This window comes from Exiguobacterium sp. s7 (assembly GCF_018618195.1).
GTDB classification, from domain to species: Bacteria; Bacillota; Bacilli; order Exiguobacteriales; family Exiguobacteriaceae; genus Exiguobacterium; species Exiguobacterium mexicanum_A.
On the sequence record NZ_JACSLO010000004.1, the window covers coordinates 1 to 113,294 of the forward strand.

The following is a 113,294-nucleotide window of genomic DNA, read 5'->3' on the forward strand; positions in this document are numbered from 1 at the left end:
CTCGGGCAGAACACGAAATGATAATGGAGCATCGACACGGTGGTGTTGGTTCTTCGATAGTTGTTCATACGTTTATCGTATCACTTTGTCTATTTAAGCGATACATTTTCTCGGGATAAGATCACACGTGTTGATCTCTGAAATTCCGACTAGCGGAACTCCGAAATCAAGCTCACGTTCATCCCACCACTGAAGCAGTGGGCTTTCTCGTTCGCAAATTCTGTAAACGACATGCATGACACCATCGCGTCGTTTGACAAAAAAGTCGTACATGATGTCCGGTTCATCAACTAACGTGACATGGAACATGGTACCGAATTGAGTAATACTGGCATGCGATGAATAAGACGAATCAGAAAGTGCATGATGTTCCTGCAAATAATTCTGAAGAAACCTTCGTTTATTGGCTTCATCGATTTGAAACAATGCATATGCTCCAATAATCAGGAGTAATCCGATTGTGAGCCAAACGCGTCGTTTCTTCACGCCTCAAAATAGCCGACGACGAGCAGGCCTGGGCCTGTGTGCGCCCCGATGGCCGAACCGACAATCGTCTTCGTGACGCTCGCCGGGTTCACATGTTCCCGTAACAACGCCTCGAATTGGTCGGCTTTGACTGGATCATCGCCGTGGCCGATGAAGACGTGCCCACCCTCGACGAGCGGTTTCGACTCGGTCATCCATTCGACGATGCGGCGTAACACTTTCTTGTGACCGCGCACCTTCTCGATTGGGACGAGCTTGCCGTCTTCGACTGTCAAAAGCGGTAGAATCGTCAACAAATCCCCGATGAACGCGCTCGCTTTTGAGACACGACCGCCGCGCATCAAATATTCAAGCGATTCGACCGTGAACAAATGCCGGATTTTGCCGACGAGCGACGTAGCGTAGGCGACCGTCTCTTCATACGTATGGTCTTGACCATACTCGGCGACCGCCTTGACGAACAGTCCTTGGCCGACGGACGCGGCACGCGTATCAAGAATATGGAACGTGCTGTTCGGGTATTCTTCTTTAAGTAGGTTGCCGACCATGACGGCCGTCTGATAGGTGCCTGAAAGCTCACCGGAGAAGGCGAGGTACAGGAACGGGATTTCCGATTCGAGATGTTGACGGAAACATTGTTCGAGGCGGGCCGCCTCGATTTGGAACGTCTTCGGCGTCTTCCCGGCACGCATCGCGTCGTACACGTCTTTTGGTTGAATCGTCTCACCGTCTAAAAATTCGTCGTTGTCGATGACGACACCGAGCGGTAGCATTTCGAGACCGTACTCGACGATCTGGTCTTGGGTCAAATCGGCGCCGGTATCGGTTATGATTTTAAACATGCGGTCACTCCTCTATCAATTGTTGTTCAATCTCACGGATCGGTTCATTGCGCTTCCACATCCGGTCGAGCTGGGTCACGAGCGTCGCCTGCTCGTCTGCATCGAGAGTGCCAGGTATGAGCCGGCTCACGTCACTAAGGACGGTGTAGGCGCGGCGCAACACGTCATCGACGGTGAGCGGGATACCGAGCAAGTCCTCGAGTGACGCCATCGTCTCAGGGACGATGGCCGGGTAGGTGAACTTTGTCGCTTCGCCTTGGATGGCGCGCTCATAAAAATCACGGATGAGGGCGGCGCGTTCGCTCCCGCTCTTGCGAACGCTCAAATAAATTTGGACGGCGACACCGCCACGGACACGGCGCTGTGAGATGCCCGCGAACTTCTTGCCGCCGATGGATAAGTCGAAACTGCCGGGGCAGTAAGACCCAACGATTTCGCCAGCGACAATGTCTGTCGTCACGTCTTGAAACATGAGTTGGATGAGCGACGTCATCGCCTCGTAGCCGCTATCGATTTGAATCCCGTCTTTTTCAGGTAAAATCAGGGATAAGTTCAATACGTCTTCATCCAAGACGACGGCAAGCCCTCCTGAATTTCGCACGACGGGACGGAATCCATGTTCATGTAGAAAACGGATGCCGTCTGACAAGTGAGGCAGGCGGGCGTCTTGAATGCCGAGCACGACCGTGTTTAGATGAACCCAGGCCCTGAGGACGGCACCAGACGTTGCGGTCGACGCACAGAGCGTGTCGTCCGTCGCGAACGATTGCTCGGCTTGAAACGCAGGACCGAGCGAGGACTGATCGATGACACGGTAGGTCGGTTGTTGTAATAATGGATGGGTCATATACATAATTCCTTTTCAATAAATAATTTCCTCCCCATTATAGCATGGGAGGAACCACGCGCTAGAAGTCGAATCCAATCATTAATGAAATGTAGGGGGCAACGTCATGTACACGTCACGAGGTCAATTATCCGGGTCGAAAGTGTTCAAAGATCCGGTTCACCGCTATATATATGTCTATGATCATCTCGTCTGGGAATTGATCAACACGAAAGAGTTTCAACGCTTACGGCGCATCAAACAGCTCGGGACATCATTTCTGACGTTCCATGGCGCCGAACATACCCGGTTCCATCATTCGCTTGGCGTCTATGAGATCGCCCGGCAGCTGATTGACCAATTTCACGAGTATCCAGAGTGGGACGACCGCGACCGGGAGCTGTTGCTCGCAGCGGCACTGCTGCACGATGTCGGCCACGGTCCGTTCTCACACGCGTTCGAGCACGTCTTCGCCGTTCGTCACGAGGTATGGACCGAACGAATCATCCTCGGCGACACGGAAGTGAACAAAGTGCTGTCGGAGATGGGCGTTGGTTTCCCGGAAGAAGTAGCGGCCATCATCAATAAGACGCACCCGAACCGCTTGCTCGTCAATATACTGAGCTCGCAGCTCGATGTCGACCGGATGGACTATCTGCTTCGCGACGCCCATTTCGCCGGTGTCAGTTATGGGAAGTTCGATCTTGAGCGCATGCTTCGGGTGTTGCGTCCTGACGAGGACCAAGTCGTCGTCAAACAGTCGGGGATGCATACGATTGAGGACTATATCATGCGCCGCTATCAAATGTATTGGCAAGTCTACTTGCATCCGGCGACGCGATCGAGCGATTTATTGCTCAAAGCCGTGCTCGAACGGGCGCAAGAACTATACGAATCGGGTTATTCTTTCGAGATGACTCCAAAGCATTTCTTGCCGATTTTTAACCATGAAGACATGACGCTCGAGCATTATTTGAAGCTCGATGAGACGATCGTCTATTTCTATTTCCAGGAATGGATGGATGAGGCGGACCCGATTTTGGCCGACCTTGCGAGCCGCTTCGTCAACCGTCGTTTGTTGAAATATAAGAACTTCCCGGAAGCGAACCGCGTCCGCTATATGGACCGCTTGCGTTCAACGATGGAGGCAATCGGTTTACCGACCCGCTACTACTTGCTCGAGGATCAGCTCAGCCAATTGCCATACGATTTGTATAAAGGGCACGGGACATACGAAGGCATCTATCTCAAGATGAATGATGGCGACCGCCGGGAAATTTCGGAAGTGTCGATGCTCGTCCAATCGATTTTAAACTCACGACAGTCCGACGAGAAAATCTATTATCCGGAGGACGTACTGCTCAACTTGAAAGATCACGCATCAGAAAAAACATGGATGTTGTCAACGTTACGAGGCGATTGAATCGTTGAAAAGGAAGTGACACCATGGGAATCGGCACATTGGTCGGGGGAGTCGGCATCTTCCTACTCGGGATGATGCTGTTGACGGATACGTTGAAAAGCATGGCCGGGGAACGCCTCCGGCAACGATTGAATCGCTTGGCTGAAGGACCTGTTTCGGGTGCCTTTCTCGGAGCGACGATGACGACGTTGTTTCAGTCCTCGACCGTGACGACGCTCATGACAATCAGTTTTGTCAGTGCCGGCCTGCTGACGTTCACCCAAGCGCTCACACTCGTCATCGGAGCGAACGCGGGTAGCGCGACGACCGGATGGATCGTGGCGCTCTTAGGTTATAACGTCGATATCCGCGAGCTGTTGCTCCCGCTCATCGGGGTCGGCATGGCGCTGCGCTTGATTGGGCGGCGCGTCAAACGCATCGGCATGCTCATGGTCGGACTTGGCCTCATTTTTGTCGGCATCGGAACGCTCCAAGAGGCGATGCGGGAAGTTGTCACGTTCTCGTTCGCCAGTTGGGAAGCGGACACACCGCTCCACCAACTTGCGCTTCTCGGTACGGGCCTGTTGATGACTGTTTTATTGCAGTCTTCAAGCATCGGTCTCGTCTTGACGATGACGGCGCTCGCGACTGATACGGTCACCCTTGCCCAAGCGTGTCTGCTCGTCTTAGGGCAAAGTGCCGGTACAAGTCTCGTCGTCGCGCTCGGGTCGATCGGAGGCTGGAAGTCGGCCCGCCGCATCGTCTTGGCGCACGTGCTCGTCCACGGCTCGATTTTACTCATTGGCTGGCTGACGTTCCCGCTCTTGTTCGGCGTCGTCAACGGTGTGGCCGACCGTCTCAATTGGAACGAACTGTTGCGGCTCGCCTTGTTCCACACGTCGTTCCATCTGCTTGGTGTGTTCACGTTTTTGCCGTTCCACGAGGCGTTCAGCCGTCGGTTGCTGAAGTGGGTCCCGAGCCGGGCGGAGAAGCTGACCCGGTTCTTGAACCCGAACATGGCCCGCATCCCGACGGTCGCGCTCGAAGCGGCCCGACGCTCGTTGATTGAAATCGAGCGCTATCTCGCCAAAGAGACGAAACTGTTACTAGCGGAAGGACGAAAGCGCGACGACGAGCTCCAACTCGTGGAGAAGACGCTCGGGGACGTGCGTGTCTTTTTGAGCACGATTCAATTGGAAGAAGGGCGGGGCCGCAATGACTATGGGCAACACTTGTCGCTGCTTCATACGATTGATCACTTGGAGCGGTGGCTGTTCGTCATGCGTGAAGTCGACCCGGTCGACGCCCTTCGGGATACAGACTTCCTAGTCGCGCGCCAGCTCGTCTTGCATGAACTCGACATGTTGGAGACGCTCAACCATCACACGCCCCCGGAAGAGTCTCGGCAGTGGAAGACGGCCTCGAAACAGCTCGCCGAATATCGAAAAGCGCACCGGGCCGAACTGCTCGAGGAGACGGCGGCCAATCAACTCGAGATGGACCAAACGATTCAAAAGGTGCAAGCTCTCCTCTGGCTCGACCGAATCGGCTATCACATTTGGCGTGCGACGCGTCATCTCATTAAACCGACCGTCCCGAGCGAGCGGTTTGAAGTGAATCTGGAAGACTGACCACATTTGTAAAATTACATCCAACATTTATTATGTAATTGAAAATATATACCAAAAAAATAAAAATCCAAACATCGTTAACATCTATATTTGTATAATGATTGTACATTAGACATTATGGGAGGATTTTTTATGCCATTTAGAAAACCTGTTTCAACAATGGGCGGATTGAATTTTTGGAGTAATGTTCAACAAAATGAGCACTTTGTGATGCAAAAACACAAAACTGGGCTCTGGCCATATAAATTCCGTATTTTAATGAGAGCAACGTCTAAAGAAATTGCCAATGCGAATGATTTAGAAACGATTCAATATGATTGGAGATTCCTTGAGACTAATGCGGTTCCACGGATTGATGAGAGCGGCTTTTTAGAAATCACTAAAGTCGAAACAATCGTAGAAGATTTGATTATGAAAACTATTTCTAATAAAATGCCGTTTTGAGGTAAAAAGAATGCCATGTCCACAACAGGGACATGGCATTCTTTTTACCTCATTACTTCTTGTCCGCGTGCATAACGCCGGCTTGACCGTAGTGCGTCGCGTCCATTTCTTCGATGAAGACGGTGATGTTTTCTTTCGGTGCGTTCGTCGTCTCCGAGACGGCGTCCGTCACTTTTTCAATCAAGGCACGTTTTTGTTCGACCGTGCGGCCTGGGAGCATTTTGACAGTTACGTATGGCATAACATTTCCTCCTTTTAGTTCGTTCCCTTTCATTCTAGTGAAAGGTGGGGCGGGTGGAAAGCAGAAAATCGATTGAGCGGACGGTACAAAGAAAAAATGCAGGTGCGAAATATGTGAAAACGGGGTAAGGAACAAGACAGACTAGACGTAGGAGGAACAGGCGGATGAAATGGAAGGGTAGACAAGCAAGTCGTAATGTCGAAGATCGACGGGGACAAAGTGTCGGAGGGAAAGGGATTGCCGGGATTGGCGGAGGCTTCGGTCTCATCTTGGTCATCGTCTTCACATTGCTGAACGGGGGCAATCCGGCAGACATTGTCAACAACATCGGGATCGGCGAACCACAGTCGTCCGAGACGTATCAAGGTTCGGCACGGGAAGAAGAGATGGCAGACTTCGTGTCGGTCGTGCTAAGGGATACCGAGGAAGTATGGACCGATATATTCGCGGAGAACGGATTGACGTATCGGGAACCGACGCTCGTCTTGTATAAAGACCAGGTCGAATCTGCCTGCGGTATCGCGGGATCGGCTGTCGGACCGTTCTACTGTCCCGGTGACCAAAAGCTATACATCGATTTAAGTTTCTATGATGAACTCAGTCAACGTTTCAACGCACCGGGTGACTTCGCGATGGCGTATGTCGTCGCCCACGAAGTCGGCCACCACGTCCAGACGTTGCTCGGCACGACCGATGAGATCATGCCGCTCCGTAACGAGATGAGTGAGACGCAGTTCAATAAATATTTGGTCCGCTTCGAGCTTCAGGCCGATTATTATGCGGGCGTCTGGGCCCACCACGCCCAAGGCATGGGCTACCTCGAGGCTGGCGACGTCGAAGAAGCGATGAATGCGGCGCACCAAATCGGGGATGACACGCTTCAAAAACAGGCACGCGGCTATGTGACGCCAGACTCGTTCACCCATGGGACGTCCGAACAGCGGAAACGCTGGTTCGACAAAGGGTTCCAAAACGGGACGATTCAAGGCGGCGATACGTTCAATGCCAAAAACTTATAACGATCAGGTCAAGCTTCGGCTTGACCTTTTTCATATCCAAATTGGCTTGTGCAGAAAGAATCCGCTATCATGGAAACAGAAACTAGAAGTAGGAAGGGGATGACCCGATGGAATCCTTACTCAAAAAAATCGAACTCGCTAAAAGTGAGATGACGTCTGTCGAGAAGAAAATCGCAGACTATATTTTGACCCACTCGACGCTCGTTCCGAACATGACGACGAAAGAACTTGCTCAAAAGACGGATGTGTCAGAGGCGAGTATCGTCCGGTTCGCCCGCGTCGTCGGCATCGACAGCTTCAAGGCGTTCAAGCTCGCCCTCGTCAAAGACTTGGCCATCACCGAGACGACGCTCACCGACTTCAACGTGTTACAGCAGAAAGACACACCGTACGATTCGTTTCAAAAAGTCATCCATGTGAACAAGATGGCCATCGAGGCATGTGCCGAGGCGATGGACAAACGCGAGCTCGAGCATGCAATCGATACGTTCGCCCGAGCGAACCGGGTCGTGTTTTATGGGGTCGGCGGCTCGTCGACGGCGGCGTACGACGCCCAGTACAAATTCACGAAACTCGGCTATGCGGCCCAGACGTCGCAAGACTTTCATTACATGTTGTCGCTCATCCCGCATCTCGGACCGAACGACGTCTTCGTCGCCATCAGCACGTCTGGTCGGACGAAAGACGTGCTCGAACTCGTCCGCTTCGCCAAGAAGAAAGGGGTGCCGGTCGTCGCCATCACGGACCTCGATAAATCTCCGCTCTATCGGGAGGCGGACGTCCGTCTTTGCACGCCGAGCGTCGAACGTGATTTCCGGATTGCGAGCATCGCTTCACGGATGACCCAGTTGACGATCATCGATACGCTCTATATGGGTCTGTTGCACCGGAAAGGCGAAAGTTTGATTGACCGTTACGCCGAGGCGCGTGACGAGATGGTGAAGTTGCGCCGATGATTCACGTTTATGATGCGACGTGGCGCGACAAGGTCGCGACGTTCTTGTTGCGGCAGTCGGCGTTCGCGAGCTTGAACGGACAGACACCTGAAGCGTTTCGAGACGAGAATTTGACCGACTTTGAAGCCGAAGGGACCGTCAGCCTCGTGTTTGAAGAAGGGGACGTCATCGCGGTCGCTGATTTGTTGAAAGAACATCCAGTCGACGGATCGCTCTGGCTCGGCCTGTTCGTCGTCGACGAACGATTTCATGGTACCGGCGTCGCGCAACGGCTGTATGAGCAACTTGAACAGGAATATATGCGCCCTTTCCAGACGGTGTTTCGGCTCGGTGTCTTGCCGCACAATGAACGGGCACATCACTTTTGGGAACGACAAGGTTATGTGTACGAAAAAGATTCCGTCACGGCACGGGGCGACCAAGTCCACGTGATGAAGAAACTGGTCGAATGAAGGGCTCGGTCCGCTATGGGCTGGGCTTTTTCTATGGACTGGGCGGCATCCTCATTCCTTTTATGAAATTTTACTTCCTTATTTTTTTAAATAAGTTTGACTTTTAATTTCAAGTTAGTACAATGAAATCAGAGAGAAGAAAGGATGGTGGCGATGTTAGACAAACTGGCTACTGAAAGACGGAATGAACGAACGATGCACTTGGACGAGATGGCGGTCGAGGAGTTCCTCGCGGTGATGAACGAGGAAGATCAATCGGTCCCCCACGTCATTAAAGAAGAGCTATCGGTCATTGCCGAAGTGACGAAGCGTGCCATCGCATCCTTCAAACAAGGCGGGCGTTTGATTTATATCGGCGCAGGGACGAGCGGACGGCTCGGTATCTTGGATGCGGCAGAATGTGTGCCGACGTTCGGCGTATCACCGGACATGGTCGTCGGACTCATCGCCGGAGGCGAGCGTGCGCTCATTAAAGCCGTCGAGGGAGCAGAAGACAGCAAGGATTTGGCAGTCAATGATTTGAAAGCGCTTCACTTGGGCGAGAAGGACACGGTCGTCGGAATCGCCGCGAGCGGCCGGACACCGTACGTCATCGGCGGGCTCGATTACGCCCGTGAAGTCGGGGCGACGACAGCTGCGTTATCATGTAACAAAGGATCAAAAATCAGCGACCACGCCGAGTATAAAATCGAGGTCGAGACGGGACCGGAAGTGTTGACCGGTTCGACCCGTTTGAAAGCAGGGACGGCGCAAAAACTCGTCCTCAACATGATTTCGACGGCGTCGATGATTGGGGTAGGGAAAGTGTATCAAAACCTGATGGTCGACGTGCAGCCGACGAACGAGAAGTTGGAAGTGCGGGCCAAACGGATGATTGCGGAAGCGACAGGGGTCGACGAACAGACGGCCGCGCGTTATTTTGATTCATCCGGTGGGCACGTCAAGACGGCGATCGTCATGATTTTAGCCGATGTCCCGCATGCGGAGGCAGTCGAGCGATTAGAGCGTGCGAACGGATTCGTCCGTGACGCATTATAAGGGGGATTCGAGATGAAGAAAGAAGAGGTTCTTGCGCATGCGATACTCGAGCATGTCGGGGGGAAAGACAACATTCGTCAACTCGCGCACTGTATGACACGTGTGCGTTTGGCGCTCAAAGATCCGACGAAAGCGGATCTTGCCGCCTTGAAACAAATCGATGGTGTCATGGGTGTCATCGATGATGAGACGTTGCAAATCGTCGTTGGCCCGGGGACGGTCAACCGTGTGGCGGATCACCTCAGCCGCGAGACGGGGCTCGCCATCGGAGAAGAATCGGTCGACGCGAACTTGACGCCGGACGAACGGGCCGCCATCGAACGTCAAAAAGTGAAAGACAAACAGAAGTCGCCGTTCAAGCGCTTCTTACGTCGCTTAGGGAATATTTTCATTCCGCTCATTCCAGGACTTGTCGCTTCAGGTATCATTAACGGAGGAGCCAACTTCGCGAAGAACGCCGGGGTCGACCCGACGGAAACGTGGATGCAAATCCTCTTATTGCTCGGTAGCACGGTATTCGCTTACCTCGCCATTCTCGTCGGTTGGAACACGGCAAAAGAGTTCGGCGGGACGCCGGTACTCGGTGCCATCGCCGGGGGGATCCTCTTCAACCCGGTGCTCGCGGACATCACCATTTATGGGGAACCGCTCGTCGTCGGGCGGGGTGGACTGTTCGGGGTCATCTTTGCCGCTTGGCTCATGACGTACATCGAGAAACATGTCCGTCGCTTCATGCCGACAGCAGTTGATATCATCTTCACACCGCTTCTCACGGTACTCGTCGTCGGTTTCACGGCGCTCTATGCGATCATGCCGTTCGCAGGCGTCTTATCGGATGGTATCATGCAAGGTCTTAACGCCGTGCTCGAAGTCGGTGGACCGGTCGCAGGGGCTGTTCTTGCTGGATTCTTCTTGCCGCTCGTCATGGTCGGATTGCACCACGGACTCACACCGATTCACTTGGAGCTGTTGAACACGGTCGGTAACACGGCACTCTTGCCGATCTTGGCGATGGCCGGGGCCGGACAAGTCGGGGCAGCACTTGCCATCTTTGTGAAGACGCGCAACCAACGCCTCCGTAACATCATCAAAGGGGCGATCCCGGTCGGATTCCTTGGCATCGGTGAGCCGCTCCTCTACGGGGTCACGCTTCCGCTCGGTCGTCCGTTCTTGACGGCTTGTATGGGCGCAGCGGTCGGCGGCGCATTCCAAGCGACGATGAAGACGGCAGCACTCGGGATTGGGGTCTCGGGTCTCTCGCTCACACCGCTCATCGACAACGGCATGTACTTGACGTACATCGCAGGTCTTGTCATTTCGTACACGGCAGGCTTCGTCTTCACATATTTCTTCGGATTCAAAGAAGAGATGGCGGACGGAATTTAACAACCGAGGCGGCTCTTTGGAGTCGCCTTTTCATTTAAGAGGAGGTTTTCTGATGAAAGGATTATCGGTATATTTGAGCGAACCGCTCACGTCAAACTTCAAGGCATGGGTCGGACGCATGCGTGAGATTGGCTTTACGTCGATGTTCACATCCCTACATATTCCAGAGGACGATCCATCCGTATATACGGAACGATTGCGACAGCTCGGCATGCTCGCACGTGAACTCGACATGGAGCTGTTCGCCGATATCGCGCCAACGTCGCTTGCCGCGCTCGGCAAAACGTGGGATGATGCCCACACGCTCGTCGAGTGGGGTGTGACCGGACTGCGCGTCGATTACGGCGTGACCCCGAAACAAGTCGCCGACTTGTCGACGCGGATGACGGTCGCCTTGAACGCGAGCACGCTCACAGAAAGTGAGTTCGCGGAGATGAGGCGGCACGGTCTCGTGACGGACAACGTCGAGGCATGGCACAACTTCTATCCGCGCCCGGAGACGGGGCTTGATCGAAACTGGTTCGATGACAAGAACGATTGGTTGAAACGCCAAGGATTGAGCGTTCAAGCGTTCATCCCGGGAGATGGGACACTCCGCGGACCGCTGTTGGAACGGTTGCCGACGCTCGAAGACCATCGAACGTTATCGACGTTCGCCTGCTACATGGACCTCATGGATTCAGTCGATCGCATTTTAATCGGTGATCCGGGACTTGCTGACGAGACGATTGAACAGTTCGCTTCAAACGCCGACGGGATGCTCGTCCTCCGGGCCGAAGCGGAGACGACGATTGAGGCTGCTTTCTATCGCGTCCAGACGAACCGGATGGACCCGGCGCGTGACGTCGTCCGTTCGGTCGAGTCTCGGGCTTACGGCCGACCTGGGGACCGCTTGCTTGAACCGATGGATGCGAGACCGCGTCCGCTTGGGACGATCACGGTCGATAATGCGGATTACGGGCGCTATGCCGGCGAGATGCAAGTGACGAAACGGGATCTTCCGCCTGATGCACGAGTCAACGTTCTCGGCCGGGTCATCGAGGCAGACCGTCCGCTCATCCGTGCCATCGGACCGGGTACGACGTTTCGGATTGAGTGGTGCTGACGTTCCGGATTGCCACATTCCCTCGTCATTGTGTACAGTAGAGAGGGAGGGAAGTCTATGAAAGAGATTAATTTTAATATCGTCGCTGACGATTCGACCGATGGCCACGGCGGTTTTGGGGTCGGTTCGCTCAGTTTGAACAATATGTCTCCCGTCATCATCGATGTCGAGGCGGGGACTGCGGTCATCGATATGGGGGCCATGCATGCCAAATCGGCGATTGAGAAACGCATCAAGTTTTTGACGGACCCGGAAGCGGTGCCGAACGGCAAACCGTACTGGATTGTCTGGGTCACGGTCGGTCGAAAGCCGGAAGGGTTCTATTATGGCGGTGTCGCGGCCTGTGACATGTCGGTCGACCTCGAGGCACGGCGCGGATACAAGCTGTTGCCGTACCACGTCAACCAGATGGACAAATCGCTCAAAGGCCGTATTCTCATCGATATGATGGACGCACCGTCACGCAGCGTGCTAGCCGCGTTTTTGAAAGAACATCGTCCTGAGATTTGGGAGCAATCGACCGAACTTCAAACCGAACTTGCGCGTCTCGATGCCGAGTGAAAAGATTGGACCGTTTTGGTCTCCAATCTTTTTTGTTTTCGTTCAAGTGAAGATGGGAACATGAACTTGTTATGATGTTGTGATTTTACCGTAATTGTATGAATATTCAGCATTATGCTATACTAAACGCACTGTGCAAAAAAGAAAGGGTGACACGATGAGTGAAACGAAGAAAATTTTAATTGGCCTCGCCTTAGGGGTCCTTGTCGGGCTAGGGCTCGCCGGTCTGTCCGGTAACGTATATGACATCGTCAATACGTATATCCTTTCCCCAGTCGGTACCGTATTTTTGAACTTGATTAAAATGCTGGTCGTTCCGATCGTCTTCTTCTCGATCATTCTCGGCGTCATGGGTCTCGGGGACCCGAAAGAGCTCGGTCGGGTCGGATCGAAGGCGCTTCTCTTCTTCTTGACGACGACGGCGCTCGCCATCATCTTGGCGATGGGTGTCGCTTCGGTCATCAAACCGGGAGAGCGTGGCGATTTCCAAACAGCAAACCTTGAATTCGAATCGGGTGCGGCTGAAGAGTCGTCAAACATCGTGCAGACATTCGTCAACATGATTCCGACGAACCCGATTCAAGCGCTCGCTGAAGGCAACATGCTTCAAATCATCGTGTTTGCGGCTCTCATCGGATTTGCGATGATCGCTCTCGGCGAACGGGCCAAAACGTGGCGCCGTTTCGTCAAACAAGGCGACCGCATCATGATGCACTTGATTCACTTGGTCATGAAGCTCGCCCCATACGGCGCGTTCGCTTTGATCGCCTCGGCCATCGGAGGTATCGGTTTCGATGCTGTCAAAGCGATGGCGTGGTATATGTTCGCGGTCGTCTTGACGCTATTTTTACACTCGGTACTCGTCTACGGCGGGGCGCTCGTCCTGCTCGGGAAGATGAGTCCGGTCTTCTTCTTTAAAAACTTCTACGAAGCGATCACGCTCGCGTTTTCGACGTCGTCTTCGAACGCGACGCTCCCTGTATCGATGGAACTCGCCCAGACGAAGCTCGGCGTGCCGCGTTCCATCTCCTCATTCGTTCAGCCGCTCGGCGCGACGGTGAACATGGACGGGACGGCGATCATGCAAGGGGTCGCGACGATTTTCATCGCCCAAGTATTCGCGGCTGATTTGACGATGACCGAACTCGTGACGGTCGTCATCACAGCGGTACTCGCCTCGATCGGGACGGCGGGTGTACCTGGTGTCGGGCTCATCATGCTCGCGCTCGTCTTGCAGTCGGTCAACTTACCGGTCGAAGGGATCGCCCTGATCATCGGTGTCGACCGTATCCTCGACATGCTCCGGACGTCGGTCAACATTACCGGCGACGCGACATGCGCGGTCGTTGTCTCGAAACTTGAAGAGAAACACCTTCCACCTGTCGACGAAGACGCGTGGGATGAAGTCGAAGCAAAATAAACAGAAGGCTGACCCGTCGTTGACGGGCCAGCCTTTTCAAATGAAGTGAGGTTTTTATATGGAATGGGCAGCTTTGCCGATCCCGTTGTTTGTTGTGATCAGTATCTTGTTGAATATGCTCATCGCCGTCGCCGGTATATTACCGAGCGCATTTTTGACGGCGTTGAACGTGCAACTGCTAGGATTTGGACCGGGCGTCGCCGTCTCTATCGTCGGCGAGGCCGTGGGTGCTGTGCTCAGTTTTATTCTCTATCACAAAGCGTTCCACCGGTTCACCTCACCGGATGGGGAGCGTTTGAAACGGCTCCGCGAAGCAGATGGTATTGAGGCATGGTTTCTTGTCCTCGGGCTGAGGCTGATGCCGTTCGTACCGTCCGGACTCGTCACGCTGTCGGCCGCGTTCAGCCGGATGTCGCTCCCGTCCTTCGCCGTAGCGAGCACGATTGGGAAAGTGCCGGCATTGTTGATCGAGGCGCTCGCGGTCGCGGCGGTCTTACACGTGGCCGCGGGCTGGCAACTCGGTCTCATTGCGGTTCTCCTTATCCTGTATGCGGTTTGGCGCTTGTCTCAAAGGAGTGGCGAGAAAATATGACAGAACGCTTCGATGAAACGTTTGCCGCTCGATTTCTTGCGAAGCATTGACCAGTCGATGAGAATCGACTCATCAAAGTCTTTCAAGAACGCTTCTTGCAGCTGTTGGATGGACGACGTCTCATACTGGGCGATTGTCATCTCGTGGTTCAAGTACATGCTCCTAAAATCAAAGTTAGCCGTCCCGACGAGCGCAATCTTGCCATCGATGAGGACGGTTTTTGCATGGATGAAATGGCGATTGTATTTATAAATCCGAATGTTCCGTTTGAGCAGTTGTTCGAAATAATATTCGGTCGCATGGAAGCTGAACCATTCGTCTCCTTTTCCGGGGACGACGATTCGCACATCGATGCCACGCCGGCCGGCGACTTCTAACAGCGCGAGCAATTCGGGAGGCGGAATCAAATATGGTGTCGTAATCCAAATCGACTCCTTCGCCTCCATCAAAAGCGTAATGAGCCCGTCTCGGATCGTGACATCTTTCCCGGGAGACGTGACGAGTAGCTGTGTCGCCCCGTTGTCCGGTTGCAGGTCATCGATAAAATACTCCGGTAAATGTTTGCTGTCGGCGAACAAGTCCCAGCGTTCTGTATCGTCTTCATGACCGGCATACAGCCAATTCTCGACGAACAAACGCTGAAGTTCCCGGACGAGCGGTCCTTCGAGGCGCAGATGGGTATCACGCCAAAATCCAAGCTTTTTATGTTTCCCGAGATATTCATCCCCGACGTTCAGTCCGCCGGTGTAAGCGATTCGCCCATCGATGACGATCAACTTTTGATGGTTGCGGAAGTTGGCGTTAAAGACGAGGAGCGGGTGGACGACCGGGTCGAACGCTTCGACGTGGACGCGGGACTCGCGGAGCGGTTCGAGAAACGCTTCGCTAATCTCTTGGCTGCCGAGGCCGTCATACAAAAAGCGGACGGTGACATTCTCGTTGGATCGTTTAATGAGAGCGTCACGAATTTTGAGCGAGATTTCATCGGTCCGGAATAGATAATACTGGACGTGGATATGATGGGTCGCTTGCTCGATATCTTTAATCACCGCATCGAATTTTTCCTCGCCGTTGACGAGCAGTTTCGTCGACGTGTGACCATCCGCACCGGTCGCGCCGAGCTTCTCGAGTGTGCGCGTGAGAGGAAAGCGATCCGACACGTCGTTTGCTGTCTCGATCCGTTCGGCCTCGATTGCTTGCCGGAACATCCGAATCTCGGTCGAGGTCCGTTTGATGCGTCGGTGTCGTCGAGGTGTTCGGCCGAACAGTACCCAGGCGAGGGCACCGAGGAACGGAATGAACAAGACGGCGAGCAGCCAGGCGAGCTTGGCCTGCGGTTGGACATGGTCAAATAAGATATGCCAGCCGACGATGAGCGGAATGAGAATGGCGGCCCCAATTAGGAACGGGATGAGCCCGTCGATCGAGTAAAGCAAACCAAGAAGGAAGATGCCGAGTACAATCATGATGAGGAGTTGCCAGACGCGTCGTTTCAACAAGTACACCTTCTTTCTGTTCAGTTGTCATCACTAGATTCATTCCACCGTTTACACGTTCTTAACCTAAAAAACGTTTCAGCATGAAGCGCGAGGGAATTAACCGTACTGTACGACACAACGTAAAAAGGGGTGTTCATGATGAAAAAGAAAGGTGCATTGGCCGCGTCGCTGTTGGCGACGGGCATCATCCTCGGGGCTTGCGGGGGAGCAGAGGAAGAACCGATGAACAATGAAGATACAGAGATGCAAGAAGACATGGACGAAGAGGAAGACGAGGATTAAAAAAACGGCCTAGAGCGGGTGCTCTAGGCCTTCATTGCGTCAAAGCGCATAAGGAGACGGTTTACCGAAATAATAGCCTTGGGCGAGGTCGAACCCGAGTTCGCGACAGACGTCGACTTCTTCGGGGCGTTCGATGCCCTCGGCGAGGATGGTGATGCCCATTGAGCGCGTCAATTGACGTACGTTTTTCAAGAACGCTCGTTTCTCGGCGTCTTGGTCGCAGAAGGAGATGTACGACCGGTCGATTTTGACATAGTCGGGCTCAAGTCGCTTCAACATATCGAGCGTCGAGAAGCCAGCGCCGACATCATCGAGGGCGACTTTCATACCACGCTTCTTATATGTAGAGAACACATGTTGCAAATGGGCGACATCTTGGACTTTCTCCGTCTCAACGACCTCGAAGATGAAACGATCGGGACTGAGTCCGTACCGGTCGATAATCTCGAACGTGTGTTGGAGACAATAGTCTGGGTTATAAATCGTCGAGGGCAAGAAGTTGATGAACGTCTTCTCGTGAGGCTCGACGGCGTGATACGTCGCTTTGATCGCTTCGGCGCGAGCACGTTGATCTAGCTTCGAGTGAAGCCCGAATCGGTTCGCGGCCCGGAACAGTTCGCCCGGTGAGACGTTGTTCTGGCTTCTGAGAAGAGCCTCGTAGCCGAACCGTTCTCCGGTGTCGAGATGGATGATCGGTTGCAAGTGGCTCTCGAAGTCACCGTGTTGAATCAATTCGATCGTGTCGCGGTTGGCGATTTGTTCAAGCAGGTCGCTCGCCGAGACGACGGCGGTCTGGCGTTTGGTGGCCGGGTCGACACAGTACACGTCTTCCTCGACAGCGGCGAGGCGTTGCGTCAATTCGTCAAATGAGTCGTACGGGTGGGGCTTGTCATTGACGACGACGAGGCCCCGTTCAAAAAATGGGATGGTCGTGGAGCAGGCGGTACAAGGAGACCACATAGGATCCCTCCTTTCAAATAATCGAAATACTCTCTAATCAGTTTATCGGACAAAACTCACCTAAAACTCACACATCGAGGTAAATAAATAAAAAAATCGTGCAAAATGGGTACAGTTTTTGTATACTTCCTATCGTATGAATAAGAAGCGCCTCAAAACGCCACTCGCATACGAACAACTTTTTGAACAGAAAGGGGTTCTATCGATGGACCAAAAATTAAAATTATGGTTTACGGAGCACCAAACAGAAGATTACGGAATCACGTTCCGTGTAAACCACGTTTATGAGAGCGAACAAACGGAGTTTCAACGACTAGAAATGGTCGAAACGGACGAGTTCGGAACAATGTTGTTGCTTGACGGAATGGTCATGACGACGGATAAGGACGAATTCGTCTATCACGAGATGGTGGCTCACGTCCCACTCTTCACACACCCGAATCCGAAGCATGTGCTCGTTGTCGGTGGCGGAGACGGTGGCGTCATCCGTGAGATTATGAAACACCCATCAGTCGAAAAAGCAGTTCTCGTCGACATCGACGGGAAAGTCATTGAATATTCGAAGAAATACTTACCAAATATCGCAGGCGAACTCGACAACCCGCGTGTTGAAGTCATCGTCGGTGACGGCTTCATGCATATCGCCGAATCAGAGAACGAGTATGACGTCATCATGGTCGACTCGACAGAACCGGTCGGCCCAGCGGCCAACTTGTTCACAAAAGGATTCTACGCCGGCATCTCGAGAGCGCTCAAAGACGACGGCATTTTCGTCGCACAGACGGACAACCCATGGTTCACGCCAGAGCTCATCCAAACGGTTCAACGTGACGTGAAAGAAATCTTCCCAATCACGAAGCTCTACACGGCCAACGTACCGACGTATCCGAGCGGCATGTGGACTTTCACAATCGGCTCGAAGCAGTACGACCCAGAACAAGTGCCGGCCGAGCGTTTCCATGACATCGAGACGAAATACTATACGCCTAAACTTCATAATGCGGCCTTCGTTCTTCCGAAATTTGTGGAGGACTTGACGAAATGATTAAACGTTTCGATGAAGCCTACTCAGGTAAAGTGTTTATCGCGAGCTTGCCGGAAGTGACGGACGCGAAGACGGTCCTTTACGGGATGCCGATGGACTGGACGGTCAGTTTCCGTCCAGGCTCACGCTTCGGTCCGAACCGAATCCGTGAAGTCTCGATCGGACTCGAAGAATATAGCCCTTATCTTGATGGTGATTTGACGGAAGCAGCCGTTTATGACGCCGGCGATATCCCGCTCCCGTTCGGAAACGCCCAGAAATCACTCGACATGATCGAATCGTTCGTCAAAGATATCATCAAAGAAGGCAAGTTCCCACTCGGTATGGGGGGAGAACACCTCGTCACATGGCCGGTCATCAAGGCGATGCATGATGCGTACGGGGATGATTTCGTCATCTTGCACCTCGATGCGCACACGGACCTCCGTGACGACTATGAAGGTGAGCCGCTCTCGCACTCGACACCGCTCAAAAAAGCGGCCGAACTCATCGGACCGTCGAACTGCTACTCGTTCGGAATTCGTTCTGGGATGAAAGAAGAGTTCGACTGGGTCAAAGAAGTCGGCTATAACATGTATAAATATGAAGTGATCGAACCGCTCAAACGCGTGTTGCCGACGCTTGCCGGGAAGAAAGTGTACGTCACGATCGACATCGACGTCCTCGACCCATCGGCTGCACCGGGAACGGGTACGCAAGAAATCGGTGGCATCACGACGAAAGAATTGCTCGAAGCAGTGCACGCCATCGCGAACGCCGACATCGACATCATCGGTGCCGATCTCGTCGAAGTATCACCAGCATATGACCAATCGGACATGACGGCCATCGCCGCCGCGAAAATCCTTCGCGAGATGATGATCGGATTCGTGAAGTAACGATGCCGAAAAAAGGTCAGCTCGAAATGGAACTGAGTGCTCGCATCACCCAATGGGAGAAAGAGTATCTCGGGCGCGGCTCTTTGACGTGTAAAGCAGACCTGCTCCGCGACTTGGCCATCGTGACGCTTCAGGGCGTCTTGACCCCGGCCGAGTACGAACTGGCCGCCAAGTCGGCCGGTCGTGAGCAATTGAAGAAATATCGCAATAACCTCGTCGAATCAGGGCGAGCCCAACTCGAGGCGATTTTACATGACGTGCTCGGTCGGCGTCTCGTCTCGCTTCACACGGATATCAGCACGAAGACAGGGGAACGCCTCATCGTCTTTCGACTTGATGCACCATGGGATGGCGGGATTGACAAGCCGTGACGACATTTTTACACTAGAAGCAGAGACGGTTCAGGATTGGGAAGTGTCCGTGCGACATTCCCGTCGTCCTGTCCCGGAGCTGACGAACTAAATACCCGACAGTTGTCGGCTAGACGGAGCGAACGTGTTCGAGCCGTCGGCATGCAGCGCACACCTTTCTTTGGTGTGCGCTTTTGTCGTCCAGGAGGAAAAGATGGAACAATTGATGTTTTTATTGACGAGCGCCCCGGTGCTCCTATTCGTGACAGGTGTGATTGCCGCTCTCGGCAAATCGAATTTGAAGATTCCTGAGTCACTCAGCATCACGCTCAACCTATACTTACTGCTTGCCATCGGATTGAAAGGAGGGATGGGGCTCGCCTCGGTATCGATGGACGAGTTGGCGTTCCCGCTCGCCGTCACGCTCGTGCTTGGTCTCGTACTTCCGCTCGTCGCGTTCGGCCTTGGAGCGTTCTTGAAGTTCACGTTTCCGGAACGCATCGCCATGGCCGCGACGTTCGGCTCGGTCTCGCTCGTGACGTATGTCGCCGCGACGGCGCAGCTCGAACGTCTCGGCATCAGTTATGAGCCGTTCATGACAACGCTCGTCGTCGTCCTCGAAATTCCGGGTCTCGTCGTCGCGCTGTTGTTATACAATCAAAGCCGCGTCCTCGGCATCACGGCCGCACCGACCCAATCGCTCACCGTCATCCGTGACAGTCTGCTCTCGAAAAGCATCTTGCTGCTTTTGGCTGGTCTCATTGTCGGGCTGGTCACCCCGGATACGTCGGCATTAACCCCGTTTTTTGTCGATTTGTTCCCAGGCGTGTTGCTGTTGTTCTTGCTCAGCCTCGGCGTAAAGGTCGGTCATCAGCTGAAGACGCTACCGTCGTACGGGATGAAGTTTTTAGTCGTCGGGATGACGTTTCCGCTCGTCGGCGCGGCCATCGGTTTTCTCGCTGCCGGAATGGCTGGACTGTCTGATGGGGGAACGATTCTGCTTATGACGCTCGCGGCGAGCGGGTCGTACATCGCCGCACCGGCCATGCTCCAAGCATCGGTCCCGGAGGCGGAGCCGTCGTTTTATTTGACGCTCGCCCTCGCCGTCACGTTCCCGTTCAACTTGCTCATCGGCATCCCGCTATTCATTTCGATCGTCACTTGAACAAAAGCCCTGTCTCACGATGAGACAGGGCTTTTGTTATTGGGTGATCGTCTGTTCTTCCATGCATTTTAATGCGGCCGTCCAACTGCCGAAGAGGGCGTTGATGGTCGACGTGCTCGGCACGTTACGTCCCTCGGCCCATTTCCGGTAATGCAGAATACTGAAGTGTGACAATTCATGTTTCGCGACGCGGAGGGCTTCGATGACATCTTCTTCGTCCCATTTCCGTTTCGGCGGGGCGATGTCGAGGACGAACAAGGCGTAGCTCCAAGATCCATATTTCCGGGCGATCGTCGCGACTGTCGGATAACCGCGTTCTTGGGCCCAGATGGCGTAGTGCTGGGACGTGAGACGTTCGAGTTCTTCGGACGCTTCAATCAAGGCTTGGATGATGCGCTCTTCATTGTTTTTCGCGGCGGTCGTCTGAAGTTTCGCTTCCCGGAGCGCGTTCGACCAGGAGCCGAAACGACTGCTGATCAACGTGAGCGACGGGGAGCGTGTCACTTTCGACCATTCCCGATACGTTTGGCTCGTGAAGAGCGGTAACTCCTCGGCGGCTTGATTCAACGCGCGGAGGATGTCTTCATCCGAGTAGTAATGGAACGACATTTGGATTTGGGCAGCGGCGAGCGCCTCGCGCCAAGACCCGAACTGATGGATGACGGTGGAAAGGGACGGGACATTTTTGGTTTGCGACCATACACTATACCGTTTCGAATCGAGCTCGGCATGTTCTTGAGCAGCTAACTGCAACGCTTGTACGATTTGAGGGCGTGTCCATTTTTTCATCTTGGTGTCTCTCCTTTGGAGGGAGACGCAGCGAGCGTCTCGGAAGGTCTCTTGGTGTGAATGAACAGCATGTATTGGTTGAAGAGTCAACGAGCTAGTCAAAAAGGATGCTTACGATCGATTTCTACCTCCTTATGTGGCGTTTTAGCTAAGTTCAAAATAATGTAAACGATACCCAATTCGGGTTATATGTATTTCCATTTCCCGTTTGTCCGACAATTATTCATTATGTGAATGAAATCATGATAATAATTTCGTGAACTCCTTTTTCGCATCTATGTCGTTAATGAGAAAAAGCTCGTTTTATCTTTAAACTTGTTGAGGATAGTCGGGTAGTTTACTAGCATCGACGCATCTTTTGCGCATTCCAACCTACACCACGAACGAACAACTCAGACTCTTGGAGGTGCGAACTACCATGGCAACACTTGTGAACGTCTATCGGAAGAATCAACGCAATTTGCTCTTTTTATGTCTCGACATCTTGATCGTCTCGTTTGTATTGTACGCGACGTTTGAACTGATGTTCTCCACGATCACGTCGTACGCGGCACTCGAATCGAGCGAGATGTTGATGATGGTCGCCATTAAAATCGTCAGCTTCAGTCTCGTCGGGAGCGTCTTGAAGATTCATCGCATCGACTGGCGTTACGCTTCGGTCCATGAGATGAAACAAGTCGCCATCGCCTTACTGAGCAGTGACTTGGTGTTGTACGCCTACAACCAGTTCCACTTCGGGGCTGGCCTTGGGATGATCATCGCCGTACAAGGGTTGCTCGCATTCAACCTCATCTTGTTCACCCGCTTCTTAGCCCGCAACCATGTGTTTGACGTGTTCAAACCCCATTCGAACCATCCGGGACGAAAAGCACTCATCATCGGAGCCGGGGATTCCGGACAGTTGATTGTCCGCGAGTTGAAGGAGCATCGGACGACCGTCCTCTGCGTCGTCGGTCTGCTCGACGACAACCCGCAACTGCAGGCACTCTACGTCCACGGTGTCCCGGTCCTCGGGATGACGGACGATTTGGAACGCATCATTCAAGAACATGGTATCGAAGTGGTTATTTTGGCCATTCCAAGCTTGCCTTATACACGGCGTCTCGCCTTGCTGAAACGAATCGAGAAGACAGGAGCCGAATCCCACGCCTTGCCGATGATTTCGGAACTGGCGACCGGAAAAGTCTCCATCAACGAGATTCGCGAAGTGAAAATCGAGGATTTGCTAGGACGTGAGCCGGTCCAGTTGGACATATCTGGAATATCTCGCCATGTCGAAGGCGCGACTGTGCTCGTCACTGGCGCCGGTGGCTCAATCGGCTCGGAGTTGTGTCGCCAATTGATCAAATTCGCCCCGGCAGAAATCATTCTCCTCGGTCATGGGGAGAACAGCATTTACTTGATCGAGCGAGAGTTGCGTGGGCTCGGCACGGAGACGATTCTGCACCCGGTCATCGGGGATGTGCAAGACGAAGCTCGGCTCGAAGATGTGTTCCGTACGTACCAGCCGGACATCGTCTATCATGCCGCCGCTCATAAACATGTGCCGCTCATGGAAGACAATCCGCTCGAAGCCGTCAAAAACAATATTTACGGGACAAAACATATGGTCGATGTCGCGGCCCGGCATAACGTGAGCCGCTTCATCATGGTCTCGACCGACAAGGCGGTCAATCCGACGAACGTGATGGGCTCGACAAAACGAATCGCCGAGATGGTCGTCCAAGAGAAAGCCCGAACGAGCGAGACGATCTTCGCAGTCGTACGCTTCGGAAATGTCTTAGGCAGTCGCGGCTCGGTCGTACCGCTCTTTAAAGAACAGATTCTCCGGGGCGGACCGGTCACCGTTACCGATCCTGAGATGACCCGCTACTTCATGACCATCCCGGAAGCGAGTCGGCTTGTCATCCAAGCGAGCGTCTTGTCCAGAGGGGGAGAGATTTTCGTGCTCGACATGGGCGAGCCGGTCAAAATCATCGACTTGGCGAAGAAAATGATCGAGTTGAGCGGTTTTACGACCGAACAGATCGACATTGAAGTCACCGGCATTCGTCCGGGTGAGAAGTTATATGAAGAATTGCTCGCCGCGAGCGAACTCGGTCCAGAAGCGAACGTCTTCCCCAAAATCTTTGTCGGCCGGACCCGTCCCTTCACGACCGTCGCTTCCGTGCTGCACCTGATTGAGACGTTACGAGACGACCAAGAGGCCCTGACCTACCTGCTGCTCTTTATCGCCAATAGTGACGACCTCGACCGAGACATCGATCGTCTCTTTACACATGGCGTGAAGCGAATGCGTCCTCACATTGCCGGGACACGCCTCGCTGACGGAAATTGAAGGTCATAACGAGTGAAGAGGGGGAGAATGATGGTCGATCAAACGGTTCTTATTGTCGGGGTAGCCAGTTTCCAAGGGTTTCATATCGCACGTCGGCTATTGCAGGAAGGGTTTGATGTCGTCGGGATTGACGATGAAGGGCGGCACAAGACGCGAATCGCCAAACAACGTCTCTATGTCTTGACGCACCCGCAGTTTCAGTTGATTCGTACGACACTCGTCAACAAGACGGTCATACGCAGCATTTTGAAGCGACATGAACCGCGCCACATCATCTTATGTTCGACCCGTCGCCATAACGGAAGTGAAGAGCCGCTGGAACGTTACGAGTTGATGAAACGCTACATCGCCATCCAAACGAAACGGGTCCCGGTTGAATCGTTCATCACGTTCGACTTGCCTATAAAACAGGAAGACGGGGAACGTCCGGTGATCCATCTGTTCACAGAAGACGTCTTCGGCCCTTGGGACGATGCCTCGACGCTAGTGTCAAAGGCCATTGTCGCCGTCGACCGCGGTGTCCGACTCTCAGGGTATTACGCGACGGATATCATCAACGTCTCTTATATCGATGATGTCGTCGAATCGGTCGTCCGCTTGCTTCGCTTGATTCAAACCGGGATGTCGCCAGTCGGATATTTCCAAATCCCGGCCTCCGACTACGTGAACGTCCAAACGTTACTGTCCGACATCGGACATATCCTCAACAAATCGGCGAAGACGTCGTTGCCGATGCGCGAGTCGGTACTTCGGCAGTCGGCCGTCCCGACGCTCGACACGCTGATCGGCTTCAGCCCGAGCACATCGCTGTTTGAAGGACTCGAGCAAGTCGTCGATTGGTATATCTCGTATAAAACCATGATGAAGGAGGGCATCAAATGAACATCCTATTATCGAAGCCCCATATGTCGGGCCGTGAGATGGCCTACATCGAAGAGGCGTTCGCGAGCAATTGGATCGCCCCGCTTGGGCCAAACGTCAACGCGTTTGAGGCGGAAGTCGCCGCTTACGCAGACCATCCGTACGCCTTGGCGACAAGCTCAGGGACGGCTGCCCTCCATTTGGCGCTACTTACGCTCGGCGTCGGGACAGGGGACACGGTCTTCTGTCAGTCACTCACGTTCGTCGCATCGGTCAATCCAATCCGTTACGTCGGCGCCATTCCGGTCTTTATCGACTCGGAAACGACGACGTGGAATATGTCGCCAGACGCGCTTCGGAAAGCGCTCGTCCAAGCCGCGACGAAAGGGAAACTTCCGAAAGCGGTCATCGTCGTCCACCTATACGGCGTCGTCGCGAAAATCGGTGAGATTCGCCACATCTGTCGTGAGTTCGGTGTCCCATTGATCGAGGACGCGGCCGAATCACTCGGCTCGACGTGGCACGGGCAAATGACGGGAACCATTGGGGACATCGGGTTTTATTCGTTCAACGGCAATAAAATCATCACGACATCAGGCGGCGGCATGCTCATGGTGCCGAATGAGGAAACGAGACAGTTGGCGCTCAAGTTGGCCACGCAAGCTCGGGAAGACGCACCGCATTATGAGCACGAACAAGTCGGCTATAACTATCGATTGAGCAACGTCTCGGCCGGGATCGGTCGGGGACAGCTCGAAGTGATTGAGCAGCGCGTTCAAGCACGACGTCGCGTGTTCGCTCGCTATGAGCATATGTTCCGTCAGCTCGGGACGACGTATCAGCAAGAAGTCCCACACTCACGGGCCAATCGTTGGCTGACCGCCATGCAGTTGGATCAGACAGACTTGCACCGAGACACGGTGATGCAGCGGCTCGCCAGTGCCGGCATCGAATCCCGTCCTGTCTGGAAACCGATGCATCTGCAACCGGTGTATCGCGATGTCGAATATGTGACGGTCGATGGAGAAGATGTCAGTCGGCGTCTGTTCGAGAATGGGATTTGCCTTCCATCGGGATCCGACTTGACTCTCGGGGAACAACAGCAAGTCATCCAGACCGTGCTCGATACGCGCTCGATCGTCACGGAACAAAGTGTCTGAGGAGGACGAACGATGAACCGGGAAGCAGAGATCATTCAAGCGCTTCGAGCCGCTGCATCTCTGACTCCGACCCTCACGGTTAAACAATATCAGCTCTGGAGCCGAGACCGGGACGTCCCGACATTTCTCGACGTTCTCAATTTTTACGGGTCATGGACCGGCGCCTTGAAGGCAGCCGGCCTCTTAGAAGCCCGAAAGCACTATACCCAACAAGAACTCGTTGCAGCGCTTCGGCTCGCACTTGAACAGGAAGGGAAGTTGACGAGCACCCATTACCAACAATGGGTCAAAGATCATACCGGTCCTTCCCTAGGTGATATTATTTCCCATTTCGGGTCTTGGAGTCTGGCCGTGAAAACGGTAGAGCGTTTAGAGGAGCTCCATTTTACCGTCCAGCCAGAACGTGAAAAAGCAGAAATCGTTCAATCGTTGCTAGAAGCAAGTCGGGTCGTCGTGCCATTCAACGCGATCACCTATCAAAAATGGGCGAAACAACATAGACGACCAAGTGTCGCCAAAGTATCCCGTCGATACGGCTCCTGGAAACGGGCGCTCGCCGAACTAGAGCTTCGTGAGTCGTGTGAAGGAAAGAAGTGAAGACAGAGGAGGGGTCTCGATGAACGGAGCGTTTGTCATCTCACTAGATTTTGAATTGAACTGGGGCACGTTTGACGGTACGACGATTGAGGCGTATGGCGAGAATCTACTCGGGGTCCGGCAAGTCGTGCCGAGCTTGCTCGACTTGTTTGCCGCGCATCAGATTCATGCGACTTGGGCGACGGTCGGATTCCTGTTCTATGAGACGAAAGCAGAGCTATTGAAAGACTTGCCGACGATTCAACCGGCGTATCGGCATCCCGAATATTCTTCATACAATTGGATGCAGCACGTCGGGGCGGACGAGGCGGTCGACCCGTATCACTTCGGGAAATCACTCGTCGATCAAATCGCGGCGACGCCTGGTCAAACCATCGGGACGCATACGTATTGTCATCTATCTTGTTTAGAAGAAGGAGTGACCATCGAGGCGTTCAAGGCCGATCTCGAGGCGGCGAAGCGGGTGGCCGCACGTCGAGACTTACCCATTCAGAGCATCGTCTATCCGCGCAATCAATCGAGCCCGGCGCATTTCCAAGCGGCGCAAGAAGTCGGAATCGATGTCTATCGCGGCAATGAGACCCATTACATTTATCGGGCCGATGCGAGAGGGGATGAGGGATTAGGCCGACGGGCCCTTCGTCTGCTTGATGCCTACGTCAATTTGACGGGGCACCACACGGTCTCGTGGGCAGCCATTCGGCAATCATCTCCTTATAACGTCCCATCGAGCCGATTCCTTCGACCTTACGTGCCGGCGCTTCGCTTCCTCGACCGACTCAAAGTGCGGCGTATCAAACGGAGCATGACGCATGCGGCCAAACGGGGGGAAGTGTTCCATCTTTGGTGGCACCCGCACAACTTTGGCAAACATGTATCCGAAAACATGGCCTTGTTGGGTGAAATCATCGCCCATTATGAAACGTTGCATCAAACGTATCAATTTGAAAGTTTATCGATGGAAGAAGTGGCGGACCGTTGCCGCCCGGCCGTCGTCTCGACGCAGGAGCGACACGGATGAGAGGCGTTCGGAGGAAGGGAAAGGGGAGGGACAAAATGGGCCGACCGATCGTACTACTCATTGGAGAACACCGGACATCTGCCTACGTCTATCATGCGATCCGCAACTTAGGGGTGACCCATGTCATTCAGGAAGATGGACCGAGCGAGCATCGTCCGGAATCCATCAAGCATTGGCTGACGCATATATACGTCCGGCTGACGTCGCCTGTCATGCGCCTTTCGAGCCGGGCGCGGATCCGAGAACTGAAAGGTCGCTATCCATTGAACGATGAGCCAATTCCGTTCCACCACATTCTACGTGTCACCTCATTGAACGATACGAAGACGACGATGTGGCTCGATCGTCTCGACCCGCAGCTCATCGTCACCCATGAGACGGGGTCGATTGACCCGAGCGTCCTCGCCCGATTCGACTGTCCGGTATTGACGGTCGCACCGACGATGGCAGAAGGACAACTCCAAGCGTACTGGGCGTTCCGGGCCAAACCGGACGTCTGTGAGGCACGAATCGAACAGTGGACCGAGCGGGGCTGGTCCGTGGTCGACCGGGCCGTGCTCTACATCGGCGGGACGGATAATTTTGCCACGTATCCGTACTTGCAGCTCACGACGGCGCTCCCGCTCTTGAGACGTCAAATCGAGTTATTGCTAAAGGAAGATGTGTATGACCGTCGAACGGCAAAATAACGGCCAAAGCGCGATGCTTTGGCCGTTTAGCTTTGGGTGATGCAATAGTGTTGGATGGCGTCATTATAATAGACGGCCAGTCCAGGCGCGTACTTGTCATAGAACGCGGTGAAACGTTCGTCCATGACGTACATCTGCCCGAGTCCGCTGAACATGTCGAGCGAGCAGTCATAAAACTGGTCATTGATGAACAGGTGGTTCGCCCGGACGGCCGCTTGGACACGCGGGTCTTCGACCGGGACGCCGGCCATGAACAAGTCGACGAGCGGCTTGACGAGATCGACTTGTTGTTGACTGAGCGCTTCCCAGTCCTCTTTCGATCGCTTATCGGCGCGCGCACGTGACGTCTTGTACGCCTCGCTCTCGCCCCAACGTTCTTCTGTCTCCGCCTCGTGCTTCGCTTCATGGGCTTTCAGTTCGTCAAACGATAATCCCTTGAACAACGATTTGTCTTCCATTGGAATTCCTCCTCTCAGTGAGGTGAGCGTCGATTCCGCCGTCTCGGCGAGTGTCGCAAAATAGGCGGCTTTCGCGCGCAGGGCGGTCACTTGCTCTTCGAGGGCACGGGTCCGATCGAACGGTTCGGCTTCGAGTAAGCCTTGAATCGTCTCGAGCGGGAAGTCGAGCGAACGATACAGCAGAATCGTCTGCAACCGCTCGGCATCATGCGACGAGTAGCGCCGATAGCCGTTGACGTCACGTTCCGGGACGAGCAGACCGACGGCGTCATAATGACGCAACGTCCTTGTGGTCGTGCCAGAGAGTGTCGCGAGTTGTTGAATCGTGTACATGTCCTCACCTCCTTGAAGTCAGCGTACACGTTGACGTCGCGTCAAGGTCAAGCCTCTTTTTCGAACAAAGAGAATCCATCTCGTTCGCCGACATAATTGAAGCCGAAGCGGGGATAATAGGCGTTCAAGAAGTGATTCGTGGCGACGCAGTCGAGGCGAACTCGATCCGACGTCGCTGCAAGCGCATAACGCATCAACTGTTCACCGACTTGTCGGCCTTTCATCCGGTCATCGACGACGAGGCGATGTAAATAGACGGCCGCGTCAGGATCGTCCCACAAGTTTTCGTCCCAAGACGTCGGTGGGATCAAGCTGACCGACCCGGCGATGTCTCCGTTCACTTCGTATACATAGACGGTTCCGTTCGTGACGTCATGGGTCACAAAATCGGTCCGACTCGGCTCTAAATATTTTTGCCATTGCGTTTTTCCAGCGGCCCGAAACGATTGCGCTTTCGTTAAAATCAGTTGATCGATTGCCGAGAGATCGGCCTGTGTGGCCAAACGGATCATGTAAGTCGCCTCACTTTCATTTCATTTCAAATTCGTGTAGGGTACACGATGAGTAAGCTGTTGAAAACATCTTTGTGTCGTGGAATGATTTTTGGTAAGATAAACTTACTGTAATCGTGCAAACGATTGCGCTAACGAGATAAAGAGACAACAGCACTGATATTAGTATATAGGATGCGCAGTGAGTTTAGGGACAAGGGAGTATCATTGACACATGCAACTTTTACAACGTGACCAACACACACAAACGAAAACACTGAAACGAAACTGGTGGAAAGAAGCTGTCGCTTATCAAATCTACCCGCGCAGTTTTTATGATGCGAACGGGGACGGGATTGGCGATATTCAAGGCATCATCGACAAACTCGATTACTTGAAAGACCTCGGCGTCGACGTCATCTGGATTTGTCCGATGTACAAATCGCCGAATGATGACAACGGCTATGACATTAGCGACTATCAAGCCATCATGGACGAGTTCGGGACGATGGAAGATTTCGACCGTCTGTTGACGGAAGTCCATGCGCGCGGCATGAAATTGCTGTTAGACCTCGTCGTCAACCATACGTCGGATGAGCACCCATGGTTCATCGAATCGAAGAGCTCGAAAGACAATCCGAAGCGTGACTGGTACATTTGGCGTGACGGCAAACCCGACGGCTCGAAACCGAACAACTGGGAGTCAATTTTTGGCGGGTCGGCTTGGGAGTTTGACGAGACGACGGAACAATACTTCTTGCACGTCTTCTCGAAGAAACAGCCGGACCTGAACTGGGAGAACGCCGAGATGCGCCAGACGGTGTACAACATGATCAACTGGTGGCTCGACAAGGGGATTGACGGTTTCCGTGTCGATGCAATCAGCCACATCCGCAAACACCCGTCGTTCGGCGACTTGCCGAACCCGGAAGGCCTCGACTTCGTGCCATCGTTCGAGATGCATATGAACGTCGACGGGATTCACGGTTATTTAGAAGAACTTCGCGACGAGACGTTCAACAAGCACGACATCATGACGGTCGGCGAAGCGAACGGCGTCTCGCCTGACGATGCCCACCTTTGGGTCGGCGAGAAGGAAGGCAAGATGAACATGGTGTTCCAATTCGAACACATGGGTCTCTGGCGTGAAGACGCCGAGTCGAAGCTCGACGTCGTCCACTTGAAGAACGTCCTCACGAAATGGCAAAAAGGCCTCGAAGCGGACGGCTGGAACGCCCTTTACGTCGAGAACCATGACCAAACGCGGACCGTGTCATCATGGGGTGATGACGAGCGCTATTGGAAAGAAAGCGCCAAGTCGATTGCGATGATGTATTTCCTCATGCAAGGGACGCCGTTCATCTATCAAGGCCAAGAGATCGGCATGACGAACGTGAAGTTCGACTCGATTGACCAGTACGATGATATCGCGACGCGCAACCGGTATTACATCGGTCTCGAGAACGGCAAGAGCCATGACGAGATGATGGACATCACGTGGAACTCGTCACGTGATAACACGCGCACACCAATGCAGTGGAGCGATGCCCCGAACGCGGGCTTCACGTTCGCGGAGACGCCTTGGTTCGGCATCAACCCGAACTACACGGACATCAACGTCGACGCCCAGCTCGAAGACGACGACTCGATTCTCAACTTCTATAAAGAGATGATTCGTCTTCGCAAACAAGATGAGACGTTCGTCTATGGAACGTATGACATCGTCTTGCCGGAGCACCCAGAGATTTACGCGTACACACGCACGCTCGGTGACTCGCAATACCTCGTCATGACGAATTTGACAGGGAAAGAAGCCATCTTTGCGACGGAGATCACGCTTCGCTCAGAAGACGTCGTCTTGAAAAACATGCCGCTCGAGCCGCATGACGAGACGACGTTGCTTCACTTGAAACCGTTCGAAGGTCGCGTCTATAAATTGAGTTAATCCGAAGGCCGCCTCTGTGCGGTCTTTTTTTGAGCACAGGGAAATAACGAATGAGCACGAATTTATTTATAGAAATGATGAGGAGGGATTGGATTGAGATTATTACTGACATCGGCCGGTATCAAAAATGAGCGGATTAAACAGGCGTTGCTCGAGTTACTAGGGAAACCGATTGAGGAGTGTAACGCCCTTTGTATCCCGACCGCGATTTACGCGTTGCCGAGTGGGATGAAGCATGCCTGGAACTTTTTCAACGGTGATTCTTCGACGCCGATGTGTGAGTTAGGGTGGAAATCGGTCGGGGTCCTCGAATTGAGCGCCCTCCCAAGCCTTGATGAAACGGTTTGGAGACCGGCGTTTGACGAGGCCGATGTACTGTTGGTCAACGGAGGCGACCCGCTGTTCTTGCATTATTGGATGAAGCAGTCTGGTGTCGCCCAGCTGTTGCCGGAATGGAAGGGTGTCTACGTCGGTCTGAGCGCCGGCAGCATGGTCATGACCCCGCGAATTGGGGAGGCGTTTGTCGGTTGGCAGGCACCGGGCGAGCAGGGCGATGAGACACTGGGGTATGTCGATTTCTCGATTTTCCCTCACCTCGATCATGAGATGTTACCGGAGAACACGTCTGAGCATGCGACCGAATGGGCAGGCATGTTGACTGGTCCGAGCTACGCCATCGATGACGAGACGGCGATTCGAGTCGTCGACGGGCGGGTCGACGTGATTTCGGAAGGGACTTGGCTGAAGTTTTAACGAAACGAACGACCGCGTCCAACGTGTGAAGCACGTGCGAACCGGGAAAGAAAAAGTTACCGATTCCGGACCATTCGCGAGATATGGTACGATGGGACAGCGGAAAGGGGAATCACCATGGCAATTGAACCGAAACGCGTACGTGTGCGCCAAAAGACAATGATCAGTGAAATCGAGGAGCCGATTGAGCTGCAAGCCGACGGGCTCTATTATGAGTTGAAGACCGGCTTCGTCTTGACGTTCGATCAAGAACGAGAAGACGGCGTCGTGCCGACAACGATCAAATATACGACGGGCCGGCTCGCGCTCATCTGTAAAGGACCGATTGAGATGAATCATTCCTTTATTGAAGGGCGCTTGACCCAAAGCCTATATAAAAACCCATACATGTCGATGACGATGGCGACGACGACGGAGCGGCTCGATGTCGCGGACGGACGTTGTCGCTTCGCCTACGAGTTGTCGATGAACGATGACTTGGCAGGTAACTATATAGTCGACGTCACGTGGACGTTTGAAGGAGGAGACGAAGCATGAACTTTGCAGAACGCGTGAGAAAGATTGAAGAGATGTTGAACGAGGATTGGTTCGAGATGCTCGAGACGAATGAGGACGAATATGAAGAGTGGCGCGGCCGCCTCGAGGACCACGCCGAACAGGTCGTCGGGCACTACGATAACGAGACCGGCGTCGATATGGACTCGGTCGATAAATTGCTCCAATTGAACGATGAGTTCCCGCTTCTTTACGGGGAAGACACGGTCCGGCTTTACGTCGCCTTGATTGAAGCGCGACCGGAAGATAGATCGGTATACGACCGCTACATCGACTACTTGGCGGCCATCGGTGACGCGACGCATGAAGAATTTTTACGGTTCCATACGCTCGTCGAAGCGGGCCGTCTTGACGAGGCACGTGAGCTCGCCCCGCAGATGCCAAAACGATTAGGACTCGAAGATTAAGGCCGCTTTGCGGTCTTTTCTATACATAAAAATAGGGGGAAGCGTTATGTTGCGACTAGTGAAGACATCCATGGAGCAGGAAGCGAACGTGCTCGATTTTTTAAAGGAATGGCGGGAACGCTCCGAGACGATCGTCCCGAACGCCGTCGACCGTGACGCGTCCGACTTTGCGTCGTACGTTAAACAGATTCGTGATAAAGAAGTACGGGTGAACAACGTCAGTTGGGTGCCGAGCACGACGTATTGGCTGACGGATGGGGACGAGTTGCTCGGGGCGACGAATATCCGTCACGAATTGAATGACAACCTCCTCAACTTAGGGGGACATATCGGGTACGGCATCAAGCCGAGTGCCCGCGGACGTGGTCTCGCTACGAAACAACTCGAGCTCGCACTCGAGAAAGCGAAAGAACTCGGGATCGAGCGGGCGTTGATTACGTGCGACCGGACGAACGAAGCGTCACGCCGAGTCATTTTGAACAATGGCGGCGTGCCGGACACGCCGTTCACAGCGGAAGGCGGGAAAATTGTCGAGCGGTTTTGGATTGAACTAAAGGGGTGACATGAGATGGCGAACTGGATCGTGGTCTATTTAGCGCTCATCAATTTTTTCGGAATTTATCTGTTTCCGCGAGACCGGGTGCCGTCTCAAAAATGGTTCTCGTTTTCGAGCGGGATCGCCATCACATACTTTTTCATGTATCTCTTGCCGTCCTTGAACAAGCGGCAAGACACGCTTCAAGTGGATTGGCTCAACCTGGCCTTGCCGTCGGAGATTTATGTCATCAGCCTGCTCGGTTTCACCGTCTTTTACGGGACGATGCGTGTCGTCCGGACGCCCCATTTCAAAGACGAGACGATTGAACAGAACGTGTCGTACTGGCTCCAAGTGACGCTGTTGACGGCATATATGTCGTTCTCGGCTTACGTCGTCACAGCGTCATCCGTCACGTTCGTCGCACGCAGCTTCTACGCGACGGCGCTCGGCGTACACTTCCTCGCCGTCGGCCAAGACTTGTATCGCCATTACGGGGAACGGTACATCCGGCAAGGGCGTTATTTGTTGAGCGGCGGGATTCTTGCCGGCGGTTTCTTCTCCCGCTTGATCGACCTGGCCTCGCACGTCGAGGCCATCTTGTTCGCGTTTGTCGCCGGGGCGATGATTCTGAATATCGTCAAGTTCGAACTTCCAGCCGACCGCAACCTCCATTTCCGGACGTTCGTCCTCGCCGTCGTCGGGTATGGCGGCATCCTCTTATTCTTAAAGCATGTGCTTAATTTTTGACCCCTTCGATAAAAATGAATGACTGTTCATTCATTGTTTGATATACTTAACTCAAGATTGAATCCGTTTTCATAAGGGGGAGTTTTGGGGATGTCTACATTTTTAATCGTCAACTGGATTCTATTCTTGCTCGTCCTCGGCTATGGACTATATTTGTTCGCATCGTTGGTGTACCAGCGCTATACGTTCATCAAGCTCGGGAAAAAGGCAGAGTGGAGCCAAACGAATAAGGAACGGCTTGAACAGGTCATGATCAACGTGTTCGGCCAAAAGAAACTGTTGAAAGACAAGAAGAGCGGCATCATTCACGTCATGATGTTCTATGGGTTCATCCTCGTCCAGTTCGGGGCCATCGACTTCATCTGGAAAGGACTTGCCGTCGGGACGCGTTTCCCGCACATCCCGCTCGGTCCGCTCTATCCGATTTTCACGTTCATGCAAGAAATCGTCATGCTCATGATTCTCGTCGCGGTCGTTTGGGGATTCTACCGCCGTTACGTCGAGAAACTCGTGCGTTTAAAACGAAACTTTCTGGCCGGTCTCGCCCTCATCTTCATCGGTGGGTTGATGGTATCGGTCTTGTTCGGGAACGGGTTCTATCTCGTCTATAAGGAAGAGCTCCCGATGTGGGGCGAACCGGTCGCGACACTCATCGGTTCGGCGTTCGCTTGGGTACCGGGAGGCGTCGCCTTCGCCTTGTTCGTCGTCTTCTGGTGGCTTCACCTCTTGTTCTTGCTCAGCTTCATGATCTATATCCCGCAAGGCAAGCACGCCCATTTGATTGCCGGGACGCTCAACGTCTGGCTCGGACGGACGCACCAAGTCGGTCGTCTCGCACCGGTCGACTTCTCAGCGATGGAAGAGGCCGAGGAGTCGGATGAAGAAATCGTCTTCGGCGTCAATAAGATCGAAGACTTCAATCAAAAACAACTCGTTGACTTGTATGCCTGTGTCGAATGCGGACGCTGTACGAACGTCTGCCCGGCGACCGGGACTGGTAAAATGTTGTCGCCGATGGATCTCATCGTCAAACTGCGCGACCACATGAACATGAAAGGGGCCGCCATCACGCGTAAATCGCCGTGGGCACCGGCGCTCATGTTCCAAAACACGCAAGGGGCCGAGATCGCGGTCGCGGCTCAAGACGGGCATATGCTCGTAGCCGACGAGTTGATTGGCAACGTCATCACCGAAGAAGAGATTTGGGCATGTACGACATGTCGCAACTGTGAGGACCAATGCCCGGTCATGAACGAGCACGTCGACAAGATCATCGACCTTCGCCGTTACCTCGTCATGATGGAAGGCAAGATGGATCCTGAGGCGCAGCGTACGGTCGCCAACATCGAACGTCAAGGCAACCCGTGGGGGATGAACCGGAAAGAGCGCGAGAATTGGCGCAAAGACCGGGAAGAACTTGTCATCCCGACGGCGAAAGAGAAGAAGAAGGCCGGTGAAGAGTTCGAATTCCTCTTCTGGGTCGGGGCGATGGGCTCATACGATAGCCGCAGCCAAAAAGTCGCGCAAAGCTTTGCGAGCGTCTTGAACAAGGCCGGTGTCTCGTTCGCCATCCTCGGGAACGAAGAGAAGAACTCAGGGGACACACCACGCCGCATTGGGAATGAGCTGTTGTTCCAAGAGCTCGCCGAAGCGAACATCAAACTGTTCGAGAAGTATGGGGTCACAAAAATCGTCACGGTCGACCCGCACGCGTACAACACGTTTAAAAACGAGTATCCGGACTTCGGACTGAGCGGTGTGAAAGTGTATCACCATACCGAGCTCCTCGCCGAGCTGCTCGATACGGGCCGGGTCAAGCCGGACTTCTCCGTGAACGAGCGGGTCGTCTATCACGACTCGTGCTACCTCGGGCGCTATAACGGCATTTACGACGCCCCACGTTTCGTCTTGGAACGCATCCCGGGTGTCGAACTCGTCGAGGCGGACCGGAACCGTGAGAACGGCATGTGCTGCGGCGCTGGCGGCGGTCTCATGTGGCAAGAAGAGAAAGTCGGGACGCGCGTCAACGTGGCTCGGACCGAGCAGCTGCTCGAGACGAAGCCGACCGTCATCGGCTCGGCTTGTCCGTACTGCTTGACGATGCTCTCGGACGGGACGAAAGCGAAAGAAGTCGATGAGACGGTCGGCACGTTCGACGTCGTCGAATTGCTTGATCGCTCCCTCGCTCCGATCGAAGTAGCAGAACCACTCGTTCAATAAAAAAACAAGGCACGGTCCGCGGACCGTGCCTTGTTCGTTTAACGCATCTCGGAAGTGGCCAGTAAAGAAGACGTCAAGTGCGATAAGCCTTGCGTCGTCTCGTTGATGGCTGAGATCGTCTCGACCATTTGGCCGAGGTCTTGCTTGTTCCGTTCGAACGACAGGACGTAATTGCCCATCTCGTCTTTGACGGTCGAGAAGCCTGCTTTGACGGCACCGAGTTGACGCATCGCCTCGTCGTTCGTCCGATGCATCTGTCCCATCTGATCGAGCAGGGCGGCGATGTTCGTCTCGTTCTCATGGATGAGGACGTTGATTTGACTGCTCAGCTGCTTGGCGTTCTCGGCGAGCGTGCGCACCTCGGTGGCGACGACGGCGAAGCCTTTACCGTGCTCACCGGCCCGGGCCGCTTCAATCGATGCGTTCAAGGCGAGCAAGTTCGTCTGATTGGCGATCTGTTCGATGCTCCGGGTCATGCTGACGATGTCTTGTGAACCGTCCTTGAGGGCGGTGATCCGTTCGAGCGAGGCATCGACGTACGTCGCCGATTGCTTGAACTCGGTCTCCATCTGTTCGATTTGTTCGCCGTTCGTATGCGTCAAGTTCATCAAATGCCGGCTCATCTTCTCCGTCTGTTCGGTCTCGGACAAGACTTGATGGGCCCGCTTGCTCGTCTCGGACATGGCGTGACCGGTTTGTTCCATCGTCGTCGCGACTTCGGTGCTGACGCGGCTCACGTCATGAAGTAGCGCCGCCCGAGCGACGTTCGCCGATTCGATTTCATCGAGGCGGGCGTCGACATATTGTTCGGTGACGATTTGAGCGTCCAAGTTCATCGCGTGAGACAAAGCCAGGAGCGACTCAGTCATCGTGGCCGGGTCGTGTTGATACGCCTCGACGATTTTTGGGATGAGCAACGTATTGAAGGCGGAATACGTCGCGAGGAACCAGACGACCGGTACCGAGAAGTGATGATGCGTTTGCCCCATCCGCTTGCGCATGGCGAGGAACTTGTCATCGATCTTTCCGGTCAACAGGCTACGGAAGTAGTCGGCGAATACCTTTTTCAGACGCTCACGCGTCGATGAGGCGTTGGCGAGTTGGACCATCTCGGGTTGCAACATCAAGTGGTCGAGCACGTTTTCAAGTACGTCATCTAACACCGCTTCGACGAGCGGGGCCATGTTTTGAAGTTGTTTCACTTGCGACGCCGTATAGCCCATATAATGGGTGCGTCCGTTCAAATTTGGGTCGTTTGGTTGCGCGATCGTCGCCACATCGGGAAAGCCGATCGACGCGGCGTAGGCGGCAGGTTTTGCTTTACGGAACAGTGCCATGATTCATTCTCCTTTTTCTCATACAGCTAAAATAGCGTTCTCCTTTATATCGGCAAACATGTGAAAAAACTGAGAAATCGATGTGCGATGAAGCTGGTTGTTTTCGCACTAGAAGCGGGAAAGAGAAGAAAGAGAGATGGATTCGGCCATTTTTGAGAAATGAGGTGTTCCGTTTGAAGAACACGGTCGTGTTATTGACGATTGTCAGTGCCCTCAGCAGTCAAATTTTGCCTCAAATCTTATTTTTATCACTTATGGCAGTGGAAGAAGGCTCAGGACGATTAATCCCGTTCATGATTTTTTATGTGGCGAGTATGTCGGGGCTATTGTTATGGGTGTATGTCATCGGGCGGCTAGGCTCGAAACGGACATTCTTGTTGGCATTATCCGTCTTGGTCGCGGGCCTTGTCTGCTTCTTGTGGCCGTTTGGCTGGGCCATCGAATTGAACGCCTTTCTTGTCGGTGTCGGCTCAATCGGTGTCGGATCGATTATGACGACGATTCTATCACAGCTAGGCGAATTGTCGGCACCGAAACAACCGTCAGACGAGAAAGGGAGTTCGTTACCTCTTGTGCTCACGTTCATTGCTTGGATTGTCGCCTTCTCCTATATCCTGACGCAATCGTATAACTGGGCCGTCCTTCTATTCCTCGTCAGTCTCGTTCTTCCATGGTCGTTTGTCAGAAAGTTGCCGCTCGAGAAAACGGCGACGTGGGCATGGGCGACAGGGAAGTTCGTGCTTGCCTTCATCACCGTCACCGTGTTCACGTCGGTGAGCCGTCTCCTCAGCCTGTTGGAAGAGGCGAGCGGGTACGTGGAAATCTTTTTATTGATGATTATTTTGCTCGGCTACGTCGGGTGGGTATTGTTCCAGGAGCGGACGAGAACGTACGTCAGTGCCACCAAAACATGGCAAGTCCAGTTGCTCTCGTTCGTCGTCGGGTTATTTGGCGGTTGGACGTTGATTGGCGCCGTATTCGTCAGTCTGGCCCTATACTCGTTTCAAGTGCTCTTATTCTACGTGTTCATGCCGTTCTTGGCGGGCGTCATCGGCTGGATATTATTGAACCGTGTGTTCGACGTGGCACGCCATCCGTACTACGTCCTGCTCGTCACGTCGCTGCTATTCTTCCTCGGTTTCTTGGAGCCACTTCGCTGCTATTCTTCCTCGGTTTCTTGGAGCCGCTCGTGTTTATTCCGGTCCTGTTTGTGAGTGGGTACGTCCAGACGATGTACGCGAGTGCGGGTCACGTCTATCTATATGCATCGTATGGGGACAACAAAGAGTTCGCCTCGCTGCTCTTGCAACTATGGAAACGGATCGGGATGGTCGTCGCTTATTCCGCGCTCATGATTGGATTGCTCGGCTACGGCCTATATACTGGCCAGTCCGTCAATGCAGAGTTGTCCTTCAAAGTCCCGCGCGGTTGGATGCTCGGGGTGCTCGGTTTGACGTGAATCTTCAACGTCGGATTGATTACGCTCTATTGGTTAAGCATCCAAAAAACCGTTGAAACTTCAAAATAATTTCCTCTAGCTTTTTCATATCGGTTTTGTTTATAATGAGGAGTGATGTTTAACTAGTGACGGAAAAGGAGTGTCCTTTAATGAATAAATCGTTGATCGATTTCGTTTACGAAATTCTTCAAAAGACTGGCGAGCAACCAGTGTCATTTGATGAGATTCGTGAGCTGATCAGACAAAACTATACGTTCGCAAGTGAAGAGGAGGAGCTCGAGAAAATCGCGCAACTCTACACGGACATGAACATCGACGGACTATTCGTCAACTTGGGAGCTAACCGTTGGGCGCTTCGTGTTTGGTATCCGTTCGATAAGTCAGACGAAGATCTCGTCATCGAAGCACGCCAGCGCGGTGAGCTCGATGAGTTCGAAGAAGAGATCGATGAGACGGATGAAGGCATCGTCGACATTGAAGACGACCTTGACGTCTTTGCAAAAGGTGAAGATTTTGACGCATCTGAGTTCGATGCCGAGGATGAAGCCGAAAAAGTGGAAGGCCTTGACGAGTTCGAGGACGAAGACTTGGACGACGACCTCGACCTTAAAGACGAGGATGATTTATAAGAGACCGCAAAAAGCCGGGCATTTGTCCCGGCTAGGCGTGTCTCTTTTTCTTTTTTGACAGTTGAAAAAAAAGAAAAAATAATGACTTGACGACTGCATCGTCTCTGACGTAAATTAGTCATGGGCTAGTTTAGCACGTAACGATGCAGCAAAAGTGTCCTCCATTTCAGTGGGGGCACTTTTGCTTTTTTTGTTTTTTCGTTTCCCGTTGTGGCATTTAAGAGAGGAGAATGATGATGACAAAGTATATTTTCGTAACAGGTGGGGTAGTATCTTCACTCGGTAAAGGGATCACAGCCGCTTCACTCGCACGTCTACTCAAAAACCGAGGTTTGAACGTGACGATTCAGAAGTTTGACCCGTATATCAATATCGACCCAGGAACGATGAGCCCGTACCAGCACGGAGAGGTGTTCGTCACAGATGACGGCGCTGAGACGGACCTTGACCTCGGTCACTACGAGCGCTTCATCGACATCAACTTGTCGCAAAACGCCAACGTGACGTCAGGTCGCATCTACTCGACGGTCTTGAAAAAAGAGCGTCGTGGCGATTATAACGGGGGAACGGTCCAAGTCATTCCACACATCACGAATGAGATTAAAGACCGCGTCTTCCGCGCCGGTCGCGAGACGAACGCAGATGTCGTCATCACAGAGATTGGTGGAACAGTCGGGGACATCGAGTCGCTTCCGTTCATCGAGGCCATTCGTCAAGTGAAAAACGATATCGGCAAAGAGAACGTCATGTACGTTCACTGTACGCTCGTCCCTTATCTCCGCGCTGCCGGTGAGATGAAGACAAAACCGACCCAACATAGCGTCAAAGAGCTCCGCAGTTACGGGATTCAGCCGGATATCATTGTCCTCCGTACCGAGCACGATATCCCAGAAGAGATGCGGGAAAAGATTGCCTTGTTCTGTGATACACGTAAAGAAGCGGTCATCGAGGCACAAGATGCGTCGACGCTTTACGAAGTGCCGCTCAACCTTCAAAAGCAAGGAATGGACCAACTCGTCAACGATTACTTCGGCTTCAACACGCCGGCCGCTGACATGACGGCTTGGAAAGAGCTCGTGCACACGGTCACGCACCTCGAGAAGAAAGTCAAAATCGCTCTCGTCGGAAAATACGTCGAACTTCGTGACGCGTACATCTCGGTAGCAGAATCGCTCAAGCACGCCGGTTACGCCTTCAACGCCGACATCGATATCGATTGGGTCAACGCTGAAGAGGTGACGGCAGAGAATGTCGAGACGCTTCTCGGAGACGCAGACGGGATTCTCGTCCCAGGCGGATTTGGAGAACGCGGCATCGAAGGGAAAATCGAAGCGACGCGTTATGCGCGTGAGAACAACGTCCCATTCTTCGGGATTTGCCTCGGCATGCAGCTCGCGACGGTCGAGTTCGCCCGTAACGTCTTGAAGCTCGACGGTGCCCACTCGGCCGAAATCGATCCGACGACGAACTATCCGATTATTGATTTGCTTCCAGAACAAAAAGATATCGAGGACCTCGGCGGCACGCTCCGTCTCGGCCTCTATCCATGCAAGCTCGAGCCAGGTACGAAAGCGCACGCCGCTTACAACCAAGAGCTCGTCTACGAGCGCCATCGTCACCGTTACGAGTTCAACAACGAGTACCGTGAAGCGTTCGAGGCAGAAGGGTTCAAGTTCTCAGGAACGAGCCCGGACGGCCGTCTCGTCGAAATCATTGAGATTCCAGAGCACAAGTGGTTCGTCGCGTCACAGTTCCACCCAGAACTCATTTCGCGTCCAGAGCGTCCGCAACGCTTGTTCCACGATTTCATCCAAGCCTCACTCGGCGAGTGAGTGGCAGGTCACAGTCTATGACTGTGGCCTTTTTTCTCGGGCAAAAGGCTGATGTGCGCAACAGCTTCAGGTGGATACATGTTGCCCGAAATCCGGGTACACTAATAGTAGAACAGGGAGAGGGCGATGCGACATGCGAGAACGAACTATGATTTATGCAGGATACGGGGGAGCGCTCGTCACGCTCAGCCTGTTGCCGTTCGTCGTCTTGCCGACGCTATTATTGCCGTATCAACTCGGGTGGACCGGGATTGTATTGCTCGCACTGTCGATTGGTCTATTGCGGTCGATTCGCGAGGGCTCGAACACATACTTGAAACAGATGCTCAAAGTCACGTTCACGTTATTTTTGTTGTTCGTCTTCGTATACTACGTTTCGTTTGGTCTCGTTTTATATGATTCTTACGGGCTCGAGCGGTTGCTCGAACAGTATGGCGACCAGGCGATGTGGGTGTTCGCCGCCTTCAGCTTCCTGCAACCGATCGCGCTTCCGGTACCGGAGGCGGTCAGTGTCCCGATCGGCAGTGTCGCCCTTGGCCCGCTCCGGGCGGCCTTAATCGGGAGCGTCGCGACGACGCTCGGCATCCTCGTCATGTACGGGCTCGCTCGGTTCGGGCGGGAACGGGTGATGCGGCTTATCGACGCCGACAAGCTCGCGACGTATGACCGATACGTGGACAAGTACGGGCTCGGTGTGTTGCTCGTCTTGTTCATCATCCCGATCTTGCCCGATGAGGTCATCTGTCTCGCGGCTGGGTTCAGCCGGGTGCCATTTCCTCGATTCGTTTTGATCGCCATCGGCGCGAAGCTCGTCACGTCGTTCGGTCTCGCCTATTCGGTCTCGCTCGGCGAACTGTTCATCACCGGTGCGAGTCCGTTCGCCGTCGTCTCGGTGACGGCGAGTCTGTTGCTCGTCATCTTGGCGCTCGTCTGGCGAAAGCGGAAAAAAGGGAATTCGAACTGATCCCTTGAAAGAGTATAGCAGCACAGATAGAGAGGACGAGGGTATGATTCGTGATGAAGCGTTAGTGATTCGACCGATTGAGGCACGGGACTTGGATCGGTTATGGGAATTGATGTATAAGAACGAGGCACCAGAATATAAGAAGTGGGACGCGCCGTATTTCGAACATCGGGCGCAGACGTACGAGGTGTACTGTCAGAATGCGGACGAACACGTCGGCCGTGACGACATGTGGGTCATCGAGGTCGATGGGACCGTCTACGGGACGGTTTCCTTCTATTATGAAGACGCCGGACAGAACTGGCTCGAGGTCGGCATCATCCTCCATCAAGCCGATCGCTGGAATCGGGGCATCGGTACGCGGGCGCTCAAGCTGTGGGTCGGCCATCTGTTTCAGACGTTGCCGACGGTCCGGGTCGGATTGACGACGTGGTCGGGCAATGAGCGGATGATGAAAGTGGCCGAGAAAATCGGCATGCGACTCGAAGGTCGGATTCGTCAGGTGCGCGTCGTCGACGACGTGCGTTACGACTCGATTCGCATGGGTTTGTTGCGAGAAGAATGGATGACAGAAAGCGCTAAGTCTCGGTAGAGGCTTAGCGCTTTTCACGTGTGGAACAATTGGCGGTATTGGAGTGGGGTCATTTGTTTGTACGTCTTGAACGTGTTGATATAGGCCGTGCACGAGGCGAAGCGATATTTCTCACCGATGGTACAAATCGGCAAATTCGTTCCGAGCAAATCGGCGATGGACGCATCGATGCGGCGGCGCCGGATTCGTTCGGGTACACTCTCGCCGACTTCCTGTTTGAACAGAGCCGACAAGTAATTGTTCGACAACCCGGTTTGCTGGGCGATCCACGGGAGTGACAACGTCGGTTCTTTCAAGTGGTCTTCAATCAAATGGATGGCCGTCGTGACGTTCGGATTGGTCGAGACGGGAGGGGAGAGAAACGCCATCATTTTCGTCAAATGGTCGACAATGACGGGAATGGCGTAGAGAAAATCGAGCGTCGTCGTCAGTTCATCTATTAAGGCGAGAAGTGCGCTCGTGTAATTGAGTGCGGTTTGGACGTTCGGATTATCTACCGGGATCAAGCGGATGACGTGATAGACGAGACCGCGGTAATAGAAACGGACACTCATATATTCATCCGCGACCGGGAGTTTCAGCAGGTCGAGCGTTAGCGTCTCGAGCAGTTGCTCGGCCCGAATCGGGTGGGCGCTGCGGAGCGCACTCACGATCTGTTGGTCGAGCGTATAAAAGTTATCCACATGCTGAAAATCATCGAACAAATTTTTGTCACGATGCAGGTGATTCAGAAATTGGCGCTTGATTTTGTTTTCCACCGGATGATTCACTTCTTTCGTCGTACAGTTCGGAACTGTTTATTTATCGCGTGGAACGTTCCGCTTGGTCGCTTGTTTCAACTCGGCGATTTCTCGTGCGAGCGTTTCTTCACGGGAACGAGTGGATGATTCGAGGTGGTGTTCGAGTTCCTTGCTTTTTTGTCGATACGTTTCAGCGATTTGTTTCGTCCGCTGTTGGTGTTGATTGAGCTGTTTGTTGTACGCATCGAGATCGATTGGCTTTTTTGTCATACATCATATGCCCCTTTCAAAAGACGGTCAAACAGACAGGCGTGGCGCAAGCGTGGCTTGTCCAGCAGTCTCATGGAGGAAACGGTTCCTGTCCTTAGCTTACGAAGGGGGACAAGGCTTGCAAAGTTAGGTCAACACGAAAGGAGTGGTGAAAAAGATGAAAAATGTGACGGAATTGTGTCCGTGGCACATCTTATTTCTCACACCGCTCGATGGATTGGGTGGAAACAAAAAAATCCGCAGACGTTAAGTCTGCGGATCGTGGTTTATTTGACGGCTTGGTCTTTGATTGGGAACCAGCCGGCGCGTGTCGTGATGGCGTTCCAGAGCGGAGCCGGTACGGCGAGTTCGGCTTGCTTGTTCAAGTCGAGTTCGGTCTCGATCTCGTCTTCTCGGTCGTCTTTCACTTTCTCGAGCCAATCCGGGTCGATGATGAGTTCGCGGCCTAGCGCGGCGAGGTCGATGACGTTCAGTGCGTCTTCGACTTGACCTGGGCGCTGGAGCTGTCCGACTCCGATGAGCGGGATGGCACCGTTGATACGTTTGGCGATGCGATCAATCGACCGCTCCGTCACGTTCTCGTTCCGCATTGAACCGATGTTGAAGTTCCAGAGCGAGGCGTGGAGGTAATCGAGGTTTTCTTCGAGCAACATATCGATTAATACGTCCGTATCGTCGAGCGTGATACCCGGCTCCTCGACTTCTTCCGGTGAGAAGCGGTAACCGATCAAGAAGTCGTCTGTGCCTTCGGCCGCACGTTTCACCGAGCGGATGACTTCACGAGGGAACGTAAGACGTGCGTTCACGTCGCCGCCGAAGCGGTCGTCACGTCGATTCGAGTGGGGTGAGAAGAACTGCTGAATCAAGTATGTGTTCGCCCCATGAATCTCGACACCGTCAAAGCCGGCCTCGATGGCACGACGTGTCGCGTCGCCGAACGCGTCGATGATGGCTTCGACTTCCTCGGTCTCGAGGGCGCGCGGAGTGGCGGCCCCTTCACGGACCGGTGCGATGGCACTTGCGCTTACCGGTTGTTCGTTCGGTACGAGTTCCGGAGGAGACATGCGTCCCGCATGGAAGATTTGGAGAATCGCTTTCGCGCCTTCCGCTTTTAGACTCTCGGCGAGCTGGCGCAGCCCAGGGATGAACTTGTCGTCGTTCACACCGAAAGCGTTCGGGAACCCTTTGCCGTCCTCGGTCACGTAAGCACATGCCGTGATGGCGAGTCCGACGTTCTTGGCCCGCTTCCGGTAGTAGGCGAGTTCGTGCTCTGACACTTCACCTGTCGGTTCAGACGAATAGTGCGTCATCGGCGCAAGGACGAGCCGGTTGTGGAGCTCGACGCCGTTTTTAAATTGGAAAGGTTGTAACATGCGTTTCATAAAAACTCCTCCTTGTTGGTGATACCTTGAAGTCTAGTCGTCTCTTTTCGAAATTGCGAGCAGGACGCTTTCTGAGGAGCAGGTTGCACACTTGGTGAGCGGGTCGATGGTTGAAGACGTGAGAATAGGGTATAATACAGGAGAAAAGTTGATAACCGGTTGGAGACTACAGAGAGACCACGACATGGGGGGCGAAGCCTTGTTTTGTTGTGGTCTCTTTTCATATACATCTGACCGGATTCATTATAGGAGGGGACAAGATGGAAATCAGAAATTTCTCAGCGAAAGAACGTGCCAAACGATACGAACAATTGACGGGGGAACGCCATGATATTCTCGTCGTCGGCGGAGGCATCACTGGTGCCGGGATTGCGCTCGATGCCGCATCCCGTGGGATGAAGACGGCCGTACTCGAGATGCAAGACTTCGCGGCCGGAACGTCGAGCCGTTCGACGAAACTCGTCCACGGAGGTTTACGTTATTTGAAACAGTTCGAAGTCGCACTCGTTGCTGAAGTCGGTAAAGAGCGGGCGATCGTCTATGAGAACGGGCCACACGTCACGACACCGGAGCGCATGCTGTTGCCGATGCATAAAGGCGGCACGTTCGGACCACTTTCGACCGCGGTCGGCTTGATGGTGTACGACTTCTTGGCTGGCGTCAAACGCGCAGAGCGCCGGTTGATGTTGAAACCGGATGAAGTCATTCAAAAAGCACCGCTCGTCAAAAAAGACGGTCTTGTCGGTGGCGGATATTATGTCGAATATCGGACGGATGATGCTCGGATGACGATTGAAGTTGCGAAAGAGGCGGCCAATCACGGTGCCCTCTTAATGAACTACTCGAAAGTGACCGGTCTCATCTATGAGCAAGGTAAAGTCGTCGGCGTGCACGTCGAGGACCAAATCGACGGCAAGACGTATGAGGTCTATGCGAAGAAAGTCATCAATGCGACCGGACCTTGGGTCGACGTGCTCCGCGAGCAGGACGGTTCGAACAAAGGGAAGATGCTCCGCTTGACGAAAGGGATTCACCTCGTCATCGACCAATCGAAATTCCCGCTCAAGCAAGCGATTTACTTCGATACACCGGACGGACGGATGGTGTTCGCGATTCCACGTGACGGCAAGGCGTACGTCGGGACGACGGACACGTTCTTCGATAAGGATAAGGCTCACCCACGTATGACGACCGAGGATCGTGATTATATTTTAGAGGCGATTCACTATATGTTCCCAGATGTCAACGTGACGGCAGACGACGTCGAGTCGAGCTGGGCCGGGATTCGTCCGCTCATCTATGAAGAAGGCAAAGACCCGTCTGAGATTTCACGTAAAGATGAGGTCTGGCAGTCAGAGAGCGGTTTGATTACGATTGCCGGTGGGAAGTTGACGGGTTACCGCAAGATGTCAGAGACGGTCGTCGATTTGGTGGCGAAACTGCTCAAACAAGAAGAAGGTATCGTCTTCCTCGCCTCGCGTACGAAGCATATGCCGATGTCGGGCGGTCATGTCGGTGGCTCGAAAGGGTTCGATGACTTCTTGACGAAGAAGAAGGCTGAACTGAAAAACCTTGGTCTCGATGACGTCAAGGCCGAGCAGCTCGTTCGTCTATACGGATCGAACATCGATCGTGTCATCGAGCGGATGGACTCGAACGCGTACGACCTTCCAGAGTACGTCTATGCACAACTCATGTACGGCATCGAAGAAGAGTCGGTCGTTCGGGCCATAGACTTCCTCGTCCGCCGGACCGGGGCGATGTTCTTCGACATCGATTTCGTCCGGGACCATAAAGACGGCGTGCTCCGTTGCATGGCTGACGTCTTCAAATGGTCGGATGCTCGTCTCGCTGAAGAGCGGGCCGAAGTCGAGAAAGAGATTGATCTCGCCGTTGTCCCCGTGACGGTTGAATAATGAAATGAACCAAAAGGAACCTCGCCGCGGCGAGGTTCCTTTTCATATGCCCAGTTCTTCATAATACGCCATGATGCGTTCGTCGAGCGCCTCGACGACGTCTGGTTCACCGAACAAATAGAGATAAAGATACGTACCGTCCTCACGGTACACTTCTGTCTCGACCGTCAGCGTGGTCTTGCGTCCTCCTAAGAGGAATAAAAAAAGAATGTACCATAGATGATGTCTCATAGTTCGTTTCCCATTCATGTAGTCAGTTCAGTATAGCAATCGTTCCGACGTTTAGAAATGGGGACACGATGGTATTGAACAAGATGGAAACGAGGAGAGTGGGGGATATGCGATGAAACGAGGACTTACGATTAGTGGCGTCGTTCTCATCTTATTTCTCGGCTGGCAATTCGTCGACACGAATCGGCTCTTTGCCGACGTCTACTACGCGAAAGTACCGAGTGCGGAAGTGATCGACCGAGGAACGACATACACGTATGAGATGATCGGCTATGACGAAGATGGGAAAAAACGCCCGATTACGTTCCAGGACCCGACGCGCTTGGCTGAAGGTGATTTTTTGAAAGTATATGTCAAAGATGAGGGACGGGTGACCGCGTACGAACCGGCAGCCGAGTCGGAAGTGCCGGCCCAGCTGAAGGACGAACAGACCGATGAACCGGTAGCGATACCGTTGCCTTGATTTCAAAATAGTCGCGTCGCCAAATGAAATTGGATTTGGTATGGTTAGAGTATTGCAAAATATGGAGAGAAGGTAGATGGATGTCACGGATGTTGATCGCAGACGACCAAGACGGGATTCGGTTGATGTTGGCGCAGGTGTTCCAAAACCTCGGCATTGAGGTCGACACGGCGAATGACGGACTGAGCGCTTGGGAAAAGCTTGAACAGAACGGATATGATTTAGTATTGCTCGATATGAACATGCCGCGCATGTTCGGCCACGAGGTGCTTCGAAACATGCGTCAACGAGACATTGATACCCCGGTCATGATCATGACCGCGTTCGGCGAGAAATCGACACTCGAAGAAGTGCAACGCCTGGGCATCACCGCGCAATTTGAAAAGCCGTTCGATATTTATGGCATGATTGAAAAAGTGAAAGAAGTCCTAAAAATCTAGTGATTCGTCACGAAGATGACATATGTAAACGCTTGCGCAGAGCCATTTCTATGCCCGAATAGCATAGGCACACGTTTCGACGTGTGTTATAATGGGAACGAATTGCACGGGAGCACTTTTCCCATAGTGCACAATAGCGAACAGACAGGAGGATGTCATTATGCCATTAGTATCAATGACAGAAATGCTTAACAAAGCATTCGAAGGCAAGTATGCAGTCGGCCAATTCAACATCAACAACCTCGAGTGGACGCAAGCGATTCTTCGCGCTGCGGAAGACGAGAAATCACCAGTTATCCTCGGTGTATCAGAAGGTGCAGCGAAGTACATGGGTGGCTTCACAACAGTTGTTAAAATGACTGAGGGTCTCATGCACGACTACAACATCACTGTTCCAGTTGCAATCCACCTCGACCACGGTTCATCTTTCGACAAGTGTAAAGCAGCGATCGACGCTGGTTTCACGTCTGTTATGATCGACGGTTCACACCACCCGATCGAAGAGAACATCGAAATGACGAAACAAGTCGTTGAATATGCACACGCTAAAGGCGCTTCAGTTGAAGCGGAAGTCGGCACAGTCGGCGGCGAAGAAGACGGCGTTGTCGGCGGCGTACAATACGCTGACCTCGACGAGTGTGTACGTGTCGTTAAAGAAGCGAAAGTTGACGCTCTTGCGGCAGCACTCGGTTCTGTACACGGAGAATACCAAGGCGAGCCAAAACTCGGCTTCAAAGAGATGGAAGAAATCGCAGAAGCGACTAAAACTCCACTCGTTCTTCACGGCGGTTCAGGTATTCCTGAGCACCAAATCAAAAAAGCAATCGAGCTCGGTCACAGCAAAATCAACGTAAACACAGAGTGCCAACAAGAATGGACTCGTGCCGTACGTGAGAAGCTCAACACGGACTCGAAAGTATATGACCCACGTAAAGTCATCGGCCCTGGTGTCGAAGCGATCTACAACGTCGTTACTGGCAAAATGCGTGAGTTCGGTTCAAGCAACCAAGCATAATCCTGTCACATCAGTCGGTTCTCCCTGTGAGAACCGGCTTTTTTTGTTGAAACATACAGGAGTAGGGGAACGTATACATATGAAAAGGGGGAGTTTTATGGTTTATCAAGAACGTCAAACGGAATTGTTTTGGCGCGTATTTTATGTGTATGGAGCGATTGTATTGATTGGCCTTTCTTTAGCGTTGGCGGTGGCTCCGCTCGCCTTGATTTATTATTATCCGGTCGCCTGGCTCATCCCGTTGTTGGTGTTTGTGGCTATCGGTGGGTTTGGGGTGTACTGGTTCACGTATACGTTTCGTCGCTTATTTTGGAAGGAACGACATCATTCTCGATACGAAGTGACCGCGACACACATTGAAGGCGTGACATATCGGCACGAGCCAGGCGAGTCGGTCGAGCAAGTCTTTCCGCTAGCTACCATCCAACAAGTCGTCTTCTTCCCGGCCATCGTCCGGAAGACGCAGCCGTCGCCGACGGTGCGAATCGGGCGACCGACAGTGGAGTATACGCCGATGCTCGCCATCATGACCGAAACGGATTCGATGGAAATCTTGTTCGATCAACGCGATCTTGCCGCGTTCGAACAGTGGATTCAGTATTTTGATGAACGTGATGTCCCGCTCTTCTACACGCCGAAACGGCTCTACTGGATAGGTGCGAACATCTCGACACGGCGCGAGCGGTTCGAACGATTGTCTCGGTCGGAAGAAATCATCCCTTTCACATACACGGGCGACCTCGTGGCAGATGAACAGACGGCAGCCACGGATTGGGTCGAGACACACGGCTCAGAGCGCTTGAACGAAGGGCCGCACGAGGCGTACTACGTGAAGCAGCGCAAGATCATGAAGTGGACGTTCTTCGGGACGATTGCTGGGATTGCACTCCTCGTCGGCTCGATGCTCGCTATTGCCGCCTTCACGTAAAGGGTGTAGCAATTCCATGACAATTTCCTCATAATAAGAAGTGTAAGCGATCACAACACCATTCGAGGAGGAATTGTACATGCGTTTTTTCATTGATACGGCAAACGTGGAAGACATCAAGAAAGCTCATCAGATGGGCGTCATCGGGGGCGTGACGACGAATCCATCGCTCGTCGCCAAAGAAGGCGTCGATTTCCATACACGGCTACGTGAAATCTGTGAGATCGTCGGGGATCTCTCAGTCAGTGCGGAAGTTATTGCGCTCGACGCAGCGGGTATGGTGGAAGAAGGAAAGGAACTTGCGGCCATCGCGCCGAATATTACTGTCAAGGTACCGATGACGCCAGCAGGCATGGAAGCGGTCAATACGTTTTCACAGCTCGGCATCAAGACGAACGTGACACTCATCTTTAACGCTAACCAAGCGTTACTTGCGGTTCGGGCCGGCGCGTCATACGTCTCGCCATTCATCGGTCGCCTCGACGATATCGGTCAAGATGGCCTCGACCTTGTCGAGACGATTGCCAATATCTTTGCCATTCATGGGATTGAGACGGAAATCATCGCGGCTTCCGTTCGCCATCCGGTTCACGTGACGAAAGCAGCCCTTCTTGGCGCTGACATCGCCACGGTACCATATAAAGTCATCGAACAGATGATGAAACATCCGCTCACTGACAAAGGGATCGAGCAATTCTTAGCGGATTGGAACAACGCTCAATCCAAATAAGTTTGTCGCAGAAAGGTTTGATCATCGTGGAAATTCTCCATATCGTAGGACAGCAAAAACTTGAAGGAACAGTTGACATTAGCGGTGCCAAACAGAGCGCCTTGCCTTGTCTCGTCGCAGCACTGTTGACGGAAGAACCGGTGACGATTGAAAACGTCCCCGTGATCGAGGACGTCGAAGTGATGCTCAGTCTATTACAAGAACTCGGGGTCGCGATTGAACGGGACGGGGAGCGGATGACGCTTCATGCGAAAGACGCTGTCGCCATGCCGCTACTCGGCTCAGAAACGCGTAAAGTCCGAGCCGCTGTCTATTTGCTCGGGGTGTTTGCGGCTCGTTTTGGGAAAGGGGCCGTCGGGCTTCCCGGTGGATATGCGATTGGTCCACGACCGATCGATTTACATTTGAAAGCACTCGAACGTCTCGGGATTAAAGTCGAGAACGAATCGGGACTCTATCATGTGAACGCCGAAAAGTTGGAAGGGAATCGGATTTATCTCGACCTTCGCTCGTTCGGGGCGACGGTGAGCGCCATGCTCGCTGCCGTGCTCGCTGAGGGGACGACCGTCATCGAGAACGCGGCCATCGACCCGGAAATTGTCGACGTCGCGACGATGCTCACTTCGATGGGGGCACATGTCATCGGGGCAGGGACTGACGAGATTCGCATTAAAGGGGTCGACAAATTACACGGCTGCACGCATACGCTCATTCCTGACCGCTTAGAGGCCGGGACATTTATGATTTTTGGTGCTGTGGCAGGGGAAGTGACGGTTCGAAACGTCATCCCGACCCACTTAGAAGGCGTCATCCAAAAGTTGATGGATTACGGGGCTGAAGTCGAAGTGGGCGAAGAATCGATCACGGTGCGGGCGAACGCCTTCCGTCCGATCGATATTCGCGTCTTCCACTATTCGGGATATCCGACCGACCTGCAACCGATCATGTCGGCCGCGCTGTTGAAAGCAGACGGGACGAGTGTCGTCACAGATAAACTGTACGCCCAACGTTTCCGCCATATCGCGGAAATGCGACGGATGAACGCACAGATCACGCTCGAGGACGCTTCGGCCGTCATCCGTGGTGGGACGACACTCGCCAATGCGGAAATGGAATGTGCGGACGCGAGGAGCGGGGCGGCACTCGTCTTGGCAGGACTTCAAGCGAGTGGCGAGTCCACGGTGATCCATGCGGAAAAATTGAACGATTCTTATGTCGATTTCGTCGGCAAACTAAAACAACTCGGCGCCCTCGCCTGGGTCGATGAGGTGTCCGAGTAACAAAGGGGAGAATTCGGGTGGAACGTAGTTTATCAATGGAATTGGTCCGAGTCACAGAAGCGGCAGCGCTATCTTCGGCTCGCTGGATGGGTAAAGGTTTGAAAGAAGAAGCGGACGACGCGGCGACGACCGCGATGCGTGAAGTGTTCGATACGATCCCGATGAAAGGGGTTGTCGTCATCGGTGAAGGTGAGATGGATGAGGCACCGATGCTCTATATCGGTGAAAAAGTCGGGAACGGCTACGGCTCACGCCTCGACGTCGCCGTCGACCCGCTCGAAGGGACGAGCATCGTCGCGACGGGGACGTGGGGAGCGCTCGCCGTCCTCGCTGTCGCCGATGCCGGTGATTTGCTGCACGCGCCGGACATGTATATGGACAAGATTGCTGTAGGTCCGGAAGCGGCCGGATTGATTAGTCTCGATAATTCGATTGAAGAAAATATCGCCATCGTCGCCAAGGCGAAGAACAAGAACGTCGAAGACGTCGTCGTCACGATTTTACATCGTGACCGTCACGAAGAGATGATTCAACGCGTCCGGGCGACGGGTGCTCGCATCAAGTTGATTCCAGACGGTGACGTGGCCGCGGCCATCAACACGGCGTTCCCGAAAACGGGGGTCGATTTGTTGCTCGGTTCGGGTGGTGCGCCGGAAGGCGTCATCGCGGCCGTCGCGATGAAGTGTCTCGGCGGTGACTTCCAAGGCCGTCTGCTTCCTGAAGACGAAGCCCAAGAGAAGCGTTGCCAAGACATGGGCATCGCCGACACGGGCCGGATTTTGCTTCTAGACGACCTCGTCAAAGGTGAAGACTGCATCTTCGCGGCGACGGGCGTGACGGACGGGGAGTTGCTCCGCGGCGTTCAGTTCACCGGACAGGGCGGTCAGACACATTCGGTCGTCATGCGTGCCAAGTCGGGGACGGTCCGCTTCGTTGAAGGCATCCACTCCTTGAAGAAAAAACCGAAAATGGTCATGAAACCTTAATTCTCTCGAGTCGCGGACGTGATGTCCGCGGCTTTTTTGATGTGTTCCTACATATTTACAATGCACGCAGAACGGGAAAGGAAGGGCAGGAGGTGTGTGAGGATGATTGAAGTGGAGTCACTCGTCAAGACGTTCGGAGATGTCCCTGCCGTCGATGGCATCTCGTTCTCGGTTCAGGAAGGGGAAATCTTCGCATTTTTAGGGCCGAACGGGGCCGGGAAGTCGACGACCGTGCAAATGTTGACGACGCTCGTCCGGCCGACCGAAGGGAAGGCGCGGGTGAACGGATTCGATGTCGTCAAACAAGAGAAAGACGTCCGGTTGTCCATCGGTGTCGCCCTGCAAGAGACCGGGATCGATAAAGTATTGACCGGGCGGGAACTGCTTGTCCTGCAAGGCCGGTTGTTCAAGATGACAAAGCAGGAGGCGGAGACGCGCGCCGAGGAACTGCTCCGTGTCGTCTCGCTCACAGAAGCGGCCGACCGCCGAAGCGGCACGTATTCAGGCGGGATGCGGCGCCGTCTCGATTTGGCGCTCACGCTCGTCCATCGCCCGACTGTCTTGTTTTTAGATGAACCGACGACCGGGCTCGATCCGGCGAGCCGAATCGAGATTTGGAACGAGGTGCGACGGCTCAACGAGGAGTTCGGCACAACGATTTTTTTGACGACCCAGTACTTAGAAGAAGCGGATGAACTGGCCGACCGGATTGCCATCATCCATCATGGGAAAATCGTCAGTGAAGGGACAGCCGAAGCGTTGAAACGACTCGTCGGCGGCGAGACGATTGCGATGACGTTTCACAGCGATCAAGAGGCGGCCGCAGCCGCTGCGCTGTTCGGTCATGCGGCGACCGGGCAACACGTAGCGTTCGAGCTCATCGACCATACGTTGATGGAAGTCGTGCGCCAACTCGATGAGCGTTCGCTTCAACCGGAACGTCTGACCGTGAAACAGCCGTCACTCGACGACGTCTTTTTGAAAGTGACCGGGGAATCATACGAAGGAGGTGTGCCCGATGTGGACTGAGACATGGCTCTTCACGAAACGGAGTCTCGTCACGACGATTCGAAATCCGTTCTCGTTCATCCCGAACTTGATCATCTCTGTCTTCTTCTTACTGGTTTACACGAGCGGACTGTCGAGCGTCGCTTCGCTTCCTCAGTTTGATGGGAGCGCCTATTTGAACTTCATCTTGCCCGTCTCCATCGTCTCAGGGGCGGTCGGCGGGGCCGGTGGGACGGGACAAGCGCTCGTCCGTGATATCGAGAGCGGGTACTTCGCCCGGTTGCTCCTCACGCCAGCGACGCGGACGGCGATTGTGCTCGGACCGATGATTGCCGGCATGTTGCAACTGCTCGTTCAGACACTCCTCATTTTCGGCGTCGCGTTCTTGCTCGGCTTGTCGATTCCGGTCGGTCTGCCTGGCTTTTTGTTCACGGTGTTGCTCGCCATCGGGTTCGGTCTTGGCTTTGCCGGGTATTCGGTCGGTGTCGCGCTGAAAACACGGAACGCTCAGGCCGCACAGGCCGGTACGCTCTTATTCTTCCCGCTCATCTTCTTATCGACGACGTTCGTCCCGAAAGAGTTGATTGAGGCCGAGTGGCTGAAAGTAGCGGCGACGTTCAATCCGACGACGTACATCTTTGAAGGGATGCGCGCCGTCTTGACGCAACCGACAATCGATTGGAGCGCGTTATCGGCTGGACTCGCCGTCGCCGGAGCGATGAGCGTCATCATGGTCGTGTTCGCGGCGACGAACGCGCGCGGCGCCTTAAAACAAAAATGACGAGCAGGGTTTAACCCCGCTCGTCCTGGTCGATCATAAACGTGACAATCAAAAAGAGAATGAAACTGATCAATGAGACCGTGCCCCCGATAATGAAATAGACGAGGGTGACGGTCTCATTCCATTGGAACGGGTTCATCGTATAGAGCCACATCCCGCTCGTCAATCCAATCGATCCGAGCACGGCCGTCCATCCGTGAATCGTCACGAGCAGTTGGTTTCGGACCGAATAGACACGATAGAACACGCCCCAAGCGAAGGCCGATAACCAACCGGCGAGCAAGATATGGGCGTGAATCGGGCGGAAGGCGTAACTGCCGGCCCCCGACATATGCGAACCGAGCGCCGTCCCGATGACGCCGAACAGAGCGGCGAGGCGAATCAAACGAAGACTCCAAATCTTTTCCATGGCGTAGAACAACTCCTTCAAGGTGATGGCTCCATCGTAGCGAATCCAGATGAACGGAAGATGAACAGGGATTGAATCGATGCGCTTCGTGGAACAGCAGTAGAGAAGGAGGGAGACGATGGACCAACTGCGAACGATGCTACAAATCATACTGACCGGGGTGGGTGCCTATTTGGCGATCATCCTCATCTTGCGAGTCTCCGGAAAGCGGACACTCGCCAAAATGAACGCCTTCGATTTTATCGTCACCGTGGCGCTCGGATCAATTTTGGCGACGACACTCACGAGTCGCCAGACGCCGCTGCTGAACGGACTGACCGCGTTTGCGACGCTCGTGTTCATGCAATACGTCATGGCCAAATTGGCGACCCGCTCGAAACGTGTGAATCAACTGATCAAGTCGACGCCGGCACTGCTTTACTATGACGGGACATATTTAGAGGAAACGATGCGCCGGGAACGGGTGCTCGAGATTGAAGTGTTGCAGGCGATTCGATCGAGCGGGACGGATTTCGATCAAGTCGAGGCTGTCGTCTTGGAGACGGATGGGACGTTCTCGGTGTTGACGAGCACGGATACGGTGTTACGAAACGTCCAGACGAAAAAAACGACTCGGTTCCGATGAACCGAGTCGTTTGATCGTTTAAATTAGAGGTACGTGCCTGCACCGACATAACGTGGTGCCCAGTAACCTGATGTGAAGCTCGCGTATTTAACGCCGCCTGTTTCAGAGTTGATCATTTGTGTTTTGCTGAGTGCCATTCCAACGTGTTGGATCGTGCGGCCGTTGTGTGAGAAGAACACGAGGTCGCCGGCTTGAATCGCTGACTTCGAAACTTTTTTCGAGTTTGCGTATTGCGAACGTGAATCACGTGGAATCGATTTGTTGATGGCTTTTTTGTAGACATGACCTGTGTAGCCTGAGCAGTCAAATCCTGAAGTTGTCGTTCCGCCGTAACGGTAAGGTGTACCAAGGTACTTCTTCGACTCGGCTACGAGTTTCGTACGAGCGCTTGATGTAGAAGACGTTGTGACTTTCTTCGCAGTCGCTGTTTTCGTGTTTGGCTTCAAGTACGTATATGTCGATGAAGCTGAGATATAACGGTGAGACCCTTTGTAGTTGATTTTGTAGAACGAACCAACTTTACCGAGGTATGTATAGCGTTGGCCTTTGTTCATCGTTGTCGTGACTTTCGATTTGAGCGACGGTGCTGTGCGGATGTTCAAGCCGTTAACTTTCGAGTAAGCGAATGTTCCAGTAGCGGCTTCTGCTTGTTCACCTGTTGTGAAAGCAAGACCCGAGAAAGCGAGAGTGGCAGCGACAATGATAGATGCGAAACGCTTTAACATAATATATTTCCCTCCGTTTTTTAAAATAAAACCCTAAGTGGCTGTATATGATCGATGTGTGTAAACAATAGTCGAGCACAAGTTGCGGATATTACCCGGTTTCCTGTGCAAATAAACTATATCATGCGCAAGACCGATGGCATTTTTCAATCGCGAGACAAAAACGGTTTTCTTGTAACATATTTGAAACAATATGCGAGAATAGAGACTTGTTTGTTACATAGAAAGGGAAAAGACTGTTATGTTTTCAACAATAGGGGAATAGACTGTCATGAAGCCGTTTTTCAAACAGTGACGGCTCGACAGAATTGTGATTAGATGAATGAGGGTTGAACGTTTATTTTTGAAATATAGAATCATGAAAGACAGGTGACTTGAATGAGTCAAACGACAGAACCGGCTAAAAATTACACGCTTCGGGAACTCGAGACGAAGACGTTGAAAGAATTATATGAGATCGCGAAAGAAGTGAACGTGCCCCAATATCGAGAGGCGCGCAAGCGCGAGCTCATGTTTCGGATTTTAAAATCACAGGCTGAATCGAAAGATCTTTATTTCCTCGAAGGCATCCTTGAGATCATCCCGCCAAACCCGCAGTCCCAAAATGATGGAGGCTTCGGTTTCCTCCGACCGATCAACTACTCTCAATCGTCTGAAGACATCTACATCGCCGCCTCGCAAATCCGGCGCTTTAATCTTCGCAACGGGGACCTCGTGACGGGGAAAGTCCGGAAACCGAAAGAGAACGAACGGTTCCAAGGGCTGCTCAGTGTCGAAGCGGTCAACGGTGAGACGACCGACTCGACTCGGAATCGGGATTACTTCCCGGCGCTCACGCCGATTTACCCGGAACAGCAGATGGTGCTCGAGACAGAGCCGAATCACTTGTCGGTCCGCGTCATGGACATGATCGCGCCTGTCGGATTTGGACAGCGTGGGTTGATTGTCGCCCCGCCGAAAGCCGGGAAGACATCGCTTTTAAAAGAGATTGCCAACTCGATCACGACGAACCATCCGAACGTCGAGTTGATCATTCTCTTGATTGACGAGCGGCCAGAAGAAGTGACGGACATCCAGCGCTCGGTGCCGGGCGCAGATGTCGCCTACTCGACGTTTGATGAGACACCGGAGAACCACGCCCGGATTTCAGAGCTCGTCTTAGAGCGGGCGATGCGTCTCGTGGAACACAAGAAGGATGTCGTCATTCTGCTCGACTCGATCACGCGTCTGACACGAGCGTATAACTTGTCTGTCCCACCGAGCGGACGGACGCTTTCCGGCGGAATCGACCCGGCCGCGTTCCATAAACCGAAGAAGTTCTTCGGGGCGGCCCGTAACATCGAGGACGGCGGCAGTTTGACGATCCTCGGTACGGCGCTCGTTGACACAGGGTCACGCATGGACGACGTCATCTATGAAGAGTTCAAAGGGACGGGCAACATGGAGCTCCATCTCGACCGGAAGCTCGCGGAACGCCGAATCTTCCCGGCCATCGACATCCGTCGTTCGGGAACGCGCAAGGAAGAATTACTGCTCGGCAAAGGCGAGCTCGACTCGCTTTGGACGATTCGACGGACGATGAACGAGTCGCCAGATTTCGTCGATCAGTTCTTGCGGCGGGTCCGCGAAACGAAAACGAACCTCGACTTTTTTGCGGCGCTTGAGGCCGATAAGAAAAAGAGTCGACGCCCGGTGAAAAAAACGAAAACAGACTTGTAAATCCGTGAGCCGGGTGCTATTATATTCTAGTGAACTTTCTCTAGGTTGAAAGAATACTTAGGGCCGAAGGAGTTGAAAAGCAATGAAACAAGGAATCCACCCAGAATACCGTAAAGTCGTATTCATGGACTCGACGACTGAGTTCAAATTCATCTCTGGTTCGACTCGTTACTCTAACGAGACAATCACGATGGAAGATGGTAACGAATACCCACTCATCCGTGTCGATGTATCTTCTGACTCGCACCCGTTCTACACAGGTCGCCAGAAATTCGCATCTGCAGACGGTCGTATCGAGCGCTTCAACAAGAAGTACCAACGTTAATCGTCAACTTGTATGCACACCGCCTAGGGATTGCCCTTGGCGGTTTTTTGTTGTCTTCTGATGGGTAAAGAGACGAAAGACTGACATGAGGGGGCTTTTATGGAATTCATACTGATTAGTATCAGTTTATTGATTGGCGTCGGTATTCTGTCACAATGGTTGGCCTGGCGCTATCAAATCCCGGCCATCATCGTCATGACGGTCGCCGGTGTACTGGCCGGGCCGATGCTCGGATTGTTCGACCCGCGAGAACTGCTCGGTGAACTGTATAGCCCGATCATTTCTTTTGCCGTCGCTATCATCTTGTTTGAAGGGAGCCTCGGCCTCCATTTCAGTGAAATCAATCAATTTCGCCGTTCCATCGTCCGCATCGTGACGATTGGGGTGACGCTGTCGTTCGTCGGGGCCTCACTGTTGATTCAATACGTCGGAGGTCTCCATTGGGTCGTCGCTTGGACGATGGGCGCACTTTTCGTCGTCACCGGTCCGACGGTCGTCATCCCGTTATTGCGCCAAGCGCATTTAAAGGATCGGGTCGGTGCCATTTTGAAATGGGAAGGGATCATCGTTGACCCGGTCGGCGCCCTGCTCGGTTTGTTCGTCATCCGCATCGGTTATATCGTCTATGAAGGAATGGACTTGTGGATGCAACTCTTGTTCGCGGGCGCTTGCCTCGTCGGCATCGGTCTCGGTTACTTGTTCGGGCACGTGTTGATGGGCTGGTTTGTCGGTGAGAAAATCCCTCGCTATCTCCGGGCCTCGGTCACGTTGACGGCCGTCTTGATCTTGTTCTCATTGAGTGAATTCATGATGCATGAAGTCGGTCTGCTCGCCGTGACGGCGATGGGAATGACGATGGCGAACACGAAACATCGGGATGAGGAGATCATCGAGGAGTTGCAATCATTTAAAGAGGACATCTCGATCTTGCTCATCTCGTCGGTGTTCATCCTGCTGACGGCGTCGCTGTCACGCGATGAACTGCTCAATATCTTCCAATGGCCGCTTCTTTTGACGATTGCCGGCATTTTGTTTCTCGTTCGTCCGCTCGCGATTTATGGATCGACGATCGGCGTCGGGCTTCCGCTCAGCGAACGTGGTTTCATCGGATGGATTGCCCCGCGTGGAATCGTCGCCATGACAGTCGCCGGTTTTTTCGCAGAAGAAGTGGCGCATCTCGGGATTGACGACGCGTCGCAAATGCTACCGCTCACGATCGGACTGGTCTTTATTTCTGTGACACTACACGGGCTGACGATTCGACCGCTCGCTCGAAAATTGCATTTGATCGATAATAAAAAAGAAGAAGCGGCAGACGAATGAAGCGAAATCGGGACGGGAGCATGCCGTTCCGATTTTTGTCAGAAGTCAACCCTTTTCCTGTGACCGAAAGATGGTTATAATCGGAAAGCGATTAACGAAGGAGAGGGCGAAGTAGAATGATGCATGTGACGAACCGTTACGGTTGGATAGAAGTGATTTGTGGGAGTATGTTTTCTGGGAAATCGGAGGAACTGATCCGCCGTGTCCGTCGGGCGCATTACGGGAAAATCCCTGTCCAAGTGTTCAAACCGGCGATTGACGACCGTTACCATGAGGAAAACGTCGTTTCCCACAGCGGCAATTCGGTCGTGGCCGTACCGATTCAATCGAGTCAAGATTTGTACGATGCGGTGCGCGAAGAGACGCAAGTCATCGCCATCGACGAGGTTCAGTTCTTCGACGAAGGGATCGTCGATGTGATTGAGCAATTGGCGTCAGAAGACAAACGTGTCATCTGCGCTGGACTCGACATGGACTTCCGAGGCGAGCCGTTCACGATGATGCCGGAACTGTTGTCACGTGCCGAATTCGTCACGAAACTGCAGGCGATCTGTCTGTCATGCGGGGCGCCGGCTTCCCGGACGCAACGATTGATTGACGGGGAACCGGCCCGTTTCGAGGATCCGGTCATCTTGGTCGGTGCCTCGGAGTCGTATGAGCCGCGTTGCCGTCATTGTCATGACGTCCCGAATAAACCACGCCCAGTCCGCCATACAGTGGCCGACTGACGTCCACGGACCGCCCTCGGCGGTTCGTTTTTTGCTATAATGAAGACAGTTCGATTTGACGGAGAAAGGACGGATCATCATGTTTGACCGTTTGAGCGTATTAGAAGAACGCTATATGCAATTAAATGAGATGCTCGCTGACCCTGAAGTGCTCAGCGATGCGAATAAATTACGACAATATTCAAAAGAACAGTCTCAGCTCGAGGAGACGGTACAGGCATATCGCCACTATAAAGAGACGAGCACGGCGTATAAAGAAGCGAAACTCATGCTTGAAGACCGCACACTCGATGCCGACATGCGGGAGCTCGCCAAAGAAGAGATGGCGCTTCTCGAGCCGGAAGTGAAGGCGCTCGAAGCGAAACTTCGCGTCTTGCTGTTGCCGAAAGACCCGAACGACGACAAGAACGTCATCGTCGAGATTCGCGGAGCGGCCGGTGGGGACGAAGCGGCACTGTTCGCAGTCGACTTGTACAAGATGTACACGCGTTTCGCCGAGCGGCAGAACTGGAAGACCGAATTGATCGACGCCAACTATACAGAACTCGGCGGCTTCAAAGAAGTGACGTTCCTAATCAACGGGACCGGCGCCTACTCGAAATTGAAGTTCGAGAATGGGGCGCATCGGGTTCAACGCGTCCCATCGACCGAGTCGGGCGGACGCATCCATACATCGACGGCGACCGTCGCGGTATTGCCGGAAGCCGAAGACGTCGAAGTGCATATCGATATGAAAGACGTTCGTGTCGACACGTTCACGTCGTCCGGACCAGGGGGCCAGTCGGTCAACACGACCCAATCGGCCGTGCGGTTGACGCACATTCCCTCGGGGCTCGTCGTCTCATGTCAGGATGAGAAGTCGCAACATAAGAATAAAGACAAGGCACTCAAAGTGCTCCGGGCTCGGCTCTATGACAAGATGCAGAGCGAACACCTCGAAGAACTGTCAGCGCAGCGCAAGTCTGCCGTCGGGACAGGGGATCGCTCGGAGCGGATTCGGACGTATAACTTCCCACAGAGCCGCGTGACCGATCACCGCATCGGACTCACGCTTCAAAAGCTCGACCGCGTCCTCGCTGGGGAACTTGAAGATATCATCGATGCCCTCGTCATGGACGAGCAGGCCCGTCTCATGGAGGACGTGGACTGATGCGAATCGCCGCGAGATTGAAGCAAGCGGAGCGGGAACTTCTTGACGCGGGGCGCGATGCCTCGACCGCGGAGTGGTGGCTCATGCATGTCCTTGACGTCGACCGGACGGGACTGCTCATCCGTTTATCCGACGAATTGACAGATGATGAGGAATCTAAATTCCGAACAGGATTCGAGCGCCTGCTCGCAGGCGAGCCGGTCCAGCATTTGATTGGTCACGCCCCGTTTTACGGGCGGATGTTCGAGGTCAATCGGGACGTCTTGATTCCGCGCCCGGAAACGGAAGAGTTGATCGAATGGGTCGTTGAGCACGTGACCGACGTGGCCGATGATGACATCGTCGATATCGGGACCGGCAGCGGGGCAATCGCCGTCACGCTAAGTCTCGAACTCGGTGTCCGCGTCCAGACGGTCGATATTTCCCGGGAAGCGATTGCTGTCGCCAAGCGGAACGCAACAGCGCTCGGGGCGGACGTGTCCTTCCATGAAGGTGATTGCCTCGCCCCGATTGCCGACGACTCGATTCGTGTGCTCGTCTCAAATCCGCCCTATATCGAGGCGGACGAACTGCTCGATGAGACGGTCTCAGGCTATGAGCCGCACCTCGCCTTGTTCGGAGGAGCAGACGGGCTCGATTTTTATCGGAAGATTATCGCCGACTCGATGCGCGTCTTGTGTGCCGATTGGCAATTGATTGCATTTGAAATCGGGTATAATCAAGGACAAGTTGTGAAATCGTACCTGTCCGAACGTTATCCTGAAGCAGAAACGGGTATTTTAAAAGATATAAACGGCAAAGACCGAATCGTCTACGCCGTGAGGGAAGGGATTGCGCATGGAAACGAAATGGATCAAGCCGACAGAAGTTGAGGAAGGGGTACGTCTCTTGCAGGCGGGCGAGGTGATCGCCATGCCGACGGAGACCGTCTACGGACTCGCCGGAGACGCGACGAACGACGTCGCCATCAAAAAGATTTTCGAGGCGAAAGGAAGACCGTCGGACAACCCGCTCATCGTCCACGTGGCCTCGGTCGAACAGGCCGAGCATTTCGCGCAAACCATCCCGCCGGTCGCCAGACGCTTGATGGAAGCGTTTTGGCCTGGTGCCTTGACCATCATCTTACCGTCGAACGGCCGAGCGTCTTCGTTCGTGACGGCTGGTCTTGATTCGATCGGACTCAGAATGCCGAATCATCCGGCCGCGCTGGAATTGATTCGTACGTCCGGTCTTGGACTGGCGGCACCGAGCGCGAACCGTTCTGGACGTCCATCACCGACGTCAGCCCGGCACGTGGCAGATGATTTGACTGGCCGGATCGCGGGTATTATGGATGGGGGACCGACAGGCATCGGTGTCGAATCGACCGTGATCGACTGCACGACGGAGCCGGCGATGATTTTACGTCCGGGCGGCGTGACGAAAGAAGCGATTGAGGCGGTCATCGGCCCGGTCATTCTCGATGCCAACTTGAGCGATGAAGCAGCTGCGCCACGATCACCAGGAATGAAGTACACCCATTACGCCCCGAGCGCCCCTCTTTATTTAGTCGAAGGAGGACGCGATGACCTCGTCCGTGTCATCACGACACGACAGGCGACGGGCAAGCGAGTTGGCGCACTCGTATTCGATGAAGCGACGACCCCGGCGGACGTCACTCTCTCCCTCGGTATTTCGATGGAGACAGCGGCCCAGCGTTTGTATGAGGCGTTGCGAAAGTTTGATGAGACGGATGTAGAAGAGATTTACGTGAATCGGATTGAACCGACGGGAGTCGCTCTTGCCGTATATAACCGCCTCTACAAGGCGGCAGGCGGTAAAGTCATCCGTCCACAGGAAGAGGCTTAAGGACATAGAGGAGGATCACGCGATGTCAATGAAACGCGTATTATTCATATGTAGTGGGAACACATGCCGAAGCCCGATGGCGATGGCCCTGCTCCGCTCGAAAGTGACGGGGGACGAGTTCGATATTCGTTCGGCCGGGCTGCGGACGATGCAAGGGTTCGACGCCTCAGAAAATGCACTCCAAGTGTTGCGTGAACGAGGAATTGAGCTCGATCACGTGACCCAGACATTCGACGACGTCCTCGGACGTTGGGCGGACGTCATCTTGACGATGACACGGGCGCATCGTGAACAGATTCGGGACACGTACCCGGATTTGGCCGACCGCACGTTCACGTTATACGAGTTCGTCACCGGACTCGAGCGCGACATCAATGACCCGTTCGGAGGGTCGATGAACGTCTACCGCCAAGTCCGAAACGAACTCGAACCACTCGTGAATCGACTTGTGCTAAAATTGACGAATGACGGGTCAAAGGTGACAAAACCACCGAGACGCCTACCAAAGAAGACGGGGGAATGAACGAATGAAAATCGCAATTGGCGCCGATCATGGCGGATTTAACTTGAAAAAAGACATCATCGGACTATTGGAAGAGCTTGGTCACGAGTATAAGGACTTCGGGACACACTCGGCCGAGTCAATCGATTATCCAGACGTGGCGATTCCGGTCGCTGAAGCCGTCGCGGCTGGTGAGTTCGACCGTGGCATCTTGATTTGCGGGACAGGGATCGGCATCGGAATTGCCGCCAACAAAGTGAAAGGCATCCGGGCGGCACTCGTCCATGACTCGTTCAGCGCGAAAGCGACACGTCAACACAACGACTCGAACATCATGACGATGGGCGAACGCGTCATCGGACCGGGTCTTGCACTCGATTTAGTGGCGACATGGCTCGATACAGATTTCGAGGGCGGACGCCACTCGAACCGTGTCGATAAGATGAGCGCTTACGAAACGAAGTGACGACGATGAAGGCGGAGCTTTTGAACTTATTGACGGAGTTGCACGAACGGTTTCCGTTAGATGAGGACAAGATTCTCGTCATCGGTTGTTCGACGAGCGAGGTCGTCGGTAAGACGATTGGGAAAGCGGGCTCGATTGATGTGGCGTCGGACTTCATCGAAGCGTTTCTGACGTTTCGCGACAAGACCGGCGTCCATCTCGCCTTTCAAGGCTGTGAACATATTAATCGGGCGCTCACGGTCGAACGACGGACGCAGAAACAGTTCGGTTTGACAGAAGTGACGGTCGTCCCTGTGCGTGCAGCGGGCGGGGCGATGGCGGAGAAAGCGTACGAAAGCTTCGATACGCCTTGCGTCGTCGAATCGATTCAAGCGGATGCAGGGATCGATATCGGGTCGACGCTGATCGGTATGCATTTGAAACCGGTCGCGATCCCGGTCCGCTTATCAGCGAAGCAGCTCGGTGAGGCGTATGTCACGTTCGCCGTCACGCGGCCGAAACTGATTGGCGGCCCCCGGGCCCACTATCCAGCGAAATAAACGAAAGCCGGTCGCGAGGACCGGCTTTTTTTTGCGTTATAACTCTTCACTGAACAAGTAGGAAAGGACCATCGGGAACCGTTCACGCCAAGCGAGCTCGTTATGCACGCCTTCCTCGATGACCTCGAAACGGATATGGTCGACTTTGTCGCGGAGGAGCGCATAGACGCGTTCGCTCGACTCGAGATACATCTCGTTCGTCGGACCGTCCGCTGACGGTTGTTCGACTTCTTTCCGACCGACGTCCATATATAGACGTTCGACACCGCTCAAATCGCTCGACTCGATTAACTGTTCAAGCTCGGTCTGGTTGAACCAGAACGCCGATGATAGCGAGGCGACGCGTTTGAAGATGTCGGGATAGACACATGCGGCGTAAATCGAGATCAAGCCGCCCATCGAACTACCCATCATCGCTGTCTCGTCCGGGTTCGTCCGATAGTTCGCATCGATCATCGGTTTTAACTCTTGGGCGATGTATTCGATGTAGGCCGACCCTTGGCCGCCGAGCGTCACGTCTTGACCGAGCAAGCTCTCACCGATGTATGGGTTTTCCCACGGTCCGTATTCGTCGAGTCGCATCTCGCCGGGGGCACTGTCGATGCCGACGATGATCAAGTCGCGTTTCGAGGCGTCCACATACTCGCCGGCGCGCCAACTCATCTTATAGCTCGCGTCCTCGTCGGCGAACACGTTCTGGCCGTCATGCATATAGAGCACGGGATAACGTTTGTCCGTCGTGTCGTAATCCGCAGGTGTATAAATCCGAACTGTCCGCTCGCGTTCAAACGGGGTAATCGTGATCTGTTTTGTCTCAATCATAAACATCCTCCTCTGATCGTCTTCTTCATTATGATACCCAACTTGACCTCTGATTAGACGATACCCAAAAAAAGAAGCATATGTTACGATGGGGGTGTTGATTTTTAGACATTCAGAGGGGGTTTCAACATGGTAAACACGACGAAGTTGAAAGTACAGGATGCGGAATTGTTTGAAGCGATGCAACACGAGCTCGGTCGCCAACGCGAGAACATCGAACTCATTGCCTCGGAGAATTTTGTCTCAGAAGCAGTCATGGAAGCGCAAGGTGGCGTGCTCACGAACAAGTACGCGGAAGGTTATCCAGGCCGTCGCTACTACGGTGGTTGTGAGTTCGTCGACGTAGCCGAGAACTTGGCCCGCGACCGTGCGAAAGAGCTGTTCGGTGCAGAACATGCCAACGTGCAGCCGCATTCGGGTGCCCAAGCGAACATGGCCGTCTACTTTACAGTACTTGAAGCCGGTGACACGGTGCTCGGCATGAACTTGTCGCACGGTGGCCATTTGACGCACGGAAGTCCGGTCAACTTCTCGGGCGTTCAATACAATTTCGTCGAATACGGTGTGGACAAAGAGACAGAACACATCGATTATGACGTTGTCGCAGCCCTCGCGAAAGAACATAAACCAAAACTCATCGTCGCTGGTGCCTCGGCGTACCCGCGGACAATCGACTTCGCCAAGTTCCGTGAGATCGCCGATAGCGTCGATGCTTACCTCATGGTCGACATGGCGCACATCGCCGGTCTCGTCGCGGCCGGGCTTCATCCGAACCCGGTCGAGCACGCGCACTTCGTGACGACGACGACGCACAAGACGCTCCGCGGTCCACGCGGCGGCATGATCCTCTGTAAAGAGGAGTTCGCCAAGGCGATCGACAAGTCGATCTTCCCAGGGATTCAAGGCGGTCCGCTCATGCACGTCATCGCTGCGAAGGCAGTGGCGTTCGGAGAAGCGCTTCAACCTGAGTTCAAAGATTATCAGGCACAAGTCATCAAGAACGCACAAGTGCTCGCGCAAGGATTAGAAGAAGAGGGACTCCGCATCGTATCGGGCGGCACGGATAACCACCTTCTCCTCGTCGACCTCCGTGGCATCGATATCACCGGGAAAGCGGCCGAGCATGCGCTCGACGCAGCCGGCATCACGGTCAACAAGAACACGATCCCATTCGATCCGGCATCACCGTTCGTGACGAGCGGGATTCGTCTCGGGACGGCCGCGATGACGACGCGCGGATTGAAAGAAGACGATATGCGTGAAGTCGCTCGCTTGATTGGACGTGTCTTGACGAACCATGAAGATGAGGCGGTGCTCACCGAAGCGCACGAAGCCGTGCGCGCGTTGACGTCGAAGTTCCCGCTCTATCCTGAACGAGGCTGACGAATGGACGTACGGACACTCGCAGATCGGGAACTCGCGGAACTGCCGCTCATCGATATGACCGAATGGCTCGTCCGAAAAGGCGAGCACGACCCGACGTTTCGCCTCGTCGCGAACGAGTTCGAGGTCGTGACGACGCTGCTCGATCATGGCTATTATATCGAGGCAAGTGAACGGATCGTACCGCTTCTCGGGATGAAAGTGCCGGCGGCGTTTCATCGGCTCGGGCTCGCGCTCGAAGTGAAAGCGAACGGAAAGAAGGCGGCCAAGCGCCGCTTTCGTTCGTTCTCGCCGGCCGTCATCGGTCATGCGGACTTGTCAGATTGGAAGAACGCGTTCAAGTGGGACAAGACATGGCTCGGCCTGCCGCTCGTCGTCGGCCTCGGGCTGGTCGCGCTCGCCTTTTGGCCGGACCCGGCGCCACCCCCAGTGACGCCGTCCGCTTCCGACGAGCGGGTCGTGACGGTGACGGAAGAGGAGGCACTCGCGAAACGGTTAGAAGAACTCGAGAAAGAAGTTGCCCGGCTTGAAGAAGTGAACGAGGCGCTCCAAACCGAGGACGAGACGACCGAGTCGCCTGAGGCACCGGCCGTCATCCCGCTATCTAAAGTCGAGACGCTCGTCTCGGACAAACGATACGAGGAAGCCGATGCGCTCCTCGTCGGCAAGGCGAAAGCTGGGCAGGAACAGGCGGTCGGATTTTATCGCTTGCTCGTCGACAACAAGCTCGGTGAAGCGGAGATTGAAGACTATGCCGCTTACGTCGAGACGTACCCAGAATCGGGATATAAAGTGGACGTCTTATGGATGAAAGGCATCGCCGAGAAGAAGGCCGGGGACGACACGTACCGGACGACGCTCGCAGAAGTCGCTGCCATGGATGGAACGTATTGGGCGCCGATCGCCAAGTCGGTGCTCGAGGAAGAATGAGGTCGCAGCGTGCTGTGGCCTCTTTTTCTCATCAAATTCTAATCTGTTTCACCGCTCTTTCTCAGCTCGCTCCCGTACAGTAAAGAAAGAAAATAGACAAGGGAGAGGGATTTATGCGCGCAACTAGCAGAGGAAAGATTGGAAGAATGATTCGAAGAGTGGCCGTCGGTGCGCTCGCATTGACACTCATGGCGGCAGGGGTCGCCGGGTTCTTATTATTCACCTTGACCGGTAACGCTTGGCTCGACCAAATCGCTCAAGTCGGGACCGATTTAGCGTTTCAGGCGGAAGGGATTGAAACGACGTTTGACCGGATGGGCGATTCACTCGAATTGCGCATCGAACAAGCGATTCCAGAAGCAGTTCGTCCGTTTTTTGACTGAGGAATCCGGGAACACTTAGAATGATGCGTCGGGCGGACTGCTCGGCGTTTTTTTAAGAAAGGATGAATGGAATGCCTACGATTCTCGTCGTTGAAGACGATGCTAAAATTGCCAGATTACTCGAACTTGAACTTATGCATGCCGGTTATCAAGTCGAGGTCGCTCATGACGGGCGGACCGGGCTCGACCGAGCACTCACTGGTGGGATTGACCTCATGTTGCTCGATGTCATGTTGCCACAGATGAGCGGACTTGAAGTCGTTCGCCGCGTCAAAGAAGAGCAACCGCTTCTCCCGGTATTGATGGTGACGGCACGTGGGGACCGTTACGACAAAGTGAGCGGGCTCGACCTCGGGGCCGATGATTACATCACGAAACCGTTCGAGATGGAAGAGTTGCTCGCACGGATCCGGGCGTTCTTACGGATGCGGCAACACGTCCAAGTCGATACGAGTGAACGGGTCTTATCTTATGAAGGGCTGACCGTCGACGTCAATCGTCACGAAGTAATCTGCGAGGGGCAAAAAGTCGACCTGACCCGGAGAGAGTTCGATTTGCTCGTCTATCTGCTCGAACATCCCGAGCGCGTGCTCACACGCGACCAACTCGTCGAACACGTCTGGGGCTTCGATTATTACGGGGACACGAACGTCGTCGATGTGTACGTCCGCTATGTCCGGAAGAAACTCGGTGGTTCCTGGATTCAGACGGTCCGAGGCGTCGGCTATATGTTGAAGCGTGGTGAATAAAATGAAGCTACGGACGAAAATCGCTTTGGCGATGGCGGGGTTCATGTTGTTCCTCCTGATCACCTCGTTCGGTGTCGCCTGGCTCGTCTCGCGTCAACAGATTGTCGACGCCCGCTATGACGTCTTGCGCCAGGCACTCAGCTTGCTCGAGGAGGACGAGCGGAATCGCCAGGCCGTCTTGTCGTTACACGAGGACAGTGTCGTGCTCGAGCGACAAGCGAACGGCGCCTGGGGCATCATCGGCGGAGAGGCCGAGGAAGGATTGCGGTTTCCCGTCAATTTCGGCGAGCCGGCCCTCGTCGACGACTGGTTCGTCATCGCGACGTCGAACGGGCTCGGCTACGCGTTTCAAGACGCGGCCGTGAGTGAGACACTCCAGACGCTCGCCACGATCTTTCTCATCATCTTTTTGATCGCCGTGGCGATGACGTTCATCGGCAGCCTTTGGATCGTCAGGCAAGGGCTCGACCCGCTCCGCCGGCTCGAGACGACGATGGAACGAATCACGGAATCGGGCACCCTTGAGACCATCGATGTCGGGACGAGCCAAGACGAAGTGTCGACACTTGCGACCGGCTTCAATCAAATGATTGGCCGGGTCGAAGGGTCGATGGAGCAACAGCGTCGTTTCGTCGCCGATGTTTCACATGAACTGAAGACGCCGCTCACGGTCATCGAAGGGTACGCCAAACTGCTCCGGCGCTGGGGACAAAGCGACCCGGCCGTCCGTGACGAGGCGATCGACCATATTTTGACCGAGTCCCGGCAAATGCGCGAAGACTTGATTGAACCGATGCTTGAACTGAGCCGCTTCTCCTCACTTGAAGAAATCGAGGCTGAAGCGATTGAATTAACCGAGCTCGCCGAACAATTGACCGAGCGGTTCGAGCGTTCGCATGGCGTCCGGGTTCCAATCGAGGCGACAGGAACGTGGTACGGGCACCGTGATTCGCTGCAAAGGCTCGTCGTCATCTTCATCGACAACAGCTTGAAGTACGCGACTGACACGCACGTGACGATGACACCGAGTCGGATTGAAGTGCGTGACCATGGGACGACGCTGAGCGATGACGGCAGGGCGCGTCTGTTCGACCGTTTTTATCGACTCGATGAGGCGCGGGACCGGAGCGGCAGCGGACTCGGGCTCGCCATCGCCAAGGAAGTGGCCGACATGAACGGTTGGTCGGTCGGCAGTTACGCGAACGCGCCGGACGGCAGCGTCTTCTTCGTCGCAAAATGACAAACCTTTCGCAGATTCTCATCATTTTCTAATGGAATCCTCGTGGTGCTCTAAGGTCACCGTTCTATGATGAAGATGTAGAACAAGTTCACCACATGAAACGAGGAGGAAACATCATGAAACTAATCGGATGGATTTTAGGCGTCGGCTTGGCAGTCCTCGCCGTCGCAGGGATCGGGTTGTATGTTGCGAATGACAACACGGACACGGTCATCGTCCCGCGGTCGGTCGACAGTGTGAACAGTGGAACGGATGATGCTGCAGATGACGCACAAGACGAGGCGAACCAAGAAGCGGCCGCGTCGACAGAAGGAACAGCCTCGAGTGATACGCCGGTCCGCTCGGTCGATGACGATGATTATGAATTGTATGGTACCCTCGTCAACCTATCAGACCGGGACGTGACGATCAGCTTCAGCGGTAAAGAATCGACGTATCCGCTCGCGGCCCGTCATGAGATTGACGACGACACACCGAAAGCCGGTGACCGCGTCAAACTCGAGTTCAATCAAAACGAGGAAGTGAAGGAAGTCGACCGTGAGAGTGACGACTTCGACATCTACGGCACGTTCGTCAGTCTGTCGGACCGTGACGTGACCATCGAGCGTGACGGCAAGTCAGAGACGTTCAAACTCGCGAGCCGCTACGAGCTTGACGATGAGGCGCCAAAAGCCGGTGACCGCGTTAAACTTGAGTTGAACCTTCAACAGCAAGTGAAAGAGATTGAACGTGACGATGACCGGGATGACCAAGACGATCAAGATGATCAAAACGACGATCAAAATGATGACGACCAAGATGACGATCGGGACGATGATCAAGACGACGACTAAAAAAGTGCCACGCAAGTGGCATTTTTTGTTTGTTCTTCTAACTATATAAGTAATTATTATTGTATGATAAAGTGAAAAAGAAAATTTTAGGTGATAGTACCCAAATAAATGTGAAAGGAGGGGGCGGAATGAAACACGTCTTATGGATGATGATCGTTGGCATCATCTTTTTAAGCGGATGTGGCGCAAACGAGACGAACGCGCTCAACTTGCGGTCATTGTCGACGTATGCGATTCACCAAGACCGAGACATCCCGTTGACGTCTGCGCTGAAGTCGCGATTATTGAATTACTGTGAGCAAAAACCGACGGACGTGTTGCCGATGCGTCGGGCTGAAGTGGCCTCCATTACATTCCGTCATCCTTTCTACGACGAATTAGGCAGCAAGACCGTCAAATATTGGCGGAGCGGGGAGTCGCACTACGTCTCGTGCTTGAACAGTGACGAGCAAAACGCACGGGTCTTCCGCACGGACAAGATCGCAGCGTTCGAGGCTGCCGTTACGGCGAATTCTGTTGAAATCGAAGTCGGAGATACGCTGTCGTTCATTCCTGAACCGAACGTCGAAAATGTGATACAGTCCTTCTCGGTCAATAAGGCACACGAGACGATCATCCCAGGATCCGTCTTCCGGTATGAGACACCGGACCGAGGGGCGCTCCACGTCACGTACCAAGTCTTTCAGGACGGGGCGGCGAAAGGGCAAATGATCGAGCCCGGATTGTTCGTCTTTGAGAGCGGGAAGAACGATGGGGTCGCCTTCTTGACTCAATTGGCCGACAAGCGAATCACGTTACAGATGGGGAGGGAAGAAGCATGGGAACGTACCGTGCTACCGGCCGTCTTCACGGGCGAATATGTCGCCGTCGACTCAACGGAAGCCGTTTTTGCATCAATTGCGAATGAGCGCAGGCTGCTGAAGCGGGTCGTCCTAGCAGATGTGCCCATCCATGATTTCACTGAACGGGCATCGGTCGAGTTGTCGGAACGTTACGGGACCGTAATCGAGGTGTGGGGCACGGTGAAACGGCCTGGCGCCGGGGAATTGACGATTGTATCGGAGCCCAAAGAGACGATGCGTCTGGCGACGTATGAGACGGAGACGAAAATCGCCCATCTCGGTGGACCGAGTACGAGCGACCTATTTGAATTGTTATCCCACGTGAAGCCGAGTAGTGGACAGCCGACCGGGGAACGATGCGGGACGCTCGCGCTCTATGAGCAGTTGACCGAACAACGGTTTGACGTCTGGATGGAGGAAGGGCAAGACACCCTTCAATTGATGGACGTCGAGACGGAACGAGTCTATTTGATTGATCGTCTCGAATTAGAGTCAACGCTGAATACTTACATATGACCAAATAACTTATTGGTTTACCCGTTTCATGACACTTTCATGTCGTGAAGCGGTTTTTTGTTGTCAAATTGACACTATGTTTTCGTGAAAAACTATCCTATAATTTTTTTTGCGAAGGTTCAACATTACATACACGAATCCGATACATCCATAAAACACACAGCACTAACCTTCTCGTCATTTGAATAGAAAGAAAAGGGGGAGCAACGAGACACAACTCCATTCAACCATCATCGTCCGTCACCACGTTTTGTCAGTCATCAGGAGAGGAATAGGTAGTGAAATTGAAAAAGTTAATTATGTCTCTAACGGTAGTGTTGTTAATTGTTAGTCTGAACATGTCTAAAACGGGGGCACAAACCATGAACCCACTCGACGGTGTGAAGAACTATCAAGTGTATTATGGCCATCCAACGGCAGCGATTCTAAAAGATATGCAGAACTACGATCTCGTCATCATTGAGCCGCTCCACTACACGAAAGCACAAGTGGAGCAAATCAAAGCACGCGGGACGAAAGTGCTCGGTTATATTAGCGTCATGGAAGTCGCGACATGGAACACCGGTCTCATGTCAAAACTTCAGTCAGGTGACTTCTTTACGCGTAACGGACAACGTGTCCATTACTCGGAATGGGATTCGTACTTGACGAACATCGCTTCGCCGCACTTCCAAGGGTTACTCCTTACGGAAATCCAGAACCAAGTCGTCGCCAAAGGCATCGATGGCGTGTTCATGGACACGGTCGGTGATATCGATAACGAACATTTGAACAACCCGACGGTGCTCAAGCAACAACGTGACGGCCTCGTCAACTTCTTGAAACAAGCACGGGCTCGCTATGGGGATATCGCCATGGTCCAAAACTGGGGTTTCGACACACTTGAAACATCGACGGCGCCATATGTCGACGGCATCATGTGGGAGAGCTTCAACGCCGATACGATCAAGAGCGACGCTTGGTCACAAAACATGATCAAGAAACTACAAGCGGTCGACGCGAAGCACTCGGTCAAGACGCTCACGATTTCGACACGTCTTAGCGCGGACAGCCACAAGCTCGCCACAGATTCTGGCTTCATCCACTTCCATGAAGCGGATGCTTACGTGAACTGGAACGCGGGACTTGTGACACGTACGAAAGACACGGCGCCGACACCAGCGCCAGTCGCGGTAGCACCGGCGACAAAGCCGGCTACAACGACAACAACGAAGCCAGCTGAAACGACTACGACAAAGCCGGCTACAACGACGACAACAAAGCCAGCTGAAACGACTACGACAAAGCCGGCTACAACAACGAAGCCAGCTGAAACGACTACGACGAAGCCGGCTACAACGACGACAACAAAGCCGGCTACAACGACAACAACGAAGCCAGCTGAAACGACTACGACAAAGCCGGCTACAACGACAACAACGAAGCCAGCTGAAACAACTACGACAAAGCCGGCTACAACAACGAAGCCAGCCGCGACCAAACCTGCGACAGGAACGTCAACAACGCCAGTCGCTAAGCCGACGACAACGACGAAACCGGCTCCGTCGACGAATGACCAGACTGCGTCAAAAGAGAAGTCGACACAAAAGACAAAAGCCGAGTTGAAGCAAGAGAAGAAAGACAAGAAGAAGGCAAAAAAACTTGCAAAGAAGCATGCTAAAAAACATGCCGCCAAGCATGAAACGTCAAAACACCATCAGGCCGCCAAAGGCAAGATGTGTGGAAAAGTGAAACACAAGACGGCCGGTTTTCTGAATTTCTTCAAATTCTGATCGACGTGTCACCTGAAGCCCGAGGGATCGATTCCGTTCCTTCGGGTTTCGTCTGACCTCTTAGAAAACAGAAGTTGACCCTACCTTTCTCAGAAAAGTTAGGGTACAATGCTCAAGAGAGATTGAGAGAGGAGTGAAGCATGATGGGCAAAGTACACGTTTATGACCACCCATTGATTCAGCACAAGATGACGATTATGCGCAAAGTAGAGACGGGGACAAAGCAGTTCCGTGAACTCGTAGACGAGGTCTCGTCACTCATGGCATACGAAATTACACGCGACCTTCCGCTTACTGATGTAGAAATCGAGACACCGGTCTCTGTATCGACACAGAAGATGATCGCCGGCAAGAAATTGGGAATCGTCCCAATTTTACGGGCAGGCCTCGGCATGGTGGATGGCTTCCTCAAAATGATGCCGAACGTCAAAGTCGGTCACATCGGTCTATACCGTGACCCGGAGACGCTCGAGCCGCACGAATACTATCTCAAGTTGCCGACGGACGTCACAGAGCGTGACTTCATCGTCGTCGACCCGATGCTCGCAACTGGTGGTTCGGCCGCTGATGCGATTGCCGCGCTTAAAAAGCACGGTGCCAAGTCGATCAAGCTCGCTTGCCTCTGCGCAGCCCCTGAAGGTGTGGAACGTGTTCAAGCTGAACACCCAGACGTCGAAATCTATCTCGCCGCACTTGACGAGAAGTTGAACGACCATGGTTACATCGTCCCAGGACTCGGTGACGCGGGTGACCGTTTGTTCGGAACAAAATAAGCACGAACCCGTACAGAGAGGATCCGAGTGATCCTCTTTTTTGTGGAATGTGCCGCGATCGATTCAAAATAGTTGAGGTGAAGCGAGTCACGACCGATAGTAGAAAAGGAAGGGACCGTATGGCGGTCCGATCATGAAAAAGGGAAGAGACGCCGTGAAGACTAAATTCTCACTACTACAAAGATATTTGCTCATTTCTTTGATGGCGCTGTTTTTGACGAGCATCTGGAGCTATAGCGCGTTTCAAGATATCGAACGAGAGAACCGTCGTATCGTCGAAGAGGCGATCCCGATTGCGAACGCCGCCTCAGAGCTGCTCCGGTTGTTGCTCGATCAAGAGCTGTCGGTCCGAGGCTATACATATAATCAAGACACCCTGTCACTCGAACAGTATGAAGCGACGAAGCGCTCGTTGTCGGAGATGATTCACGTCATCCGAGAACTCGATCATCGTCACCCGATCATGCAGGAGTTGATTCAAGAAGAGGCGTTGCCGCTCATCCGACAGATGGAAGCGTTCCACGAATCGCAAATTGAGCTCGTCGAGGCCGGAGATATTGAAATGGCGAACGCGCGACGCTATAGTGGCATCGGCTACATCAATCGATTTCGGGACGTCGATGCGGCGATTCGTGAGGATATCGACAACATTATTCAACAGGCGTCAATCCGGAGTGATACCGCCTCGAGCTCGGCGAAGTGGGTGATCGTGATCGTCGTCGGGATCGCGTTGTTACTGTTGCTGACGTTCATGCATACGTTCCGGCTCGAGCGCAGCAAACAAGCGCTCATCCATCGCTCGTTGCATGATGCGTTGACCGGTATTTGGAATCGACGCGCCTTCGATGAACGATTCGAGCGGATGTGGGATGAGGCTGCGGAGACCGGAGACGTGCTCGCACTCCTCTTGCTCGACATCGATGCGTTCAAGGTGTACAACGATACGTACGGCCATTTGGCCGGAGACGCTTGCCTCGAACGGGTGGCGAACGCGATCGACAAGGCGGTCGGGGAAGACGGCATGACGGCCCGCTATGGAGGCGAAGAGTTCGCGGTGCTCCTGCGGCCACGCCACGCGCGCCAACCGAAAGAAATCGCGGAACGAATTCGGCAAGCGGTGCTCAAACTGAACATCGCGCACGAAATGTACACACCGTTGCGAAAAGTGAGTGTCAGCATCGGCGTCGCCGAACATGCGCCAACGCCAAGTGGCGATAAGACCGACTTGATTGAGGCGGCTGACCAAGCCCTCTATCAGGCGAAGCAGAGTGGGCGCAACCGCGTCTCGGTCGGCCAGGCCACGAACGTAGGTTAAAATCGGCTACAAAAAAAGACGACCTTCCCGATTCGAACGGGAGGGTCGTCTTTCGTATAGGTTTATTGTTCAATTAATCCTTCTTGGATAAGGAAGTCGCGGGCGACTTTCTCCGGACGTTGTTTCTCGACGTCAGCAAGATAATTGAGCTCTTGCATCGTCTCGTCCGTGATTTTCCCGCTCAGCAAGTTCAATACGTCCGCGAGCTCAGGATGCTCGGCGAGCGTCTCTTCGCTGACGATTGGGACCGCGTAATACGGCGGGAAGAACTGTTTGTCGTCCTCGAGGACGGTCAAATCAAAGCGTTTAAGCAAGCCGTCGGTCGAGAAGCTGTCGATGGCGTTACTCTCATTGTTCATGAGTGCCGTATAGCGGAGTCCGCCGTCGACCGGTTTCACGTCTTGGAAGTTGAACGGGTACGCCTCTTTCAATCCGAGGTAGCCGTCTTCCCGGTTCGAGAACTCGATTGTCGGACCGAAGACGAGCTCGTCACTCACCGCAGCGAGATCTGAGACGGTCTTTAAACCGTATTTGTCGACGTCTTCTTGTTTGACGGCGATGGCGTAGGTGTTATTGAAGCCGATCGGGTCGAGCGTGCGGATATCGAAACGTTCGTTCACTTGTTTCACGACTTTGTCGTAGACGACGTCCGGGTCGTTCTCGACTTCTTGCTTCAATACATCGACGAACAATGTGCCCGTATATTCGACGTACGTATCAATCTCACCGGTCCGTAGGGCACTGAAAGCGACCTGGGTGCCACCGAGGTTCAGTTGACGTTTCACATCGAGGTCGGTCTTGTCCTCAATCAAGTCGGCGACCATGTTCCCGAGAATCAATTGCTCGGTGAAGTTTTTCGAACCGACGACAATCGTATCGTCTTCACGGGTGAAGGCGTAAATCGAACCGGCGAGGAGAAGCGTGAACGCCGTCGCGATGACAATGAGTGGCTTTGTCACTTTCTTCGCAGAACGACGTGTTTTCTTCTTCATCCGTCCATCCGCGAGGACGATGCCGTTCGGGGCTACTTTATACTCGATGCGACTGACGATGAAGTCAATCAACAAGGCGAGCAGTCCGGCCGGGATGGCACCGGCGAGGATTTGATTGTTGTCGACGGTCTGGATTCCGGCGAAGACGAGGTAACCGAGACCACCTGCTCCGACGAACGCCGAGATCGTCATGAGCCCGACAGCCGTGACCGCCGAGATGCGAATCCCGGCCATGATGATCGGGAGTGCGAGCGGCAGCTGGATTTTACTCAAAATCTGGCGGTCGGTGAGCCCGATCCCTTTGGCCGACTCAAGCGTATCGCCCGGGATGCTCGATAGTCCCGTATACGTGTTTTTCACGATCGGGAGGAGCGAGTACAAGACGACCATGATGATGGCCGGGGTCGATCCGATTCCGATGAACGGGATCAAAAATCCGAGGAGCGCTAAACTCGGTACGGCTTGGACGACGCTCGTCAGACCGAGAATCGGCTTGGCGAGACGCGGGATCCGTAAGATGAGAATCCCGAGTGGTACCCCGAGTAAGACGGCGAGCGAGACGGCAAAGACCGTCAGCTGTAAGTGTTCGAGCAAGAGCGTCCCGATTTGGTCGGTGTTGCTCGTGAAGTAATTGAAAAACGATTGAATGGCATTCATATAGTTTCCTCCTCTTGCATGAATTGCTCACTGAGGACGGAAAGCAAACTGCTGCGTGTGATCAAACCGTGAAGCATCGAACCGTCGACGACCGGGAGATACCCTTGGTCGCTCGTGTTCATGACGTCTAAAATGTCGAGGAGCGAGTCCTCGATTGAGACGAAAGCATAGTTCGTGTTCATGACTTCCTCGAGCCGCTTCGTCTTGTCTTGGATGCCGTGGACATCTTTCAATTTGATGAGTCCTTGAAGGACACGATCACGGTCTGTGATCAACAAACTGTCGACCTTGCGGGAGCGCATGATTTCAATCGCTTGAAGCACCGTCCGCTTCCCGCTGATCGATACCGGGTCGGTGATCATGATGTCTTTCGCTTTAATGAATTCAGGGCTGTTCCAAATCCGATTCTTCCCGATGAACGACTCGACGTATTCGTCTTTCGGGTTCCGGAGAATTTGTTCCGGAGTATCGAATTGGACGATTTCCCCGTCGCGCATGATACAAATGCGATCGGCCAGCTTGATCGCCTCATCCATATCATGGGTGACGAACACAATCGTCTTTTTCACTTCTTCTTGAAGATTGAACAGTTCTTCTTGGAGATCGTTTCGAGTGACAGGGTCAAGGGCGCTGAACGGTTCATCCATCAAAATGACTTCCGGGTCGTTCATGAGGGCACGGGCAAATCCGATACGCTGCTGCTGACCGCCGCTCAATTCGCTCGGATAGCGATCGATGAATTGGTCCGGGTCGAGGCCGACCATGCGGAGGAGGTGTTCGGTGCGCGCATCCATGTCTTGTTCGGCGTGTCCTTCGAGACCGGCGATCAATTGAATGTTTTCGCGAATCGTCATATGCGGAAAGAGGCCGGTCTGTTGAATGACGTAGCCCATCTGGCGACGCAGTTCAATCGGGTCCATCTTCCGGGTATCCTGTCCGTTGACGATGATCGTCCCTTCCGTCGGCTCGATCAAACGGTTGATCATTTTGAGCGATGTCGTCTTCCCGCAGCCGGAGGGGCCGATAAAGACGACGAGTTCACCTTTGTTGATGGTGAGGTTCATCTCTTTCAAGACGGTCGTGTTCTTGAATGTTTTTTGCACTTGTTTAAATTCAATCATGCATTCACCCTTTTCAATAATTATTTTCACATAACCTTATATGCCCGTTGTCGAAGGATTGTAAACATTATTTTTGAAAAAAGCGTTTAAAGGTCGGATAAAGCGGGGATTATTACTTCTATTTTTTTTTATAAAAGGAGAAAAAAGAGGAACAGCACCCGGATCAGCGGGCCGTTCCTCTTGATTGGTCAGGATGGCATCGCTTCGACGAGCAGGTCCGCCAAGTGGACGGCGCGCATCGATTCAGTCCCATGCTCTTGAATCCCGAGTTGCATCTGCATGTGGCAACCCGGATTTGACGTCACGATCGTTTGTGCTGCCGTGGCGTTCACGTGCCCCATCTTCATCTCGAGGATGTCGTTGGCGATATGGGGCTGCAGAATGTTGTACACACCGGCCGAGCCGCAGCAGTGGTCGGCGTGCTTCTGCTCGATATAGACGGCCCCTTCGATCGCCTGGAGCAATACCCGCGGGGCGAGCGCGCCTTTTTGGACGTTGCGCAAGTGACACGAATCTTGATACGTGATGAGTTGCTCCGGCAGGGCGAGCGGGACGCGGTCGAGGAAGCCGACCTCAAGCAAGATTGACGCGAAGTCTTTAATCTTGGCCGTGAATCGTTCCGCACGTTCGGCCCATTCTGGGTCGTGCTTCAACAGATGGTCATAGCCGACGAGGAACGCGCCGCAACCGCCGGCATTCGTGATGATGTAGTCGACGTCCTCGGCCTCGAACGCCGCGATGTTCTGTTTGGCGAGCGTGACGGCGCCCGCCTGTTCGCCGGCATGACCATGTAAGGCCCCGCAACACTGTTGCGTTTTCGGGATAACGATGTCGCAGCCCGCCGCTTGGAGCAGTTTAATCGTGTTGGCATTCGTCTCATAGAACATCGTGTCCATCAAACAGCCGCTGAAGAAGGCGACTCGGGCCGTTGTCGCTCCCGTCGCCGGGATTTGCTCCGGACGTCGACGTCGCTCCGTCTTCGGTGGGACCGTCGGTAAAATCGTCTCCATCTTCTGGAGCTGGTCCGGGAACCAGTCGAGGATGCGGAGCTTGTGAGTGAGCGTCTGGACGCCAGACTGTTGATAGAAGCGGAGAAAGCCCGTCGCCGTCTCCATCTTCGCCTTATTCAAGAACAGCCCGTCAAAGACGACTTTTCGGACGAGCCGCTCGCGGACCGGCATTTGTCCCGTCGCACGTTTATGTTCGGTAATGGCGGCGCGTGCGTCCTCGAGCAAGACGCTATAGCGTACCCCGGCCGGACATGCCGGCTCACAGGCGAGACAACCGAGACATTCGTTGAGCGTCTTTTCGACGCCCTCATCCGGTTCAATCAATCCGTCGACGACACCTTTCATGATGGCGATGCGACCGCGCGGGGAGGCGGACTCGTCTTTCGAGCGGATATACGTCGGGCACGTCGGCAGGCAAAAGCCGCAACGCATGCAGCCGAGCATCTCTTCATAGTCGAGCTTCTCGGTCATGCGGGTGGCGAGTTCGGGCGTCTGCTTCATGATTTACCTCCTTGGACGATGCGTTTTTTCGCCGCTTTGGCGAACATCTTCTGCGGGTTCATGATGCCGTGCGGGTCGAAGGCGAGCTTGATGCCTTTCATGACGTCTATCCCGGCCGGACCGAGCTTCCATTCGAGATACGGTGCTTTCATCGCCCCGACCCCATGCTCGCCGGTGATCGTCCCGCCGAGGTCGAGTGCGGCGGCGAAAATATCGGCGAACGCCGCCTCGACACGTTCCATCTCCTCATGATTCCGGGCATCGGTCGCGACTGTCGGATGCAGGTTGCCGTCCCCGGCATGACCGAACGTGGCGATTTGAATGTCATACGCCCGTCCGATCGCTTCGATGCGCCGGACCATCTCGGCAATCTCGCTCCGTGGCACGGTCGCATCCTCTAAAATCGTCGTCGGGCTGAGCCTGGCGAGGGCGGACAAGGCGATGCGCCGGGCGTAGCGAAGCGTCTCGGCATGTGCCTCGTCTCGGGCCACTTCGACCGACAAGGCACCTTCTTCTAAACAGACAGCATGCATCGCTTCGATATCTTGTCGGACGACGTCACGCGGGCCGTCCTGTTCTAATAGAAGGAGAGCGCCGACGTCCGTCGGCAATCCGATGTTCGCGTACGCCTCGACGACCTCGATTGTCTTCTTGTCCATGAACTCGAGTGTCGCCGGGATGACGCGGTTCTCGATGATGCGGCTCACCGTTCGGGCCGCGCTGTCCAAGTCCTCGAAATAAGCGAGCATCGTCTGTTTTGTCTCGGGGAGCGGGATGAGCTTGAGCGTCGCTTGCGTAATGACGGCGAGTGTCCCTTCCGAGCCGACGAGGAGACGCGTCAAATCGTACCCGGCCACGTCCTTGGCGAGCTTGCCGCCCGTATGGAGGACATCCCCGTTCGGGAGCACCGCCTCGAGCGCGAGCACGTAATCGGCCGTCACACCGTATTTCAATCCGCGTAACCCACCTGAGTTCTCGCTGATGTTGCCGCCAATCGTCGAGATTTTCATCGAGCTCGGATCCGGCGGGTAGAACAGTCCTCTCGCCTCGACGGCTTGTGCCAAATGGGCGGTAATGCAGCCCGGTTCGACCGTCACTGTCAAATTCTTCTCATCAATCTCGACAATCTTGTCCATATGACGGAAGTCCATGACGACACCACCGGAAAGCGGCGTCGTGCCGCCGGCAAGATTTGTCGCCGATCCGCGTGGGACGACCGGGATCCGGTGTTCGTGGCACAGCCGCAACACGGCCTGCACGTCCTCGGTCGAGCGGGGGGCGACGATCGCGTCTGGCATCGCTTGATAGTTCGGCGTCGCGTCAAATGAATAGGCGAGTCGGGTCGTCGAGTCCGTGAAGACGACATCGGCGCCGATCTCCTCGCGTAGTTGGGTCATCCAATCCATTCTAGTTCCTCCTCACACGCATCAACATGCATTCGATGCGGGCGTCGGTTTCGAAAGTCACAAAATCGACACATTTTTAGATAGCGCTTACATCGTAATCGTAGCCATTCGAACTGGTATTGTCCACCCATTTCGGGTTGATAGGAAGGGCTTTCCAGGCGATTGACCGCTCGGAAAAGGCGGTGTGATATTCATCACTACAAATTCGTCAGAACCCCTCGACATGACAAAAAGATAATCGGTATACTGATACAGGACGATGTAAACGATTTCAAAATCGGGTCAACGTTTGTTTCAAAACCTTTTGTGAACGTAAGCCGTTTTGCATTGTAATTTCCAAAACGTGAAGGTATAACTGAACTATTCTTCATCTGATTCGTAATGTGAAATGTTATAAAGTCAACATTTTTATTTCACCGTTTCTTCATACTTTCTTAAAATTTGATGATTTTAATTTAGTTTGTGAACTGCGTAAAAGCCTTGATACGACTTGATTTAAAGCGCTTTTATAATTGTGAAATCAATTGACTTCTTATGCCATTTCCAGTACTCTGAACTTGTGTGACTTTTGATGGTCACGCGAGTGTGAATCCGATGGAGAAGATGCATGGCTTGGCAGCTCGAAAGGGGGATGGGGATGACGAAAAAAGACAATCGTTACCTATCTTATGCCTCGCTCGCCTCTCAAATCTCGACCGCGCTCGCTGGACCGATCGTCATCGGTTATCTCGTTGGCCAATACGGTGCGAGACGTGAAATTTGGGGCACGTTTGGTTGGAATGTGTCAGTGCTTCTCGGAATGGCTTTCGGGATCACGGCGCTAGTTCTCACCCTTCGAAGTTTACTGACAGGAGAGGACGAATGAACTTACAACAAGTGCAAGCAGACAGAAAAGCACAACAGCAGTTGATGAAACGCTATACGAAGTGGTTTATCGGATGGTTCGCCATTCTCCTCATCGGAGCGCTCATCGTCCCTATGTACAAACCGGTATTTCTCGGCTTGTTCTTAGGCGGGGTCGCCAGTCTCATCATTCTACATATGCAGAATCGAAGCGTCATTCGGATGTTTGACGTGATCGAACATGGACGACGCCCGAAGTCGCACGGGACTGTTTCAAGGATGGCAGTCGGTGCACTAGCCGTGATAGTCGGTCTCTTTTATGAGGATCGAGTATCGCTGATAGCGGTGGTAACTGGTCTAATCGCCGGCCACATCATACAATTTGGCGAGTTCACACTTGCCCAGCTCAGCAGGAAAAGAGGTGAATACTAATGGGTCATGAGTTTCCCACATATTCTCTACAACTCGGAGATTATACGTTATATGGGAGCTGGACGAACGTCATTACGGTGCTGATCGCATCACTACTCGTATTTACGTTTGCCGTTTGGGGAACGCGACGCTTGGCTATGAAGCCGACTGGTAAGCAGAACTTAATGGAATTCTTCGCAGAATTCACACGCGGGATTATCTCGAGTGCGATGGACTGGAAGACAGGTGGCCGTTTTATCGGGTTTGGAATGACGTTGATTTTGTTCATTCTCTTCTCAAACTTAATGGGTCTACCGTTTAACGTCATCTCTGGTCACTATCTATGGTTCAACTCACCGACGGCCGATCCTTACGTCACGTTGGCATTGTCGACACTCGTCGTTGCAATGTCGCACTATTACGGCGTGAAGCTACACGGTTTGAAGCACTACTCGGCGGAATTCGTGAAGCCGGTCTGGTTCTTATTGCCGATCAAGCTCATCGAGGAGTTCGCGAACACCTTGACGCTCGGTCTGCGTCTTTACGGTAACATCTTTGCCGGTGAAATCATGATTACCATCATCTTGGGACTCGCAATTACCGCAGAAGGGGCACTTAACCCGCTCGGTGCTGTGTTCGCAATTCTCCCAATGATTTTATGGCAAGGTTTCTCAATCTTTATCGGGGTTATCCAATCCTACATTTTCCTGACGCTTGCAATGGTGTATATCGGGCATAAAGCTTCTGCCGAGCATTAATTCGGGCAGGTCTCGCCAAAGCGTTGAACAAAAAAACTATTTACTTAACTTTTAGGAGGAATATACACAATGGAACAAATGAATCTTCTCGCAACAGCACTCGTTATCGGTCTTGGAGCACTCGCGGCTGGTATCGGTAACGGTCTCATCGTATACGGAACAGTACAAGGACAAGCACGTCAGCCAGAACTCAAAAACGAACTTCGTCAAACAATGTTCATCGGTATCGGTTTGGTTGAAGCCCTCCCGATCATCGGTGTGGCTGTCGGTTTCCTTCTCCTCAACTCTTGATTACGAGTTAACGAGAACAACGTAAGAGGGAGCGTGTCTCCCTCACTTATTTAGTCAAGAGGAGGGTATGCATGGATACGATGATGATTGCAGCTGGTGCTGGCGGCGAAGGCCTCCGCATCCTGGATATGATCTTTACACTTTTCACATTCCTCGTACTCTTGGCCCTGTTGAAGAAATTTGCTTGGGGACCACTCCTTGGAATGATGAGACAGCGTGAAGAGTATGTAGCGAACGAAATTGAGCTCGCCGAAAAGAGCCGCAAAGATGCGGAAACATATGTAGTCGAACAACGTGACGCGCTCAGCGCCGCACGTACAGAATCGAAAGAAATGCTTGATTCAAGCCGTCGTCAAGCAGAAGCGGAACAAGCACGCTTGGTGGAGCAGGCGCGTTTGGAAGCCGAACAAATCAAGATCGAGGCGGGTAAAGCGATCGAACGTGAGCGTGAGCTCGCGAAGCAATCGCTCCAGACCGAAGTCGTCACACAGGCGCTCTCGGCCGCACGCCACGTCCTTCAGTCAGACCTCAAAGGCGACGAAGCGAAACAACGTGCCCTCGTTACAGACTTCCTGTCTAAAGCGAAAGGTGCTAACTGATGAACACATCGTTAGCAAAACGCTATGCCAAAGCGCTCTTCGACTTAGCGCGGGAACAAGGCACGCTCGACCAAGTCGAAGCGGAAGTGCGTCTGCTCGATGAAGTGCTCCACGCGACTCCTGAACTCACGGATCTCTTAACGAATCCGGCGATCAGTGACAGCGAGCTTGCACAGCTTTTAACACATAGCTTTGGTGACATGACAGATATCGTGCTCAACACACTTCTCGTCATGGTCGAAAACGACCGTGCGAGCGAGGTTCGCGGCTTGTCGCGCTACGTCCTTGATTACATCAACGACTACCGTGGCATCGCCGAAGGGTTCGTCACGAGTGCTTACCCGTTGTCGGCAACAGAGTTGAAAGAAGTCGAACTCGTCTTCGGTCAGAAGATGAACAAGACGCTTCAATTGAAGAACGTCGTCGATGAAGACGTCATCGGTGGACTTCGTGTCCAGATCGGCTACACGACGTATGATGACACAATCGAAAACAAACTAACACGCCTCGAGCGTGAATTGTTGAATGCGTAAGAAATAGGGGTGAATTCAATGACGATTAAAGCTGAAGAAATCAGCGCCCTGCTAAAAGAGCGGATCGCTTCGTACGGTTCTGAAATCGAAGTCAGTGAGACAGGTACAGTCATTCAAGTAGGTGACGGTATCGCTCGTGCATACGGACTCGATAACGTTATGGCGGGGGAACTCGTAGAGTTCTCTAACGGCGTAATGGGCTTGGCGCAAAACTTAGAAGAAGGTAACGTCGGGATTATCATCCTTGGCGACTACAAAGGCATCAAAGAAGGCGACTCGGTAAAACGTACGGGCCGCATCATGGAAGTTCCAGTCGGTGAAGCGCTCCTCGGACGCGTCGTCAACCCGCTCGGACAACCAATCGACGGTCTCGGACCGATCGTGACGGACACATACAACCCGATCGAGCGTAAAGCTTACGGCGTTATGGCCCGTAAGTCAGTTCACGAACCGCTCCAAACTGGGATTAAGGCGATTGACGCCCTCGTACCAATCGGTCGCGGTCAGCGTGAGCTCATCATCGGTGACCGTCAAACTGGTAAGACTTCGATCGCAATCGACGCGATCATCAACCAAAAAGAAGAAAACATGGTCTGTATCTACGTCGCAATCGGTCAGAAAGAATCGACTGTCCGTGGCGTAGTTGAGACGCTCCGTCAAAACGGCGCCCTCGATTACACGATCGTTGTTTCGGCATCGGCTTCACAGCCAGCCCCACTTCTTTACCTCGCACCATTCGCTGGGGTATCGATGGGTGAGTACTTCATGGACCGCGGACAACACGTCCTCGTCGTGTATGATGACCTCTCGAAACAAGCGGCAGCTTATCGTGAGCTCTCGCTTCTTCTCCGTCGTCCTCCAGGCCGCGAAGCCTACCCAGGGGATGTCTTCTACCTCCACTCACGCCTTCTTGAGCGTGCGGCGAAGTTGAACGACGAACTCGGCGGCGGTTCATTGACAGCACTTCCGTTCATCGAGACACAAGCGTCGGATATCTCGGCTTACATCCCGACGAACGTAATCTCGATCACAGACGGTCAAATCTTCCTTCAGTCGGACCTCTTCTTCTCAGGGGTACGTCCTGCGATCAACGCCGGTCTCTCGGTATCGCGTGTTGGTGGTTCGGCTCAAGTGAAAGCGATGAAGAAAGTTGCGGGTACGCTCCGTCTTGACCTCGCGTCATACCGTGAGCTCGAAGCGTTCGCCCAGTTCGGGTCGGACCTCGACAAAGCGACACAAGCGAAGCTCAACCGTGGACAACGGACTGTTGAAGTCTTGAAACAAGACTTGAACGCACCGCTTTCGGTCGACAAGCAAGTAATCATCATCTACGCTCTCACGAAAGGTCATCTCGATGACGTCCCAGTCGAAGACATCCGTCGTTTCGAAAAAGAAATGAACGCATGGCTCGACCAAAACCGTGCGGACCTCTGCCGTGAAATCCGTCAAACAGGAAACCTTCCTGCTGACGAGGCGATGGTCGATGCACTTACGGAATTCAAAAAGACGTTCTCGCCATCGGTTTAATCCGGTGACGAGCGTCTATTAAGGTGGTGAATCGAAATGGCATCATTACGTGAGATCCAGATGCGGATCACCTCGACCCAAAGCACGAAGCAAATCACGAAAGCGATGAACATGGTGTCGGCCTCGAAATTGAACCGCGCTCAAGGGAGCAACGCCAACTTCAAGCCGTACATGACCAAGTTGCAGGAAGTCATCTCGTCGATTGCCGGCGGTACTTCAGGCGCAACACACCCGATGCTTCAAGTCCGTCCCGTTAAACGGACCGGCTATATCGTCATCACGTCAGACCGCGGACTTGCTGGTGGATACAACGCCAGCGTCCTTCGTGACGTGTATCGCGAGTTGAAAGCCAAACACGGTTCAACAGACGAATACCGTCTGTACGTGATCGGGAAGGTCGGCGTTCAGTTCTTCAAGGCCCGTAACATTCCGGTGTACAGTGCCATGACAGGACTCAACGACCAGCCATCATTCGTTGAAGTCGCAGAGATCGTCAAACAGACGGTCGGCGCGTTCAGTGAAGGCGAGATCGATGAATTGAAGCTTTGCTACAACTCATTCATCTCTGTCATCAGCCAAGAAGTGAAGATCGATCGATTGCTTCCGCTTGGGAATATCGAACAGACCGCATCTAATGTGATGTATGAATACGAACCAGAAGAAGAAACGATCTTAGCAGCGCTTCTTCCGCGTTACGCGGAAGGACTCATCTACGGCGCGCTCCTCGATGCGAAAGTATCGGAGCACGCGGCTCGGATGACGGCGATGTCGAACGCGACGGACAACGCGGATGAACTTATCCGTGGACTCAAGCTCAAGTTCAACCGCGCGCGTCAAGCGGCGATCACACAAGAAATCACAGAGATTGTCGGAGGTGCGGCTGCGCTTGAATAAGCGCACGCCCTCTAGATTGTAGGAGGCTAACACGATGAACGAATACGGCATGAAAGGCCGCGTAGTCGCAGTCATGGGCCCAGTTATCGACGTTAAGTTCGACAACCACTTACCGAACATCTACAACGCCCTCAAAGTCACGCATGTGGCTGAATCGGCGCAAGATGTCAGTGTCGACTTGACGCTCGAGGTGGCGATTCACCTTGGGGATGACACGGTCCGTACGATTGCGATGGACTCAACGGACGGCGTTCGCCGCGGCATGGAAGTACTTGACTTAGGTTCACCGATTTCAGTACCGGTCGGAGAAGAGACGCTCGGTCGTGTCTTCAACGTACTTGGTAACCCGATTGACGATAAAGAAGTATCACCGACTGTCCGTCGGTCACCGATCCACCGTCTCGCACCGACGTTCGATGAGTTGTCGACAAAAGTTGAGATCTTGGAAACAGGGATCAAAGTCGTCGACCTTCTCGCACCTTACATCAAAGGTGGTAAAATCGGCCTCTTCGGTGGTGCCGGTGTAGGTAAAACCGTTCTCATCCAGGAACTTATCAACAACATCGCGCAAGAGCACAGCGGGATTTCTGTATTCGCAGGAGTCGGCGAGCGTACGCGTGAAGGAAATGACTTGTTCCACGAGATGACGGACTCAGGCGTTATCAAGCAAACGGCGATGGTCTTCGGTCAGATGAACGAGCCGCCGGGCGCGCGTCTTCGCGTAGCCTTGACGGGTCTTACAATGGCAGAATACTTCCGCGATGAGCAAGGACAAGACGTTCTTCTCTTCGTCGATAACATTTTCCGTTTCACACAGGCAGGTTCGGAAGTATCGGCCCTTCTCGGTCGGATGCCATCTGCCGTAGGTTACCAGCCGACACTCGCGACGGAAATGGGTATGCTTCAAGAGCGGATCACGTCAACAGCTAAAGGATCGGTTACATCGATTCAAGCCGTATACGTACCAGCCGATGACTATACTGACCCGGCTCCAGCGACAACGTTCGCTCACCTTGATGCAACGACTAACTTGGAGCGTCGTCTTTCGGAGATGGGGATTTACCCAGCCGTTGACCCGCTCGCATCGACTTCACGTGCCCTCTCGCCTGACATCGTCGGACCAGAGCACTACGAAGTAGCCCGTAACGTCCAGCAGACGCTTCAACGTTACAAAGAGCTTCAAGATATCATCGCAATCCTCGGTATGGACGAGTTGTCTGAAGACGATAAGCTCACGGTTCACCGTGCACGTCGTATTCAGTTCTTCTTGTCACAAAACTTCCACGTGGCTGAGCAGTTCACAGGCCAAAAAGGTTCGTACGTACCAGTTAAAGAGACAGTCCGCGGCTTCAAAGAGATCCTCGATGGTAAACACGATGATCTTCCAGAAGATGCATTCCGTCTCGTTGGTCCAATCGAAGACGTCATCGAAAAAGCGAAGACGTTGGTCTAAGACCTACACGGAAGGGGGAAACTAGACGATGAATACTCTTCACGTCAACGTCGTCACCCCGGATGGTGCAGCCTATGAGGGCGAGGCACGGATGGTCGTCGCAAAATCGGTGACTGGTGAACTCGGTATCTTACCGAAACACATCCCGATGGTGACACCGCTCGACATCTCAGTTCTCAAACTGCGCCACGAAGATGGTGGACGCACGCTGATCGCACTCAGCGGCGGTTTCATGGAAGTTCGTCCCGACACGGTGACGATCTTAGCTGAAACAGCCGAAATGGCGGATAAAATCGACTACGACCGCGCTTCTGCGGCGAAAGTTCGTGCCGAGCGTCGTCTCCAAGACACGAAGCTCTCGGACCTCGAATTCCGTCGCGCGGAGCTCGCGCTCAAAAAAGCGATCAACCGCTTGAGCATTCGCGATATCAAAGAATGACCAACATCTCTCCTGCAGCCGCAGGGGAGATTTTTTTGTGTCTAGACCGAATGGATTACGTTCCTTCTATATATATAGGTCAAAAGCATCAGAAGTTTCACGCCCAAATAGTGGAAGGGAGGGGCGCCTTATCCGATAATATAGGTGGGAACTACGGTAAAGGAGCTAAAGGGAATGAAAGTTTATGTTGCGCGCCAACCGATCTTTGATCAGAAATTACGCGTCTGTGGCTATGAACTGTTATATCGCCGCAGCGAGAAAAATATATTTGAACACGTCGATGACGCACTCGCGACCGCCGACGTGATTCATAACGCCTATCTCGTCTTCAACTTTCGGGAGTTGACGGAAGGGACGCGGGCGTTCATCAACTTTCCGCAAAATTTGATTGAGAGCGAAGTGCCGGCTTTGTTGCCACGACAGACACTCGTCGTCGAAGTGCTCGAACACGTCGAGCCGACAGAGAAAGTGTTGGCCGCTTTGCGCTCCTTGCGCCGGAAAGGTTATACGATCGCCCTCGACGACTTCGTGTTCGAAGAGAAGTATCGACCGCTCATCGGGCTCGCCGATATCATTAAAATCGATTATCAAGCAACGCCGATCGACCAACAGAAGCGGTTGATCGATGCGCTCGGGCATCGCGTCGAATTTTTAGCGGAAAAGATTGAGACGCCGTTTGAATATGAGATCGCCAAAAAACTCGGCTATCACATGTTCCAAGGCTATTTCTTCAGCCGGCCGACGGTCGTCCACGGTGCCGAGGTTCATCCGCTCCGGCATACGCTCGTCGAAGTGTTGAAAGAGCTCGACAAGCCAGAGCCGAACTTCCGCCGCATCGCGAGCCAAATCGAACGCAGTGTGGATTTGTCGTATAAGATGTTGCGTTCGGTCAACACGGTCTATCAGAAAGGTCGTCATACGATTCAATCGATTGAGCAGGCCGTCGCACGAATCGGTCTCGATGAGATGCGACGCTGGTCGTACTTGATGCTGCTTCGGGAGCTGCAGACGTCCGAATCGAAAGAATTGATTAAACAGAGTGTGATCCGGGGCAAGATGATGGAGCTGATCGCTGCCGAGACGTTGCCGCAAGTGACGGCGTTCGATGCGTTCATCACCGGGATTTTCTCGTCGCTCGATGTGATTTTGGATGAGGAGATGCAGACGCTCGTCTCGGAGTTGCCGGTCGAACCAATCGTCAAGGCAGCGCTCCTCGGAGAAGACAACGAGTTGCGGGGTTTACTCGACACGGTCCTCGCCTACGAGCAGTTGACCGTGCCTGTCGAGGAGACAGCGCCTGACTTGTCACGTTACTATGTCGAGGCGATTCGATGGAGCCAAACCTATGATGGCGAAGTGAATAATGTTTGAAATGTTGAAGGGACGTCAATTACTGTACTAAGGCCATGCGCCGATTGACGTTCCTTTTTGTATGCGGTTTATGGAGAGAAAGCGAGTTGATCGGATGAACCCATTCCACCACTCACTTAAACGCTAAGTCTTTTTTTCTCTGACGTGACATGCTATGATTAAAAATGGTACGAATTTTTGAAAAGAGGGGAATCGTCGATGTTGAACACCGTGTTATCGCTCGTCATTTACGTCGTAGCGATCTACGTCGCTTGGTGGGCACTCATGCCGGTCAAATGGGACCGCTTGCTCAATCAAGTGAGGAGTCCGCAAGCAGCAGTCTTGCGTGTCCTCGTGGCCGTCGTCTTCGGTTCACTGATCGCCCAGTTCTTTTTGGAGTATATCCGATTGGCCCAGGCGCTCGCACCATTACAGTAGGCAGGGAAACGATTACTAAACTGTAATCCTGCTGTAACGTTTCTTATATGTTTATCGTGTAGGATAAATTCGTCTGACATGACGAATTTTTCATCAGAATTTCATGAGTGCTTTTATTATTATTTTTCTCTCTGATGAAGCGTCACGTGTTACAAACCATCGTAGTAATCGACATAACCACATCCGGTAGCGGATATCGACGTATAAAACAAAAAAACAACGAAGTTGGAGGACAAAGAGAGATATGAAGGATTTGATTGTAGTCCGTGGAGGACGTAAATTGTCAGGTACTGTGCGTGTTGAAGGAGCTAAAAACGCCGTACTCAAAACATTGGTTGCCACTCTTTTAGCAAGCGAAGGAAAGTCGGTACTTCAAAACGTGCCACGCCTCGCTGATGTGTACACGATTAACAAAGTACTTCGCCACCTCGGTGCAGAGGTTGCGTTTGACGAAGCGAATAACGAAGTCACTGTCGATGCGTCGGGCACAATCAAAGACGAGGCGCCGCTTGAGTACGTCCGCAAGATGCGTGCCTCGATCCTTGTCATGGGTCCTCTCCTTGCTCGTCTTGGGCATGCGCGTGTCGCAATGCCAGGCGGTTGCTCGATCGGGTCACGTCCGATTGACCTCCACTTAAAAGGCTTCGAGGCAATGGGCGCGAAGACGGTCATCGGCAACGGTTTCGTCGAAGCTTCGGTCGACGGTCGCTTGAAAGGTGCGAAGATCTACTTGGACTTCCCATCTGTCGGCGCGACAGAGAACATCATGATGGCGGCAGTCCTTGCTGAAGGAACAACGGTCATCGAAAACGTCGCCAAAGAACCTGAAATCGTCGACCTTGCCAACTTCTTGAACGGTATGGGCGCACACGTCCGCGGTGCCGGTACAGAAACGATTCGAATCGAAGGCGTGGAGAAACTCCATGGTGCCGAGCATTCAATCATCCCTGACCGCATCGAAGCCGGTACGTTCCTCGTTGCTGGAGCGATCACAGGTGGCGACATCGAAGTCATCGGCGCTGAGCGCGAGCACCTTCGCCCACTCATCTCGAAGATGGAAGAAATGGGCGTCAAGTTCGAGGATACGTCAGAAGGCATGCGTGTCATCGCACCGGATGTGTTGAAGCCGGTCGACGTGAAGACGATGCCACACCCTGGTTTCCCGACTGACATCCAAGCACAAATGATGGCGCTCGTCTTGAAAGCTGGCGGCACATCGGTCATCACCGAAACAGTGTTCGAGAACCGCTTCATGCACGTCGAAGAATTCCGCCGCATGAACGCAGACATTAAAATCGAAGGACGCTCGGCAATCATCAAAGGCGGCGTTCGCCTCCAAGGTGCTGAAGTCGTCTCGACTGACCTTCGTGCCGGAGCAGCCCTCGTCCTCGCGGGACTCATCGCGGACGAAGAGACACGCGTTGGCGATCTCTACCACATCGACCGTGGCTACGTCGACTTCCACAAGAAATTGCAAGCGCTTGGTGCTGATATCGAGCGGATTCAAGGGAACGTCGAAGTTGCCGAAGAAATGGTCAAGAACTAATTAATAGACTCATAGGAGCGAGGAGAGACTCTTCTCGCTCTTTTCAATGAAGTAACGAACGGAGGAACCTACACACCATGTTTTCAAAAGATATCGGGATTGATTTAGGAACAGCAAACGTCGTCATCCACGTCAAAGGTCGAGGCATCGTCCTCGACGAGCCATCCGTCGTTGCTATCAAGCGTTCGACAGGGAAAGTACTCGCTGTCGGAACGGAAGCGTATCAGATGGTCGGACGTACGCCAGGTGACATCGTCGCCATCCGTCCACTCCGTGATGGGGTCATCGCTGACTTCGCGACAACCGAAGAGATGCTTCGCCATTTCGTCGAGAAGATCCAAGTCCGCGGTTTCTTTGGCGGCATCCGCATGCTCATCTGTACACCGGCAAACGTGACACCGGTTGAAGCGAAAGCGATCCGTGAGGCGGCCGAGAAGGCCGGCGCGAAAGAAGTCTTCCTCGCCGTAGAACCGAAGGCAGCAGCGGTCGGTTCGGGCATGGACATCTGGAAGCCGGTCGGCCATATGATCGTCGACATCGGTGGCGGGACGACAGACGTTGCCATCCTCTCGATGGGCGATATCGTCTGCGGTGAAACGATTAAAATCGCCGGGGACCGTTTCGATACGGACATCCTCCGCGCCATCAAGGACAAGCATAAGCTCGTCATCGGTGAGCGGACGGCCGAGCAAATCAAGAAAGAGATTGCGACGGTCTTCCCAGGGGGACGTAACGAGACGATGGATATTCGCGGTCGTGACATGGTGCGTGGGCTTCCGCGTACGGTAACGATTACGTCGGAAGAACTCCGTGAAGCGATGGCCGAATCGGCGAATGAAATCGTCGAAGCGACGAAGCGCGTCCTCGAACAGACGCCTCCGGAACTTGCGGCCGATATCATCGACCGCGGCATCATCATGACAGGTGGCGGCTCGCTCCTCCACGGCATCGACCAGCTCGTGGCCGAGCGTGTCGGGTTGCCCGTCATGATCGCCGAAGAGCCGACGCTCAGCGTCGCACACGGCACGGGCATCATGCTCGAGCATTTAGATCGTTTGAAGTAATACGAGATAGAGGTACGACGTCTGCAGGCGTCGTGCCTTTTTTTGCGTTCAAGACTGTCCGAATTTCCTGTAAATGGATAGACTAAAGGGGGAGGGGTGCAGATGAATCCATTGATTGAGCGATTGACGGCGAAAGGGGTCGAGGTCACAGAGGTTGAAGAACGGGGCCAAGAAGCGCGTCAGACATGGGTGGCACACTTCATACGACCAGAACAGCCGACACGGCTTTCTCCTTATTTGTGGGAGGATATCGTGGCAAGGACTGACAGCTGTCTCGTCGGAACGGCTGCTGATCACGCGTTCGAACGGGCCGGAAAGTGGAAAGCGATCCTCTTTTTTCAACACTCGAACGATGTGCTCGAGCTCGATTTGACGCAAGCAAAACCACTCACTAGGAGAGACTTGATTGTCGAGACCATGGACTACGCGGATATCTATATCGTCGACCCGGCTTATACGTGGACGTATGTCATCCCGCACGAAGCGGACTGGGGACCGTATTTTCTCACCAATTAAGGAGTAAAGGGGATGATTGAATGACACGACCACTCACACTCATTACCGGTGTCAGCCGGACGCAAGGCATCGGGGCGGCCATCGCGCGAAAACTGGCTATGGCAGGCCACGACTTGTATATGACGCACTGGAGCCCGTTTGACGGCACGGAAGGCGTCGGAGCGGAACCCGACTTCATCGACGGCTTTGTCGACGAATTACGGGCCTCAGGCGCCCGCGTCGCACACGAGGCGTATGATTTGTCGTCTGGAGACGCAGAAGGGCTGCTCGACCGCGTCGAAGCGGCGCTCGGTACTCCGAGCCGTCTCATTAACAACGCGACGTATGAGCGGCACGTGAGTGTCGATACGTTCTCGACCGAGACGCTCCGTCGCCATTATCTCGTCAATAACGAAGGAACGCTCGGCCTGACGTTCGCCTTCATCGAGCGATACAAACGAGCGGGGCATACGGACGGACGCATCTTGTTCATGGTGTCCGGGGGCGCGGATGCGTCCAACCTGGCCTATATCGCCACGAAAGGCATGCTGATCGCCATCACGCCGGCACTGGCCAATGGGGTCGGGCAGTACGGAATCTCTGTGAACGCGCTCGACCCGGGTCCGACCGATTCGGGTTGGATTGATGACGCGCTCCGTGAGCAGCTCGTACCGCTATTCCCGCATAGACGCGTCGGCACACCTGAGGACACGGCCCGCTATATCGCGTTCCTCATGGGGCCGGACGGGGCGTGGGTCAACGGACAACATCTTCACGTCGATGGCGGCTTCGTCGGCCGTTAAAAAGAGCTTGTCCCATAGGTCGGGACAAGCTCGGGTTGTGAACGAACCGATTCGCCAAACAGCGAGTTGGTTCGTTTTGAATGGGGGCGACGATGTATAGTTGCCGTCTCTTGTGTTCAATGATCGTTATGTGAATGAAGAGCGATAGACATGAAAAACGGCCGCCTGAAGGCGACCGTTCGCGTTGCTCGTCAAAGGCGCCCCGACTCCGACAGGAAAACAATCCGACGGAGACCCAGCAGCGACGTGAGTCGCGATGCGGCTCCGGGATTGCCTGCGGAAAGCGTGGGCGCCGAAAGGATGAGCGTATAAGATGATGTTGGTCGACAAGCTCTTTTTCAATGCCACGTATAGTCTTTGTCGACGAAGAGACGGGCGTTCAAATCTGCTTGTGGGAACGGTTTGTGCTTCGCGTCCAGCCAATCATGGTAATCGCATAGACAGACGTCGTCCAAGTGAAGCGAGTAGCCGTTATTGATCGTCTGGACCGAGATGCTCAAATCGTACTCGGCGAGCGTCTTCTTCAACCGATAGACGAGATTATAGACGTTGTGGAGCGCACGTTGCGGCTCGTCGATGTCCGGGTACAGCGTCTCGGCGATCAGCCACTTGTTGACGACTTTATCGCGATGGTAAATCAAGTAGGCGAACAGCTCCTCGGTCTTCTGTGTCGGCCATTTGACGAGGTCGCCGTCTTGCGTCTTGACCGAGAAGTGGTCGAGACATTGAATCGTACACGTCCGGTGATGCTCGATTGATAGTGTCTCCGCGTATCGCTTCGAGACGCGTGGAATCAAATCGTGAATCATCTGTTCGGTAATCGGCTTGAGCAGATAGTGCGTCGCCTGCAGGTTGAACGCATCGACCGCGTATTGGCTGTGCGCCGTCGTGAAGACGACTTGTGTCGTCTCGGGAAGGCGCTTGGCGAAATCGAGGCCGTTCATTTGGGGCATCTCGATATCGAGGAAGACAAGATCGACTTCCTGGTTTGCTAAAAATTCAAGCGCTTGGAACGGATCGTGGAACGACCCCATCCATTTCAAATTCGGTTCGGCTTGGATGAGGCGCTCCATCATCTTTAAAATATGGTGTTCATCTTCAATCAAAATCGTGCGCATGTTGCTCGTTCATCCTCTCTCGTTTTGGGAGTCGGATATGCACATGCGTGCCGACTCCTGGTTCAGAATTTAATTTAAATGTGGCGCCAGGCAAGAAGTCGATCCGATTCTTGACGTTCGAGATGCCGATTCCAGTCGATCGTCTCACGTGCGGACTCGGGTTGAAGCCAATCCCGTTGTCGGCAATCCGGATATCGATCGCATCATCTGAGGACTGGATCGACAACATGAGCCGTTTGATGCCTGATTGTTTCATCAACCCATGCTGGACCGCGTTCTCGACGAGCGGTTGCAATAACAGCGGTGGAATCGAGGCGTTGAGGACGGATTCGTCGATATCTTTCGTGATGGTGAACGCATCATTGAAACGAGTCTGCTCAATCATCAAATACGAGTCGATGACGTCGAGTTCTTGCTTGAGCGAGATGTCGTTCTCGGTGCGCCCGTTCTCGAAGATGAAGCGGACATATGTGCTCAAATGACTGAGCAAACGTGCCGCCTCGGTCGGTGCCGTGTAACAGAGGGCGATGACGTTACCGAACGTGTTATACAAGAAGTGCGGTTTGATTTGCGCGTTGAAGAACGAAATCTCACTTTGGTTGGCGAACGTCTGCACCTCACGCTTTTGCCGTTTATCCGTCGACAAGTGAATCGGGAGCAACGTGAACATGAGCAGGAAGTAAATGAGCGACATGACGCTCGTATACAGTTCTTGGTTCGGGTGGTCAATCAGAACGTTGATCAACTGGCCGACATAGCCGATGATGAGTGAAATCGTGAACACGAGAAATTCGAACGGATAGCCGTCGTTTTTTCGTTCGAACAGCCAATTGATGTTCAGCCCGGTCCAGAAGAACGTGATGAACAAGACATACACCCAAGGGAATTGGTCGAACGTCGCGTGCGCACCTTCTGGCAGCACCAAGGCAATCAGACTGAACGCATAGAACGGGTAGGACGCGTACTTCAAAAAGTGTCGAAACGGGACGCGTTCGAGACGTAACGCAAAGTTGATTAACATCGCGACACTCAGTAATGCCGTAATCAAATTTAATTTATGGGCCAAAACGTAAGACATCATAGGGACGATTTCGAATACGATCATTTGATCATTCGTCATAAGCGAAACGCTGACGAGGAAAAAGAAAGCAGCCCCATATAAATAGAGCGATTCCTTACGATGGAACAGCCAAACGATTGCGTAGAATGAAAAAATGAGGAGCGAGATGAGGATAATCACGAACTCATAACTGAAGTATTGATTATGATAGGTCATCATATTGCTCGTTGGACCGATGAGCAGGCTATCGGAAATTCCAGTCGAGAGCTCATTCGTCTCAGCCGTTTGAATCGTCAGACGGAACGTCGGGGTATGCGTATCCAGAAGAACGAGGTAGGCATGCCGAAGGTCTTCATCTGTCGATGCGTAGACGGGTGAAACAGCTTCTCCATCAATGAGAAGGTTGACATGTGGGTGGTTACGCGGCACACGCAAAGCGTATTGTCCGGGAGGTAGTGAAATGTCAGCTTCATAAGTAGCCATCTTGTGTGGTGTCACATGCGGGAGTTGTCGATAAGACTCGCGGTCGACTCGCTCGAGCAGGCTCGATTGAAAGCGCCACGTTCCATCGAGACGCATGAGTTGTTCGGTCACACGAGAATCGGTCAAATCGGCCGTTCCTTGTGTGACGGTGACTGAATCGTCGATCGTCTGTCCGCGCGTCAAGGCGAAGCCGCCAACGAGCGCGAAGAAGACCATCAACACGACCAGCCCAATCGGTTTAGGGGTCATCTGCATATTCCCTTCGTGGTTTGTGAGTTTCTTGTGAGAAACGAACGATATACTGACACTAATCGTTCACATATTAACGTGACGAATGTTTTCTTATCGTACACGAAACTGACTTTTTTGAATAGCCGAACATACTGACCTATCCAATCCGATCAATTCCCGATATGAAAGAAGGCCACATATGAAACGCTGGATCGAACAACGAATTAGCCGCCAAGTCCTCACTGTGTTTTATGTATTGATCGCCTTAATCACATTGACGTCACTCGGCACATACTTTTATACCCAACAGGCGATCCGCGAAACGACAGTCGAGCTCGAACGGATCAGTGAACAACGATCGCGGGCGACCGATTTGTTTGAGACATGGCAGTCGATGCAATACGAGATGCGCGGTCACGTCTTGCTCGGAGAAGACGCGTTGCTAGCGGAAGTCAAGCAAGCCCAAGACCGAATCGACGACCAGACGAGCTGGTTCGAACAAAACGCTGCGACGAACGAAGAGACGACGTTCGCGGAAGAGGCACGCCTATTGTTCACAATCTATACATCTCGCGTCATGCCCGGACTTGAGCGTTACGTTGTCGCCAAAGCAAACGGAGAGGTCGATGAGCCGTTCTTACAGATGGCGACTGTCGGCCAACTCATGCCGAGCAACGCATCATCGAATCAGACGCGATTCAAATTGAATTCAAATAGTGCGGCCGATATGAGCGCGAGCATCGTCGATATGGAATCGGTGTTCACGGACTATCGGTCTGAGCTCGATTATCAAGAGACGGGCCTGCGTGAGCAACTATCCGAACAGCTCGCGAAAGCCCAATGGATGTGGCTGCTCATTCTACTCGGAGCTTTGTTTGTTCTGTTCATCAGCTTGCAACCGTATATCGTACGCTTAACGAGACAGCTCGAGGCGCTCATCACGAACAGTGAACGGCTCGCGGTCGACCCGCACGCCACGCTCATTCCAATCAAACCGCTCCAAAACGAGGTCGGTCAACTGTCGAAATCATTCACGGAGATGTCGAGCTCGTTGATTCACCAGCACGACGAACTCGAGAAAGAGCGCGAGAAGACGGCCCGGATTCTCCATACGATGCGCGACGCGATCGTCTTTGTCGAGGTGGACACAAATCAACGCTTCGCCAACGAGGCGCTGTTCGAACTGTATGAGCAACCGTTCCCGTTCGGCGACCGTCAGAGCCTGTATCCGATTGACGCGTTTTACGAGCCGTTCATGGACCAAATCGATGATCAGGACGATCTCAATCGCTTCACACACCGGGCGAAAAACTGTGGGATCTTCGATGAAACGTTTACGTATTCGATGCAAGGGGGAAGACGTATCATACGGATGTACGCCGAACCGATTGAACTGCAGGACGAACGTTTCGGCGTGATGTTTGTGTCACGGGACATTACGAAAGAGATTGAGATTGACCGCTTGAAGACGGAACTCGTCGCGACGGTGTCTCATGAACTTCGGACCCCGCTCACATCGATTCTCGGTTTTACCGAACTGCTTGAACATCGTCACGTCGACGAAGAGAAGCGGAAACGCTACTTGAGCATGATACACAGTGAGACGACCCGGCTCGAGCGGCTCGTCAGCAACTTGCTCGATGTTCAGAAGATGGAGGCCGGTAAAGCGGAGCAAGACTTCAAAGTCGAGAGTTTGTTCGAACTGTTGTCGGACGTTCTTGAGATTCATGCCGGATCGACCGAGTTGCATGCGTTCCATTTCGATTGTGATGAAACGCTCCGTGTCTCAGGAGACCCGGCGCAACTGCGCCAAGTGTTCTCAAATATCTTGAACAACGCCATTAAATATTCACCCGACGGCGGCAATATCGCCGTCAACGTCTCGTGCGAGGACGATGTCATCCGGATCGCCATCGAAGACGAAGGCATGGGTGTGGCACCCGCAGATGCCGAACGACTGTTTGATAAGTTTTACCGTGTCCAGAACGAGCAGAGTCGCAATATTGGAGGCACCGGCCTCGGACTCGCGATCTGTAAAGAGATCATCGAATCGCACGGCGGGACAATCAGTGTCCGTTCGGAACTTGGGAACGGGACGACGATGATGGTCGAACTCCCGATCGTCGCTTGATGCAAAACCACTTCATCATCGTGAAGTGGTTTTTTTAGTTTTTTTCAAAAAACGGTGAATGAAACATTCATTTGGTACGATATACAGAGTGAAGACTTTGAACGATGAAAGGAAGACGACCATGCTACGCGGATTATATACGGCGGCGGGCGCGATGAACGCGCTCCAGCGCCAACAAGAGATTTTGAGCAATAACCTCGGTAACGTCCGGACACCAGGATTCAAGGCGTCCAACGGCGTCGTTCGCTCGTTCCCGGAAATGTTGCTCGCCCAAGTGAGCCACCCTGGGAATGCGCGCTCACGCGTCCAAGGTGAAGTTGGCACGTTATCGACAGGTGTCTACCTTCAAGAGACGATGCCTCGATTCTCGAGCGGGAGCATCTCGGAGACGGGCAGCCCGACCGACGTATATATGAAGGTGCCGGCTGACGCGACGGGTGCCGCCATGTTCGCCGTCGAACAGAACGGCGAGGCGCTCTATACGACGAATGGACGGTTCGCGGTCGACGAGGAGCGTTTTTTACGCTCGGCGGATGGCGGATATATCCTCTCTGACGCAGGCGAGCGCATCCAGCTGCCATCAAGTGAGTTCACATTGTCAGGCGACGGACAAATCACGTCGCTCGGCGAGAATGTGGCGACACTCGGTGCCGTCCAAGTTAATGACTTAGCGACGCTCGAACAGGTCGGGAACGATTACCGGGTCAACGGAGACGCACCGCCAGCAGCGAACGTCCAATTCCAACAAGGATTCATCGAAGAGGCGAACGTCGACCTCGATCGGACGATGGCCGATTTGATGACGACGTACCGTCAGTTCGAGGCGAACCAAAAAGTCGTCCAAGCGTATGACAAGAGTGCCGAGCGGGCCATTGAGATCGCTCGGATTCGTTAAGGAGGAAGCCCATGCAATCGATCTATAACTCGGTCTCGTCGCTCACCCAGCTTCAGCGTCAACTTGACGTGACGGGCCATAACATCGCCAACGTCGACACGGCCGGCTATAAGCGGGAACAGACCCACTTCGCCTCGCTCTTGTCGCAGGCGTACGACAATCAACCGCGTGCCGAGCTTGAAGTCGGACGTGACACCCCGAATGGGATTCGCATCGGCGTTGGCGGCCACGTCGCTGACATCAGTCAACAGTTCAATATCGGCCAAATCCGGAAGACGGACCGTGGCCTTGATGTGTTCTTGAAAGCGAGCCGCCAGTTCTTCGCCGTCGAGACAGAGAACGGTGTCGGATTGACCCGGAGCGGGAACATGCAGCTGTCGGTCGGTGATACGACGACGCTCGTCGACGTGAACGGGAATGCCCTCCTTGGTGCGGACGGCAATCCGATCGTCATGCCGAACGAGGCGACGGCGCACCGCGTCCGTCAAGACGGGATGGTCGTCGCCAGCGTGAACGGGGTCGAGCAAGAGTTCGGCCGTCTCGATATCGTCGAGGTGCGTAACACGTCGGCGCTCCGCCAACTCGGTGACAACGTCTATGCTGCCGACTTGGCGGTGGACGTCGATCGTCCGCTCGGCAATCTGTTGATTGAAGGCACGCTCGAATCGTCGAACGTCGATTTGACGAAAGAGATGACCGACATGACGATCACACAGCGCGCGTATCAGATGAATTCACGGGCGTTGTCGATGAGTGATCAGATGATGGGACTCGTCACGTCACTCCGTTAATCACAGACCGTTCTTCCTCGGAAGGGCGGTTTTTGTTTTATAGAATTTCGAGTACACTAGAACAAAAGCGGTTGAAGCGATGCGAGGGAGAAAGATATCGACATGGAGAAATCACGTCTTACGATTACAGACATTGCCGAGCAGGCGGGAGTGGCCAAAAGTACAGTTTCTCGTTATTTAAACGGTGGACAAGTCAGTAAGAAGACAAAAGCAAAAATAAAACAAGTCATCGATGCGACTAATTATGAACCGAACACGTTTGCCCAAAGTTTGAAAGCAAAACGGACTCGGATGATTGGCGTCGTCGCTCCGACACTAGATTCTCTTGTCACATCCGCTGTGTTGATGGCGATTGAACGAGAGTTGAAACGACAAGGCTATTTCATGCTGATTGTAAGCACATCAAAGCAAATTGAGGAAGAAATCGAGGCGTTGGAACAATTGGCCCGTCAAAAAGTAGACGGGGTTATTTTGATTTCAACCCAAATCACCGCAGAGTTGGATGAGATGATTGCTTCGATTGATATCCCGGTGCTGATTGTGGGACAAGAAAGTTCGAGATGGAGTTCTATTGTGAACGATGACTACGAGGCGGGCTATCATATCGGTCGGTATGTCGCCGAAAGCGGTCATCGTGAGGTAGTTTATTTGGGGGTCAGTGAGGAGGATCAAGCGGTCGGCCAAAAACGAAAAGCGGGCGTGATTGAAGGATTGATGACAAAAGATGTCGCTATCCGATCATACGTCACCGATTTTACATACGAAGCTGCCTATGAGCTGTGTCAATCGCTTCTGGTCCACGATTCTTTCACGGCCGTGGTATGTGCTACTGACAACATTGCTTACGGGGTGATTCGGGCCATGCATGAAGCGGGACGATCCATCCCGAATGACTTATCCGTCACCGGATTCGGAGGCTATTACTTCTCTGAGATTTTGAATCCGCCTTTGACGACGATTCGTTATCGAAACGAGGAAGTAGGGAATCGGGCGGCTCAAGCAATGATCCGTTTGGCCTGTGGGCAAGATGTCCCGCATCTTCAAATGAGTGGATTTGATTTCATACCCGGGGCAAGCGTGAAACAAAATAAAAAAAGCTGATAACGTTTTCATTTCTCTCTTGCAAAATGAGAAGCGAAAGGATAATATAAATAACAGGAACCGGTTCCAGTTCGAAATCACGAATTGGAACCTTATTCTCGGCTAATACCGGAACCGGTTCCTGTTTTCTGATAGTTAATGAACTTATTAGAGGAGGATTAAGAATGAACGAATTAAAGTATACCCCGATGATCGGTCGATTGATTGAACTGTTGGGCGGTAAGAAAAACATTCAAGCTGCGGCCCATTGTGCGACGCGCCTTCGAATCGTGATGAAAGATGACTCGCTCGCGGATTTAAAAGCGATTGATGAACTTCCTCATGTGAAAGGATCTTTCATGGCCGGTGATCAGCTTCAAATCATTTACGGGGCAGGAACGGTGAATGATGTCTATCGTGAATTTTGTCGAGAAGCAGGGATTGAGTCGATGTCACTCGGTGACGTGAAACAAGAGTCTGCGAAAAAACAAAATCCGTTCCAACGAGGCATCAAAGCATTGTCAGACGTATTCGTCGATATCATTCCTGGCCTGCTCGCGGCTGCCTTGCTTATGGGGTTGACAGGGCTCATGAGTCAACAAGGTATATTCGGTGAACGGTCGATCATCGAGATGTATCCGGGCATAGCCGGGTTCAACCGCTTTGTCTCGATCATGTCTACTGGAATTTTCACGATTTTACCCCTGTTGGTCGTATATTCGGCGACGAAACGATTTGGCGGTAATCCTGTTTTAGGATTGGTGCTTGGGGCAATCATGTTACATCCGGACTTAGCGAACGCTTACTTGGTCGGGAATGGAACGGTCGATCCAGAAGTCATCAGCCTATTTGGTTTAAACGTTTCTCTTGTCGGGTTCCAAGGAGGAATCATCATCGCCCTCCTCATGGGTCTCGTCGTTGCCAAATTCGATCAATTCTTTAGTCGCAAAGTTCCAGATATGTTGAAATTATTCTTGGCACCGTTCTTGACGATTATCGTTTCAGGTTTCTTGTTGTTCGTCGCGGTCGGACCTTTCGGACGAGCGCTTGCGAATTTGATTACAGATGGGCTCCTTTGGTCCGTTGAGAACTTAGGGATTTTTGGATTCATGCTGTTTGCAGGAATTCAGCAAGTTGTGGTCATCACGGGTCTTCATCATGTCATCGGGGCAGTCGAGGCTCAATTGATTGCGGACACCGGACGCAATTTCATCATGCCGCTTATGTCTGTCGCATTGATGGGGCAAGGCGGGGCCGTACTTGGCTTCACGCTCGCCCTTTGGAAGAACCAGAAAGTGAAGCAGGTCGGACTGTCGGCCTTTGGCTCGACGTTGTTCGGTATTTCCGAGCCGGCCTTGTTCGGGGTGAACATTAAACATAAGTTCCCGCTCGTCACAGGATGTATCGCGGGTTCATTAGGCGGAGCCTATATTTACATCACGTCTGTCCAAGCGCTTGGCTTCGGTGCCACGGCTTTCCCTGGGTTTGCCATTATCGCGGCTGAGGGGAATGGTCATATCCATTATGTCGTAGCGAACGTTCTCGCCCTCTTGGTCGGCACGGTGCTAACGATGGCTTATATGAAAGTGAAGAAACCAATCATAGAGTAAACAGGAGGTGTTTTCACATTGAACACGAAAATCGATACATCCGATCGCTACCGTTCTCTTGACCAGGCAGCGCCGGGCGAACTCGAACGGTTAGAACAACAAGCGGCACTTTCAAAGTGGAAACCGTCTTATCACATTCATCCAGGTTTCGGATTATTGAATGATCCGAATGGACTGGCCTACTATAATGGAGCGTTTCATGTCTTTTATCAATGGCATCCGTTTGCGCCGACGCATGCGATGAAACATTGGGCGCATGTGAGTTCTAAAAACTTGGTGGATTGGGAGCGCCAAAAAGTTGCGCTCGTCCCCGAGTACGACTATGAAGCAAACGGGGCTTATTCTGGAACCAGCATCGAAATCGACGGGAAACTGCACTTGTATTACACCGGAAATATCAAGTACACAGATGGTGGACGTAGTGCGAATCAATGTTTAGCCGTCATGGACCATCATGGAGCGATTGAAAAATACCCACTCAACCCGTTGATTGAAGGCCCGCCTAGCGGTTATACCGGACATGTCCGAGACCCTAAAGTGGTGCGCTATAAGGATGGGTATAGAATGTTGCTCGGGGCGCAACGCCTGAACGGCACGGGAGCAATAATTGTTTATTCTTCAAGTGATGGGATTAGATGGTCGTTTGAAGGAGAAGTTACGCTAAAGGGATACGATGAGCCTGGCTTTATGTTGGAATGCCCTGATTATTTTCAACTTGGAGGAAAAGATGTGTTGCTGCTCTCCCCGCAAGGCATTGCACCTCAAGAAGGACGCTATGAAAACCTGTACAATGTCGTTTATCTAGTCGGAGAAATGGATTGGGACACCCTTCAATTCGACGTCGACTTCTATGAAGAGTTAGACCGTGGATTTGATGTATACGCACCTCAAACGTTTGAGATGGACGGACAGCGCATCTTGTTCGCTTGGGCGGGAATGGGGGAAGTCGACTACCCGTCTGACCGTGAGGAATGGGCCCATAGCTTGACGCTGCCTCGACAGTTGACGCTACGCGGAAACCGTCTAATCCAACAACCTGTCGAAGCGTTGGCATTGCTACGGAATCGGAGTGAATCTGTTCATGAACAGGATACCTTTCACTTTACCCCGGTCAGTAATCATTTTGAACTTGATTTCACCTTGAGTGGCGATGTCTCGACCGTTACCTTGTTCCATCAGTACGACCAAGGACTTCGTCTTGAAATTGATCATGTCCAAGGGCAGGTCGTATTGGATCGATCGAACACAAATTATCCATTCGGGGAACAGTACGGGACAACACGACGAGGCGAGATTTGCCCGGGGGAGGCGACAGTTCGAATCTTTGTCGATGGAAGTGTCGTCGAGGTTTATTTAAATGGCGGTGAACTGGTGTTTACGACGAGATACTTCTTTGATGATGGGGGCGTCTCACTTGAGGCCCAAGACATAAAAGGAAACATCTATCAACTCCGCCAATCAATCGCTGATAAATTAACGATGGAATGAGTCATCCCGCTTCTCTTCGGAGGAGCGGTTTTTACATTATAATGAAGCAGAGGAGGGATGAATATGCGAATTGTCGTGGCGATGGATTCGTTCAAAGGGTCGATGACGAGTGTGGAGGCGAACCGAGCGGTTGGTCGGGCGCTCGCTGGGCACGACGTCGTCGAGGTACCGATCTCAGACGGCGGCGAAGGCTTTTTAGACGCGTGGCTGCTGACACATCCGGATGCCGAAATCGTCACGCAGGACGTCATGTCGCTCGACGGGACGTTAGGAACAACGCGTTACGGGTGGCTCGAGGCGGGACGAGAAGCGGTCATCGAAGTGGCCGAGGCGTCCGGGCTCACACTCGTCGATACGCTCGACCCGTGGTGCTATAGTTCTTACGGAACGGGTTTGCAAATCCGGCATGCGCTCGAGCGCGGGGCGACACGCATTACCGTCGGTCTCGGCGGGAGCGCGACCGTCGACGGGGGAAAGGGTTTGCTCGAGGCGCTCGGTGTCCGCTTCTTCGATGAGTTTGGACATGTCATTGGATCGTTCCCGCATCAACTCGAGCGCGTCGTGCAAGTCGATTGGACAGGACTCCTCCCGGAAGCGGGTCATGTCGAATGGCGCATCGCCTCGGACGTGACGAATCCATTGCTTGGACCAATGGGAGCGGCCGCCGTGTTCGGACCGCAGAAAGGGTTGGCGCCAGAGGACGTCGTGCGCTATGACGAACTGCTTGCCGCGTACGCCCGTTGTTTCGAACGTGATTTGGCCAAGCGGTCTGGGGCGGGCGCAGCCGGAGGCATCGGTTTCGCGCTCTATCAGCTCGGTGCCCGGTACGTGAGCGGCATTGAAGAAGTCATACGCTGGTCGAACCTGGAAGAGAAACTGCGCACGACCGACTGGTTGATCACGGGAGAAGGTCGCTTCGATGAGCAATCCCTTCATGGGAAAGCGCCATACGGTTTGGCGTGCCTCGCCCACGCATATGGTGTCCCGACGCTCGTCTTCGCCGGGCAAACAGACATAATCGCCGTTCCGGACGCCGGAATCCGTGCCGTGTTTTCAATCATTTCCCGGGAAATGAAGCTCGCCGAGGCGATGCACCAGGCAGAACCGCTTCTCACGGACGCCGTCAGCCGAGTGATGTCGATCCTCGACAAAAACGCCTGAACCGACTTCGGTTCAGGCGTTACTGCGTTATGGACGCTCTTTTAACAAGTCACGGATTTCAGATAGGAGCTGCTCTTCCCGCGACAGTTCCGGTTCTGGTGTCTCTTCGACCGCTTTCTCACGTTTCAGACGGTTCAACACTTTGACCATCATGAACAAGGCGAAGGCGACGAGGAGAAACTTGACGATTTCTTGTAAGAAGTTGCCGTACGTCACGTTCACGCCGAGCACCGACACCGCGAGCGTCGAGAAGTCGATGCCGCCGATGAGGATGCCGAGGAACGGCATGAAGATGTCGTTGACGAGCGACGTGACGATGGCCGTGAAGGCGGCCCCGAGGATGAAGGCGACGGCGAGGTCAATTACATTGCCTTTGATTGCAAACTCTTTAAATTCTTTCCACATAAAAATGAACCCTCCTAAAAAGATGAATACTCTTACGGTAGCACAGCATAGGTGGAAGCGGGCAGTATTTTTCACAGAAGCGTCGCCCTTGCCCTAGGCCGGGCGCTTGTTCGACGTATGGTAGATACGTTACACTTATATAGAACTCATGCAATAGTTTTAATACCAGGTACTAATATGTTATGATTAATTCAGCTGAAAGGATGTATGGACGTGGCGAACGAAGAACAGAACGGCTCGGAACAGACCGAGTCCAAAGAGCGGACGGAGCGGAAGCGATTATCGAACCATCGACGTTTCCCGATCTTGTTACGCGTCATCGTTGTCCTGCTGTTGGCTTTCGTGATGCTTGCGATTGGGGCCATCATTGGGTACAGCGTGATTGGCGGAGGCGAGTGGAAGGACGTGTTCAACATCGACACGTGGCGCCATATCACCGATTTTTGGCTAACATCATAAGGGTGGTGGAACCATGTACACGATTGAACAGATTAAAGAAGTGATCCCGCATCGGTACCCGTTCTTGCTCATCGACCGAATTCTTGAAGTCGAAGAAGGCAAACGGGCCGTTGGATTAAAGAATGTGACGGCGAATGAAGAGTTCTTCAATGGACATTTCCCGGACTATAACGTCATGCCTGGAGTCTTGATCGTCGAAGCGCTCGCGCAAGTAGGCGCGTTCGCGATGCTCAAGCAAGAGTCGAACCGCGGCAAGCTCGCGTTCTTCGCAGGCATCGACGGATGTCGCTTCAAACGTCAAGTCGTCCCGGGCGATCAATTGCGCCTCGAGGTCGAAATCTTGAAAGTGCGCGGACCGATCGGTAAAGGACGCGCCGTGGCGACAGTCGATGGAGAAGTTGCTTGTGAAGCGGAACTCACTTTCGCCTTGAAGTGAGGAGAGAACGAGATGCGCGTATTGGTGATTGCCTTGATTCTCGGATTGGCGACCATCGTCGGTTGCCAACAAGTGCAAGATGATCCGGTCGAGGAGAACGTCGTGTTCGAACAGGACGTTGATGATGCGATGATCGACAAGCGAGCCGGCCAATCGGAATCGATTGCGGTCTCGCTCGAGCGGACGAACAGCTCAACGATGTTGTTCACGATTCGGATGCTCGAAGACCGTCGCCTCGATCCGACGACGATCATTAGTTATGAAGTCGACGGCACGCGTGTCCCGATTCCGTTCGGTGAACTCGTCGCGGAACGCGAAGGGGATGTGCGAACTTACGTCTATCAAGCGGATTTGAACCCCGACCTATTCGTCACCGAGACGCTGCCTCTCTTCCATGTCGGAGAAGAGGGCGAGGCTGAGGTGTCGATGCCGCTCGAGGTTGTAGATTCGACAAATGAATGAACGAACGGATGATTTTTGTCGAAAATCATCCGTTTTTTTGTGCAGTTTTTTCGGAGATCGTCCGATACATACAGTAAGGACGAATGGAGGGAATCACATGAAACGAAATAAACCACAATCGCTACAGACGCGGATTTTGGCGATGATGTTGGCATTCATCACGCTACTCATCGTCACATTCGGCGTGTTGCAGTACGTCAGTACGAAGCATACGGTACAGAGCTCGATGCAAGCGGTCCTGTTGGCGGACGGGGCCCGGATTAGCGAGGCGATCGACGCGGAAGCGTATGCGGCATTTTTACAGAACCCTGCGAAAGATGAACGGTTCGAGCAGTTTCGGGAACAGCTCGACACGTATCGGACGCAAATCGGGGCCATGTATGTGTACACACTCGCAGCCGACGGCGAAGAGCTTCAAATCATCGTCGATGGTATGAGCGCGGCCGACGCGGTCGATATCGGAACGCCGACGACGGCGACATCGTTTGCGGACGCGAGAGCGGCGTTTGAAGGTGGGACCGTCACGACACCGATTGTCGAGGACCCAGAGTACGGGGACTATATGACGGTGCTCGTTCCGATCAAACAAGGCGGGGACGTCATCGGTGTACTTGGAATCGACAAAGGGGCGAGTGATGTCGCAGCGGTGACGGAAGACGTGTTGCAAGAGAGCTTGCCGCCGATTCTCATCGGACTCGTCGTCTTGCTTGGGATTGCCTCGGTCATCATCTGGCGCTACCTTGGCTGGAAACTTCGTCCGCTCCGGGAGCTCGAGCGTGTCGCGACCCATATCGCGAGCGGGGATTTGGCGACGGCGGCTCGTGAGATGGACAACATCCAGTTGAAAGCGAACGATGAGATCAAGCGGCTTACCGCCTCGATGGATCAGATGACGAAAATGCTCCGCGACTTGATTTCCGGATTACAAACGTCCGCTCAGACGGTGCGCGATGAGAGCGGCAACGTGGCGAGCATCTCGGAAGAAGTGAACGATGCCTCGCGTCAAATCGCGTTCACGATGGAAGAAATCGCGGGCGGTGTCGAGAATCAGAGCGTGCTCACGATGAAACTGTACGGACATATGAATGAGTTTTCGGGACTTGTCGACCAGACGGCGCACGACGGGAACGGCGTGAGCGAACAAGCGGAAGTCGTCAGTCGGGTGACGGCAGAAGGGCTCGAACTGATGGAGGATGCCGTCGGCAAGATGACGAACATCCATCTGCAAGTGCGCGAGTCGCAAGGCCAAGTGAAGGACTTCGAGCAACAGGCGGACGAAGTGACGGCGCTCGTCACGATGATCCGTCAAATCTCTGAGCAGACGAACTTGCTCGCCTTGAACGCGGCCATCGAGGCGGCTCGTGCCGGGGAGCATGGAAAAGGCTTCGCCGTCGTCGCTTCTGAGATTCGCAAGTTATCCGATAGCGTTGCCCGGTCGGTCAGTGAGATTTCGGAAATCGTTGGCAGCGTCAAACGAAACTCGATTGCGCTCGGCGAGACGTTCACGGACAGCATGCACGCTGCCGAGGACGGCAAGCGGACGCTCGAGGAGACGAAGCGCGCCTTCAATGAGATTGAACAGAGCGTGCGGGAGATGCAACGCCTGACGAACTCGATGCAAGGGCAGCTCGGACGCGTCAAGACGAACCAAGACGACATCAAACGTGGTCTTTCTGACATCGCGTCGATTTCTGAAGAGAGTACGGCTGGTAACGAGGAAGTGGCCGCCTCGACCGAACAGATGTCGGCGACGAGCGAGACGATGAACCGGCTCGTCAAAGATTTGTCGCACACGGCCGAGGACATGCAACGTATGAGTCGACAGTTCAAGTTGTAAACAGTCTCAAGTCAGACATACCTCCGTTGCGTCCGTTATACTAGGCGCAAGGGAGGTTTTTTCATGCAACGTGTCTCAAGTGAACTCATACAATTCCGCGGCAGTCACTATGACTTTGGCCGCTTTCAAGGTACTTATATTAAGCGCAGCAAACTGCTCGAGAATAGGACCGACCAGTGGAAGCTCCGCGTCCCGCGCTTTGAGATTGATGAGCGCGAGGCGAAGCAAGCGTTCGACCGGTTCGCCCCGAAGATTTGGGAAGAACTGCTCGGTCTGCAGGACGAACTCGAGTTGACGCTCGCCGACACGCTCCTTCACTTCGGTCATTTCCGGGTCAATAACCCGGTCAGCGGCTGTTCGATTTTGACGGGGGACAACTTCCTCGTCCGCAACTATGACTACCATCCGATGACGTACGATGGACGCTATAACGTGTTCCAGCCAGATGAGGGTTACGCCGTCATCGGTCCCGTTTCGCGCGTCACCGGCCGGATGGACGGGATGAACGAGAAAGGGCTCGCCATGGGCTATAACTTCATCAACCGCCGCCGGCCTGGAGATGGGTTCGTCTGCCAGATGATCGGCCGAATGATTCTCGAGACGTGCGCCACGGTCGAGGAAGCGGTCGATCTGCTTCAAGAAATTCCGCACCGCGGCTCGTTCACGTATGTCGTCCACGACAAGTCGTCGAAGACACGCGTCATCGAAGCGACACCGCGCGATATTCGTGTCCGCGAGTCGAACATCTGCACGAACCATTTCGAGCTGTTGCAACACGAGAACCGTTACCATCTCGACGATTCAACACGTCGGATGATGGAAATCAAGATGTATCAACATATCGTCCAGGACGCCGAGAGTGCGTTCCGGCTCATGAACGACTCGGACAAGGGCGTCTTCTCGGAGCTGTATAAGAGCTGGGCCGGCACGATTCACACGGCGGCTTACTTCCCGGAGACGCTCGAGACGTGGTTCGCCCTCGGTGGCGACCGCGACCCTGTCATTTTCGATTTTCAGGAGTGGCTCGACGGCAAGGATTTCGATTTACATGCCCTCGACGGGGAAATCGCGACCGATATCGAGTTCGCGAACACGGTCCAACTTTGGCGGTAACGAAAAACAAGCAGCGGCTCA

General features: G+C 53.4%; 119 protein-coding genes. 95 read left to right on the forward strand and 24 right to left on the reverse strand.

Annotation, left to right across the window (positions count from 1 at the left end; translation table 11 throughout):
• Positions 1 to 93 precede the first annotated feature (93 nt).
• Genes KNP79_RS06455 through KNP79_RS06465 form a run of 3 tightly spaced genes read right to left on the reverse strand, consistent with a single transcriptional unit; the run spans position 94 to position 2,181 of the window.
• The gene (locus KNP79_RS06455) at positions 94 to 426 is read right to left on the reverse strand and encodes a hypothetical protein (RefSeq protein WP_215191639.1); all 333 of its coding nucleotides are present in this window, start codon (positions 424 to 426) and stop codon (positions 94 to 96) included.
• 56 nt (positions 427 to 482) lie between these two features.
• Positions 483 to 1,328, reverse strand: a complete 846-nt coding sequence (locus KNP79_RS06460; protein ID WP_215191640.1) for a DegV family protein — start codon at positions 1,326 to 1,328, stop codon at positions 483 to 485.
• A gap of 4 nt (positions 1,329 to 1,332) precedes the next feature.
• A complete protein-coding gene (locus KNP79_RS06465; protein ID WP_034779370.1) occupies positions 1,333 to 2,181 on the reverse strand; it encodes a lipoate--protein ligase family protein in 849 nt (282 codons plus the stop codon).
• Between the two features lie 100 nt (positions 2,182 to 2,281).
• Between KNP79_RS06465 and KNP79_RS06470 the strand changes: the two genes are divergently transcribed.
• The 3 genes from KNP79_RS06470 to KNP79_RS06480 all read left to right on the forward strand — a co-directional run bounded on the left by KNP79_RS06470 (position 2,282) and on the right by KNP79_RS06480 (position 5,631).
• Positions 2,282 to 3,577 (forward strand): HD domain-containing protein, encoded by a 1,296-nt coding sequence (locus KNP79_RS06470; protein WP_215191642.1) that lies wholly within the window; start codon positions 2,282 to 2,284, stop codon positions 3,575 to 3,577.
• Between the two features lie 23 nt (positions 3,578 to 3,600).
• Complete coding sequence (locus tag KNP79_RS06475) at positions 3,601 to 5,187, forward strand: Na/Pi cotransporter family protein (protein WP_034779364.1); 1,587 nt, start codon at positions 3,601 to 3,603, stop codon at positions 5,185 to 5,187.
• 132 nt (positions 5,188 to 5,319) lie between these two features.
• Positions 5,320 to 5,631: a hypothetical protein gene (locus KNP79_RS06480; RefSeq protein WP_138858729.1), complete on the forward strand. Its 312-nt coding sequence runs from the start codon at positions 5,320 to 5,322 to the stop codon at positions 5,629 to 5,631.
• A gap of 52 nt (positions 5,632 to 5,683) precedes the next feature.
• On the opposite strand, the gene KNP79_RS06485 is transcribed toward KNP79_RS06480, so the two are convergent.
• Positions 5,684 to 5,872, reverse strand: coding sequence for a 2-hydroxymuconate tautomerase (locus KNP79_RS06485; RefSeq protein ID WP_012727443.1), 189 nt, complete (start codon positions 5,870 to 5,872; stop codon positions 5,684 to 5,686).
• 164 nt (positions 5,873 to 6,036) lie between these two features.
• Here KNP79_RS06485 and ypfJ point away from each other — a divergent pair, with 164 nt between their 5' ends.
• The 9 genes from ypfJ (at position 6,037) to KNP79_RS06530 (ending at position 14,401) form a co-directional block, all read left to right on the forward strand.
• Positions 6,037 to 6,891 carry a KPN_02809 family neutral zinc metallopeptidase gene (gene ypfJ, locus KNP79_RS06490; RefSeq protein ID WP_215191644.1) on the forward strand — a complete coding sequence of 285 codons (855 nt, stop codon included), beginning with the start codon at positions 6,037 to 6,039 and terminating at the stop codon, positions 6,889 to 6,891.
• A gap of 107 nt (positions 6,892 to 6,998) precedes the next feature.
• Positions 6,999 to 7,847 carry a MurR/RpiR family transcriptional regulator gene (locus KNP79_RS06495; protein WP_034779356.1) on the forward strand — a complete coding sequence of 283 codons (849 nt, stop codon included), beginning with the start codon at positions 6,999 to 7,001 and terminating at the stop codon, positions 7,845 to 7,847.
• The gene (locus KNP79_RS06500) at positions 7,844 to 8,299 is read left to right on the forward strand and encodes a GNAT family N-acetyltransferase (protein WP_215191646.1); all 456 of its coding nucleotides are present in this window, start codon (positions 7,844 to 7,846) and stop codon (positions 8,297 to 8,299) included. Before KNP79_RS06495 ends, KNP79_RS06500 begins: the two co-directional genes overlap by 4 nt.
• 144 nt (positions 8,300 to 8,443) lie before the next feature.
• Positions 8,444 to 9,337 carry an N-acetylmuramic acid 6-phosphate etherase gene (gene murQ, locus KNP79_RS06505; protein ID WP_214796647.1) on the forward strand — a complete coding sequence of 298 codons (894 nt, stop codon included), beginning with the start codon at positions 8,444 to 8,446 and terminating at the stop codon, positions 9,335 to 9,337.
• 12 nt (positions 9,338 to 9,349) lie between these two features.
• Positions 9,350 to 10,723, forward strand: a complete 1,374-nt coding sequence (locus KNP79_RS06510) for a PTS transporter subunit EIIC (RefSeq protein ID WP_215191647.1) — start codon at positions 9,350 to 9,352, stop codon at positions 10,721 to 10,723.
• Between the two features lie 52 nt (positions 10,724 to 10,775).
• A complete protein-coding gene (locus KNP79_RS06515; RefSeq protein ID WP_214753635.1) occupies positions 10,776 to 11,828 on the forward strand; it encodes a DUF871 domain-containing protein in 1,053 nt (350 codons plus the stop codon).
• Between the two features lie 57 nt (positions 11,829 to 11,885).
• Positions 11,886 to 12,389: a YwhD family protein gene (locus KNP79_RS06520; RefSeq protein WP_214753637.1), complete on the forward strand. Its 504-nt coding sequence runs from the start codon at positions 11,886 to 11,888 to the stop codon at positions 12,387 to 12,389.
• A gap of 157 nt (positions 12,390 to 12,546) precedes the next feature.
• The gene (locus tag KNP79_RS06525; protein WP_034779341.1) at positions 12,547 to 13,809 is read left to right on the forward strand and encodes a dicarboxylate/amino acid:cation symporter; all 1,263 of its coding nucleotides are present in this window, start codon (positions 12,547 to 12,549) and stop codon (positions 13,807 to 13,809) included.
• A gap of 58 nt (positions 13,810 to 13,867) precedes the next feature.
• Positions 13,868 to 14,401, forward strand: coding sequence for a TVP38/TMEM64 family protein (locus KNP79_RS06530; protein WP_215191649.1), 534 nt, complete (start codon positions 13,868 to 13,870; stop codon positions 14,399 to 14,401).
• Here KNP79_RS06530 and cls read toward each other — a convergent pair.
• Entirely contained in the window at positions 14,377 to 15,906 is a 1,530-nt protein-coding gene (gene cls / locus KNP79_RS06535; protein ID WP_215191651.1) for a cardiolipin synthase, read from the reverse strand. The genes KNP79_RS06530 and cls overlap by 25 nt on opposite strands.
• 132 nt (positions 15,907 to 16,038) lie before the next feature.
• On the opposite strand from cls, the gene KNP79_RS06540 reads away from it, so the two are divergent.
• Positions 16,039 to 16,182, forward strand: a complete 144-nt coding sequence (locus KNP79_RS06540) for a hypothetical protein (protein ID WP_161787553.1) — start codon at positions 16,039 to 16,041, stop codon at positions 16,180 to 16,182.
• 39 nt (positions 16,183 to 16,221) lie between these two features.
• On the opposite strand, the gene KNP79_RS06545 is transcribed toward KNP79_RS06540, so the two are convergent.
• On the reverse strand, positions 16,222 to 17,142 hold the full coding sequence (locus KNP79_RS06545) for an EAL domain-containing protein (protein ID WP_214753643.1): 921 nt from the start codon (positions 17,140 to 17,142) through the stop codon (positions 16,222 to 16,224).
• A gap of 205 nt (positions 17,143 to 17,347) precedes the next feature.
• Here KNP79_RS06545 and speE point away from each other — a divergent pair, with 205 nt between their 5' ends.
• The 4 genes from speE (at position 17,348) to KNP79_RS06565 (ending at position 20,580) form a co-directional block, all read left to right on the forward strand.
• Positions 17,348 to 18,187 (forward strand): polyamine aminopropyltransferase, encoded by an 840-nt coding sequence (gene speE, locus KNP79_RS06550; protein ID WP_138858739.1) that lies wholly within the window; start codon positions 17,348 to 17,350, stop codon positions 18,185 to 18,187.
• Positions 18,184 to 19,065: an agmatinase gene (gene speB, locus KNP79_RS06555; RefSeq protein ID WP_034779331.1), complete on the forward strand. Its 882-nt coding sequence runs from the start codon at positions 18,184 to 18,186 to the stop codon at positions 19,063 to 19,065. The genes speE and speB overlap by 4 nt, the downstream gene beginning before the upstream one ends.
• 2 nt (positions 19,066 to 19,067) lie before the next feature.
• Positions 19,068 to 19,436 carry a Na-translocating system protein MpsC family protein gene (locus KNP79_RS06560; protein ID WP_034779329.1) on the forward strand — a complete coding sequence of 123 codons (369 nt, stop codon included), beginning with the start codon at positions 19,068 to 19,070 and terminating at the stop codon, positions 19,434 to 19,436.
• A 193-nt stretch (positions 19,437 to 19,629) separates the two neighbouring features.
• A complete protein-coding gene (locus KNP79_RS06565; protein WP_214711079.1) occupies positions 19,630 to 20,580 on the forward strand; it encodes a sodium-dependent bicarbonate transport family permease in 951 nt (316 codons plus the stop codon).
• A 36-nt stretch (positions 20,581 to 20,616) separates the two neighbouring features.
• Here KNP79_RS06565 and KNP79_RS06570 read toward each other — a convergent pair whose 3' ends face one another.
• A complete protein-coding gene (locus KNP79_RS06570; protein ID WP_034779320.1) occupies positions 20,617 to 21,369 on the reverse strand; it encodes a homing endonuclease associated repeat-containing protein in 753 nt (250 codons plus the stop codon).
• A gap of 418 nt (positions 21,370 to 21,787) precedes the next feature.
• Between KNP79_RS06570 and KNP79_RS06575 the strand changes: the two genes are divergently transcribed.
• From KNP79_RS06575 to KNP79_RS06600, 6 genes are read left to right on the forward strand one after another with little or no spacing between them, the layout of a single operon-like run.
• The gene (locus KNP79_RS06575; protein ID WP_214753648.1) at positions 21,788 to 23,707 is read left to right on the forward strand and encodes a polysaccharide biosynthesis protein; all 1,920 of its coding nucleotides are present in this window, start codon (positions 21,788 to 21,790) and stop codon (positions 23,705 to 23,707) included.
• Positions 23,708 to 23,734: 27 nt separating this feature from the next.
• Positions 23,735 to 24,589: an NAD-dependent epimerase/dehydratase family protein gene (locus KNP79_RS06580; protein ID WP_214753650.1), complete on the forward strand. Its 855-nt coding sequence runs from the start codon at positions 23,735 to 23,737 to the stop codon at positions 24,587 to 24,589.
• Positions 24,586 to 25,728 (forward strand): DegT/DnrJ/EryC1/StrS family aminotransferase, encoded by a 1,143-nt coding sequence (locus KNP79_RS06585; protein ID WP_215191652.1) that lies wholly within the window; start codon positions 24,586 to 24,588, stop codon positions 25,726 to 25,728. Before KNP79_RS06580 ends, KNP79_RS06585 begins: the two co-directional genes overlap by 4 nt.
• A gap of 12 nt (positions 25,729 to 25,740) precedes the next feature.
• On the forward strand, positions 25,741 to 26,325 hold the full coding sequence (locus KNP79_RS06590) for a hypothetical protein (RefSeq protein ID WP_215189416.1): 585 nt from the start codon (positions 25,741 to 25,743) through the stop codon (positions 26,323 to 26,325).
• A gap of 19 nt (positions 26,326 to 26,344) precedes the next feature.
• Positions 26,345 to 27,346, forward strand: coding sequence for a polysaccharide deacetylase family protein (locus KNP79_RS06595; RefSeq protein ID WP_034779308.1), 1,002 nt, complete (start codon positions 26,345 to 26,347; stop codon positions 27,344 to 27,346).
• 35 nt (positions 27,347 to 27,381) lie between these two features.
• Entirely contained in the window at positions 27,382 to 28,035 is a 654-nt protein-coding gene (locus KNP79_RS06600; protein ID WP_214753654.1) for a hypothetical protein, read from the forward strand.
• A gap of 26 nt (positions 28,036 to 28,061) precedes the next feature.
• Here KNP79_RS06600 and KNP79_RS06605 read toward each other — a convergent pair whose 3' ends face one another.
• Positions 28,062 to 28,826: a MerR family transcriptional regulator gene (locus KNP79_RS06605; protein WP_214753656.1), complete on the reverse strand. Its 765-nt coding sequence runs from the start codon at positions 28,824 to 28,826 to the stop codon at positions 28,062 to 28,064.
• Positions 28,827 to 28,873: 47 nt separating this feature from the next.
• Positions 28,874 to 29,338, reverse strand: coding sequence for a GNAT family N-acetyltransferase (locus tag KNP79_RS06610; protein WP_214753658.1), 465 nt, complete (start codon positions 29,336 to 29,338; stop codon positions 28,874 to 28,876).
• A gap of 214 nt (positions 29,339 to 29,552) precedes the next feature.
• On the opposite strand from KNP79_RS06610, the gene KNP79_RS06615 reads away from it, so the two are divergent.
• From KNP79_RS06615 to KNP79_RS06645, 7 genes are all read left to right on the forward strand, one after another.
• Entirely contained in the window at positions 29,553 to 31,262 is a 1,710-nt protein-coding gene (locus KNP79_RS06615) for a glycoside hydrolase family 13 protein (protein ID WP_305798054.1), read from the forward strand.
• A gap of 93 nt (positions 31,263 to 31,355) precedes the next feature.
• Positions 31,356 to 32,015, forward strand: a complete 660-nt coding sequence (locus KNP79_RS06620; protein WP_215191654.1) for a Type 1 glutamine amidotransferase-like domain-containing protein — start codon at positions 31,356 to 31,358, stop codon at positions 32,013 to 32,015.
• A gap of 117 nt (positions 32,016 to 32,132) precedes the next feature.
• Positions 32,133 to 32,552 carry a YwiB family protein gene (locus KNP79_RS06625; RefSeq protein WP_034779299.1) on the forward strand — a complete coding sequence of 140 codons (420 nt, stop codon included), beginning with the start codon at positions 32,133 to 32,135 and terminating at the stop codon, positions 32,550 to 32,552.
• Positions 32,549 to 32,977 (forward strand): hypothetical protein, encoded by a 429-nt coding sequence (locus tag KNP79_RS06630; protein ID WP_138858750.1) that lies wholly within the window; start codon positions 32,549 to 32,551, stop codon positions 32,975 to 32,977. Before KNP79_RS06625 ends, KNP79_RS06630 begins: the two co-directional genes overlap by 4 nt.
• 46 nt (positions 32,978 to 33,023) lie before the next feature.
• On the forward strand, positions 33,024 to 33,539 hold the full coding sequence (locus KNP79_RS06635; protein WP_138858751.1) for a GNAT family N-acetyltransferase: 516 nt from the start codon (positions 33,024 to 33,026) through the stop codon (positions 33,537 to 33,539).
• 6 nt (positions 33,540 to 33,545) lie between these two features.
• Positions 33,546 to 34,262 (forward strand): hypothetical protein, encoded by a 717-nt coding sequence (locus KNP79_RS06640; RefSeq protein WP_215191656.1) that lies wholly within the window; start codon positions 33,546 to 33,548, stop codon positions 34,260 to 34,262.
• A 90-nt stretch (positions 34,263 to 34,352) separates the two neighbouring features.
• A complete protein-coding gene (locus KNP79_RS06645; protein WP_215191657.1) occupies positions 34,353 to 36,482 on the forward strand; it encodes a (Fe-S)-binding protein in 2,130 nt (709 codons plus the stop codon).
• A gap of 38 nt (positions 36,483 to 36,520) precedes the next feature.
• On the opposite strand, the gene KNP79_RS06650 is transcribed toward KNP79_RS06645, so the two are convergent.
• The gene (locus KNP79_RS06650; RefSeq protein ID WP_215191659.1) at positions 36,521 to 37,819 is read right to left on the reverse strand and encodes a methyl-accepting chemotaxis protein; all 1,299 of its coding nucleotides are present in this window, start codon (positions 37,817 to 37,819) and stop codon (positions 36,521 to 36,523) included.
• Between the two features lie 164 nt (positions 37,820 to 37,983).
• Between KNP79_RS06650 and KNP79_RS06655 the strand changes: the two genes are divergently transcribed.
• The 6 genes from KNP79_RS06655 to KNP79_RS06680 all read left to right on the forward strand — a co-directional run bounded on the left by KNP79_RS06655 (position 37,984) and on the right by KNP79_RS06680 (position 43,295).
• Positions 37,984 to 39,033 carry a hypothetical protein gene (locus KNP79_RS06655; RefSeq protein WP_215191661.1) on the forward strand — a complete coding sequence of 350 codons (1,050 nt, stop codon included), beginning with the start codon at positions 37,984 to 37,986 and terminating at the stop codon, positions 39,031 to 39,033.
• Entirely contained in the window at positions 39,030 to 39,278 is a 249-nt protein-coding gene (locus KNP79_RS06660; protein ID WP_215114000.1) for a hypothetical protein, read from the forward strand. Before KNP79_RS06655 ends, KNP79_RS06660 begins: the two co-directional genes overlap by 4 nt.
• Before the next feature lie 149 nt (positions 39,279 to 39,427).
• Entirely contained in the window at positions 39,428 to 39,907 is a 480-nt protein-coding gene (gene rpoE / locus KNP79_RS06665; protein WP_029594652.1) for a DNA-directed RNA polymerase subunit delta, read from the forward strand.
• A gap of 236 nt (positions 39,908 to 40,143) precedes the next feature.
• Complete coding sequence (locus KNP79_RS06670; RefSeq protein WP_021066089.1) at positions 40,144 to 41,739, forward strand: CTP synthase; 1,596 nt, start codon at positions 40,144 to 40,146, stop codon at positions 41,737 to 41,739.
• A gap of 133 nt (positions 41,740 to 41,872) precedes the next feature.
• Positions 41,873 to 42,703 carry a TVP38/TMEM64 family protein gene (locus KNP79_RS06675; RefSeq protein WP_029594653.1) on the forward strand — a complete coding sequence of 277 codons (831 nt, stop codon included), beginning with the start codon at positions 41,873 to 41,875 and terminating at the stop codon, positions 42,701 to 42,703.
• 43 nt (positions 42,704 to 42,746) lie between these two features.
• A complete protein-coding gene (locus tag KNP79_RS06680) occupies positions 42,747 to 43,295 on the forward strand; it encodes a GNAT family N-acetyltransferase (RefSeq protein WP_029594654.1) in 549 nt (182 codons plus the stop codon).
• Between the two features lie 14 nt (positions 43,296 to 43,309).
• On the opposite strand, the gene KNP79_RS15855 is transcribed toward KNP79_RS06680, so the two are convergent.
• The 3 genes from KNP79_RS15855 to KNP79_RS06695 all read right to left on the reverse strand — a co-directional run bounded on the left by KNP79_RS15855 (position 43,310) and on the right by KNP79_RS06695 (position 45,687).
• A complete protein-coding gene (locus tag KNP79_RS15855) occupies positions 43,310 to 43,978 on the reverse strand; it encodes a helix-turn-helix transcriptional regulator (RefSeq protein ID WP_215191663.1) in 669 nt (222 codons plus the stop codon).
• Between the two features lie 114 nt (positions 43,979 to 44,092).
• On the reverse strand, positions 44,093 to 44,305 hold the full coding sequence (locus KNP79_RS06690) for a hypothetical protein (RefSeq protein WP_034779277.1): 213 nt from the start codon (positions 44,303 to 44,305) through the stop codon (positions 44,093 to 44,095).
• A gap of 266 nt (positions 44,306 to 44,571) precedes the next feature.
• Complete coding sequence (locus tag KNP79_RS06695; protein ID WP_215191665.1) at positions 44,572 to 45,687, reverse strand: NADH-dependent flavin oxidoreductase; 1,116 nt, start codon at positions 45,685 to 45,687, stop codon at positions 44,572 to 44,574.
• Between the two features lie 260 nt (positions 45,688 to 45,947).
• On the opposite strand from KNP79_RS06695, the gene KNP79_RS06700 reads away from it, so the two are divergent.
• Positions 45,948 to 47,603: a glycerol-3-phosphate dehydrogenase/oxidase gene (locus tag KNP79_RS06700; RefSeq protein ID WP_233004764.1), complete on the forward strand. Its 1,656-nt coding sequence runs from the start codon at positions 45,948 to 45,950 to the stop codon at positions 47,601 to 47,603.
• Positions 47,604 to 47,645: 42 nt separating this feature from the next.
• On the opposite strand, the gene KNP79_RS06705 is transcribed toward KNP79_RS06700, so the two are convergent.
• Positions 47,646 to 47,834, reverse strand: coding sequence for a hypothetical protein (locus tag KNP79_RS06705; RefSeq protein WP_214753670.1), 189 nt, complete (start codon positions 47,832 to 47,834; stop codon positions 47,646 to 47,648).
• 112 nt (positions 47,835 to 47,946) lie between these two features.
• On the opposite strand from KNP79_RS06705, the gene KNP79_RS06710 reads away from it, so the two are divergent.
• The 9 genes from KNP79_RS06710 (at position 47,947) to KNP79_RS06750 (ending at position 55,465) form a co-directional block, all read left to right on the forward strand.
• Positions 47,947 to 48,297, forward strand: a complete 351-nt coding sequence (locus KNP79_RS06710; protein ID WP_215191667.1) for a YxeA family protein — start codon at positions 47,947 to 47,949, stop codon at positions 48,295 to 48,297.
• 80 nt (positions 48,298 to 48,377) lie between these two features.
• Positions 48,378 to 48,737 (forward strand): response regulator, encoded by a 360-nt coding sequence (locus KNP79_RS06715; RefSeq protein ID WP_034779266.1) that lies wholly within the window; start codon positions 48,378 to 48,380, stop codon positions 48,735 to 48,737.
• A gap of 160 nt (positions 48,738 to 48,897) precedes the next feature.
• Complete coding sequence (fba, locus tag KNP79_RS06720; protein WP_021066099.1) at positions 48,898 to 49,752, forward strand: class II fructose-1,6-bisphosphate aldolase; 855 nt, start codon at positions 48,898 to 48,900, stop codon at positions 49,750 to 49,752.
• Positions 49,753 to 49,849: 97 nt separating this feature from the next.
• On the forward strand, positions 49,850 to 50,680 hold the full coding sequence (locus tag KNP79_RS06725) for a hypothetical protein (RefSeq protein WP_215191668.1): 831 nt from the start codon (positions 49,850 to 49,852) through the stop codon (positions 50,678 to 50,680).
• Positions 50,681 to 50,759: 79 nt separating this feature from the next.
• A complete protein-coding gene (gene fsa, locus KNP79_RS06730) occupies positions 50,760 to 51,410 on the forward strand; it encodes a fructose-6-phosphate aldolase (RefSeq protein ID WP_215191670.1) in 651 nt (216 codons plus the stop codon).
• Between the two features lie 26 nt (positions 51,411 to 51,436).
• Positions 51,437 to 52,690 carry a UDP-N-acetylglucosamine 1-carboxyvinyltransferase gene (gene murA / locus KNP79_RS06735; RefSeq protein WP_215191672.1) on the forward strand — a complete coding sequence of 418 codons (1,254 nt, stop codon included), beginning with the start codon at positions 51,437 to 51,439 and terminating at the stop codon, positions 52,688 to 52,690.
• A gap of 17 nt (positions 52,691 to 52,707) precedes the next feature.
• On the forward strand, positions 52,708 to 53,676 hold the full coding sequence (glpX, locus tag KNP79_RS06740; RefSeq protein ID WP_029594665.1) for a class II fructose-bisphosphatase: 969 nt from the start codon (positions 52,708 to 52,710) through the stop codon (positions 53,674 to 53,676).
• Between the two features lie 102 nt (positions 53,677 to 53,778).
• The gene (locus KNP79_RS06745) at positions 53,779 to 54,705 is read left to right on the forward strand and encodes an ATP-binding cassette domain-containing protein (protein WP_215191674.1); all 927 of its coding nucleotides are present in this window, start codon (positions 53,779 to 53,781) and stop codon (positions 54,703 to 54,705) included.
• Positions 54,695 to 55,465: an ABC transporter permease gene (locus KNP79_RS06750; protein ID WP_138858765.1), complete on the forward strand. Its 771-nt coding sequence runs from the start codon at positions 54,695 to 54,697 to the stop codon at positions 55,463 to 55,465. The genes KNP79_RS06745 and KNP79_RS06750 overlap by 11 nt, the downstream gene beginning before the upstream one ends.
• A 10-nt stretch (positions 55,466 to 55,475) precedes the next feature.
• Here the strand turns inward: KNP79_RS06750 and KNP79_RS06755 are convergent, their stop codons facing one another.
• The gene (locus tag KNP79_RS06755) at positions 55,476 to 56,024 is read right to left on the reverse strand and encodes a hypothetical protein (RefSeq protein ID WP_332908949.1); all 549 of its coding nucleotides are present in this window, start codon (positions 56,022 to 56,024) and stop codon (positions 55,476 to 55,478) included.
• Between KNP79_RS06755 and KNP79_RS06760 the strand changes: the two genes are divergently transcribed.
• Positions 56,011 to 56,499: a DUF421 domain-containing protein gene (locus KNP79_RS06760; protein ID WP_233004761.1), complete on the forward strand. Its 489-nt coding sequence runs from the start codon at positions 56,011 to 56,013 to the stop codon at positions 56,497 to 56,499. The two genes, KNP79_RS06755 and KNP79_RS06760, sit on opposite strands and share 14 nt — an antisense overlap.
• Before the next feature lie 23 nt (positions 56,500 to 56,522).
• On the opposite strand, the gene KNP79_RS06765 is transcribed toward KNP79_RS06760, so the two are convergent.
• A complete protein-coding gene (locus tag KNP79_RS06765) occupies positions 56,523 to 57,224 on the reverse strand; it encodes a C40 family peptidase (RefSeq protein WP_034779250.1) in 702 nt (233 codons plus the stop codon).
• A gap of 378 nt (positions 57,225 to 57,602) precedes the next feature.
• Here KNP79_RS06765 and rho point away from each other — a divergent pair, with 378 nt between their 5' ends.
• The 10 genes from rho to KNP79_RS06815 all read left to right on the forward strand — a co-directional run bounded on the left by rho (position 57,603) and on the right by KNP79_RS06815 (position 65,824).
• The gene (rho, locus tag KNP79_RS06770; RefSeq protein WP_021066108.1) at positions 57,603 to 58,943 is read left to right on the forward strand and encodes a transcription termination factor Rho; all 1,341 of its coding nucleotides are present in this window, start codon (positions 57,603 to 57,605) and stop codon (positions 58,941 to 58,943) included.
• Between the two features lie 82 nt (positions 58,944 to 59,025).
• Positions 59,026 to 59,268, forward strand: a complete 243-nt coding sequence (locus tag KNP79_RS06775) for a type B 50S ribosomal protein L31 (protein WP_021066109.1) — start codon at positions 59,026 to 59,028, stop codon at positions 59,266 to 59,268.
• A gap of 99 nt (positions 59,269 to 59,367) precedes the next feature.
• Entirely contained in the window at positions 59,368 to 60,591 is a 1,224-nt protein-coding gene (locus tag KNP79_RS06780; protein ID WP_034779247.1) for a cation:proton antiporter, read from the forward strand.
• 116 nt (positions 60,592 to 60,707) lie between these two features.
• Complete coding sequence (locus tag KNP79_RS06785) at positions 60,708 to 61,319, forward strand: thymidine kinase (protein WP_021066110.1); 612 nt, start codon at positions 60,708 to 60,710, stop codon at positions 61,317 to 61,319.
• A 79-nt stretch (positions 61,320 to 61,398) separates the two neighbouring features.
• The gene (prfA, locus tag KNP79_RS06790; protein ID WP_034780138.1) at positions 61,399 to 62,469 is read left to right on the forward strand and encodes a peptide chain release factor 1; all 1,071 of its coding nucleotides are present in this window, start codon (positions 61,399 to 61,401) and stop codon (positions 62,467 to 62,469) included.
• On the forward strand, positions 62,469 to 63,341 hold the full coding sequence (gene prmC, locus KNP79_RS06795) for a peptide chain release factor N(5)-glutamine methyltransferase (protein ID WP_214796692.1): 873 nt from the start codon (positions 62,469 to 62,471) through the stop codon (positions 63,339 to 63,341). The genes prfA and prmC overlap by 1 nt, the downstream gene beginning before the upstream one ends.
• Positions 63,307 to 64,317 (forward strand): L-threonylcarbamoyladenylate synthase, encoded by a 1,011-nt coding sequence (locus tag KNP79_RS06800; RefSeq protein ID WP_138858770.1) that lies wholly within the window; start codon positions 63,307 to 63,309, stop codon positions 64,315 to 64,317. Before prmC ends, KNP79_RS06800 begins: the two co-directional genes overlap by 35 nt.
• A 22-nt stretch (positions 64,318 to 64,339) precedes the next feature.
• Positions 64,340 to 64,840: a low molecular weight protein arginine phosphatase gene (locus tag KNP79_RS06805; RefSeq protein ID WP_034779240.1), complete on the forward strand. Its 501-nt coding sequence runs from the start codon at positions 64,340 to 64,342 to the stop codon at positions 64,838 to 64,840.
• A gap of 4 nt (positions 64,841 to 64,844) precedes the next feature.
• Positions 64,845 to 65,285 carry a ribose 5-phosphate isomerase B gene (gene rpiB, locus KNP79_RS06810; RefSeq protein WP_021066115.1) on the forward strand — a complete coding sequence of 147 codons (441 nt, stop codon included), beginning with the start codon at positions 64,845 to 64,847 and terminating at the stop codon, positions 65,283 to 65,285.
• On the forward strand, positions 65,282 to 65,824 hold the full coding sequence (locus KNP79_RS06815; protein ID WP_152567762.1) for a TIGR01440 family protein: 543 nt from the start codon (positions 65,282 to 65,284) through the stop codon (positions 65,822 to 65,824). Before rpiB ends, KNP79_RS06815 begins: the two co-directional genes overlap by 4 nt.
• Positions 65,825 to 65,860: 36 nt before the next feature.
• Here KNP79_RS06815 and KNP79_RS06820 read toward each other — a convergent pair whose 3' ends face one another.
• A complete protein-coding gene (locus tag KNP79_RS06820; protein WP_214708450.1) occupies positions 65,861 to 66,646 on the reverse strand; it encodes an alpha/beta hydrolase in 786 nt (261 codons plus the stop codon).
• A 129-nt stretch (positions 66,647 to 66,775) separates the two neighbouring features.
• Here KNP79_RS06820 and glyA point away from each other — a divergent pair, with 129 nt between their 5' ends.
• From glyA to KNP79_RS06870, 10 genes are all read left to right on the forward strand, one after another.
• The gene (gene glyA / locus KNP79_RS06825) at positions 66,776 to 68,029 is read left to right on the forward strand and encodes a serine hydroxymethyltransferase (RefSeq protein WP_034779234.1); all 1,254 of its coding nucleotides are present in this window, start codon (positions 66,776 to 66,778) and stop codon (positions 68,027 to 68,029) included.
• A 3-nt stretch (positions 68,030 to 68,032) separates the two neighbouring features.
• The gene (locus tag KNP79_RS06830; protein WP_215191676.1) at positions 68,033 to 68,959 is read left to right on the forward strand and encodes a basic helix-loop-helix domain-containing protein; all 927 of its coding nucleotides are present in this window, start codon (positions 68,033 to 68,035) and stop codon (positions 68,957 to 68,959) included.
• A gap of 146 nt (positions 68,960 to 69,105) precedes the next feature.
• Entirely contained in the window at positions 69,106 to 69,342 is a 237-nt protein-coding gene (locus KNP79_RS06835) for a hypothetical protein (RefSeq protein WP_034779230.1), read from the forward strand.
• A 71-nt stretch (positions 69,343 to 69,413) separates the two neighbouring features.
• Complete coding sequence (locus KNP79_RS06840) at positions 69,414 to 70,091, forward strand: response regulator transcription factor (RefSeq protein WP_215191677.1); 678 nt, start codon at positions 69,414 to 69,416, stop codon at positions 70,089 to 70,091.
• A 1-nt stretch (position 70,092) separates the two neighbouring features.
• Complete coding sequence (locus tag KNP79_RS06845) at positions 70,093 to 71,331, forward strand: sensor histidine kinase (protein ID WP_214753693.1); 1,239 nt, start codon at positions 70,093 to 70,095, stop codon at positions 71,329 to 71,331.
• A gap of 116 nt (positions 71,332 to 71,447) precedes the next feature.
• Positions 71,448 to 72,164, forward strand: coding sequence for a hypothetical protein (locus tag KNP79_RS06850; protein ID WP_251130463.1), 717 nt, complete (start codon positions 71,448 to 71,450; stop codon positions 72,162 to 72,164).
• Positions 72,165 to 72,292: 128 nt separating this feature from the next.
• Positions 72,293 to 73,522: a hypothetical protein gene (locus tag KNP79_RS06855; RefSeq protein WP_214753697.1), complete on the forward strand. Its 1,230-nt coding sequence runs from the start codon at positions 72,293 to 72,295 to the stop codon at positions 73,520 to 73,522.
• A 362-nt stretch (positions 73,523 to 73,884) separates the two neighbouring features.
• A complete protein-coding gene (locus KNP79_RS06860; RefSeq protein WP_215189456.1) occupies positions 73,885 to 75,294 on the forward strand; it encodes a glycoside hydrolase family 191 protein in 1,410 nt (469 codons plus the stop codon).
• A gap of 143 nt (positions 75,295 to 75,437) precedes the next feature.
• Positions 75,438 to 76,067 carry a uracil phosphoribosyltransferase gene (gene upp, locus KNP79_RS06865; RefSeq protein WP_021066126.1) on the forward strand — a complete coding sequence of 210 codons (630 nt, stop codon included), beginning with the start codon at positions 75,438 to 75,440 and terminating at the stop codon, positions 76,065 to 76,067.
• Between the two features lie 202 nt (positions 76,068 to 76,269).
• Positions 76,270 to 77,382 (forward strand): GGDEF domain-containing protein, encoded by a 1,113-nt coding sequence (locus tag KNP79_RS06870; protein WP_251132900.1) that lies wholly within the window; start codon positions 76,270 to 76,272, stop codon positions 77,380 to 77,382.
• Between the two features lie 62 nt (positions 77,383 to 77,444).
• Here KNP79_RS06870 and KNP79_RS06875 read toward each other — a convergent pair whose 3' ends face one another.
• The 4 genes from KNP79_RS06875 to KNP79_RS06890 form a co-directional block, all read right to left on the reverse strand.
• On the reverse strand, positions 77,445 to 79,031 hold the full coding sequence (locus KNP79_RS06875) for an ABC transporter permease/substrate-binding protein (protein WP_029594682.1): 1,587 nt from the start codon (positions 79,029 to 79,031) through the stop codon (positions 77,445 to 77,447).
• A complete protein-coding gene (locus tag KNP79_RS06880; protein ID WP_029594683.1) occupies positions 79,028 to 80,152 on the reverse strand; it encodes an ABC transporter ATP-binding protein in 1,125 nt (374 codons plus the stop codon). Before KNP79_RS06880 ends, KNP79_RS06875 begins: the two co-directional genes overlap by 4 nt.
• 188 nt (positions 80,153 to 80,340) lie before the next feature.
• Positions 80,341 to 81,663 (reverse strand): (Fe-S)-binding protein, encoded by a 1,323-nt coding sequence (locus KNP79_RS06885; protein WP_051627670.1) that lies wholly within the window; start codon positions 81,661 to 81,663, stop codon positions 80,341 to 80,343.
• Positions 81,660 to 83,060, reverse strand: coding sequence for an FAD-binding oxidoreductase (locus KNP79_RS06890; protein WP_051627773.1), 1,401 nt, complete (start codon positions 83,058 to 83,060; stop codon positions 81,660 to 81,662). Before KNP79_RS06890 ends, KNP79_RS06885 begins: the two co-directional genes overlap by 4 nt.
• A gap of 646 nt (positions 83,061 to 83,706) precedes the next feature.
• On the opposite strand from KNP79_RS06890, the gene KNP79_RS06895 reads away from it, so the two are divergent.
• From KNP79_RS06895 to KNP79_RS06970, 16 genes are all read left to right on the forward strand, one after another.
• The gene (locus KNP79_RS06895; protein ID WP_029594686.1) at positions 83,707 to 83,934 is read left to right on the forward strand and encodes a hypothetical protein; all 228 of its coding nucleotides are present in this window, start codon (positions 83,707 to 83,709) and stop codon (positions 83,932 to 83,934) included.
• Positions 83,931 to 84,344 (forward strand): ATP synthase subunit I, encoded by a 414-nt coding sequence (locus tag KNP79_RS06900; RefSeq protein ID WP_029594687.1) that lies wholly within the window; start codon positions 83,931 to 83,933, stop codon positions 84,342 to 84,344. Before KNP79_RS06895 ends, KNP79_RS06900 begins: the two co-directional genes overlap by 4 nt.
• The gene (gene atpB, locus KNP79_RS06905; protein ID WP_021066134.1) at positions 84,344 to 85,081 is read left to right on the forward strand and encodes a F0F1 ATP synthase subunit A; all 738 of its coding nucleotides are present in this window, start codon (positions 84,344 to 84,346) and stop codon (positions 85,079 to 85,081) included. The genes KNP79_RS06900 and atpB overlap by 1 nt, the downstream gene beginning before the upstream one ends.
• A 78-nt stretch (positions 85,082 to 85,159) precedes the next feature.
• Positions 85,160 to 85,372 (forward strand): F0F1 ATP synthase subunit C, encoded by a 213-nt coding sequence (gene atpE / locus KNP79_RS06910; RefSeq protein ID WP_024370837.1) that lies wholly within the window; start codon positions 85,160 to 85,162, stop codon positions 85,370 to 85,372.
• Positions 85,373 to 85,443: 71 nt separating this feature from the next.
• A complete protein-coding gene (atpF, locus tag KNP79_RS06915) occupies positions 85,444 to 85,971 on the forward strand; it encodes a F0F1 ATP synthase subunit B (protein ID WP_029594688.1) in 528 nt (175 codons plus the stop codon).
• Positions 85,971 to 86,504, forward strand: a complete 534-nt coding sequence (locus tag KNP79_RS06920) for a F0F1 ATP synthase subunit delta (protein WP_021066137.1) — start codon at positions 85,971 to 85,973, stop codon at positions 86,502 to 86,504. The genes atpF and KNP79_RS06920 overlap by 1 nt, the downstream gene beginning before the upstream one ends.
• A gap of 18 nt (positions 86,505 to 86,522) precedes the next feature.
• Positions 86,523 to 88,031, forward strand: a complete 1,509-nt coding sequence (gene atpA / locus KNP79_RS06925; RefSeq protein ID WP_029594689.1) for a F0F1 ATP synthase subunit alpha — start codon at positions 86,523 to 86,525, stop codon at positions 88,029 to 88,031.
• A gap of 36 nt (positions 88,032 to 88,067) precedes the next feature.
• Entirely contained in the window at positions 88,068 to 88,925 is an 858-nt protein-coding gene (atpG, locus tag KNP79_RS06930; protein ID WP_021066139.1) for an ATP synthase F1 subunit gamma, read from the forward strand.
• A 34-nt stretch (positions 88,926 to 88,959) separates the two neighbouring features.
• On the forward strand, positions 88,960 to 90,378 hold the full coding sequence (gene atpD, locus KNP79_RS06935) for a F0F1 ATP synthase subunit beta (RefSeq protein WP_021066140.1): 1,419 nt from the start codon (positions 88,960 to 88,962) through the stop codon (positions 90,376 to 90,378).
• Between the two features lie 28 nt (positions 90,379 to 90,406).
• A complete protein-coding gene (locus KNP79_RS06940) occupies positions 90,407 to 90,817 on the forward strand; it encodes a F0F1 ATP synthase subunit epsilon (RefSeq protein ID WP_021066141.1) in 411 nt (136 codons plus the stop codon).
• Between the two features lie 174 nt (positions 90,818 to 90,991).
• The gene (locus tag KNP79_RS06945; RefSeq protein ID WP_214792219.1) at positions 90,992 to 92,188 is read left to right on the forward strand and encodes an EAL and HDOD domain-containing protein; all 1,197 of its coding nucleotides are present in this window, start codon (positions 90,992 to 90,994) and stop codon (positions 92,186 to 92,188) included.
• Positions 92,189 to 92,386: 198 nt separating this feature from the next.
• Positions 92,387 to 92,605 carry a DUF1146 family protein gene (locus tag KNP79_RS06950; RefSeq protein WP_021066143.1) on the forward strand — a complete coding sequence of 73 codons (219 nt, stop codon included), beginning with the start codon at positions 92,387 to 92,389 and terminating at the stop codon, positions 92,603 to 92,605.
• 244 nt (positions 92,606 to 92,849) lie between these two features.
• Entirely contained in the window at positions 92,850 to 94,151 is a 1,302-nt protein-coding gene (gene murA / locus KNP79_RS06955) for a UDP-N-acetylglucosamine 1-carboxyvinyltransferase (protein ID WP_029594691.1), read from the forward strand.
• 77 nt (positions 94,152 to 94,228) lie between these two features.
• Positions 94,229 to 95,215, forward strand: a complete 987-nt coding sequence (mreB, locus tag KNP79_RS06960) for a rod shape-determining protein (protein ID WP_021066145.1) — start codon at positions 94,229 to 94,231, stop codon at positions 95,213 to 95,215.
• A gap of 102 nt (positions 95,216 to 95,317) precedes the next feature.
• Complete coding sequence (locus tag KNP79_RS06965; RefSeq protein WP_215191682.1) at positions 95,318 to 95,731, forward strand: DUF4275 family protein; 414 nt, start codon at positions 95,318 to 95,320, stop codon at positions 95,729 to 95,731.
• Positions 95,732 to 95,751: 20 nt separating this feature from the next.
• Positions 95,752 to 96,513 (forward strand): SDR family oxidoreductase, encoded by a 762-nt coding sequence (locus KNP79_RS06970; RefSeq protein WP_215191683.1) that lies wholly within the window; start codon positions 95,752 to 95,754, stop codon positions 96,511 to 96,513.
• Between the two features lie 338 nt (positions 96,514 to 96,851).
• On the opposite strand, the gene KNP79_RS06975 is transcribed toward KNP79_RS06970, so the two are convergent.
• Together KNP79_RS06975 and KNP79_RS06980 are read right to left on the reverse strand one after the other, a co-directional pair.
• Positions 96,852 to 97,631: a response regulator gene (locus KNP79_RS06975; RefSeq protein WP_215191685.1), complete on the reverse strand. Its 780-nt coding sequence runs from the start codon at positions 97,629 to 97,631 to the stop codon at positions 96,852 to 96,854.
• Positions 97,612 to 99,423 carry a sensor histidine kinase gene (locus KNP79_RS06980; protein ID WP_215191687.1) on the reverse strand — a complete coding sequence of 604 codons (1,812 nt, stop codon included), beginning with the start codon at positions 99,421 to 99,423 and terminating at the stop codon, positions 97,612 to 97,614. Before KNP79_RS06980 ends, KNP79_RS06975 begins: the two co-directional genes overlap by 20 nt.
• 181 nt (positions 99,424 to 99,604) lie before the next feature.
• Here KNP79_RS06980 and KNP79_RS06985 point away from each other — a divergent pair, with 181 nt between their 5' ends.
• The 7 genes from KNP79_RS06985 to KNP79_RS07015 all read left to right on the forward strand — a co-directional run bounded on the left by KNP79_RS06985 (position 99,605) and on the right by KNP79_RS07015 (position 108,561).
• Entirely contained in the window at positions 99,605 to 101,536 is a 1,932-nt protein-coding gene (locus KNP79_RS06985) for a sensor histidine kinase (RefSeq protein ID WP_215191689.1), read from the forward strand.
• Between the two features lie 121 nt (positions 101,537 to 101,657).
• Complete coding sequence (locus KNP79_RS06990) at positions 101,658 to 102,431, forward strand: flagellar hook-basal body protein (RefSeq protein ID WP_215191692.1); 774 nt, start codon at positions 101,658 to 101,660, stop codon at positions 102,429 to 102,431.
• Between the two features lie 11 nt (positions 102,432 to 102,442).
• The gene (locus tag KNP79_RS06995; RefSeq protein WP_215191694.1) at positions 102,443 to 103,222 is read left to right on the forward strand and encodes a flagellar hook-basal body protein; all 780 of its coding nucleotides are present in this window, start codon (positions 102,443 to 102,445) and stop codon (positions 103,220 to 103,222) included.
• Positions 103,223 to 103,324: 102 nt separating this feature from the next.
• Positions 103,325 to 104,323, forward strand: coding sequence for a LacI family DNA-binding transcriptional regulator (locus tag KNP79_RS07000; protein ID WP_215191695.1), 999 nt, complete (start codon positions 103,325 to 103,327; stop codon positions 104,321 to 104,323).
• A 164-nt stretch (positions 104,324 to 104,487) separates the two neighbouring features.
• Positions 104,488 to 105,912: a PTS transporter subunit EIIC gene (locus tag KNP79_RS07005; protein ID WP_215191697.1), complete on the forward strand. Its 1,425-nt coding sequence runs from the start codon at positions 104,488 to 104,490 to the stop codon at positions 105,910 to 105,912.
• A gap of 18 nt (positions 105,913 to 105,930) precedes the next feature.
• The gene (locus KNP79_RS07010; protein ID WP_215191699.1) at positions 105,931 to 107,400 is read left to right on the forward strand and encodes a glycoside hydrolase family 32 protein; all 1,470 of its coding nucleotides are present in this window, start codon (positions 105,931 to 105,933) and stop codon (positions 107,398 to 107,400) included.
• Positions 107,401 to 107,463: 63 nt separating this feature from the next.
• Positions 107,464 to 108,561, forward strand: a complete 1,098-nt coding sequence (locus tag KNP79_RS07015) for a glycerate kinase family protein (RefSeq protein ID WP_251132901.1) — start codon at positions 107,464 to 107,466, stop codon at positions 108,559 to 108,561.
• Positions 108,562 to 108,588: 27 nt separating this feature from the next.
• Here the strand turns inward: KNP79_RS07015 and mscL are convergent, their stop codons facing one another.
• Positions 108,589 to 108,966, reverse strand: coding sequence for a large-conductance mechanosensitive channel protein MscL (gene mscL / locus KNP79_RS07020; protein ID WP_215191701.1), 378 nt, complete (start codon positions 108,964 to 108,966; stop codon positions 108,589 to 108,591).
• Positions 108,967 to 109,173: 207 nt separating this feature from the next.
• On the opposite strand from mscL, the gene KNP79_RS07025 reads away from it, so the two are divergent.
• The 5 genes from KNP79_RS07025 to KNP79_RS07045 all read left to right on the forward strand — a co-directional run bounded on the left by KNP79_RS07025 (position 109,174) and on the right by KNP79_RS07045 (position 113,273).
• Positions 109,174 to 109,425, forward strand: a complete 252-nt coding sequence (locus KNP79_RS07025; RefSeq protein ID WP_029594701.1) for a DNA-directed RNA polymerase subunit beta — start codon at positions 109,174 to 109,176, stop codon at positions 109,423 to 109,425.
• Positions 109,426 to 109,438: 13 nt separating this feature from the next.
• Entirely contained in the window at positions 109,439 to 109,861 is a 423-nt protein-coding gene (gene fabZ / locus KNP79_RS07030) for a 3-hydroxyacyl-ACP dehydratase FabZ (RefSeq protein WP_021066156.1), read from the forward strand.
• 12 nt (positions 109,862 to 109,873) lie between these two features.
• Positions 109,874 to 110,323 carry a hypothetical protein gene (locus tag KNP79_RS07035; protein WP_214719364.1) on the forward strand — a complete coding sequence of 150 codons (450 nt, stop codon included), beginning with the start codon at positions 109,874 to 109,876 and terminating at the stop codon, positions 110,321 to 110,323.
• A gap of 97 nt (positions 110,324 to 110,420) precedes the next feature.
• Positions 110,421 to 112,160, forward strand: coding sequence for a methyl-accepting chemotaxis protein (locus tag KNP79_RS07040; protein WP_021066158.1), 1,740 nt, complete (start codon positions 110,421 to 110,423; stop codon positions 112,158 to 112,160).
• A gap of 63 nt (positions 112,161 to 112,223) precedes the next feature.
• A complete protein-coding gene (locus tag KNP79_RS07045; protein ID WP_215191703.1) occupies positions 112,224 to 113,273 on the forward strand; it encodes a C45 family autoproteolytic acyltransferase/hydrolase in 1,050 nt (349 codons plus the stop codon).
• The last annotated feature ends 21 nt before the right edge of the window (positions 113,274 to 113,294 follow it).

Bases quoted from the DNA above. Each gene is read 5' to 3' on its own strand.
- KNP79_RS06780 (WP_034779247.1), top strand. From the start codon at position 59,368: ATGGAATTCATACTGATTAGTATCAGTTTATTGATTGGCGTCGGTATT.
- mscL (WP_215191701.1), bottom strand. From the start codon at position 108,966: ATGTGGAAAGAATTTAAAGAGTTTGCAATCAAAGGCAATGTAATTGAC.
- atpE (WP_024370837.1), top strand. From the start codon at position 85,160: ATGAATCTTCTCGCAACAGCACTCGTTATCGGTCTTGGAGCACTCGCG.
- KNP79_RS07000 (WP_215191695.1), top strand. From the start codon at position 103,325: ATGGAGAAATCACGTCTTACGATTACAGACATTGCCGAGCAGGCGGGA.
- KNP79_RS06800 (WP_138858770.1), top strand. From the start codon at position 63,307: ATGGAAACGAAATGGATCAAGCCGACAGAAGTTGAGGAAGGGGTACGT.
- KNP79_RS06475 (WP_034779364.1), top strand. From the start codon at position 3,601: ATGGGAATCGGCACATTGGTCGGGGGAGTCGGCATCTTCCTACTCGGG.
- KNP79_RS06755 (WP_332908949.1), bottom strand. From the start codon at position 56,024: ATGATTTGTAGCATCGTTCGCAGTTGGTCCATCGTCTCCCTCCTTCTC.
- atpB (WP_021066134.1), top strand. From the start codon at position 84,344: ATGGGTCATGAGTTTCCCACATATTCTCTACAACTCGGAGATTATACG.
- speE (WP_138858739.1), top strand. From the start codon at position 17,348: ATGGACCAAAAATTAAAATTATGGTTTACGGAGCACCAAACAGAAGAT.
- rpoE (WP_029594652.1), top strand. From the start codon at position 39,428: ATGAATAAATCGTTGATCGATTTCGTTTACGAAATTCTTCAAAAGACT.
- speB (WP_034779331.1), top strand. From the start codon at position 18,184: ATGATTAAACGTTTCGATGAAGCCTACTCAGGTAAAGTGTTTATCGCG.
- KNP79_RS06690 (WP_034779277.1), bottom strand. From the start codon at position 44,305: ATGACAAAAAAGCCAATCGATCTCGATGCGTACAACAAACAGCTCAAT.
- KNP79_RS06465 (WP_034779370.1), bottom strand. From the start codon at position 2,181: ATGTATATGACCCATCCATTATTACAACAACCGACCTACCGTGTCATC.
- atpD (WP_021066140.1), top strand. From the start codon at position 88,960: ATGAACGAATACGGCATGAAAGGCCGCGTAGTCGCAGTCATGGGCCCA.
- KNP79_RS06920 (WP_021066137.1), top strand. From the start codon at position 85,971: ATGAACACATCGTTAGCAAAACGCTATGCCAAAGCGCTCTTCGACTTA.
- KNP79_RS06875 (WP_029594682.1), bottom strand. From the start codon at position 79,031: ATGAATGCCATTCAATCGTTTTTCAATTACTTCACGAGCAACACCGAC.
- fsa (WP_215191670.1), top strand. From the start codon at position 50,760: ATGCGTTTTTTCATTGATACGGCAAACGTGGAAGACATCAAGAAAGCT.
- KNP79_RS06870 (WP_251132900.1), top strand. From the start codon at position 76,270: ATGGCGCTGTTTTTGACGAGCATCTGGAGCTATAGCGCGTTTCAAGAT.
- murQ (WP_214796647.1), top strand. From the start codon at position 8,444: ATGGTGGCGATGTTAGACAAACTGGCTACTGAAAGACGGAATGAACGA.
- prmC (WP_214796692.1), top strand. From the start codon at position 62,469: ATGCGAATCGCCGCGAGATTGAAGCAAGCGGAGCGGGAACTTCTTGAC.
- KNP79_RS06895 (WP_029594686.1), top strand. From the start codon at position 83,707: ATGACGAAAAAAGACAATCGTTACCTATCTTATGCCTCGCTCGCCTCT.
- KNP79_RS06560 (WP_034779329.1), top strand. From the start codon at position 19,068: ATGCCGAAAAAAGGTCAGCTCGAAATGGAACTGAGTGCTCGCATCACC.
- KNP79_RS06680 (WP_029594654.1), top strand. From the start codon at position 42,747: ATGATTCGTGATGAAGCGTTAGTGATTCGACCGATTGAGGCACGGGAC.
- rho (WP_021066108.1), top strand. From the start codon at position 57,603: ATGAGTCAAACGACAGAACCGGCTAAAAATTACACGCTTCGGGAACTC.
- prfA (WP_034780138.1), top strand. From the start codon at position 61,399: ATGTTTGACCGTTTGAGCGTATTAGAAGAACGCTATATGCAATTAAAT.
- KNP79_RS06510 (WP_215191647.1), top strand. From the start codon at position 9,350: ATGAAGAAAGAAGAGGTTCTTGCGCATGCGATACTCGAGCATGTCGGG.
- KNP79_RS06605 (WP_214753656.1), bottom strand. From the start codon at position 28,826: ATGTACACGATTCAACAACTCGCGACACTCTCTGGCACGACCACAAGG.
- KNP79_RS06830 (WP_215191676.1), top strand. From the start codon at position 68,033: ATGGACGTACGGACACTCGCAGATCGGGAACTCGCGGAACTGCCGCTC.
- KNP79_RS07025 (WP_029594701.1), top strand. From the start codon at position 109,174: ATGGACGTGGCGAACGAAGAACAGAACGGCTCGGAACAGACCGAGTCC.
- KNP79_RS06840 (WP_215191677.1), top strand. From the start codon at position 69,414: ATGCCTACGATTCTCGTCGTTGAAGACGATGCTAAAATTGCCAGATTA.
- KNP79_RS06595 (WP_034779308.1), top strand. From the start codon at position 26,345: ATGAACGGAGCGTTTGTCATCTCACTAGATTTTGAATTGAACTGGGGC.
- KNP79_RS07040 (WP_021066158.1), top strand. From the start codon at position 110,421: ATGAAACGAAATAAACCACAATCGCTACAGACGCGGATTTTGGCGATG.
- glyA (WP_034779234.1), top strand. From the start codon at position 66,776: ATGGTAAACACGACGAAGTTGAAAGTACAGGATGCGGAATTGTTTGAA.
- KNP79_RS06890 (WP_051627773.1), bottom strand. From the start codon at position 83,060: ATGACCCAACTACGCGAGGAGATCGGCGCCGATGTCGTCTTCACGGAC.
- KNP79_RS06715 (WP_034779266.1), top strand. From the start codon at position 48,378: ATGTCACGGATGTTGATCGCAGACGACCAAGACGGGATTCGGTTGATG.
- KNP79_RS06805 (WP_034779240.1), top strand. From the start codon at position 64,340: ATGTCAATGAAACGCGTATTATTCATATGTAGTGGGAACACATGCCGA.
- KNP79_RS06630 (WP_138858750.1), top strand. From the start codon at position 32,549: ATGAACTTTGCAGAACGCGTGAGAAAGATTGAAGAGATGTTGAACGAG.
- KNP79_RS06845 (WP_214753693.1), top strand. From the start codon at position 70,093: ATGAAGCTACGGACGAAAATCGCTTTGGCGATGGCGGGGTTCATGTTG.
- KNP79_RS06670 (WP_021066089.1), top strand. From the start codon at position 40,144: ATGACAAAGTATATTTTCGTAACAGGTGGGGTAGTATCTTCACTCGGT.
- KNP79_RS06990 (WP_215191692.1), top strand. From the start codon at position 101,658: ATGCTACGCGGATTATATACGGCGGCGGGCGCGATGAACGCGCTCCAG.
- rpiB (WP_021066115.1), top strand. From the start codon at position 64,845: ATGAAAATCGCAATTGGCGCCGATCATGGCGGATTTAACTTGAAAAAA.
- KNP79_RS06500 (WP_215191646.1), top strand. From the start codon at position 7,844: ATGATTCACGTTTATGATGCGACGTGGCGCGACAAGGTCGCGACGTTC.
- KNP79_RS06950 (WP_021066143.1), top strand. From the start codon at position 92,387: ATGTTGAACACCGTGTTATCGCTCGTCATTTACGTCGTAGCGATCTAC.
- atpG (WP_021066139.1), top strand. From the start codon at position 88,068: ATGGCATCATTACGTGAGATCCAGATGCGGATCACCTCGACCCAAAGC.
- KNP79_RS06940 (WP_021066141.1), top strand. From the start codon at position 90,407: ATGAATACTCTTCACGTCAACGTCGTCACCCCGGATGGTGCAGCCTAT.
- KNP79_RS06750 (WP_138858765.1), top strand. From the start codon at position 54,695: ATGTGGACTGAGACATGGCTCTTCACGAAACGGAGTCTCGTCACGACG.
- KNP79_RS06675 (WP_029594653.1), top strand. From the start codon at position 41,873: ATGCGAGAACGAACTATGATTTATGCAGGATACGGGGGAGCGCTCGTC.
- KNP79_RS06470 (WP_215191642.1), top strand. From the start codon at position 2,282: ATGTACACGTCACGAGGTCAATTATCCGGGTCGAAAGTGTTCAAAGAT.
- KNP79_RS06585 (WP_215191652.1), top strand. From the start codon at position 24,586: ATGAACATCCTATTATCGAAGCCCCATATGTCGGGCCGTGAGATGGCC.
- atpA (WP_029594689.1), top strand. From the start codon at position 86,523: ATGACGATTAAAGCTGAAGAAATCAGCGCCCTGCTAAAAGAGCGGATC.
- KNP79_RS06640 (WP_215191656.1), top strand. From the start codon at position 33,546: ATGGCGAACTGGATCGTGGTCTATTTAGCGCTCATCAATTTTTTCGGA.
- KNP79_RS06700 (WP_233004764.1), top strand. From the start codon at position 45,948: ATGGAAATCAGAAATTTCTCAGCGAAAGAACGTGCCAAACGATACGAA.
- ypfJ (WP_215191644.1), top strand. From the start codon at position 6,037: ATGAAATGGAAGGGTAGACAAGCAAGTCGTAATGTCGAAGATCGACGG.
- KNP79_RS06580 (WP_214753650.1), top strand. From the start codon at position 23,735: ATGATGGTCGATCAAACGGTTCTTATTGTCGGGGTAGCCAGTTTCCAA.
- KNP79_RS06785 (WP_021066110.1), top strand. From the start codon at position 60,708: ATGATGCATGTGACGAACCGTTACGGTTGGATAGAAGTGATTTGTGGG.
- KNP79_RS06760 (WP_233004761.1), top strand. From the start codon at position 56,011: ATGCTACAAATCATACTGACCGGGGTGGGTGCCTATTTGGCGATCATC.
- KNP79_RS06540 (WP_161787553.1), top strand. From the start codon at position 16,039: ATGAAAAAGAAAGGTGCATTGGCCGCGTCGCTGTTGGCGACGGGCATC.
- KNP79_RS07005 (WP_215191697.1), top strand. From the start codon at position 104,488: ATGAACGAATTAAAGTATACCCCGATGATCGGTCGATTGATTGAACTG.
- KNP79_RS06855 (WP_214753697.1), top strand. From the start codon at position 72,293: ATGAAACACGTCTTATGGATGATGATCGTTGGCATCATCTTTTTAAGC.
- KNP79_RS06545 (WP_214753643.1), bottom strand. From the start codon at position 17,142: ATGTGGTCTCCTTGTACCGCCTGCTCCACGACCATCCCATTTTTTGAA.
- KNP79_RS06695 (WP_215191665.1), bottom strand. From the start codon at position 45,687: ATGAAACGCATGTTACAACCTTTCCAATTTAAAAACGGCGTCGAGCTC.
- KNP79_RS06590 (WP_215189416.1), top strand. From the start codon at position 25,741: ATGAACCGGGAAGCAGAGATCATTCAAGCGCTTCGAGCCGCTGCATCT.
- KNP79_RS06705 (WP_214753670.1), bottom strand. From the start codon at position 47,834: ATGAGACATCATCTATGGTACATTCTTTTTTTATTCCTCTTAGGAGGA.
- KNP79_RS06600 (WP_214753654.1), top strand. From the start codon at position 27,382: ATGGGCCGACCGATCGTACTACTCATTGGAGAACACCGGACATCTGCC.
- KNP79_RS06515 (WP_214753635.1), top strand. From the start codon at position 10,776: ATGAAAGGATTATCGGTATATTTGAGCGAACCGCTCACGTCAAACTTC.
- KNP79_RS06850 (WP_251130463.1), top strand. From the start codon at position 71,448: ATGAAACTAATCGGATGGATTTTAGGCGTCGGCTTGGCAGTCCTCGCC.
- KNP79_RS06900 (WP_029594687.1), top strand. From the start codon at position 83,931: ATGAACTTACAACAAGTGCAAGCAGACAGAAAAGCACAACAGCAGTTG.
- murA (WP_029594691.1), top strand. From the start codon at position 92,850: ATGAAGGATTTGATTGTAGTCCGTGGAGGACGTAAATTGTCAGGTACT.
- KNP79_RS06635 (WP_138858751.1), top strand. From the start codon at position 33,024: ATGTTGCGACTAGTGAAGACATCCATGGAGCAGGAAGCGAACGTGCTC.
- KNP79_RS06725 (WP_215191668.1), top strand. From the start codon at position 49,850: ATGGTTTATCAAGAACGTCAAACGGAATTGTTTTGGCGCGTATTTTAT.
- KNP79_RS06570 (WP_034779320.1), bottom strand. From the start codon at position 21,369: ATGAAAAAATGGACACGCCCTCAAATCGTACAAGCGTTGCAGTTAGCT.
- KNP79_RS06610 (WP_214753658.1), bottom strand. From the start codon at position 29,338: ATGATCCGTTTGGCCACACAGGCCGATCTCTCGGCAATCGATCAACTG.
- KNP79_RS06765 (WP_034779250.1), bottom strand. From the start codon at position 57,224: ATGTTAAAGCGTTTCGCATCTATCATTGTCGCTGCCACTCTCGCTTTC.
- KNP79_RS06995 (WP_215191694.1), top strand. From the start codon at position 102,443: ATGCAATCGATCTATAACTCGGTCTCGTCGCTCACCCAGCTTCAGCGT.
- KNP79_RS06885 (WP_051627670.1), bottom strand. From the start codon at position 81,663: ATGAAGCAGACGCCCGAACTCGCCACCCGCATGACCGAGAAGCTCGAC.
- KNP79_RS06710 (WP_215191667.1), top strand. From the start codon at position 47,947: ATGAAACGAGGACTTACGATTAGTGGCGTCGTTCTCATCTTATTTCTC.
- KNP79_RS06575 (WP_214753648.1), top strand. From the start codon at position 21,788: ATGGCAACACTTGTGAACGTCTATCGGAAGAATCAACGCAATTTGCTC.
- KNP79_RS06820 (WP_214708450.1), bottom strand. From the start codon at position 66,646: ATGATTGAGACAAAACAGATCACGATTACCCCGTTTGAACGCGAGCGG.
- upp (WP_021066126.1), top strand. From the start codon at position 75,438: ATGGGCAAAGTACACGTTTATGACCACCCATTGATTCAGCACAAGATG.
- KNP79_RS07045 (WP_215191703.1), top strand. From the start codon at position 112,224: ATGCAACGTGTCTCAAGTGAACTCATACAATTCCGCGGCAGTCACTAT.
- KNP79_RS06860 (WP_215189456.1), top strand. From the start codon at position 73,885: ATGAACCCACTCGACGGTGTGAAGAACTATCAAGTGTATTATGGCCAT.
- KNP79_RS06945 (WP_214792219.1), top strand. From the start codon at position 90,992: ATGAAAGTTTATGTTGCGCGCCAACCGATCTTTGATCAGAAATTACGC.
- KNP79_RS06775 (WP_021066109.1), top strand. From the start codon at position 59,026: ATGAAACAAGGAATCCACCCAGAATACCGTAAAGTCGTATTCATGGAC.
- KNP79_RS06480 (WP_138858729.1), top strand. From the start codon at position 5,320: ATGCCATTTAGAAAACCTGTTTCAACAATGGGCGGATTGAATTTTTGG.
- KNP79_RS06835 (WP_034779230.1), top strand. From the start codon at position 69,106: ATGATTCGAAGAGTGGCCGTCGGTGCGCTCGCATTGACACTCATGGCG.
- KNP79_RS06460 (WP_215191640.1), bottom strand. From the start codon at position 1,328: ATGTTTAAAATCATAACCGATACCGGCGCCGATTTGACCCAAGACCAG.
- KNP79_RS06880 (WP_029594683.1), bottom strand. From the start codon at position 80,152: ATGATTGAATTTAAACAAGTGCAAAAAACATTCAAGAACACGACCGTC.
- KNP79_RS06965 (WP_215191682.1), top strand. From the start codon at position 95,318: ATGAATCCATTGATTGAGCGATTGACGGCGAAAGGGGTCGAGGTCACA.
- mreB (WP_021066145.1), top strand. From the start codon at position 94,229: ATGTTTTCAAAAGATATCGGGATTGATTTAGGAACAGCAAACGTCGTC.
- KNP79_RS06520 (WP_214753637.1), top strand. From the start codon at position 11,886: ATGAAAGAGATTAATTTTAATATCGTCGCTGACGATTCGACCGATGGC.
- KNP79_RS06615 (WP_305798054.1), top strand. From the start codon at position 29,553: ATGCAACTTTTACAACGTGACCAACACACACAAACGAAAACACTGAAA.
- KNP79_RS06530 (WP_215191649.1), top strand. From the start codon at position 13,868: ATGGAATGGGCAGCTTTGCCGATCCCGTTGTTTGTTGTGATCAGTATC.
- KNP79_RS06650 (WP_215191659.1), bottom strand. From the start codon at position 37,819: ATGGCACTGTTCCGTAAAGCAAAACCTGCCGCCTACGCCGCGTCGATC.
- KNP79_RS06970 (WP_215191683.1), top strand. From the start codon at position 95,752: ATGACACGACCACTCACACTCATTACCGGTGTCAGCCGGACGCAAGGC.
- KNP79_RS06485 (WP_012727443.1), bottom strand. From the start codon at position 5,872: ATGCCATACGTAACTGTCAAAATGCTCCCAGGCCGCACGGTCGAACAA.
- KNP79_RS06495 (WP_034779356.1), top strand. From the start codon at position 6,999: ATGGAATCCTTACTCAAAAAAATCGAACTCGCTAAAAGTGAGATGACG.
- KNP79_RS06625 (WP_034779299.1), top strand. From the start codon at position 32,133: ATGGCAATTGAACCGAAACGCGTACGTGTGCGCCAAAAGACAATGATC.
- KNP79_RS06565 (WP_214711079.1), top strand. From the start codon at position 19,630: ATGGAACAATTGATGTTTTTATTGACGAGCGCCCCGGTGCTCCTATTC.
- KNP79_RS07015 (WP_251132901.1), top strand. From the start codon at position 107,464: ATGCGAATTGTCGTGGCGATGGATTCGTTCAAAGGGTCGATGACGAGT.
- KNP79_RS06980 (WP_215191687.1), bottom strand. From the start codon at position 99,423: ATGACCCCTAAACCGATTGGGCTGGTCGTGTTGATGGTCTTCTTCGCG.
- atpF (WP_029594688.1), top strand. From the start codon at position 85,444: ATGGATACGATGATGATTGCAGCTGGTGCTGGCGGCGAAGGCCTCCGC.
- fba (WP_021066099.1), top strand. From the start codon at position 48,898: ATGCCATTAGTATCAATGACAGAAATGCTTAACAAAGCATTCGAAGGC.
- fabZ (WP_021066156.1), top strand. From the start codon at position 109,439: ATGTACACGATTGAACAGATTAAAGAAGTGATCCCGCATCGGTACCCG.
- KNP79_RS06975 (WP_215191685.1), bottom strand. From the start codon at position 97,631: ATGCGCACGATTTTGATTGAAGATGAACACCATATTTTAAAGATGATG.
- KNP79_RS06745 (WP_215191674.1), top strand. From the start codon at position 53,779: ATGATTGAAGTGGAGTCACTCGTCAAGACGTTCGGAGATGTCCCTGCC.
- KNP79_RS07035 (WP_214719364.1), top strand. From the start codon at position 109,874: ATGCGCGTATTGGTGATTGCCTTGATTCTCGGATTGGCGACCATCGTC.
- KNP79_RS06525 (WP_034779341.1), top strand. From the start codon at position 12,547: ATGAGTGAAACGAAGAAAATTTTAATTGGCCTCGCCTTAGGGGTCCTT.
- KNP79_RS06985 (WP_215191689.1), top strand. From the start codon at position 99,605: ATGAAACGCTGGATCGAACAACGAATTAGCCGCCAAGTCCTCACTGTG.
- KNP79_RS06645 (WP_215191657.1), top strand. From the start codon at position 34,353: ATGTCTACATTTTTAATCGTCAACTGGATTCTATTCTTGCTCGTCCTC.